Source organism: Nocardia sp. NPDC057663 (genome assembly GCF_042799895.1).
Lineage (GTDB): Bacteria > Actinomycetota > Actinomycetes > Mycobacteriales > Mycobacteriaceae > Nocardia.
Genome location: NZ_JBHVHX010000001.1, coordinates 433359 through 548701, shown reverse-complemented (window position 1 = coordinate 548701; position 115343 = coordinate 433359). Strand labels below are relative to the sequence as shown.

Sequence of the window (115343 nt, the reverse complement as noted above, 5' to 3'; positions counted from 1 at the left end):
TACTCAGCCGGCCCGGCGGACGATCTGCTCGGCGTGCCGCAGAACCGGCGCGTCGACCATGCGGCCTTCGAACGCGAAGACCCCACGATGGTTGGGCACCTCGGCGAGAACCCGGCGAGCCCAATCGATCTCGTCCGGATCGGGCGCGTATCCCTCGCGGATCACCGCCACCTGACTGGGATGGATGGCCACCTTGGCATCGAATCCGACGGCCACGGCGTCGAGCGTCTCCACCGCCAGCCCCTCCAGATCCTTGATGTTCAGAAACACCGAATCCAGGGCGAACCGGCCGACGGCCTTGGCCGCCAGCAGACTCGTCGAGCGCACGTGCCGGGCGACATCGCGGTAGCTGCCGTCGGCGTGCCTGCTGGAGTTGCCGCCCAGTCCCGCGACCAGGTCCTCGGCGCCCCACATCACGCCGATCGCGTTCTCGGCCGCGACCGATTCGGCCACCCGCACCGCGCCGAGCGGCGACTCGACCAGCACGATCACCTCGTAGCCTGCCAGGCTCCGAACCTGTTCGGCGGATTCGCATTTGGGCAGCATGATCCGCCGGTAGGTGGTCTGCGCGAGCGCGGCCAGGTCGGCCGCGTGCTCGTCGGTGTCGGCGGCGTTCACGCGAATCACGGTGTGCTGCGGGTCGAGCGGGGTTTCGATCAGGGCTTTCCTGGCCGCGGCCTTGTCACCCGCGGCCACCCCGTCCTCGAGATCGAGGATCACCACATCGGCCACCGCGGCGGCCTTGGCGAAGCGCTCGGGGCGATCGGCCGGGCAGAACAACCAGGCCGGTCCGCTCGGTTCCCAGGCACTCACGCTGTCTCCCGTCATCGTCATGCTGTGTCCTTTCGGGGGCCGGGGCGCCCGGGAATGGTGCGGCACACCAGTTCCTCCGGGCGTTGTCCGCTCATTCCGCGGGTGCCTTCCTGACCAGGGTCTGCCGGACCGCCTTCGCCACGATCACGCCGTCCTGGTTGCGCGCGGTGTGGGTGAGGCTGACGATGCCCTCACCCGGACGGCTCTTGGATTCCCGCTTGTCGGTGACCAGTGTCTCGGCGTACATCGTGTCGCCGTGGAACAGCGGTGCGGGCAGCGACATCTCGGAGAACCCGAGATTGGCCACCAGGGTGCCCTGGGTGAGCTGGGCGACCGACAGGCCGACCAGCGTCGACAGCGTGAACATCGAGTTCACCAGGCGCTGGTTGAACGGCGGCTGCGCGTCGGCGAAGGCCGCGTCCAGGTGCAGCGCCTGGGTGTTCATGGTCAGCGTGGTGAACAGGACGTTGTCGGCCTCGGTGATGGTGCGGCCCGGCCGGTGCTCGTAGATCGTGCCGACTTCGAACTCCTCGAACCACAATCCCCGCTGGACGACCCGCCTCGCTTCGCTCACAGGCCGAGCTCCCTTGCGATCAGCATCAGCTGCACCTCCGTCGTGCCCTCACCGATTTCCAGGATCTTGCTGTCACGGTAGTGCCTGGACACGGGGTATTCGTTCATGAATCCGTTGCCGCCGAAGATCTGCGTGGCGTCGCGCGCGTTGTCCATCGCGGCCTCGCTGGCGACCATCTTGGCGATCGAGGCGGCCTTCTTGAACGGCTTGCCCGCCAGCATCAGCGCGGCCGCGTCGTAGTAGGCGGTGCGCGCGACGTGGGCCCGCGCCTCCATCCGGGCGATCTTGAACGCGATGGCCTGGTTGCGGCCGATGGCCTGCCCGAACGCCTGGCGCTCGCCGGCGTAGCGCACGCTCTCGTCGACGCAGCCCTGCGCGGCGCCCACCGCGAGCGCGGCGATGGCGATGCGGCCCTCGTCGAGGATGCGCAGGAAGTTGGCGTAGCCGCGGCCGCGCTCGCCGAGCAGATTCTCCTTCGGCACCCGCACATCGGTGAAGCTCAGCGGGTGGGTGTCGGAGGCGTTCCAGCCGACCTTGTTGTAGGCCGGTTCGGCGACGAAACCGGGGGTGGTGGTCGGCACCAGGATGGTGGAGATCTCCTTCTTGCCGCCGGTCTGCCCGGTGACCGCGGTGACCGTGACCAGGCGGGTGATGTCGGTGCCGGAGTTGGTGATGAACTGCTTGGCGCCGTTGATCACCCAGCTCTCGCCGTCCTCGACCGCGGTGGTGCGGGTGCCGCCCGCGTCGCTGCCCGCGTCGGGTTCGGTGAGGCCGAAACCGGCCAGCGCCCGCCCGCTGGTGAGCTGGGGCAGCCATTCGGTCTTCTGCTTGTCGTTGCCGAAGCGGTAGATCGGCATCGCGCCCAGCGAGACGCCCGCCTCGAGGGTGATGGCCACGCTCTGGTCGACCTTGCCGAGTTCCTCGAGCGCCAGGCACAGGGCGAAGTAGTCGCCACCCATGCCGCCGAATTCCTCGGGGAACGGCAGGCCGAACAGGCCCATGTCGGCCATACCGGCGACGACTTCGTACGGGAAGCTGTGCTCGGCATCGTGTTTGGCCGAGACGGGCGCGACGACCTGCTGGGCGAAGTCGCGCACGGTCAGGGCGAGCTGCCGGTATTCGTCCGGCAGTGATCCGGTGGACAGGTAGTCGGTCATGCGGGGGTTCCTTCCGCGTCGGCGGTGTCGGTGGGATGGGCGATGACGCGGACCAGCACCTGGTCCAGCTTCACCTGGGCGCCCGGCTGCGCCAGGAGTTCCACAGTGCCCGCGACGGGCGCGGTGAGTGCGTGCTCCATCTTCATGGCCTCGATGACGATCACCGGGTCGCCGATGTCGACGGTCGCGCCGTCTTCGACCGGCGTCGCGATCACCGAACCCGGCATGGGACTGCGGATTTCGGCGTCACCGACGTGCGCGGCATCGCCACGCGCGCTCTTCTCGGCGACCTCGCGCAGCACGGCGACACTGCCGGCGCTGCTCACCCACAGCTGGCCGTCGGCCTCGGCGACGCGATGCACGCGCCGGAGTCCGTCCACGGTGAGGGTGAGACGGTCGTCGAGCAGGGCGACCGCGAGTGAGCGGGTGTCGGTCTCGTCGGTGGATGCGCCCGGCCGCGCTGCGTCATCGGCTTCCAGTCGAACGGTCGCGGATTCCGGTGTGCCCGTAATGAAGACGTGGCGGACCTGATCGCCACCCGCGAGCCGGATCCCGGTCGGCGCCGGTACGCCCAGCCGCCAGCCCGACGGCACCGACCACGGATCACCATCCGTGCTCGGCCACCGGCGCAGCCAGTGATACGCCGCGGCGGCGATGAATTCGTCGTCGGTGACGGCGGCGGGCCGGAAGTCGGCCACCCGGCGGTCGAGCAGCGCGGTGTCGAGGCGGCCTGCCTGCACGTCGTCGTCGGCGAGCAGGAAACGCAGGAACTCGATATTGCTGGTGACGCCGAGCAGCACAGTCTGCTCGAGTGCGCGGTCCAGTGCGCCGAGCGCGTCGGCCCGGGTGGTGCCGCGGGCGATCACCTTCGACAGCATCGGGTCGTAGTCGCTGCCGACCACGGTCCCCTCGGACAAGCCCGAATCCACCCGCACGCCAGGGCCGTTCGGCTCGGCGAGGGCGAGCACGGTGCCACCGGTGGGCAGGAAGCCGCGACCCGGGTCCTCGGCGTAGACGCGCGCTTCGATCGCATGCCCGACCAGGTGGATCTCGTCCTGCGTACGCGCCAGTTTCTGACCAGCGGCGACCCGCACCTGGCACTCCACCAGGTCGACGCCGGTGACCATCTCGGTCACCGGATGCTCGACCTGCAACCGGGTGTTCATCTCCATGAAGAAGAACTCGTCGGGCCGGTCGGCGGAGACGATGAACTCCACGGTGCCCGCGCCGACATAGTCGACGCTGCGCGCGGTATTGCAGGCCGCGGTGCCGATGCGGGCCCTGGTCGCGGCGTCGAGCAGCGGCGAGGGCGCTTCCTCGATCACCTTCTGATGCCTGCGCTGCAAGCTGCATTCGCGTTCGCCCAGGTGCACGACATTGCCGAACGTGTCGGCCAGGATCTGCACCTCGATGTGGCGGGGCCGGGTGACGAACCGCTCCAGGAACAGGGTGTCGTCACCGAAGGACGCGCCCGCCTCCCGTCGCGCGCTGACCAGTGCGGCAGGCAGGTCCTCGGCCCGGTCTACCCGGCGCATGCCCTTGCCGCCACCACCGGCGGACGGCTTCACCAGCACGGGGTAGCCGACTTCGGCCGCGGCGGTGATCAATTGCTCGTCGGTGAGGCCGGGCTCGGCGATGCCGGGAACCACCGGCACACCGAACGCGGTGACGGTCTTCTTGGCGGTGATCTTGTCGCCCATCACCTCGATCGCCTTGGCGGGCGGCCCGAGGAAGACGATGCCCGCGTCGGCCAGCGCGGCCGCGAACGCCGAATTCTCCGACAGGAAGCCATAACCGGGGTGAACGGCCTGGGCGCCGGAGCGCAGGGCGGCGTCGACGACCTTCTCGATCGACAGGTAGCTCTCGCGTGCGGGCGCGGGCCCGAGGCGCACCGCCACATCGGCCTCCCGCACATGGCGGGCGTCGGCATCGGCGTCGCTGTACACCGCGACCGAGCGAATGCCCATAGCGCGCAAGGTCTTGATGACGCGCACCGCGATCTCACCGCGATTGGCGACCAGGACGGTGTCGAATTCGACGGGGTGGGATTTGTTCAGCATGTCTCTCACATCCGGAAGACGCCGTAGGAAACGGGCTCGAGCGGCGCTTGCGCGCACACCGAGAGGGCAAGTCCGAGCGCGGTTCTGGTGTCGGTGGGCGCGATGACGCCGTCGTCCCAGATCCGCGCGGTCGCGTAGTAGGGGTTGCCCTGGGTCTCGTACTGCTCCCGGATCGGCGCCTTGAAGGCCTCCTGATCCGCCTCGGACCACGGCTTGCCCGCGCTGTCGAGCTGGTCGCCGCGCACGGTCGCCAGCACCGAGGCCGCCTGCTCGCCGCCCATCACCGAGATGCGCGCGTTCGGCCACATCCACAGGAAGCGCGGCGAATACGCGCGCCCGCACATGGAGTAGTTGCCCGCGCCGTAGGAGCCGCCGATCACCACGGTCAGCTTCGGGACCCGCGCGCACGCCACCGCGGTGACCATCTTCGCGCCGTGCTTGGCGATGCCACCCGCCTCGTAGTCGCGCCCGACCATGAAGCCGGTGATGTTCTGCAGGAACAGCAGCGGGATCTTGCGCTTGTCGCACAGTTCGATGAAATGCGCGCCCTTCATGGCGGATTCGCTGAACAGCACGCCGTTGTTGGCGACGATGCCGACCGGGTGGCCGTGGATGCGGGCGAACCCGGTGACCAGGGTCTTGCCGTATTCGGCCTTGAACTCGTGGAATCCGGCCTCGCCGTCGACGATCCGGTCGATCACCTCGCGCACGTCGTAGGGTGTGCGCGGGTCGACGGGAACCACGTCGTAGAGCTCGTCCTCGGGCTTGGCCGGCGGGGTGGTCGGCAGCACCTCCCACGGAGCCTCGGGCTTCGGGCCGAGCGTGCCGACGATCTTGCGGACGATGCGCAGCGCGTCGCGGTCGTCCTCGGCGAGGTGGTCGGTGACGCCGGAGGTCCGCGAGTGCAGCAGGCCGCCGCCGAGTTCCTCCGCCGTGACGACCTCACCGGTCGCCGCCTTCACCAGCGGCGGGCCGCCCAGGAAGATGGTGCCCTGATCGCGCACGATGACGGCCTCGTCGGCCATCGCGGGCACGTAGGCGCCACCGGCGGTGCACGAACCCATCACCGCCGCGATCTGGGCGATGCCCTTGGCGCTCATGTTCGCCTGGTTGTAGAAGATGCGGCCGAAGTGCTCGCGGTCGGGGAACACCTCGTCCTGGTGCGGCAGGAAGGCGCCGCCGGAGTCCACCAGGTACACGCACGGCAGGTTGTTCTGCGCGGCCACCTCCTGCGCGCGCAGGTGCTTCTTCACCGAGATCGGGTAGTAGGTGCCGCCCTTGACCGTCGCGTCGTTGGCCAGGACCAGGCACTCGCGGCCCGCGATGCGGCCGATGCCGGCGATCACGCCCGCGCCGGGGCACTCGTCGCCGTACATGCCGTTGCCCGCCAGCGGGGACAGTTCGAGGAACGGGCTGCCGGGGTCGAGCAGCTGGTCGACCCGCTCGCGGGGGAGCAGCTTGCCCCTGGCCGCGTGCCGCTCGCGCGACTTCTGCGGGCCGCCCAGCGCCGTCGTCGCCAGCCGCTGCCGCAGCTCGTCGACCAGGGCGCGGTGCGCGTCCCGGTTGCTCGTCGCGGCCGCGGTGCCGTTGTCGAGGTCGTGCGTAACGGTCATCACGCCATCCTGCCATCCGGTTAATCGCCAATAACTGAAATTCAGGTTAATCTTGACTAACCAAGTTGTCCAGACCCGGTGGAAGGGAGTCGAGGTTGGCCACGCTCGAGCCCGCCCCGGTGACCCGGCGCGAATTGATGAAGGCCCAGCGCCGGGAGCAGTTGCTCGACGCGGGCGCCCGGCTGATCGCCGATCGCGGATTCTTCGGCGTCCGCCTCGACGACCTCGGCGCGGCGGTCGGCATCAGCGGACCGGCCGTCTACCGGCACTTCGCGAACAAAGAGGCCCTGCTCGTCGAACTCCTCGTCGGCGTCAGTGAGCGGCTGCTCGACGGCGGCCGGGCGGTCGTCGCGTCGGCGTCGTCCCCGGCCGAGGCGCTGGAGGGGCTGGTCGATTTCCACCTCGACTTCGCCTTCGACGATCCCGAGCTCATCCGCATCCAGGACCGCGACCTCGACAACGTCCCCGCCGCCGACCGCCGCACCCTGCGCCGCACCCAGCGCCAGTACGTCGAGGTGTGGGTCCAGGTGCTGCGTGAGGTGCATCCCGGCCTCGCCGAGGACACCGCCCGCGTCCAGGCCCACGCGGCCTTCGGGCTGATCAACTCGACCCCGCACAGCGCGACCCCGGCGAGTGCGACGAGGGCCCGCCCGGTGCTGCGGCAGATGGCGCTCGCGGCATTGTCGGAGTCGCCACAGGCCCCGTCGCGGATTCAGCCTGCTCGCAAGCGCAAACAGCCGGCGACGGAACCGGTACGCGGCAGCGGAATCGTCACCGACCTGATCGACGATCAGCGGCATTGATCGGGTGATGCCCGTTGGCCACAAGCCGGCCCGGGCCTACGGTCCCGGCGCCGAGCGCGTCGGGTCAGGCGAGGGCGGGTGCGGGGACGTCGAGGGTGGTCAGCCGGCCGTCGGTCATCCGGTAGACCGCGTCCATGCGGTGCAGGTGGGTCGGGTCGTGGGTGACCAGGATCGTCGCGGCCCTGTGTTCGCGGGCGATGGTGGTGATCAGGTCGAGGACGGCCGCGCCGCGTTCGGAGTCCAGGGCGCTGGTCGGTTCGTCGACGACGAGCAGGGCCGGGTCGTTCATCAGGGCGCGGGCGATATTGACGCGCTGGCGCTGTCCGCCGGAAAGCTGGGCCGGGCGCTTGCCTGCGTGCTCGGACAGGCCCACCGCATCGAGCAATTCCCGTGCGCGGGACTTGGTCTCGCTGCGTCCGGCGCGTGGCTTGCCGCCGAGGTGGGCGGTGACCTCGAGCTGTTCGAGCGCCGTCAGCGCCGGAATGAGGTTCGGCTGCTGGAAGACGATGCCCATCGCGGTGCGGCGGACCTCGGACGCGGCGCGCCTGCTCAGCGTCGCGAGATCGGTGCTGCCCGTGTCGGTATCGAGGACGACTGCGCCCGAGTCGGGCCGGATCAGCGTCGCCGCCACGGCCAGCAGACTCGACTTGCCCGAGCCGGACGGGCCGGTGACCGCGGCGATCGTGCCGCCGGGGACATGCATGGACACCCGGTCGAGGGCGGTGAGCCTGCTCGCGCCGTCGGGGTAGGTCAGGGTGACTTCGGTGAGGGTCAGTGCCATGGGGAGTCCTTCAGCGGGTCGCGCCGAGCGCGGTCAGCGGGTCGGTGGTGAACAGGAAGCGCAGCGCGACCGCGGCGCCGACGAGGCCGAGCAGGATCAGGGCCAGCGCGGGCACCAGCGTGGTCGACAGCGACAGCACGAACGGCATGGCGTCACCGAGGAACAACGAGGCCACCGCGGTGATGCCGAGACCGATCGTGACGCCGACGGCCAGCACGATCGCGGCCTGCGCCAGTGCGTCGACGGCCAGCGAACCGGTGGTGGCGCCGAGGGCTTTCAACGTGGCGATATCGGGCTGGCGCTGCACGGTCCATACCGTGAAGAAGGCGCCGATGACCAGTGCGGAGATCGCGAACAGCAATACCGTCATCAAGGTGAGCGAGCTGTTCTCGGCCTGGTAGGAGCCGATCGCCTGGACGGCGTCCTGCGCGGGCACCGTGTGCGTTCCGGCCTCGGCGTCGAGGTTGTTGCGCGGTGCGTTGCCGGTCACCGCGAGCACGGTCGCCGCGCCGGAGCGGGGGCTGGCCGCTTGCCAATCCGCCATGCTCGTCCAGATCACGGGGGTATGGCTGTACCACTCGTCACCGGCGACGTCGGCGACGGTGAACTCGTGTCCGGCCAGCACCACGGTGTCGCCGGTGCCCGCGGCGAGTTCGCGGGCGGCGCCGGAACTCAGCACCACCGCGCCCGGTGCGGTAGCAGGGTGATTGCTGAACGCCGACGGCTCGCCGCCGAACAACGCGACCTGTTCCGGGCTCGCGCCTGCGTGTTCGGCGCGGGCCCGGGAGATGCCGACCGGGGTGACCTCGATCCCACCCATCGTGCGCCACTGCGCGATCTGCTCCTCGGTGAGCACCGAGGAGTCGAAGGACGGATCGGTGCCGGTCTCGGCGAACACCACCTGGTCGGCGCGCAGGCCCTGGACCGCGGAGATGTTCTGGTGCGCCAGCCCGGCAGTGAGGCCACTCAGGAAACTGACCAGCACCGCCACCAGCAGGACGACCGTGGTGATCAACAGGAAGCGGCCGCGGGCGGCCCGCAGGTCTCGGAGTGCGACGAACATGCCTCCACTCTCGCCGCGAACGGCCGCCGGGCCATCGCACGGGCGCACGAAACGCGCTCCACCCAAGGTCTGCCCGCGTTTACACCTTTCGATGGATGCCGGTCCGGTTGCCGCACATAAGCTGGTCGGGTGCACTCGTCCCCCCTGACCCCGGTGGTCACCACGCTGCGGCTCGGCCTGCATGTGCTGGTGACGGTGCTGGGTGTGGTGGTCGCGGTGCGGGCGCTGTTGCCCGGTGGCGGTGGGCACGGTGCGGGGGTCGTCGCCCTGACCGTGGTCTGGCTGGCCGTCTACTTCGCGGGCACCGAGCTGCCGCGGCGCTCGGGGGACCGGGTCGCCGCCGGTGTCCCCGCATCGGTCCGCGCGGCCGACGCGCGGGCGGTGCCGGGTGTTGCGCCGGCAGCAGATCGCCGGAGCGGGGCCGGGTGGGATTCGCGGGTGGTGGGGGTGTGGCTGGCCGCGCTGACCGTGCTGTGGCTGGCGCTGCTCGGGCTCACGCCGGACGCGGTGTATCTCGCCTTCGGCTTGTTCTTCCTCTACCTGCATCTGCTGCCGCGGCCGTGGAACCTGATCGCGGTGGTGCTGGCGACGGCCGTCGGCGTCATCGGATTCGCGGCGCACCGTGGCTGGTCGGTGGGTGCGGTGGTCGGGCCGGTGCTCGGCGCCCTGGTCGCCATCGGCATCGGGCTGGGCTATCAGGCGCTGTATCGCGAAGCGGTGGAACGGGAGCGGCTGATCGACGAATTGCTCGGCACCAGAGCGATTCTCGCCGAACAGGAACGCACCGCGGGCAAGCTGGCCGAGCGGGAACGGCTGGCCAAGGAGATCCACGACACCGTCGCGCAGGGGCTCAGCAGTATCCAGTTGCTGTTGCACGCGGCCGAGCAGGCGGCGCCGGATCATCCCGCGCTGGACCGGATTCGGCTCGCGCGCGAGACCGCCGCCGAGGATCTGGCCGAAACCCGCAGGCTCATCGACGAATTGTCGCCCGCCGCGCTGGACGGGCAGTCGCTCGCCGAAGCGCTGGAACGGATCTGCGATCGTGCGCGGTCGTCCTCGCTGTCGACCCAGCTGCTCGTCGAAGGTGAACCGGAGCGGTTGCCGATGCCGGTGGAGGCCGCGCTGGTCCGGATCGCGCAGAGCGCGGTCGCCAATGTGGTCCAGCACTCCGGGGCCGCGCGCATGCGGGTCACCCTCACCTACGACGACACCGACGTGCACCTCGACATCGTCGACGACGGCATCGGCATCGACCCCGCCGTGCTGCGCGGGCCCCGCGCCGGCGCGTTCGGCCTGGCGGCCATGCGCAGCCGCGTCGAGCAGCAGGGCGGCCGGATGACGATCGAATCCGAGCCCGGCCACACCGCGGTCACCGTGTCCTTCCCGCTGGGAGCGGTCGCGTGATCCGGCTGCTGCTCGCCGACGACCACGCCATCGTGCGGGCCGGTCTGCGCGCCCTGCTCGAGGCGGCCGACGACATCACCGTCGTCGGCGATGTCGCCGATGCCGATGCGGCCGTTGCCTTCTGCGCCGCCAACCCCGTCGACTTGGTCCTGATGGACCTGCGCTTCGGCGACGGCCGCTCCGGCGCCGCCGCCACCGCCGACCTGCGCGCCCTGCCCAGCCCGCCGAACGTCCTGGTGGTCACCAACTACGACACCGACGCCGACATCCTCGGCGCCATCGAAGCCGGCGCCGTCGGCTACCTCCTCAAGGACACCCCGCCCACCGAGCTCCTCGCCGCCGTCCGCGCCGCCGCCGCGGGCGAAAGCGTCCTCTCACCGACCGTCGCCTCCCGCCTGATGACCCGCGTCCGGCGCGCCGACACCACGCTGAGCCCCCGCGAAGTCGAAGTCTTGCGGTTGGTAGCAGCAGGTCTGTCCAACCGCGACATCGCCAAACAACTCTTCCTCAGCGAGACCACCGTCAAATCCCACCTGGTCCACATCTACGCCAAACTCGGCGTCAAATCCCGCACCTCAGCGGTGGCGACCGCACGCGAACAGGGCGCGATCTGACACGCGACACCGCTGTCGCAGCGTGGGTTCACCCGGCCGCCCGCCTACCCTGATCGCATGGCCTCACTCGCTGATCCCCAGGTGCGCGAATTCCTTTCCCATGGAACACGAACGGGCAAGGTGGCTTTTACCGGCGCCGACGGTCGTCCGCTGGTCACCCCGGTCTGGTTCATCGTCGAAGGGGACGAGCTGGTCTTCAATACCGGCAAGAACACCGCCAAGGGGCGGGCGTTCGCGCGGGATCCACGGGTCGCCCTGTGCGTCGATCTCGAGGAGCCGCCGTACGCGCTGGTGGAGGTGCAGGGCACGGTGACGCTGTCCGAGGATCTCGACGAGCTCGTCCGGACGGCGACCGAGATCGCCGCTCGCTATATGGGTCCGGACAAGGCCGAGGAATTCGGCAAGCGCAACGGCGTCGCGGGGGAGCTTGTCGTGCGGGTCCGGCCGGCCAAGATCATCGCCCACTTCCAGGTGACGGCGTAGGCACGTCGGGTACCGCGGCGCCGTCGCTGTTCGGATCCACGGCGCCGGGTCCGGGCTCGGTGGGGTCGAACGGCGGTGGGTTGTTGCGATCGAACAGGGGCGACGAGCAGGTCGCGCCGGGTTCCGGGGTGGTGTAGGGGTTTTCGCGCAGCGCGACGATGAACTGGTCGATCCGTGGATCGTCGGCGCTGTCGAGTTTCAGTTGGTGGCCCCACGATTGCAGGGAGATCGGGTGGGCCATGCCGGGGATCGGTGACATCAGGGTGTACGGCTTGTCCGTCACTCGCGCGGCGAGCGCGGCCTGGTCCGCGGCGCTCACCCGGTCGGGGTTGTACGCGATCCACACCGCGCCGTGTTCCATGGAATGCACCACGTTCTCGGTGCGGACGCCCGTGGCGTACACGACGCCGTCGCAGGCCGCCCACCTGCTGTCGTGCGGTCCGCCCAGCGGCGGGATCGTGGGGTAGGCGACCCGCTGGGTGCTGGTCACATGCAGGCCGGGCGGAAACTCGGTGATCACGACGCCGGGGATCTCGCGGGCCGGATCCTGGTTGTCCGCGGTCGGCACGAAGGAGTCCATCGAGGCGGTGGCGGTGCCGTCCACCTTGTCGTCGGTCGTGCAGCCGGCGGCGAAGGCCGCGGCGACCGCGATGCCCGCCGCGGCGGCGCGTGCGCGCCTCGTGCCGATCGTCGTGTTCGAATTCCGCACCGGGGTCCCCTGTCGTCGTGCCGGCCTCCGCCGACGGGTCAGAACTTACTTGCCCGCGATACCTGTCCTACCCGTCTGGTACTCATCCGGTATGGCTATGGCTGATCAAGGGGGTAGTCCGCACGACGCGCTGTGCCGTCGATCTGGTCGAGTTGCGGAAGCGGCCGTTGACACCGGCGGTGTTGGTGATGTTGTACGCGTTGCAGGTGGCAAGTCGCGCTGACGTCGTAGAGCGACTGTTTTCGCTGGTCGATGACGTCTCGGTCATGTTCGGTGGCCCGAACGGTCTCGACGATCTGCAGGCGGTCGTGACGTACATTGGTCGTGTCAGTGACGTTGAACCGGAGAAGTTCGAACCGCTGCTGGACTTGCTGGAACCGCAGGTGAGGGAGGCCATCGTGACCACTGCTGAAATATTGGAAGCCCGTGGCGAGGCCCGCGGCAAATCTGAGGGTGAGGTTCGCGGAAAGGGCGGCATGCTGCTTCAGCAGCTGGGCCTCAAGTTCGGTGCTGTGTCCGAGGCCGTGACCGTGCGAGTGCGGGCGGCGACGCTGGAGGAGCTGGATCGGTGGGCTCTCCAGTTCGTGACGGCGACGACGATCGAGGAAGCGCTCAGCTGACTGCCGAAGGCCGGCGGCTCGGTCCGCCCGAGCGCACAGCGCGGGCTCGGGCGAGCATGCGGCCGTAGACTCGCGCCCCATGGCTGTTCATTTCATCGGGGCCGGCCCCGGCGCGGCCGACCTGCTCACGGTGCGTGCGGTGAACCTGCTGCGCCGGAGCCCGGTCTGCCTCTACGCGGGCACCTACCTCGACCCCGAGGTCCTCGCCCACTGCGCGCCGGACACCGAACTGATCGACACCCAGCGCCTCGACCTGGACCAGATCACCGATCACCTGGTCCGCGCTCACGAGGCGGGCCGTGACGTGGCGCGCCTGTGCTCGGGCGACCCGTCCCTCTATTCGGCGCTCACCGAGCAGACCCGCCGCCTCGACGCCCACGGCGTCCCCTGGGACATCACCCCCGGCGTCCCCGCCTACGCGGCAGCGGCCGCCGCCCTCGGCACCGAGCTGACCGTCCCCGAGGTCGTCCAGTCGGTCGTCCTCACCCGCACCCAGGCCCGCTCCACCGCGATGCCCGCGGGCGAGGCCCTCGCCAACTTCGCCGCCACCGGCGCCACCCTCGCCCTGCACCTCGCGATCACCCGCATCCGGGTCCTCGCCGAGGAACTCGTCGACGAGTACGGCGCGGACTGCCCGGTCGCCGTGGTCTACCGCGCGAGCCAGCCGGAACAGCTGATCCTGCGCGGCACCCTCACCGACATCGCCGACCAGGTCGAGGCCGCCGGCCTACGCCAAGCCGCCGTCATCCTGGTCGGCCGCGCCCTGACCGTCGCGATCGACTGCGCACAGTCGCACCTCTACGACCCGGCCAGGGTGCGAGGCCTCAGCCAGTAGCGCCTGGTAGCCGGTGGCCGGCTGGTCTCTCAGGTCGGCGGAGGCGGTGGATCCGACGCCGCAACAGACCAATTGGTGTGATCCACGCCTCATTCGCTGCGGTGGCGGGGCGGGCCCGCGACGATGTGAGCGCACAGACAAGCATCAGCTAACGGGTCACTGCCGGTCTACCTGGTTCGATGCCGGGTCGCTATGGAGGTGGTTGGTTGCCGGGCGAGCGCACCGGTAGATTGGTGCGATGGTTTGCGAGGAGCACACCGGCGCTGCCGGTCAGACGATCATGAGCGCGGTCTCGGCCGTGTAACACGATCGGCCGGGCCGACAGATAGTGCCAATGGACATTTTTGCCTGATTGATTTCGAGAATTGAACCCGAGACGCAGGCGCCAAGCTAGTTCTGGCTGAGGCGCCTGCGTTCCGGTGTCGTCGGGGGAGCGCCTGCTCGGGTGTTCCGGAAACGAGGTTTGGGTTGGACCGGCTGGATTTCGGCGGAAACGGCGAAACTGGTGACGGACGTGGAGACTCTGCGGAGTACTTCCCGCTCTCGCCCGCACAGCTGGGTATCTGGTACGCGCAGCACGTCGACCCGCTGGTGCCGATCAACATCGCGCAGTTCGTCGACCTGCGTGGTCGCCTCGATGTCGCGACCCTCGAGCGCGCCAGCTCCGCGGCCGCCGCGGAGCAGCAGTCGGGCTTCCTGCGCATCGTCGAGATCGACGGCGAACCGATGCAGACCGTCGACCTCACCCAGGACGACACGCTGATCTATGTCGACCTGCGCGGCGAGTCCGACCCCGAGGCCGCCGCCGCGGAGTGGATGCGCGGCGAGTACAGCCGCCCGCTCGACATCGTCAAGGACCGCCTCGTGCAGGCCGCCGCCCTGCAGCTCGAGGACGAGCGCTGGTACTGGTATGCCCGCGTCCACCACATCGTGCTCGACGGTTTCGGCGCCAACAACTTCGTCACCCGCACGGCACAGCTCTACACCGCGGCCGTCACCGGCACCGAGGCGCCGGCCGACAAGGCCACCGACCTGCGCACGCTCTACGACTCCGAGATCGCCTACCGCGACAGCACCCGCTTCGAATCCGACAGGTCGCACTGGGCCCAGCGGGTGGCCGGGCTGGAAGAGGGCAGTAGCCTCACGGGCCGATCGGCGCCGCCGTCACCGGTCAACGATGTCACCAGCGCGGCACTGAGCCCGGCGCAGGACGCCCTGTTCAGCGACGCCATCACCCGCCACGACACCACCTCGGCCCCGCTGCTGATCGCCGGTTTCGCGGCGTACCTGGCGCAGATCACCGGCACCGCCGACGTCATCCTCAGCCTTCCGGTGACCGGCCGCACCACCGCCGTGATGCGCCGCTCCGGCGGTGTGACCTCCAACATCGTCCCGCTGCGCCTGCGCGTCGGCCACGACACCACCGTCGCCGACCTGCTGCGCGCGGTCACCACCGAGGTCTCCGGCGCACTGCGCCACCAGCGCTACCGCCACGAGGACATCCGCCGCGACTCGGCGGGCGACGGCATGGTCGCCACGGAGTTCTTCGGCCCGTGGGTCAACATCATGCTGTTCGACAACGAGCTGCGCTTCGGTGACATGGACGGCACGCTCAACGTGCTCTCCACCGGTTCCATCGAAGACCTCGGCGTCAACTTCTATCAGTCGCACGGCGGCACCCGCTCGCACATCGACTTCGAGACCAACCCGAACCTGTACTCGGCGGCCGACGCGGCCACCCACCACGCGCGGTTCCTCGAGTTCTTCGACCGCTTCCTGGCCGCCGACGCCGCGGCCCCGGTGTGGAGCCTGCCGGTCACCGGTACCGCCGAGCTGGAGCGCTCACTGACCGAGTGGAACGACTCGGCGCACGAGGTCCCCGCGACCACCCTGCCCGCGCTGCTCGACGCGCAGATCCCGCTGACCCCGGACAAGATCGCCCTCGACTTCGAGGGCCAGACCCTCACCTACGCCGAGTTCGGCGCCAGGGTCAACCGGCTGGCCCGGTTCCTGATCGCCGACGGCGTGGGTCCGGAGTCGCTGGTGGCGCTGGGCATGCGCCGCTCGCTGGACCTGGTCGTCGGCATGCACGCCGTGCTCAGGGCCGGTGGCGCGTATGTGCCGATCGACCCGGATCACCCGGCCGACCGCACCGCCTACATCCTCGAGTCCGCGGCACCGGTCTGCGTGCTCACCACCACCGGCGACGACCTCGACCTCCCGAGCACGGTGGCCAGGGTGGCGATCGACACCCTCGACACCGCCGCGTTCGCCGACACCCCGATCACCGACGCCGAGCGCCTGGCGCCGCTGCGCCCGGACAACACGGCCTACGTCATCTACACCTCGGGTTCGACCGGCCGCCCCAAGGGCGTCGCGGTCACCCACCACGCGATCGTCAACCAAGAGCTGTGGATGCTCGACGAGTACCGGTTGACCGCCGACGACGTCTACCTGCAGAAGACCGCCACCACCTTCGACGTGTCGCTGTGGGGCTACTTCCTGCCGCTGATGGTCGGCGCCGAGCTGGTCATCGCCTCGCCGGACGGTCATCGCGACCCGCTCTACGTCGCGGACATGATCGAACGCCACGGCGTCACCGTGACGGACTTCGTGCCGTCGATGCTCACCGTCTTCGTCTCGCACGCCACGCAGGCCCAATGCGCCACGCTGCGTGCGGTTTTCGTGATCGGTGAGGCGCTGCCGCCGGAGACCGCCGCCGGTCTGCGCGCGATCTCCACCGCGGGCCTGCACAACCTGTACGGCCCCACCGAGGCCGCGGTCTCGGTCACCTACTGGGAGGCCACCGAGGCCGACACCGTCACGGTGCCGATCGGTATCCCCGAGTGGAATGTCGAAGTGTACGTGCTGGATTCGCGGCTGCGCCCGGCCGCGATCGGCGCACCGGGTGAGCTGTACCTGGCGGGCCGTCAGCTGGCCCGCTGCTACCGCGGCCGCCCCGACCTGACCTCGGACCGCTTCGTCGCCAACCCGGTCGGCGCCCCCGGCGAGCGCATGTACCGCACCGGTGACCTGGTGCGCTGGAACGCCGACGGCGTCCTGGAATACATCGGCCGTACCGACTTCCAGGTGAAGTTCCGCGGTCAGCGTATCGAGCTCGGCGAGATCGAGACCGACCTGCTCGCGCACCCGACCGTCAGCCAGGCCGCGGTGCTCGTGGTCGACACCGCGACCGGTCAGCAGCTGGTGGCCTACATCGTGTCCGCGCCCGGCCAGTCCGCCGACCCGGCGACGCTGACCAGGTTCGTGTCCGAGAAGCTGCCCACCTACATGGTGCCCGCGTCGATCATGGTGCTCGACGCCTTCCCGCTCAACACCTCGGGCAAGCTGGACCGCAAGGCCCTGCCCGAGCCCGTGTTCAGTGCTGCCGCAGGTGATTTCCGCGCGCCGCGCACCCCGGCCGAGCAGATCGTGGCGGGCATCTTCGGCGATGTGCTCAGCCAGGAGCGGGTCGGCGCCGACGACAACTTCTTCGAACTCGGCGGCAACTCGCTGGTCGCCACCCAGGTCGTCGCCCGGATCGGCGCCGCGTTCGGCATCCAGCTCGGTGTGCGCGCGCTGTTCGAGACCCCGACCGTGGCCGGGCTGGCCGCGCGCGCCGAATCCGTCTCGCCCGCAGATGTTTCAGCCGCGCGTCCGCCGCTGGTCGCCCAGCAGCATCCGGACCAGGTACCGCTGTCGCTCGCGCAGCAGCGGATGTGGTTCATCAACCAGTTCGACCCCGCCGCGCCGACCTACAACCTGCCCTTCGTCGTGCAGATGAAGGGCCGCGTCGACGTCGACGCGCTGATCGCCGCGCTCGATGACGTTGTCGTGCGCCAGGAATCGCTGCGCACGATCTTCCCCGACGCCGACGGCGGCTTCCAGCAGGTGCTCGGCGCCGACGAGTTCGACCTGGGCATCACGGTGACCCCGATCGACCAGTCGCTGCTGCACGACGAGCTGATCAACTTCGCCTCCACCGGTTTCGACGTCACCCTGGAACTGCCGATCCGCGTGCGGATCTTCCAGGTGACCGGCGGAACCACCAATGGCACACCGGAATTCGCGGTCGCCTTCGTCGTCCACCACATCGCGGCCGACGGCTTCTCCTTCGGCCCGCTGGCCCGCGACGTCGCCACCGCCTACCTGGCCCGCTCGGCGGGCGAGGCCCCCGGCTGGGCGCCGCTGCCGGTGCAGTACCGCGACTACACCCTGTGGCAGCGCGAACTGCTCGGCGCCGAGAGCGATCCGGCGTCGATGGCCGCGCGCCAGCTCGACTACTGGCAGCGGGCGCTGGACGGCCTGCCCGACCAGCTCGATCTGCCGAGCGACCGCCCGCGTCCGCAGCAGCAGAGCTTCCGCGGCGCGCGCGTCGGCTTCGACATCGACGCCGACACCCACGAGCAGCTCGCTGCCCTGGCCCGCGCCAACGGCGTCACCCTGTTCATGGTCGTGCACGCCTCGCTGGCGGTGCTGCTGGCGCGCCTGTCGGGTACCACCGACATCGCGGTCGGCACCCCCATCGCCGGCCGTGGCGAGCAGGCGCTCGACGACCTGATCGGCATGTTCGTCAACACCCTGGTGTTGCGTTCCGACGTCGACCCGACCCAGCCGTTCAGCGAATTCCTCACGCGCACCCGCGAAACCGACCTGAGCGCGTTCGCCAATGCCGACGTGCCGTTCGAGCGGCTCGTCGACGTGCTCAACCCGTCGCGTTCGCAGGCCCGCCACCCGCTGTTCCAGGTGGTGCTCTCGTTCCAGGAGATGTCGCACGGCACCCTGGAACTGCCCGGCCTGTCGATCGACGCCGACGAGGTCGAGGTCGACATGGCCAAGTTCGACCTGCAGTGGACCCTCACCGAGGAGCACACCGGTTCGGGCTCGCTGTCGGGCATGACCGGCGTGCTCACCTACGCCGTCGACCTGTTCGACCGGTCGACCGTCGAGGAACTGCTGCTGCGCTGGCGGCGCGTGCTCGACGCGATCCTGGCCGACCCGGCCGTCACCGTCGGCGCGATCGACGTGCTCGACGACGCCGAGCGCACCGACCTGGTCACCCGCTACGGCGCCCCCGCCGCGGTCGCGCGCACCCTGCCGCAGCTGATGGCGCAGGCCGCCCGCGACGCCGAGGCGACCGCGGTCGTGTTCGAGGGGACAGCTGTGTCCTACGGCGAGCTCGATCGCCGCTCGAACCAGGTGGCGCGCTTGCTGATCCAGCAGGGCCTCGGCGCCGAGGACTTCGTCGCCGTCGCGGTGCCGCGTTCGCTGGAGTCGGTGCTCGCGGTGTGGTCGGTCGCCAAGACCGGTGCCGCGTTCGTGCCCGTCGACCCGAACTACCCGGCCGACCGTATCGCGCACATGATCACCGATGCCGGTGTGTCCGTGGGCATCACGGTCACCTCCGAGGCGGGCGAGCTGCCCGGATCGGTGCGCTGGATCGAGATCGACGATATCGACCTCGACGACTTCTCCGACGCGCCCCTGGCGCCGCGCGAGCTGGTCCGCCCGACCGATCCCGCGCAGCCCGCGTACCTGATCTACACCTCCGGCTCCACCGGTGTGCCCAAGGGCGTCGTGGTCACCCATGCCAGCGTCGCCAACTTCTGCGCCGAGCAGATCGACCTGTACTCGCTCGACTCCGACACCCGCGCACTGCATTTCGCCTCGCCCTCGTTCGACGCGTCGGTGCTGGAACTGCTGCTGGCGCTGGGCCGTGGCGGCACGCTCGTCGTCGTCCCGCCGGGTGTCTACGGCGGTGAGGAACTGCGCGACATCCTCATCACCGAGGAAGTCACCCACGCGTTCGTGACCCCGGCCGCGCTGGCCACCTTCGACGCGCGCGGCCTCGACCACCTGCGGGTGCTCGCGGCCGGTGGTGAGGCGGTCCCGCCGGAGCTGGTCACCAAGTGGGCGGTGCGCCTGCCCGACGGCTCGCGCCGCATGCTGGGCAACGTCTACGGCCCCACCGAGACCACCATCGCCTCCAACCTCTCCGAGGGCCTGATCCCGGGGGAGCGGGTCGTCATCGGTGGCCCGATCCGCGGTGTCCACACCCTGATCCTCGACGACCGCCTGCGCCCCGTGCCGGTGGGCGTCGCCGGTGAGCTCTACATCGGTGGCGTCGGTATGGCGCGTGGGTACCACGCGCGCGCCGCGCTGACCTCGGATCGTTTCGTCGCCAACCCGTACGCGCCCGGTCAGCGGATGTACCGCACCGGTGACGTGGTGCGCTGGACCGCCGACCGCAATGTCGAGTACGTCGGCCGCTCCGACTTCCAGGTGAAGGTCCGCGGTTTCCGTATCGAACTGGGCGAGATCGACTCCGCGCTGGCCTCGCACGAGACCGTCGACTTCGCGGTCAGCATCGGCCACAAGAACAAGGGTGGCAGCACCTCGCTGGTGTCCTATGTCGTTGCGGTGCCGGGCAGTTCGATCGATATCCCCGCACTGACCGAGCATGTCGCGCAGCGCCTGCCCACCTACATGGTTCCGTCGTCGATCATGGTGCTCGCCGCCGTCCCGCTGACGGTGAACGGCAAGCTCGATCGCCGCGCGCTGCCCGCCCCGGTGTTCGAGGTGCGCGAGTTCCGCGCCCCGACCACCCCGATCGAGCAGATCGTCGCGCAGGTCTTCGCCGACGTGCTCGAGCTCTCGCGGGTCGGTGTCGAGGACGACTTCTTCGAGCTGGGCGGCAACTCGCTGATCGCCACCCAGGTCGCCTCCCGCATCGGCATCGCCCTGGACACCCGTGTCCCGGTGCGCATGCTGTTCGAGGCGCCCACCGTCGCGGCGCTGGCCGCGCGGGTGGAGTCCCAGGCCGGTGACGGCGCGCGCAAGGCGCTGGTCGCCCGTGAGCGGCCCGGCGTGGTGCCGCTGTCGCTGGCCCAGCAGCGCATGTGGTTCCTCAACCGCTTCGACACCGCCTCGGCGGTCAACAACATCCCGGTCGCGATCCGGCTGTCCGGTGACCTCGATGTGGCCGCGCTGCAGGTCGCCGTCATCGATGTGATCGACCGGCACGAGTCGCTGCGCACCGTGTTCCCCGAGTCGGGCAACGGCCCGGTGCAGGTGGTGCTCGACGCCGCGCAGATCGTCCCCGACCTGACCCCGTACCGGGTCACCGAGGACAACCTCATCGACCATCTGATCGACCTGGCGTCGATGGCCTTCGACGTGACCAGCGAAGTGCCGCTGCACGCACGGCTTTTCGAGATCAGCGAGACCGAGTACGTGCTCGGCATGGTGGTGCACCACATCTCCGCCGACGGCTGGTCGATGGCGCCGCTGTCGCGCGATGTGATCATGGCCTACGCCGCGCGCACCTCGTGGGAGGCGCCGACCTGGGCCGAATTGCCGGTCCAGTACGCCGATTACGCGCTGTGGCAGCGTGAGGTCCTCGGCTCCGAGGACGACCCGGCGTCGCTGATCTCCTCCGAGATCGACTACTGGACCCGCGAACTCGCCGATCTCCCCGACGAGCTGGTGCTCCCGGCCGATCACCCGCGCCCGCCGGTCGCCACCTATCGCGGCGGCACCTACGGCTTCGTCATCTCCGGCGACACCCAGCGCGCCCTGGTCGAACTGGGCCGCCGCTACAACGCCTCGCTGTTCATGGTCATGCACAGCGCGCTGGCCGTGCTGCTGGCCCGCGCCAGCGGCACCAGCGACATCGCGATCGGCACGCCGGTCGCCGGCCGTGGCGACCAGGCCCTCGACGACCTGGTCGGCATGTTCGTCAACACCCTGGTGCTGCGCTCGCAGGTCGAGGGCGCGACCTCGTTCGCGGCCCTGCTCGACCAGGCCCGCGAGACCGACCTGCAGGCGTTCGCGCACGCCGACGTGCCGTTCGAGCGGCTCGTCGAGGTGCTGAACCCGCCTCGCTCGCAGGCGCGTCACCCGCTGTTCCAGGTGATGCTGTCGTTCCAGAACAACAAGCAGGCCTCGCTGCAGCTGCCCGGCCTGTCGGTCAGCGGCATCGACTACGACTCCCAGCTGGCCAAGTTCGACCTGCAGCTGACCCTGACCGAGGTGCAGGACACCGACGGGGAAGCCGGCGGCATGTCGGCCGAATTCTCCTACGCGCTGGACCTTTTCGACGAGTCGACCGTCGCCGCGTTCGCGCGCAGGCTCGACAACATCTTCGCCGCCATCGTCGCCGATCCCGAGGTGGCCGTCGGCGACATCGACCTGCTGGCGCCCGAGGAGCACGCGCAGGTCCTCGTCGACTGGAACGACACCGCGCGCGAGGTGCCCGCGGGCACTCTGGTCTCGCTGTTCGACGCGCAGGTCGAGCGGACCCCCGACGCGGTCGCGCTCGTCTTCGAGAACGAGTCGCTGACCTACCGCGAGCTCCAGGAGCGGGCCAACCGCATCGCCCGCAGCCTGATCGGCTCCGGCGTCGGCCCCGGTGACCATGTGGCGCTGGCGATCCGGCGTTCCACCGAGCTCGTCGTGGCCATGTACGCGGTGCTGCAGACCGGTGCGGCGTACGTGCCGCTGGACCCGGATCAGCCCGCCGACCGCATCGGCCACATCATCGAGACCGCGCAGCCGCGCCTGGTGCTCACCAGCCGCCGCGACGCGTTCGAGGCCGACGGTGTCACCGTGCACACGGTCGAGAACATCGAAGCGCCCGCCGATTTCAGCGGCTCGCCGATTGCCGACGCCGAACGGACCCGGCCGCTGCGTCCGTCGAACACCGCGTACGTGATCTTCACGTCGGGTTCGACCGGTCGCCCCAAGGGCGTCGCGGTCGACCACGCCGCGATCGTCAACCGCCTGCTGTGGATGCAGCACGAGTACCCGATCGACGCCGCCGACGCGGTGCTGCAGAAGACGCCGGCCACCTTCGACGTCTCGGTGTGGGAGTTCTTCTGGCCCTTGCAGACCGGCGCGCGCCTGGTCGTCGCCAAGCCCGACGGCCACCGCGACCCGGTGTACCTGGCCCAGATCATCGCCGAACGCGGCATCACGACAGCGCATTTCGTGCCGTCGATGCTGTCGGTGTTCGTGTCCACCCTGGGCAGCAACGGCAACGGCGACGCGGTCCGGCTGCGTCAGGTGTTCGCCTCCGGTGAGGCGCTGCCCGCGCCCACCGCGCAGCGCCTGCGCGAGCTGACCGGTGCCCGCCTGCACAACCTGTACGGCCCCACCGAGGCCGCGGTCGACGTCACCTATCACGAGGTCGTCGACACCGACGTGGAGTCGGTGCCGATCGGCCGTCCGGTGTGGAACACCAAGGTGTTCGTGCTGGATTCGCGGCTGCATCCGGTAGCCCCCGGTGTCGCGGGTGAGCTGTACCTGGCGGGCGATCAGCTCGCCGTCGGCTACCTCAACCGTTCGGATCTCACCGCCGACCGTTTCGTCGCCAACCCGTACGGCGCCGCCGGTTCGCGCATGTACCGCACCGGTGACCTCGTCACCTGGACCCGCGACGGCGAACTGAACTACCTGGGCCGCACCGACTTCCAGGTCAAGCTGCGCGGTCTGCGGATCGAGCTCGGCGAGATCGAGGCGACCCTGCTGGCCCAGCCGGGCGTCGCGCAGTCGGTCGTCGTCGTGCGCGCCGACCCGCACGCCGGTGACCAGCTCGTGGGTTACGTGGTGCCCGAAGCGGATTCGAGCATCGACGTCGCCGCGGTGAAGGCGGGCATCACCGCCGAGCTGCCCGCCTACATGGTCCCCGCGGCGCTGGTCGTGCTCGACGAGTTCCCGCTCAACGCCTCCGGCAAGCTCGACCGCAAGGCGCTGCCCGCGCCGGTGTTCGAGGCCAAGGTATTCCGCGCGCCCTCGACCCCGATCGAGGAGATCGTCGCCGAGATCTTCGCCGACCTGCTCGGCGCCGACCGCGTCGGCGTGGACGACGACTTCTTCGCCCTCGGCGGCAACTCGCTGGTCGCCACCCAGGTCGCGGCCCGGCTGAGCAAGGCGCTCGACGCCGAGGTCGGCGTGCGCACCCTGTTCGAGGCGCCGACCGTCGGCGCGCTCGCGGCCCGGGTGGAGTCGCACGCGGGCACCGGCGTGCGCGCCGAGCTCACCGCGCGTCAGCGGCCCGAGCACCCGCCGCTGTCGCTCTCCCAGCAGCGCATGTGGTTCCTCAACCGCTTCGACCTGGGCGACACGGGCGACACCGGCACCTACAACATCCCGGTCGCCGTCCGCCTGCAGGGCCTGCTCGATCTGCCCGCGCTGCGCGGCGCGGTCGCCGACGTCATCGCGCGGCACGAGTCACTGCGCACCGTCTACCCCTCGCACGACGGCACCGCCTTCCAGAAGGTGCTGGCCGCCGCGGTCTCCATCCCCGAGCTGGAGCTGGTCGAGGCCGACGAGACCGACATGGCGACCTCGCTCTACGAGTTCGCCCGCCGCGGTTTCGACGTCACCGCGCACGCCCCGGTGCGTCTGCGGGTCTACGAGCTCGGTGAGCGCGAGCACGTGCTGGTGATGGTGGTCCACCACATCGCCGCCGACGGCTTCTCGCTGCGCCCGCTGGTGCGCGACCTGATGACCGCCTACGTCGCCCGCACCGCCAGCGCCGAGCCGGGCTGGCCGCCGCTGGAGGTGCAGTACGTCGACTACGCGCTGTGGCAGCGCGAAACCCTCGGCGAGGAGACCGATCCCACCTCGCTGATCTCCGAGCAGCTCGACTACTGGCGCGGCGCGCTCGCCGATCTGCCCGACGAACTGCGCCTGGGCCACAAGTCGCGGCCCGCGCAGGCCACCTACCAGGCGGGCACGCACCGCTTCGAGGTGCCGGGCGAGCTCGTCGACGCGCTGAACCGGGTCGCCCACGAGCACGGCACCACGCTGTTCATGGTGGTGCACAGTGCCTTCGCCGTGCTGCTGTCGCGGCTGTCGGGCACCGAGGACATCGCCGTCGGCATCCCCGTCGCCGGCCGTGGCGAGCAGGCGCTCGACGACCTGGTCGGCATGTTCGTCAACACCCTGGTGCTGCGCGCGCAGGTCGACCCCGCGGTCACCTTCACCGAGCTGCTGGCCCGGGTCCGCGAGAACGACCTGGCCGCCTTCGCCCACGCCGACGTGCCGTTCGAGCGCCTCGTCGAGGTGCTCAACCCGGCCCGCTCGCAGGCGCGGCACCCCCTGTTCCAGGTGATGCTCTCGTTCCAGAACCTGGGCCGCACCACCCTGGAACTGCCCGGCCTCACCGTCTCCGAGCTGGGCATCGACCAGCACGTGGCCAAGTTCGATCTGCAGCTGGCGCTCAGCGAGGTGCCCGCCGACGACGACAGCCACATGGAGGCCGAACTCGTCTACGCCACCGACCTTTTCGACGCGGGCTTCGCCGCGACCTTCGGCGCCCGCCTGCTGCGCGTGCTCACCGGCATCGTGGCCGACCCGGCGGTCGCCGTCGGTGACATCGAGCTGCTCGACGACGCCGAGCGCACCCTGGTGCTGGACCAGTGGAACGACACCGAATTCGCCGTCGACGCCGCGCTGAGCACCCCCAGCGACGACGACCCGGCCACCCTCAACGCCCTGTTCGAAGCGCAGGTCGCGCGCACGCCCGACGCGACCGCGCTCACGTTCGAGGGGACGAGTCTGTCCTACGCCGAGTTCGCGGTGCGGGTGCGTCAGCTGGCGCGCTGGCTCAAGGACGCCGGTGTCGGCCCGGAATCGTATGTGGCCCTCGGCATGCGGCGCTCGATCGACCTGCTGGTCGGCATGTACGCCGTGTCCGCCGCCGGTGGCGCGTACGTGCCGCTTGACCCCGATCACCCGGCCGAGCGCATCGAGCACATCCTCGACACCGCGCAGCCGGTCTGCGTGCTGACCTCCGGTGAGAGCCTGCCCGCGGCCGCCGGTCGCGAGGTGCGCATCGACCAGCTCGACCTGTCCGGCCACTCGGCCGAGCCGGTCACCGATGCCGACCGGCATCGCCCGCTGCGCTCGGACAACACCGCCTACGTCATCTTCACCTCCGGCTCGACCGGTCGGCCGAAGGGCGTCGCGGTCAGCCACGCGGCGATCGTCAACCGCCTGGTGTGGATGCACGCCGCCTACGGCCTGGCCGCCGACGACGTGGTGCTGCAGAAGACACCCGCCACCTTCGACGTGTCGGTGTGGGAGTTCTTCTGGCCCTTGCAGGTCGGCGCGCGCCTGGTCGTCGCCAAGCCGGACGGGCATCGCGACCCGGCCTACCTGGCCCGCCTGATCGCGGCCGAGCAGGTCACCACGGTGCACTTCGTGCCGTCGATGATGGCCGTGTTCGTCACCGAACCCCTTGCCGCCGAGTGTGTCTCGCTGCGCAATGTGTTCGCCTCCGGTGAGGCGCTGCCGTCGCCGACCGCGCAGCGCCTGCGCGAGCTGACCGGTGCCGCGCTGCACAACCTGTACGGCCCCACCGAGGCCGCGGTCGACGTGACCTATCACGAGGTCACCGACGCCGACACCGACACCGTGCCGATCGGCGCGCCGGTGTTCAATACCCGTCTGTACGTGCTGGATTCGCGGCTGAAGCCCGTTCCGGTGGGTGTCGCGGGTGAGCTCTATCTCGCGGGCGTGCAGCTGGCGCACGGCTATGTGGGTCGCCCCGACCTCACCATGGACCGCTTCGTCGCCGACCCGTTCGCGCCCGGCGAGCGGATGTACCGCACCGGTGACCTCGTCACCTGGACCGCGGACGGCGAGCTGGAATACCTGGGCCGCACCGACTTCCAGGTGAAGCTGCGTGGTCTGCGCATCGAGCTCGGCGAGATCGAGTCGGCGCTCACCGCGCTGCCGCAGATCGCCCAGTCGGTGGTCGTGGTCCGGGCCGACGAGCGCACCGGTGATCAGCTGGTCGCCTACGTCATCCCGCAGCAGGGCTCGATCGTCGACACCGACGCGGTCAAGGACGCCCTCGGCGCCGAGCTGCCGGTGTACATGGTCCCGGCCGCCTACGTGGTGCTGAACGCCTTCCCGCTCAACGCCTCCGGCAAGCTGGATCGCAAGGCGCTGCCCGCGCCGGTGTTCGCCGCGCGCACCTTCCAGGCACCGGTCACCCCGGTGCAGCAGATCGTCGCCGCCACCTTCGCCGAGGTGCTCGGCGCCGGTCAGGTCGGCCTCGACGACGACTTCTTCGAGCTGGGCGGCAACTCGCTGGTCGCCACCCGGGTCGCCGCGCGTCTGTCCGAGGCGCTCGACACCCAGGTGCCGCTGCGCGCGCTGTTCGAGGCATCGACGGTCGCCGCGCTGGCGGCCCGCGTGGAGACCGCCACCGGTCGCGGCGGGCGCATCCCGCTGGTGCCGCAGCCGCGCCCCGAGCTGGTGCCGCTGTCGCAGGCCCAGCAGCGGATGTGGTTCCTCAACCGCTTCGACAACCGCACCGCCGTCAACAACATCCCGGTCGCGATCCGCCTCACCGGTGATCTCGACGTCGCCGCGCTGGAAGCGGCCATCGCCGATGTGACCGCGCGGCACGAGTCGCTGCGCACCTTCTACCCCGAGGTCGAGGGCGCCGGCTACCAGCAGGTCCTGCCCGCCGACGAGGTCCGCTTCGCGCTGCCCGCCCAGCCGGTCACCGCCAACGAGGTCGTCGCCCGGGTCGTGGAGCTGGCGAGCGTGCACTTCGACGTCACCCGCGAGGTGCCGTTCCGCGCGAGCCTGCTGCGCGTCGACGAGCGCAACCATGTCGCCGTGCTGGTCATGCACCACATCAGCGGTGACGGTTTCTCGCTGCGCCCGCTGCTGCGCGATGTCGTCGTGGCCTACACCGAGCGCGTGCGCGGCGAGGTTCCCGCGTGGGCCCCGCTCGAGGTGCAGTACGCCGACTACACGCTGTGGCAGCGGGAGGTGCTCGGCGAGGAGTCCGATCCGGAGTCGGTCGCCGCGAGCCAGATCGCCTACTGGGCCGAACAGCTGCGCGACCTGCCCGACCAGATCGAGCTGCCCGCCGATCGCCCGCGTCCCGAGATCGCCACCAATGCCGGTGACCTGTACCGCTTCTCGGTCGACGCCAGGCTGCACCAGGCGCTGACCGAGATCGCCCGCGCGCACGGCGTCACCCTGTTCATGGTGATGCACGCGGCGCTGGCCACCTGGGCCGCGCGCCTGTCCAACAGCACCGACATCGCCATCGGCACCCCGATCGCGGGACGTGGCGAGCGCACCCTCGACGACCTCGTGGGCATGTTCGTCAACACCCTGGTGCTGCGCAGCGAGGTCGACCTCGGCGGCAGCTTCGGCGACCTGCTCGACCAGGTCCGCAAGGTCGACCTGTCGGCCTTCGCCAATGCCGACGTGCCGTTCGAGCGGCTCGTCGACGTGCTCAGCCCCACCCGCTCGCAGGCCCACCACCCGCTGTTCCAGGTGGCGCTCACCTTCGAGGCGGCCACCGCCGCCGACACCGGCACCGTCGCCCTGCCCGGCCTCGACCTGAATGTCGTCGACTTCGACCCGGGCACAGCGAAATTCGACGTGCAGCTGACCGTGGGCGAAGCCGCCGACGGCTCGCTGGCCATGTCGTGGAACTACGCCACCGATCTGTTCGACCCCGAGACCGTCGCCGCCTTCGGCGACCGCCTGATCCGCATCCTGCGCAGCGTCGCCGAGAACCCCGACGTGATCGTCGGCGACATCGACCTGCTCGGCGAGGCCGAACAGCGCGACGTCGCGCAGCGCTGGGTGTCCTCCGGAGCCGACGCGATCGCCCTGCCGGTCATCCACGACGCCAGCACCCCGGCGGGCCACCGCCGTGGCCTGTTCGGCAACAAGCACACGACGCTGGTCGACCTGTTCGACGCGGCGGCCGCGGCCTACCCGGACCGCATCGCCGCCAAGTTCGGCGTCGAATCGCTGACCTACGCCGAGCTCGACCGCGGCGCGAATGTGCTGGCGCGCAGGCTGATCGCCGACGGCGCGGGCCCGGAGTCGCTGGTCGCGGTGATTCTGCCGCGCTCGCTCGACCTGGTCGTCGCGCTGCTGGCCGTCGTCAAGACCGGCGCGGGCTATGTGCCGGTGGACCCGACCTACCCGGCCGAGCGCATCGCCTACGTGCTCGAGGATTCCCGCCCCACCAGCGTGGTCCTCGATTCCACGGTCCAGGTGACGGTGCCCGCGCACCTGCCCTCGGTGGTGCTCGACGGTTTCGCCGTGGAGACCGGCAATGTCGAGGACGCCGACGACCTGCCGGTCACCGACGCCGACCGGCTGGCCCCGCTCTCGCCGGACAATGTCGCCTACGTCATCTACACCTCGGGCTCGACCGGCCGCCCCAAGGGTGTCGCCGTCGCGCACCGCAACGTGGTGCGCCTGTTCGCCAACACCGACCGCGATTTCGGCTTCGGCGCGCGCGATGTGTGGACGCTGTTCCACTCCTACGCCTTCGACTTCTCGGTGTGGGAGCTGTGGGGTCCGCTGCTGTTCGGCGGCTCGCTGATCGTCGTCGACTACTACACCTCGCGCTCGCCCGAGCAGTTCCTGGAACTGCTGCGGGTGGAGCAGGTGACGGTGCTCAACCAGACGCCGTCGGCGTTCTACCAGCTCGCCGAGGCCGACCGGATCGCCGGACCCGGCCTGGAGCCGCTGGCGTTGCGCTACGTCGTCTTCGGTGGCGAGGCGCTCGAGCTGCGCCGCCTCTCGGATTGGGTCGCCCGCCACGGTGACAGCTCGCCGACGCTGGTCAACATGTACGGCATCACCGAGACCACGGTGCACGTGTCGTTCCGCGCGCTCGACGCGAAAACCATTGCCGCCGCGGCCGGTTCGGTCGTCGGCCGGGCCATCGCCGGCCTGGGCGTGTACGTGCTCGACAACCGGCTGCGCCCGGTCCCGGTCGGTGTCGCGGGTGAGATGTATGTTGCCGGACCGCAGTTGGCGCGCGGCTACCTCGGCCGCCCCGACCTGACCGCGACCCGCTTCGTCGCCAACCCCCTGGCAGGCCCGAACCAGACGGGCTCGCGCCTGTACCGGTCCGGTGACCTCGCGCGCTGGAACCGCTTCGGCGAACTCGAATACCTCGGCCGTGCCGACGATCAGGTGAAGGTCCGCGGCTTCCGCATCGAGCTCGGTGAGATCGAAGCCGCCGTCCTCGCGCAGCCGGGTATCGCCCAGGCCGCGGTCATCGTCCGCGAGGACCAGCCGGGTGACCAGCGCATCGTCGCCTACGTCGTCGCCGACGGCGACGCCCAGCCCGAGCTCGACGTCGTGCGCAGCGGTGCCGCCGAACAGCTGCCCGCCTACATGGTTCCGGCGGCACTGGTCCGGCTGGAATGGATCCCGCTGACCGTCAACGGCAAGCTGGACCGCCGTGCGCTGCCGGCTCCGGCGGTGCAGGCCCGTGCCTTCCGCGCCCCGGTCACCCCGGTGCAGGAGACCGTCGCCGCGGTCTTCGCCGACGTCCTCGGCCTGGACCGGGTCGGCGTCGACGACGACTTCTTCGACCTCGGCGGCAACTCGCTCATCGCGACCCGTGTGGTCGCCCGCATCGGCGCCGCGCTCGGCGCCACCGTGCCGGTGCGCGCGCTGTTCGAAGCCTCTACCGTGGAAGCCCTTGCGGCGCGGGTGGAATCGCACACCGGCGGCACCGCCCGCGCGGCGCTCGTCGCCCGCGAGCGCACCGACGGTGAACTGGTTCCGCTGTCGTTCGCGCAGCAGCGCATGTGGTTCCTCAACAAGTACGACACCACCTCGGCCGCCTACAACCTGCCCGTCGCGATCCGCCTGACCGGCGCGCTCGACACCGAGGCGCTGTCGCTGGCGCTGGCCGACCTGGTGCGCAGGCACGAATCGCTGCGCACCCGCTACCCCGAGCACGGTGGCACCCCGGTGCAGCAGATCGTTGCCGCCGAACGCATCTCGCTGGATCTGCGCCCGGTCACGGTCGCCCAGGATCAGCTGTTCGGCACCGTCACCGAATTCGTGTCCACCGGTTTCGATGTGGCCGAACAGGTTCCGCTGCGCGCCCGCCTGTTCAAGGTCACCGACACCGAACACGTGCTCGTCGTGGTCGTGCACCACATCGCCGCCGACGGTTTCTCCATCGCGCCGCTGACCCGCGACGTGATGCTGGCCTACACCGCCCGCGCCCAGGGCACCGCGCCCGGCTGGGCGCCGCTGCCGGTGCAGTACGCCGACTTCGCGATCTGGCAGCGCGCGGTCCTCGGCACCGAGGACGACGCCGACTCGCTCCTGTCGCGCCAGGTCGGGTACTGGCAGCGCCAGCTCTCGGGCATCCCCGACGAGCTGACCCTGCCGTTCGACCGGGCCCGCCCGGCCATCGCCTCGCACCGCGGCGCCACCGTGCACCGCGAGCTCGCGCCGGAACTCATCGCCAAGCTCGACGAGGTGGCCCGCCGCCAGGGCGCGTCGCTGTTCATGGTCATGCACACCGCGCTGGCCGTGCTGCTCTCGCGCCTGTCCGGCTCCGACGACATCGCCATCGGCACCCCGATCGCCGGCCGTGGTGAGCAGGCCCTCGACGACCTGGTCGGCATGTTCGTCAACACCCTGGTGCTGCGCACCGGCGTGCGCCCGGCCGAGTCCTTCACCGACCTGCTCGAGCAGTCCCGCAAGGCCGACCTCGACGCCTACGGCAATGCCGACGTGCCGTTCGAGCGCCTGGTGGAACTGCTGGCGCCCGAGCGTTCGCAGTCGCGCAACCCGCTGTTCCAGGTGATGCTGGCCTTCCAGAACCTGGACCGCACCACCCTGGAACTGCCCGGCCTGGCCGTGTCGGCGCTCGATCTCGACGAGAGCGTCGCCCGCTTCGACCTGCAGTTCACCCTCTCCGAGCTCGGTGAGCCCGGTAGTGGCGGCATGGCGCTGGCACTGAACTACGCCACCGAACTGTTCGACGAAGCCACCGTCGACACCATCGCGACCCGCTGGGAGCGCGTGCTCGACGCCGTCGCCGCCGATGCCGCGGTGACCGTCGGAGCGATCGATGTCCTCGACGCCGCCGAGCGGGCCGACCTGGTGCTCCGCGTCGGCGAGCCGCCGGTGCCCGCCCGCACCCTGCGCAGCCTGCTGGCCGAGGCCGTCGCCCTGAACCCGACCGGCGACGCCGTGGTGTTCCAGGGGACAGCCCTGTCCTACGCCGAACTGGATGAGCGCTCGAACCGCTTGGCGCGCTTGCTGATCGCCGAGGGCATCGGTGCCGAAGACCTCGTCGCCGTCGGCGTCCCGCGTTCGGCCGACTCGGTGTTCGCCGCCTGGGCCGTCGCCAAGACCGGCGCCGCCTTCGTGCCGGTCGACCCGACCTACCCGGCCGACCGCATCGCCCACATGGTCACCGACTCCGGTTCACCGCTGGGCCTCACCGTCGCCTCCGTGCGTGAGGGCCTGCCGGAATCGGCGCGCTGGCTGGTGCTCGACGAACTGGATCTGGACGCCTTCGACGGCGGCCCGATCGACGATGCGGAGCTGGTCCGCGCGACCACGCCCGAGCAGCCCGCCTACGTCATCTACACCTCCGGCTCGACCGGTGTGCCCAAGGGCGTCGTGGTCACCCACGCCGGTCTGGCGAACTTCGGCGAGGAGCAGACCGAGCGCTACGCACTCGACTCCGATACCCGCGCACTGCATTTCGCCTCGCCCTCGTTCGACGCCTCGATCCTCGAGCTGCTGCTGGCGCTGGCCCGTGGCGGCGCGCTGGTCGTCGTGCCGCCGGGTGTCTACGGCGGTGACGAACTGTCCGAGCTGATCCGCGCCGAGCGGGTCACCCACGCCTTCATCACCCCCGCCGCCCTGGCCACCTTCGACCCGAGCGGCCTGGATTCGCTGCGGGTGCTGGTCGCCGGTGGTGAAGCGGTGCCCGCCGATCTGGTGAGCAAGTGGGCGGTTCCGTTGGCGGACGGCACGACTCGTGCCTTCCACAACGGTTACGGCCCGACCGAGACCACGATCATGACCAACATCAGCGCCGCGCTGGTGCCGGGCGAGCTGGTCACCATCGGTGGCCCCACTCGCGGCATGCGTTCGCTGATCCTGGATGCCCAGCTCCAGCCCGTTCCGGTGGGTGTCGCGGGTGAGCTGTATCTGTCAGGTATCCAGCTGGCCCGTGGCTACCACGCCCGTGCCGGCCTGACCGCCGACCGGTTCGTCGCCGACCCGTTCGTCCCGGGGGAGCGGATGTACCGCACCGGTGACGTCGTGCGCTGGACCGGCGACGGCACCGTCGAGTACGTCGGCCGCTCCGACTTCCAGGTCAAGATCCGCGGCTTCCGTATCGAACTGGGCGAGATCGACTCGGCGCTCGCCTCGCACGAGACCGTCGACTTCGCGGTCACCGTCGGCCACAAGAGCACCGCGGGCGCGGTCTCGCTGGTCGCGTATGTGGTGGCCGCGCCGGGTCATTCGATCGATGTCGCGGCGCTGACCGCGCACGTCGAGGATCGCCTGCCCGCCTACATGGTGCCCTCGTCGATCATGGTGATCGACCGTGTGCCGCTGACCCCGGTCGGCAAGCTCGACCGAAAAGCGTTGCCGGAGCCGGTGTTCGCCACCGAGGTCACCTTCCGCGCCGCGCGCACCTCGATCGAACAGACCATCGCCGAGGTCTTCGCCGAGGTGCTCGGTGTCGAGCGCGTCGGTGTCGACGACTCGTTCTTCGCCCTCGGCGGCGACTCGATCGTCTCCATCCAGCTCGTCTCCCGGGCCAAGGCCCGCGGTGTGCTGTTCACCCCGCGCCACGTCTTCGAGCAGCGCACCGTCGCCGGTCTGGCCTCGGTCGCCGAAACCGCCGATGTGGCGGCGGCTTCCGCGGTCACGCTGGCCGAGCTGCCCGGTGGCGGTGTCGGTGAGCTGCCGCTGACCCCGGTCGTGCGGTTCATGGCCGAGCGGTCCGGTTCGTTCGACCGGTTCAACCAGACCATGGCGCTGGAGCTGCCGGTCGGCATCGACCGCGCGGGCATCGCCGCCACCGTCGGCGCGGTCATCGACCGCCACGACATGCTGCGCTCGCGCCTGCACCAGGTCGACGGCCGCTGGGTCGTCGACACCGCGCCCGCCGGTGCGGTCGAGGCCGACGCGCTGATCGACCACAGCACCTTCGACGCGACCGCCACCGACGAGGAGCTCGTCGGGATCGCCTCCGCAGCACTGGATGCCAGCCTCGACCGGCTCGATCCGGCCGCCGGCGTCGTCGTCCGGTTCGTATGGCTGGAGCCGACCGTGAGCGCGTCGGCGCCCGCGGTTTCGCTGCCCGCGACCGATGACGTCGCCGCTGCGCCCGCGATCTCGCTGCCCGCGACCGGCGATGCCGCGGGTTCGCCCGTCGGCGCGCTGCCCGGCACCGAAGCCGCGGCTCCGGCGAAGGTCACCCGCGCCGGACGCTTGATCGTCGTCGCGCACCACCTCGTGGTCGACGGCGTGTCCTGGCGCATCCTGGTGCCGGACTTCGTCGCGGCCTGGGGCCAGCTGTCCGCCGGTCAGCAGCCGGAGCTGGTCGCCCCCGCCACCTCCATGCGGGCCTGGGCGCATGCGCTCGCCGACGAGGCGCGCAACCCTGATCGCACCGCCGAACTCGACTTCTGGCGCGAGGTCGTCGCGACCCCGGACCCGCTGCTCACCGAGCGGCCGATGAACCCGGCCGTCGACGTCTCCGGCGTCATCGAGAAGCTGCCGGTGGAGGTGTCCGCCGAGGTCACCAAGGCCCTGCTGACCACCGTGCCCGCCCTGTTCCACGGCGGCGTCAACGACGGTCTGCTCACCGCGCTGGCCCTGGCCGCCGCCAAGTGGCGCGGCACCCGGGTCGCCGCGGGCAACGGCGCCGCGCACGACGACGCGCTGCTGGTCCGCCTCGAAGGCCACGGCCGTGAGGAAGAGGTCGCGCCCGGCGCCGACCTGTCCCGCACCGTCGGCTGGTTCACCGCGATCTTCCCGGTCCGCCTGGACCTGGCGGGCATCGACATCGACGCCGCGCTCGCCGGTGGCCCCGCCCTCGGCCAGGCGGTCAAGGCCGTCAAGGAACAGCTCCTGGCCGTGCCCGACAAGGGCATCGGCTACGGCCTGCTGCGGTACATGAACGCCGAGACCGCGGCGGAACTGCCCACCCAGCTGCCCGGCCAGATCAGCTTCAACTACCTGGGCCGCGTCGCCGACAGCGACGTGCCCGACGCGCTGCGCGGCTTCGGCTGGATCCCCGCTCCTGAGCTGGCCGCCCTGGGCGGCGCCTACGACGCCGACATGCCCGCGATGGCGCCGCTGGATGTCAACGCGATCGTCGTCGGCGACAAGCTCAGCGCCAATATCGGCTACCCGAGCACCCTGCTCGCCGCCGCCGAGGTGCGCGAGTTCGCCGACCTGTGGGTCACCGCGCTGGAAGCCGTCGCCCGGCACGCCAACTCGGCCGACGCGGGCGGCCACACGCCGTCCGACTTCGCGCTGGTGCGCTCCACCCAGGGCGATATCGACGTCTGGGAGAAGCGCTACCCCGAGCTGACCCAGGTGTGGCCGCTGGCCGCGCTGCAGGCGGGTCTGTTCTTCCACGCCCGCCTCGCCGCCAGCTCGGTCGACGTCTACACCGCCCAGGCGGTCCTGACGCTGTCCGGTCGCGTCGACGCCACCCGTCTGCGCGCCGCCGCCCAGGCCCTGCTGGACCGGCACGAGACGCTGCGCACCGCGTTCGTCACCGACCACGACGGCAATGCCGTCCAGATCGTGCTCGACCACGCTCAGGTCGCGTGGACCGAGCACGACCGCACCGAGACCGGTGAGTTCGCCGACCTCGTCGAGGCCGACCGCAACGCCCGCTTCGACCTGGCCGCGCCGCCGCTGATCCGGTTCACCCTGATCCAGATCGCCGAGAACGAGTGGCGCTTCGTGGTGTCCAACCACCACATCCTGCTCGACGGCTGGTCGACGCCGCTGGTCATGCGTGACCTGCTCGCGCTCTACGCCCTGCACGGCGACACGAGCGCGCTGCCCGCCGTCCGCTCCTACCGCCACTTCCTGGAATGGGTTGCCCAGCAGGATCACTCGGTGTCGGTGGCGGCGTGGTCCGACGCGCTGCGCGGCGTCACCGAGCCGACCCTGCTGGCCCGGCCCGACGCCAGCCGCGAGATCGCGGCCCTGTCGGAGGAGTACCTGTTCGACCTGGACGAGCCGGCCACGGCCCGCCTGGTCGCCCTCGCCGCCGACCTCGGCGTCACCCCGAACACGGTGCTGCAGGTCGCCTGGTCGATCGTGCTCGGCCGGATGACCGGCCGCGACGACGTGCTGTTCGGCACCACCGTTTCGGGCCGTCCCGCGCAGCTGTCCGGCGTGGAATCCATGGTCGGCCTGTTCATCAACACCGTCCCGGTCCGCGTGCGCTTCGACGCCGCCGAATCGGTGCGCGCGGTGCTGACCCGCACCCAGGGCGAGCAGGCCGACCTGCTCGACCACCACTACATCGGCCTGGCCGACATCCAGTCGGCCGCGGGCATCGGTGGCCTGTTCGACTCGCTGGTCGTCTTCGAGTCCTACCCGGTCGACGCCGAGGGCATCAAGGCCCAGGCCGCCGACATCGACGGCATGGCCGTCACCGGCCTGGACGCCGCCGACGCCACCCACTACCCGCTGTCGCTGATCGCGCAGCTCGACACCCAGCTGCGCATCCGCGCCGGCTACCTGAGCGACCTGTTCGACGCCGCCACCGTGCACCGCATCGCCGAGCGCCTGATCCGGGTGCTCACCGCGATCACCACGGAACCGGATGTCGCCGTGGGCGATATCGAACTGCTCGATGCCGCCGAACGCGAGCTCGTCGTGCGCGACTGGAACGCCACCGCGCACGAGGTCGACACCACCGCCACCCTGGTCTCGATGTTCGAGGCGCAGCTGGCGCGCACCCCGCAGGCCACCGCCCTCAGTTTCGAGGGGACGAGCCTGTCCTACGCCGAGTTCGCCCAGCGGGTCTACCGCCTTGCGCGCTGGCTGACCGACCGCGGCGTCGGCCCGGAAACCTATGTGGCCCTGGGCATGCGCCGCTCGATCGACCTGGTCGTCGGCATGTACGCGGTGAGCGTGGCCGGTGGCGCCTACGTGCCGCTGGACCCCGACCACCCGGCCGAGCGCACGGAATACATTCTGGCGACGGCGGATCCGGTGTGTGTGCTCACCTCGGGCACCGACCTGGAGATCGACACCGCGCAGGTCCGCATCGACCTGCTCGACCTGGTCGGCTACGCCGACACCCGCGTCACCGATGCCGACCGGATCGCCCCGCTGCGTCCGTCGAACACCGCGTACGTGATCTTCACGTCCGGCTCGACCGGTCGCCCGAAGGGTGTGGCGGTCAGCCATGGCGCGATCGTCAACCGCCTGGTGTGGATGCAGACGCAGTACGGCCTGACCGAGGCCGACGTGGTGCTGCAGAAGACCCCCGCCACGTTCGACGTGTCGGTGTGGGAGTTCTTCTGGCCCTTGCAGATCGGTGCGAGCCTGGCCGTCGCGAAGCCCGACGGTCATCGTGATCCTGCCTACCTGGCCGAGATCATCCGCCTCGAAGGCGTCACCGTCACCCACTTCGTGCCGTCGATGCTCGCGGTCTTCGTCGCCGACGCCGCGGCCGCCCGCTGCGAGTCGCTGCGGATGGTGTTCGCCTCCGGTGAGGCCCTGCCGCCCAAGCCCGCGCACCGCCTGCGCGAGCTCACCGGCGCCGCGCTGCACAACCTGTACGGCCCCACCGAGGCCGCGGTCGACGTCACCTTCCACGAGGTCGTCGACACCGATGTGGACACCGTCCCGATCGGTGCCCCGGTGTTCAACACCGAGGTGTACGTCCTGGACGCGCGGCTGCGGCCGGTTCCGGTCGGTGTCGCGGGTGAGCTGTACCTGGCGGGCACCCAGCTGGCACGCGGCTATGTCGCCCGTCCCGACCTGACCGCCGACCGCTTCGTCGCGAACCCGTTCTCCGACGACGGCGCCCGCATGTACCGCACCGGCGACCTCGTCGCCTGGACCGAGCACGGCGAGCTGGAGTACCTGGGCCGCACCGACTTCCAGGTGAAGCTGCGTGGTCTGCGCATCGAGCTGGGCGAGATCGAGTCGGCGCTGACCGGGCTCGACGAGGTCGCCCAGTCGGTGGTCGTGGTCCGCGGCGACCAGCACACCGGCGATCAGCTGGTGGCCTATGTCATCGCCGCGCCGGGACGCACCGTCGACATCGAGGACGCCCGTGAGGAACTGGGCAACAACCTGCCCGCCTACATGGTGCCCGCGGTGCTCATCGTCCTCGACGAGTTCCCGCTCAATGCCTCCGGCAAGCTCGACCGCAAGGCGCTGCCCGCGCCGGTGTTCGAGGCCGCGGTGTTCCGTGCCCCGACCACCCCGGTCGAGGAGATCGTCGCCGCCACCTTCGCCGACGTGCTCGGCCTGGAACGGGTCGGCCTCGACGACGACTTCTTCGCCCTCGGCGGCAACTCGCTGACCGCGACCCAGGTCGCGGCCCGCCTGTCGGCCTCGCTGGAGACCGACATCGGCGTGCGCGAGCTGTTCGAGGCCTCCACCGTGGCCGGGCTGGCCGCGCGCGCCGAGACGCACTCCGGCGCGGACCGTCGTGCCGCGCTGGTCCCGCAGCATCGCCCCGAGCGGGTGCCGCTGTCGCTGGCCCAGCAGCGCATGTGGTTCCTCAACCGCTTCGACCCCGAGTCCGCGGTCGACAACATCCCGGCCGCCGTGCGGCTGTCGGGTCTGCTCGACCGGCAGGCGCTGCAGGTGGCCGTAGCCGATGTGCTCGCCCGCCACGAGTCGCTGCGCACCTACTACCCGGAGGTCGCCGGCGCGGCCCACCAGGTGATCGTGCCGACCGGCAAGGTCATCCCCGACCTCGCGCCGATCGAGACCACGGGTGCCGAACTGCCGCAGCGTCTCTCGGAGCTGGTGCTCACCGCGTTCGATGTCACCGCCGAGGTGCCGTTCCGCGCCGCCCTGTTCGAGATCAGCCCGACCGAACACGTGCTCGCCCTGGTCGTGCACCACATCTCGGCCGACGGCTTCTCCATGGGCCCGCTGACCCGCGACGTGATGACCGCCTACAGCGCCCGAGTCGAAGGCGCGGAGCCGGCCTGGCGTCCGCTCGAGGTCCAGTACGCCGACTTCGCCCTGTGGCAGCGCGCCGTGCTCGGCGACGAGGACGACGCCAAGTCCGTGATCTCCCAGCAGATCTCGTTCTGGGGTCAGCAGCTGCGCGGCCTGCCCGAGCAGCTCGACCTGCCCGCCGACCGGCCGCGCCCCGCGGTCGCCAGCGGTCGCGGCGCCACCCACACCTTCGAGATCGACGCCGAAACCCACGCGGCGCTGGCGGATCTGGCCCGCGGCCGCGGCGCGACCCTGTTCATGGTCGCCCACGCGGCGCTGGCGCTGCTGCTCTCGCGCCTGTCCGGCGAGCACGACATCGCCATCGGCACCCCGATCGCGGGTCGTGGCGAGCGTGCCCTCGACGACCTGATCGGCATGTTCGTCAACACCCTGGTGCTGCGCACCGAGGTCGACGGCGACGCGAGCTTCACCGACCTGCTCGGCGAGGTCCGCGCGGCCGACATCGCCGCCTTCGGCCACGCCGACCTGCCGTTCGAGCGCCTGGTCGAGATCATCAACCCGGCCCGCTCGCAGGCGCGGCACCCGCTGTTCCAGGTCATGCTGGCCTTCCAGAACACCGGCCAGGCCAGCCTGGAACTGCCCGGCCTCACGGTCAGCGGTGTCGAGTTGCCGATCGACGTGGCCAAGTTCGACCTGCAGGTGGTACTCACCGAGAAGCCCGCCGATTCGCCCTCGGGCATCGTCGCCGAGCTGATCTACGCGACCGACCTGTTCGACGCGGCCACGATGGCGGCCTTCGGGCAGCGGTTCGCGCGAGTGCTCGCCGCTGTCGGCGCCCAGCCGGAGCGTGCGGTCGGCGACGTCGATCTGCTCGACGGCCGCGAGCGCGAGCTCGTGTTGTCGGAGTGGAACTCCAACGAGCTCATCTGCATGGGCGGCGTGGGGCGCGGCACCTTCGTGGTTCCGGCCGATACCGGGGAGACCCTGCTCGACCTGTTCAGGCTCGCCGAGCACGACGCCGACGCGACCGCGCTGACGTTCGAGGGGACAGCTCTGTCCTACGGCGAGTTCGCCGGGCAGGTGCACCAGCTGGCGCGCAAGCTCATCGACTCCGGCGTCGGCCCCGACACCCTGGTCGCCCTCGGCATCCGCCGCTCGGCCGACCTCGTTGTCGCCATGTACGCGGTGCTCGCCGCGGGTGGCGCGTACGTGCCGCTCGACCTGGATCAGCCCGCCGACCGCATCGCCTACGTGCTGGAGACGGCGCAGCCGGTGGCGGTGCTCACCACCGCGTCCGACGCCTTCGCCCCGGCCGGTATCCAGACCCTGGTTGTCGACGAACTCGACCTGTCCGGCTACCCGGCCACCCCGGTCGACGACAGCGAACGTCGTGCGCCGCTGCGGAATTCGAACCTGGCCTACGTGATCTTCACCTCCGGCTCCACCGGCCGCCCCAAGGGTGTCGCGGTGTCGCACGCGGCGGCGGTGAACCAGATCCGCTGGATCACCGACGAATACGCGCTGACCGCCGACGATGTGGTGCTGTTCAAGACGCCGCAGACCTTCGACGTATCGGTCTGGGAACTCTTCGGCACCATCGTCCGCGGCGCCCGCATGGTGATCGCGACGCCGGACGGGCATCGCGACCCGCAGTACCTGGCCGAGCTGATCGCCGCGGAAGGCGTCACGCTCACCTCGTTCGTGCCGTCCATGCTCGCCGTGTTCGCCGGTGTCGCGGCACCGGCGCAGCTGGCCTCGGTGCGCGCGCTGCTCGTCGCCGGTGAGGCGTTCACCTCCGATGTCGTCGAGGCGATCCGCCGGGTCAGCTCCGCCGAGCTGCACAACCTGTACGGTCCGACCGAATTCACGGTGCACGCCACCTACGCACCGGTCGCCGACGACGTGCAGGGCCCGGTGCCGATCGGCCGCCCCGTGCTCAATGCCAAGTCCTACGTGCTGGATTCACGTCTGCACCCGGTCGCCCCCGGTGTCGCGGGTGAGCTGTATCTGGCAGGCATCCAGCTGGCGCGCGGCTATGTCGGCCGCGCCGACCTGTCCGCCGACCGTTTCGTGGCGAACCCGTTCGGCGCCGGCGAGCGGATGTACCGCACCGGTGACCTCGTGCGCTGGAACGCCGACGGCACCATCACCTACCTCGGCCGCACCGACTTCCAGGTGAAGCTGCGCGGTCTGCGCATCGAGCTCGGCGAGATCGAGGCCGCGCTCACCGCGCACGGCACCGTCTCGCAGGCCGTCGTGGTCGTGCGCTCGGATGCCCGCACCGGCGACCAGCTCGTCGGCTACGTGGTGCCCGCCGCGGGCGCGACCGCCGAGATCGACGCGCTGCGTACGCATCTGGCGGCGCAGCTGCCGTCCTACATGGTCCCGGCCGCGTTCGTCGTGCTCGACGCGATGCCGCTGAGCGCCAACGGCAAGCTGGACCGCCGCGCCCTGCCCGAGCCGGTGTTCGAAGCCCGCGAGTTCCGCGCGCCGAGCACGCCGATCGAGGAGATCGTCGCCGCCACCTTCGCCGAGGTGCTCGGCCTGTCCGGTGACCGCGCCGTCGGCCTGGACGACGACTTCTTCGACCTGGGCGGCAACTCGCTGATCGCCACCCAGGTGGTCGCCCGCCTCGGCGCCGCCCTCGACACCCGCGTCCCCGTGCGCGTGCTGTTCGAGGCGCCGTCGGTCGCCGCGCTGGCCGTCAAGGTGGAATCGCACGCGGGCAGCGGCAGCCGCCGCGAGCTCGTCGCCGGGCCGCGCCCGGAGCAGATCCCGCTCTCGCTGGCCCAGCAGCGCATGTGGTTCCTGAACCGCTTCGACAGCGCGACCGGGGTCAACAACATCCCGCTCGCCGTCCGCCTGACCGGCGACCTCGACATCGACGCCCTGCGTCAGGCCGTCGCCGACGTGGTCGACCGGCACGAGGTGCTGCGCACCGTCTACCCCGAGACCGCCGAGGGCCAGGGCGTGCAGGTTGTCCTGCCCGCGGGCCAGGTGCCGATCTCGCTCAGCCCGATCACCGTCGGCGAGGACGAGATCCGCGATCGGATCAGCGAACTGGTGCTCGCCGGCTTCGACGTGACCGCCGAGGTCCCGGTGCGCGCCGCGCTGCTGCGCGTCGCCGGCTCCATGGACGGCTCGCAGCCCGACACCCACGTGCTGGTCTTCGTCGTGCACCACATCTCCGGTGACGGCTGGTCGGTGCGCCCGCTGGCCCGCGACGTGATGATCGCCTACGCCGCGCGCTCGCGCGGTGAGGCGCCGGGCTGGGCGCCGCTGCCGGTGCAGTACGCCGACTTCGCGCTGTGGCAGCGCGAAACCCTCGGCGCCGAGGACGACGCGTCGTCGATGATCACCCAGCAGGTCGCGTACTGGTCGCAGCACCTGGCCGGTCTGCCCGATCAGCTCGACCTGCCCGCCGACCGCCCGCGTCCGGCCGTGGCCTCCAACCGTGGTGGCGTGCACGAGTTCTCGATCGACCCGGCCCTGGCCGCGAGCCTGAACGCGCTGGCCCGCGAACACGGCGCCAGCCTCTTCATGGTCGTGCACGCCGCGTTCGCGGCGCTGCTGGCCCGCCTGTCCGGCAACGACGACATCGCCATCGGCACCGCCGTCGCGGGCCGTGGTGAAGCGGTCCTCGACGACGCGATCGGCATGTTCGTCAACACGCTGGTGCTGCGCAGCGCCGTCGACCCGGCCCAGACGTTCACCGAGCTGCTCGCGCAGACCAGGGAAAGCGACCTGGCCGCCTTCGGCCACGCCGACCTGCCGTTCGAGCGGCTGGTGGAGATCCTCAACCCGGCCCGTTCGCAGGCACGGCACCCGCTGTTCCAGGTGATGCTGTCGTTCCAGAACACCGGCGAGGCCTCCTTCGAGCTCCCCGGCCTCGAGGTCGCCGGCGTGCCGCTGGACGTGGTCACCGCCAAGTTCGATCTGCACCTGAACCTGGCCGACCGGCACCGCGCCGACGGTTCCGCCGACGGCATGACCGCCGAATTCGCCTACGCCACCGACATGTTCGACGCCGACACCATCGCGGGCCTCGCGCAGCGCATGGTGCGGATGCTGACCGCCGTCGTCGCCGCGCCGGATCGGGCGATCGGCGAGGTCGAGCTGCTGGCCCCGGCTGAGTACCGCCAGGTCGTCACCGAGTGGAACGCCACCGCGCATCCGGTCGACCAGGCCGCGACGCTGGTGTCGATGTTCGAGGCCCAGGCCGCGACCAGCCCGAACGCGCTCGCTCTCACCTTCGAGGGGATGAGTCTGTCCTACGCCGGGTTCGCCGCGAAGGTGAACCGCCTGGCCCGCCACCTCATCGCCCAGGGCGTCGGCCCGGACACCATGGTCGCGCTCGGCATGCGCCGCTCGCTGGACCTGGTGATCGGCATGTACGCGGTGAGCGTGGCCGGTGGTGCCTACGTGCCGCTGGACCCCGACCACCCGGCCGAGCGCACCCACTACGTGCTCGAGACCGCCGCGCCGGTCTGTGTGTTGACCACTACCCGTGACGAATTCGACGCGGGTTCGACCACCGCGCTCACCATCGAGAGCCTGGACCTGTCGGGTTACTCCGACGCGCCGGTCACCGATGCCGAGCGGATCGCCCCGCTGCGTCCGTCGAACACCGCGTATGTGATCTTCACGTCGGGTTCGACCGGTCGCCCGAAGGGTGTGGCGGTCAGCCACGGTGCGATCGTCAACCGTCTGGTGTGGATGCAGGCCGCCTACGGCCTCACCGACGCCGATGTCGTCCTCCAGAAGACCCCCGCCACCTTCGACGTGTCGGTGTGGGAGTTCTTCTGGCCCTTGCAGATCGGTGCGCGCCTGGTCGTCGCCAAGCCCGACGGTCACCGCGATCCCGCCTACCTCGCCGAGATCATCGAGACCGAGGGTGTCACCACCGCGCACTTCGTGCCGTCCATGATGTCGGTGTTCGTGGCCGAGCTGGCCGAGTCCGCCGCCGTGGCACTGGCCGACGGTCAGCAGACCAGCAACAGCCTGCGCCTGGTCTTCGCCTCCGGTGAGGCACTGCCCGCGCCGACCGCCCAGCGTCTGCGCGCGCTCACCGGCGCGGCCCTGCACAACCTGTACGGCCCCACCGAAGCCGCGGTCGACGTCACCTTCCACGAGGTCACCGACGCCGACACCACCTCGGTCCCGATCGGCGCCCCGGTGTTCAACACCCAGGTGTACGTGCTGGATTCGCGCCTGCACCCGGTGCCCGTCGGCGTCCCCGGCGAGCTGTACCTGGCCGGTGTCCAGCTGGCGCGCGGCTATGTCGCCCGTCCGGACCTGACCGCCGACCGCTTCGTCGCCGACCCGTTCGGCGAAGACGGCGCCCGCATGTACCGCACCGGTGACCTCGTCACCTGGACCGCCGACGGCGAGCTGGAATACCTGGGCCGCACCGACTTCCAGGTGAAGCTGCGTGGTCTGCGTATCGAGCTCGGCGAGATCGAGTCCGCGCTCACCGCGCTGCCGTCGGTCGCCCAGTCGGTCGTGGTCGTCCGCTCCGACGAGCGCCTCGGCGACCAGCTGGTCGGCTACCTGATCCCGGCCGCCGGCGCGAGCATCGACCTCGATGCCGTGCGCACCGAACTCGGCGCCGCACTGCCCGCGTACATGGTGCCCACCGCCTTCGTGATCCTGGACGCCTTCCCGCTCAACGCTTCCGGCAAGCTCGACCGCAAGGCGCTGCCCGCGCCGGTGTTCGAGGCCAAGGTGTTCCGCGCGCCCTCGACCCCGATCGAGGAGATCGTGGCCGGCACCTTCGGCGACGTGCTCGGCGTGACCCGGGTCGGCGCCGACGACGACTTCTTCGAACTCGGCGGCAACTCGCTGCTGGCCACCCAGGTCACCGCCCGTATCGGCGCCGCCCTGGACACCCAGCTCTCGGTCCGCGACCTGTTCGAGGCGTCCACCGTGTCCGCGCTCGCCGCCCGCGCCGAGCACAACGCGGGCTCCGGCCGCACCCGTCCGCGCCTGACGGCGGGGGAGCGGCCCGCGATCATCCCGCTCTCGCCGGCCCAGCAGCGCTACTGGTTCCTCAACCAGTTCGACACCTCCACCTCGGCGGTGGACAACATCCCGCTGGCGGTCCGCCTCACCGGCAACCTCGACGTCCCCGCGCTCGAGCAGGCCATCGGCGACGTGTTCGCCCGGCACGAGATGCTGCGCACCACCTACCCGCGCTCGGCCGACGGCCCGCACCAGGTGATCCTGCCGATCTCGCAGAGCCGCGCCGTGGTGCACCACATCGAGGTCGCCGAGGCCGACCTGCTCGGCACCGTCATCGAATTCGCGATGACCACCTTCGACGTCACCGAAGAGGTACCGCTCAAGGTCGCGCTGTTCAAGCTCTCGGCCACCGACCACGTGCTCGCGTTCACCGTGCACCACGTCTCCGCCGACGGCTCCTCGATGGGCCCGCTGGCGCGCGACATCATGGCCGCCTACGCGGCCCGCGTGCACGGCGAGGCCCCGCAGTGGGCGCCGCTGCCGGTGCAGTACGCCGACTACGCGCTGTGGCAGCGCGAGGTCCTCGGCGACGAGACCGACCCGGAATCGCTCGCCGCCAAGCAGGTCGCCTACTGGAGCAAGGCGCTGGCCGGCCTGCCCGATCAGCTCGAACTGCCCGCCGACCGGCCGCGCCCGCCCGCGCAGTCGTTCCAGGGCAAGGCGATCCGCTTCGAGATCGACCCGGTCCGCCACGCCGCCCTGCACGACCTCGCCCGGGCGAACAACGCCTCGCTGTTCATGGTCGTGCACGCCGCCCTCGCGGTGCTGCTCGCGCGCCTGTCCGGCACCGACGACATCGCGGTCGGCACCCCGATCGCGGGCCGTGGTGAACGCGAACTCGACGACCTGATCGGCATGTTCGTCAACACCCTGGTGTTCCGTACCGCCATCGACCCGGCGGCCTCGTTCGCCGAGCTGCTGGCCGACGTGCGCGAACGCGACCTGGAAGCCTTCGCCAACGCCGACGTGCCGTTCGAGCGCCTGGTCGAGGTGCTCAACCCGGTGCGCTCGACCGCGCGCAACCCGCTGTTCCAGGTGGGCCTGTCGTTCCAGAACCTGGCCGACGCCACCTTCGAACTGCCCGGCCTGACCGTCAGCGCCGTGGACTACGACGCGCAGCTGGCCAAGACCGACCTGCACGTCACCCTCTACGACCGCTACACCGACGACGGCGCACCGGCCCAGCTGGTCACCGAATTCGGTTACGCCATCGACCTGTTCGACGAGGCGACGGTCCAGAGCTTCGCCGACCGCTTCCTGCTCGTGCTCGACGCGGTCGCCGCCGACGCCACCATCCCGGTGGGCGATATCGACCTGCTCACCACGCCGGAGTCCGCGCAGATCGTCACCGCGTGGAACGACACCGCGCACGCGATCGACACCGACGCCACCCTGGTGTCGCTGCTGGACGCGACCGTGGCCGCGACCCCCGAGGCTGTGGCCCTGGTTGTCGACGAGACCGATGGTCGCCGTGAGCTCACCTACGCCGAGCTCGACGCCGAGGTGAACCGCCTTGCGCGGCACCTGATCGAGCGCGGTATCGGAACCGAAGACCGGGTGGCGCTGGCCATCCGCCGTTCCGCGGAACTGATCATCGCGATGTACGCGGTGGCGCGCACCGGTGCGGCCTACGTGCCGATCGACCCGGACCAGCCCGCCGAGCGCACCGACTACATCCTGGAGACGGCCGCGCCCGCGGTCGTGCTGACCACGGTGAATGCCGAATTCAGCACGGCGGCGGCCGAAGTGGTCGTTCTCGACGAGCTCGACCTGAGTGCCGTCAGCCCGGCCGCGATCACCGAGCGTCGTGGCGCCCTGGTGCCCGCGAACACCGCGTACGTGATCTTCACGTCCGGCTCCACCGGCAAGCCCAAGGGTGTCGCGGTCTCGCACGGCGCGATCGTCAACCAGTTGCTGTGGGAGACGGCCGAATTCGGCATCGGCGCCGACGACGCGATCCTGCTCAAGACGGCGGCCACCTTCGACCTCTCGGTCTGGGAGTTCTGGACCGCCGCCGTCGCGGGCGCCCGCCTGGTGGTCGCCACCGCCGACGGTCACCGCGACCCGGCCTACCTCAACGACCTGATGCGGGCCACCGGCGTCACCACGCTGCACGTGGTGCCGTCGATGCTCGACGCGCTGCTCACCGAATCCGGTGCGGCGCTGCCGCGCACGCTGCGCCGGGTGCTGGCCATCGGTGAGGCGCTGCCCGCGTCCACCGCGCAGCGCTTCCGCACCGCCAACACCGCGGAACTGTTCAACCTGTACGGCCCGACCGAGGCCGCGGTCTCGATCACCAGCCACGCGGTGACCGACGCCGACCAGGTGTCGGTGTCGATCGGTGCGCCGGAGTGGAACAGCCGTGTCTACGTGCTGGATTCGCGCCTGCGGCCGGTGCCGGTCGGTGTCTCCGGTGAGCTCTACCTGGCCGGCGCGCAACTGGCCCGCGGCTACTACGGCCGCGCGGATCTCACCGCCGACCGCTTCGTCGCCGATCCGTTCTCCGCGCTCGGTGAGCGTATGTACCGCACCGGTGACCTGGTGGCCTGGAACGCCGACGGCGAACTGGACTACCGCGGCCGCACCGACTTCCAGGTGAAGATCCGCGGCTTCCGCATCGAGCTCGGCGAGATCGAGGCCGCGCTGCTGCGTCAGCCGGACATCACCTCCGCCGCGGTGCTCGCCCACACCGACCCCGTCGTCGGTGACCGCCTGGTGGCCTACGTCGTCGCCGGAACCGAAATCGACAAGCTGGCCTTGCGCGCCGCACTGGCCGCCGAGCTGCCGTCCTACATGGTCCCGACCGTGTTCCTGCAGCTCGACGCCCTGCCGCTGAACGCCAACGGCAAGCTGGACCGCAAGGCGCTGCCGGAACCCGAGGTCGAGAAGGCCGTGTTCCGCGCGCCGGTCAGCCCGAGCGAGCAGCTCGTGGCCGCCACCTTCGCCGAGGTCCTGCGTCTCGACTCCGACAAGCGCTTCGGCCTCGACGACGACTTCTTCGCCTGGGGCGGTAACTCGCTGCTGGCGACGCAGGTCGCCGCGCGCCTGGGCGAGGCGCTCGACACCCGCATCCCCGTGCGCCTGCTGTTCGAGGCGTCCACGGTGGCCGCGCTGGCCCAGCGGGTCGAGCAGCACGCCGAGACCGGCGATCGCAAGGCGCTCACCGCCGGTCCGCGCCCCGAGCACATCCCGCTCTCGCTGGCGCAGCAGCGCATGTGGTTCCTCAACCGCTTCGACACCCAGTCGGCGGCCTACAACGTGCCCGTCGCGGTCCGCCTCACCGGCGACCTCGACGTGGCCGCGCTGCGGGCCGCGATCACCGACCTGGTGTCGCGCCACGAGATCCTGCGCACGGTGTACCCGCAGACGGAAGCCGGTGCGGCACAGGTGATCCTGTCGCCCGCGCAGGCCGCGCCGGAACTGATCGAGCGCACGGTGGCCGCCGAGGAGATGGAATCGGCTGTCGCGGAACTGATGTCGACCATCTTCGACGTCACCGTCGAGGTGCCGCTGAAGGTCGCGCTGTTCCGCGTCGAGAACACCGATGCCGAACCCGCGGCGCCGGGCTCGGTCTTCGGGCCCGCCCGCACCGTCTCCGGCGATTTCGTGCTCGCCATGGTCGTGCACCACATCTCCGGTGACGGCTCGTCCGTCGCTCCGCTGACCCGCGATCTGATGACCGCCTACGCGGCCCGCTCCACCGGCCAGGAGCCGGGCTGGGCGCCGCTGGCGGTGCAGTACGCGGACTACAGCATCTGGCAGCGTGAACTGCTCGGCAGCGAGGACGATCCGGACTCGATGGCGTCCAAGCAGGTCGCGCACTGGAAGCAGGCCCTGGCCGAGCTGCCCGATCAGCTCGACCTGCCGGCCGATCGCCCGCGTCCGGCCGTGCAGACCTTCGCCGGTAGCAAGGTCGACGTCCAGATCGACGCCGACACGCACCGCGCGCTGGTCGAGCTGGCCCGTGCCGAGGGCGCGACGCTGTTCATGGTCGTGCACACCGCCCTCGCGGTGCTGCTGGCCCGTCTCTCGGGCACCGACGACATCGCCATCGGCACCCCGATGGCCGGTCGTGGCGAGGCCGCCCTCGACGACATGATCGGCATGTTCGTCAACACCCTGGTGTTCCGCACCAAGGTCGACGGCGGCGAGGCGTTCACCGAGCTGCTGGCCCGCCAGCGCGAGGACGACATCGCCGCGTTCGCCAACGCCGATGTGCCGTTCGAGCGCCTGGTCGAGGTGCTCAACCCGGTCCGCTCCACCGCGCGTCACCCGCTGTTCCAGGTCGGTCTGTCGTTCCAGAACCTCAGCCGCGCCACCCTGGAACTGCCCGGCCTGACGGTGTCCGGACTCGACATCGACTCCCAGCTGTCGCAGTTCGACCTGCACCTCATCGCCACCGACCGCTACGGCGACGCCGGTGAGCCCGAAGGCATCTCGGGTCTGTTCACCTACGCGACCGACCTGTTCGACCACGCCACGGTCGAAGGTTTCGTGGAGCGTTTCGTCCGCCTGCTCGGCGCGATCGTCGCCACCCCGCGCACCGCGGTCGGCGACATCGAGCTGCTCGCACCGGCCGAACGCGCCCAGCTGCTCGACGCCCGCAACGGCACCGCCTACAAGGTCGACACCGCGGCCACCCTGGTCTCGCTGCTCGACGCGACGGTGGCCGCCGACCCGAAGGCGACCGCCCTGGTCACCGACGACGGCACCCAGCTCAGCTACGCCGAACTCGACGCGAAGGTGAACCGCCTCGCGCGGCACCTGATCTCGCTCGGCGTCGGCCCGGAGGCACGCGTCGCGCTGGCGCTGCGCCGCTCGGTGGACCTGATCGTCGCGATGTACGCCGTCGCCAAGTCCGGTGGCGCGTACGTGCCGGTCGACCCCGATCAGGCGGCCGACCGCACGAACTACATCCTCGAGACGGCGGCACCGGTCTGTGTGCTGACCAATGCCGAGGCCGAGTTCGACACCACGGTCGCGCCGCTGGTGCGCATCGACGAGCTCGATCTCGACGAGGTCAGCGCCGCACCGGTTTCCGATGCCGAGCGCACCGGGCCGCTGCGTCCGGAGCACACCGCGTACGTGATCTTCACGTCCGGTTCCACCGGCCGCCCGAAGGGTGTCGCTGTCCCGCACGGCGCCATCGCCAACCAGCTCCAGTGGAAGCTGATCGAGTTCGGCATGGACGCCGCCGACGCGGTGCTGCTCAAGACCGCGGCCACCTTCGACCTCTCGGTCTGGGAGTTCTGGTCGGCCGCCGTCTGCGGTGGCCGCCTGGTGATCGCCTCGGCCGACGGCCATCGCGATCCGGCGTACCTGAACGAGCTGATGTCGAGCGAGTGGGTCACCACCCTGCATGTGGTGCCGTCGATGCTCGACGCGCTGCTGGCCGCCGGCATGCCCGATTCGCTGTGGCGGGTTCTCGCCATCGGTGAGGCGCTGCCGGGTTCGCTCGCGCAGCGGTTCCGCACCGCGTTCCCGCGCACCGAGCTGTTCAACCTGTACGGCCCCACCGAGGCCGCGGTCTCGATCACCTCGCATCGGGTGAACGCCGCCGACCAGGGCTCGGTCTCCATCGGCGCGCCCGCGTGGAACAGCCAGGTGTACGTGCTCGACGCGCGGCTGCGCCCGGTGCCCGACGGCGTCGCGGGCGAGCTGTACCTCGCGGGCGCGCAGCTGGCCCGCGGCTACTTCGGCCGCGCCGACCTGACCGCCGACCGTTTCGTGGCCAACCCGTTCACCCCCGGTACCCGCATGTACCGCACCGGTGACCTGGTGGCCTGGCACAACGGCGAGCTCGACTACCGCGGCCGCACCGACTTCCAGGTGAAGATCCGCGGCTTCCGCATCGAGCTCGGCGAGATCGAGGCCGCGCTGCTGGCGCTGCCCGAGATCGCGCAGGCCGCCGTCATCGCGAAGTCCGACCCGCGCACCGGCGATCGCCTGGTCGCGTACCTGGTCGGTGTGGATGTGGATGTGGCGCAGGTGAAGTCGACGCTGGCCGCCGGGCTGCCGTCGTACATGGTGCCCGCCGCGTTCGTCGTCATGGACGCGCTGCCGCTCAATGTCAACGGCAAGCTCGACCGCAAGGCGCTGCCGGAGCCGGAGTTCGAGGCCCAGGCGTTCCGCGCGCCGTCCACCCCGATCGAGGAGATCGTGGCGGGCGTGTTCGCGGACGTGCTCGGCGCCGAGCGCGTCGGCGCCGACGACGACTTCTTCGCCCTCGGCGGCAACTCGCTGCTGGCCACGCAGGTCGCGGCCCGCCTCGGCGCCGCCCTGGACAGCCGGGTGCCCGTGCGCCTGCTGTTCGAGGCGTCGACGGTCGCCGGTCTCGCGGTGAAGGTCGAGCAGGGTGCGGGCGCCGGTGGGCGTCGCGCGCTGGTCGCCGGACCGCGCCCGGAGCAGGTGCCGCTGTCGCTCGCGCAGCAGCGCATGTGGTTCCTGAACCAGTTCGACACCAGCTCCGCGGTGAACAACATCCCGGTCGCCGTCCGCCTGTCGGGCGCGCTGGATGTCGAGGCGTTGCAGCTCGCGGTCGCCGATGTGCTGGCCAGGCACGAGACCCTGCGCACGGTGTACCCGTCGACCGACGGCACCCCGCATCAGGTGATCCTGCCGGTCGAGGGCAATGTCCCGGATCTGACGCCGGAAACCGTTGCGCCCGACCAGGTCCGCGACAAGATCGCCGCGCTGATCTCCACCGGTTTCGACGTGCTCGACGAAGTTCCGCTGCGCGCCAAGCTGATGCAGGTCGCGGACGAGGAGTACGTGCTCGTCTTCGTCGCCCACCACATCAGCGCCGACGGCTGGTCGATGGCGCCGCTGACCCGCGACGTCATGGTGGCCTACGCCGCCCGCGCCGCCGGGGAACGCCCGGGCTGGGCGCCGATGCCGGTGCAGTACGCCGACTTCAGCGTCTGGCAGCGCGACGTCCTCGGCTCCGAAGCCGACGACACCAGCCTGATCTCCCAGCAGGCCGACTACTGGAAGCGCGCCCTCGCCGGTGTCCCCGACGAGCTGAACCTGCCGCTGGACCGGCCGCGTCCGAGCACGCAGTCCTTCGCCGGTGGCCGGGTGCTGTTCCCGATCGGCACCGAGATCCACGCCGGACTCTCGGCCATCGCCCGCGAGCAGAACGCGACGCTGTTCATGGTCGTGCACACCGCCCTCGCGGTGTTCCTGGCACGCATGTCGGGCACCGAGGACATCGTCATCGGCACCCCGATCGCCGGCCGTGGCGAGGCCGAACTCGACGACGTCATCGGCATGTTCGTCAACACACTGGCCCTGCGCACGCAGGTCGGCGGCCAGCTCAGCTTCGCCGAGCTGCTGACCCAGGCGAAGGAAGCCGACCTGGCCGCCTTCGCGCACGCCGACATCCCGTTCGAGCGCCTGGTGGAACTGCTCAACCCCGAGCGCTCCACCGCGCGGCACCCGCTGTTCCAGGTGGCGCTGTCGTTCGAGAACCTGCCCGACGCCAGCTTCGAGCTGCCCGGTCTGTCGGTCTCGGCCGTCGACTTCGACGTCGACACCGCCAAGTTCGACCTGCTGCTCACCGTGCGTGAGGCGCAGGCCGGTGACGAGGCGGGCGCCTACGCCGAGTTCTCCTACGCCAGTGACCTGTTCGACCAGTCGACGGTCGAGAAGTTCGCGCAGCGATTCCAGCGACTGCTCGCCGAGGTCGTCGCCGACACCACCACCCCGGTCGGCGATCTCGAACTCCTCGACGGCACCGAGCGCACCGCACTGCTCACCCGCACCGGCGGTCCCGCCGCGTCGACGAGCACCCTGCCGGAGCTGCTGGCCCAGGCCGTGGCGACCAACCCGGCCGGTCAGGCGATCGTCGCCCCCGGCGAGTCGGTCGACACCGGGCTGGTCCGCGCACTCACCGCGACGGAGTCGGGCGACGTTCGCTCGCTGACCTACGCCGAGCTGGACGCGGCCTCCTCGCGCCTGGCACGCGTGCTGATCGAGCGTGGCGCCGCGCCGGAGACGGTCGTCGCCATCGCCATGCAGCGCTCGCTCGAGACCACCCTCGCCATCTGGGCCGTCGTCAAGTCGGGTGCGGCGTTCCTGCCGGTCGACCCGAAGTACCCGGCCGAGCGCATCGCGCACATGATGTCGGATTCGGGTGCGGCACTGGGCATCACGGTGTCGTCCGAGGTCGATCACCTGCCCGCGCCCGCACTGGGTGACTGGCTGGTCCTCGACGACGCGGCGCTGCAGGCCGAGGTCGCCGAACAGTCCGACGCGCCGATCACCGATGCGGACCGTCGTGGCGCCGTCCGGTCCGGCAATACGGCCTACATGATCTACACCTCGGGTTCGACGGGCCTGCCCAAGGGCGTCGTCGTCAGTCACACCGGTGTGGCCAACTTCGCCGCCGCCCAGGTGGCGCAGTTCGGCCTCGGCAAGGACGCGCGCACCCTGGCGTTCGCGTCCCCGTCGTTCGACGCGTCGATCCTCGAGTTCCTGCTCGCGGTCGGCTCGGCGGGCACCCTCGTCATCACGCCGGTCGGCGTGGTCGGCGGCGAGGAACTGGCCGAGATCATCGTGGGCCAGCAGCTGACCCACGTGTTCCTCACCCCGCTGGTCGCGGCGTCGATGGAACCCGCGGCGCTGGCCGACGTGGAAGCGCTGATCGTCGGTGGCGACAAGGCCCCGGTCGACCTGGTCGCGAACTGGCACAGCGCGGGCACCGACCCGGCGCACCACCGGTTCTACAACGCCTACGGCCCCACCGAGGCGACCATCGCGACCAACCTGTCCGATCCGCTGCTGCCTGGCGACACGATGAACATCGGTGGTCCGATCGCCGGCGCCACCGTGTACGTGCTCGACAACCGCCTGCGCCCGGTCCCCGAGGGCGTGGCCGGTGAGCTGTACCTGGGTGGCGTCGCGCTGGCCCGCGGCTACCACGCGCGCCACGGCCTCACCGCCGAGCGCTTCGTGGCCAGCCCGTACGCCGAGGGCGAGCGGCTGTACCGCACCGGTGACGTCGTCGCCTGGCGCACCGTCAACGGCAAGTCCGTCGTGGAATACGTGGGCCGCAACGACTTCCAGGTGAAGATCCGCGGCTTCCGTATCGAACTGGGCGAGATCGACGCGGTCCTCACCGCGCACGACGACGTCGAGTTCGCCGCCACCATCGGCCGCAAGACCGACGCGGGCGCCACCATCCTGGTGTCCTACGTGCGGGCCACCGCCGACCCGGCCACCCTGGTCGAGTACGCGGCGCAGCAGCTGCCCGCGCACATGGTGCCCGCCGCCGTCATGGTGCTCGACGAGATCCCGCTGACCCCCGCGGGCAAGCTCGACCGTCGCGCCCTCCCCGAGCCGGTCCTCGCCCCGCGCGAGTTCCGCACGCCGACAAGTGAAGTCGAGGCGATCATCGCCACCGTCTTTGCCGAGGTGCTCGGTGTCGACGCGGTCGGCCTGGACGATTCGTTCTTCGCCCTCGGCGGCGACTCGATCCTGTCCATCCAGCTGGTCTCGCGCGCCAAGGACCGCGGCGTGCTGTTCAAGCCGCGCGACGTGTTCGAGAAGCGCAGCGTGGCGGGCCTGGCCGAAATCGCCGTGCTCGCGGGCGACGCCGACCAGATCGTGCTCGAGGAACTGCCCGGCGGCGGTGTCGGTGACATCCCGATGCTGCCGATCATGCGCCAGATCCTGAGCAGCGGCTCCACCTACGACCGGTTCTCCCAGTCGATGGTGCTGCGCCTGCCGGAGAACATCACCGACGAGGTCCTGCACGCCACCATCGGCGCGGTCTTCGATCATCACGATGTGCTCCGCTCGCGGGTGCTGAAGGATGCCGAAAAGGGCTGGGTCTTCGAGGCATTGGCACCGGGTGAGGTCGATGTGGCCGCGCTGGTGCGGCGCGTCGAGGTTCCCGCCGAGATCGGTGACGAGCAGCTTTCCAAGCTGGCCAGCACCGAATACGACGAGGCCATGGGCCGCCTGAACCCGGCCGGCGCGGCAATGGTGCAGTTCGTCTGGTTCGCCTTCGGCGAGTCTGCGGAGGGCACGCGCCGTCGCGACGTGCTGCTCATCGTCGGCCACCACTTCGTGATCGACGGCGTCTCCTGGCGCATCCTGATCCCGGACCTCGGCATGGCCTGGGGCCAGATCGCGGCCGGTCAGCCGGTCGCGCTGCCCGTCAACGGCACCTCGATGCGCCGCTGGGCGCACAGCCTGGTCGAGCAGTCGACCGATCGTCGCGCGGAACTGCCGTTCTGGCGCGAGGTCTCGGCCACCGCCGATCCGCGACTGGGCGCGCGGGCGTTCGACCCGCAGGTCGACACCTTCGCCACCGTCGACCGGGTGCAGGTCACCCTGTCGCCGGAGGTCACAGATGCGGTGCTCACCGCGATCCCGAGCCTCTACCACGGCGGTGTCAACGACGGTCTGCTCACCGCCCTCGCGCTGGCCGTATCCCGTTGGCGCGGCGACGAATCCGGCACCGCGGCGCTGATCAAGCTGGAGGGCCACGGCCGCCAGGAGGAGATCGTCGCCGGTGCCGACCTGTCGCGCACCGTCGGCTGGTTCACCACTGCCTTCCCGGTCCGCCTCGACCTGGCCGGTGCCGATCTCGACGACGCCTTCGCCGGCGGCGCCGTGCTCGGCGAGGTGATCAAGTCGGTCAAGGAGCAGATGCTGGCCGTGCCCGACAAGGGCATCGGCTACGGCATGCTGAAGTACCTGACCACCGAGGGTGCCGATCTGCCGTCCGTCGGCCAGATCAGCTTCAACTACCTCGGTCGCGCGACGGCGGGCGAGATCCCCGCCGAACTCGCCGAACTCGGCTGGGTGCCGGTGGCGGATCTGGGTCAGCTCGACGCCGAGATGGACCTGGACATGCCCGCCAACGCGACGCTGGACATCAACGCCATCGTCAACGACGGCGACGACGGCCCGCAGCTGGGCGCGAACATCGCGTTCCCGACCGGGCTGCTCACCGCCGACCAGGCCCAGGAGTTCGCCGACCTGTTCGTGGCCGCGCTCACCGCGCTGGCGACCCACGCGCGGCGGACCGACGCGGGCGGTTTCACCCCGTCCGACATGCCGCTGGTGCGCGTCGATCAGTCCGACATCGAGCTGTGGGAAGGCAACTACCCGGCCCTGGCCGAGGTGTGGCCGCTCTCGCCGCTGCAGGCGGGCCTGATGTTCCACGCCATGCTCAGCTCGGCCACCGTCGACGTCTACACCGTGCAGGCCGTCCTCGACCTGACCGGCACGCTCGACACCGAGCGGCTGCGCCGCGCCGCCCAGGCCGTGCTCGACCGGTACCCGAACCTGCGGACCGCGTTCGTCACCGACTCGGCCGGTCAGCCGGTGCAGGTCGTGATGTCCGAGCTCGACGTCCCGTGGCGCGAGGTCGACCTGACCGACCTGCCGGAGGACGAGCGGCTGCCGCGCATGCAGCAGCTGCTGCTGGCCGACCGCGCCGACCAGTTCGACATGGCGACGGCTCCGCTGATCCGCTTCGGTCTCTACAAGACCGGTGAGGGCCAGTCCCACCTGGCGATCACGGTGCACCACATCCTGATCGACGGCTGGTCCATGCCGCTGCTCATGCGCGACCTGCTGGTCCTCTACGCGGTGCACGGTGACCTCACCGCGCTCCCGCGTGTGGCCTCCTACCGCAACTTCCTGTCCTTCCTGTCCGGCTGGGATCGCGAAGTGTCGCTGCAGGTCTGGGCCGAAGCGCTGAACGGGGTCGAAGGCCCCACCCAGCTGGCGCCCGCGCCGCGCACCGAGGAGCGCTACGAGCTCGGCAAGGTCATCGTCGAGATCGACAACGACCGCACCAGGGCGCTCGGCAAGTTCGCCGGCGAACTCGGTGTCACCGTGAACACGCTGCTGCAGACCGCGTGGGGCATCGTCGTCGGCCGCCTCACCGGCCGCGACGACGTGGTGTTCGGCGCGACCGTGTCCGGCCGCCCGGCCGAACTGCCCGGCGTCGAGTCGATGGTCGGCCTGTTCATCAACACCCTGCCGGTGCGGATCCAGATCGACGACCGGATCAGCGCGGAGGAACTGACCAAGCGGGTGCAGGCCGAGCAGGCCGACCTGCTCAGCCACCACTTCGTCGGCCTCTCCGACATCCAGCGGGTGGCCGGTGCCGGTGCCCAGTTCGACACGTTGCTGGTGTTCGAGTCCTACCCGATGGACAAGGACGCCGTCACCGCGGCGAGCTCGATCGACGGCATGCAGGTCACCGGTGTCGGCCTCGACGACGCCACCCACTACCCGCTCACGCTGGTGGTGATGGCGGAGTCGACCATCGAGATCACCCTGCGCTACCTGCGCAGCACCTACACCGAGGACGAGGTCCGCACCCTGTCCGCGCGTCTGCTGCGCGTGCTCGACGAGCTGCTCGACAACCCGACCGGCCTGGTCGGCGACATCGACATCCTCGACGCGGGCGAACGCGCCCAGCTGCTCGCCGAATCCGGTGTGACGGCTGCTGTCTCGGCCCCGGTCGCGACAGCGGGCGTTGGTGCGCAGACGGTGGCCAAGGTGCTCGGCGAGGTCGTCGAAGCCGACCCGCAGGCTCCCGCCCTGCTCCGCGGCGACAGCGAAATCGCGTACAGCGCACTGGATCGCAAGTCCTCGCAGCTGGCCCGCGTGCTCATCGCCCGCGGTGCGGGCCCCGGCGATGTCGTCGCGATCTCGCTGCCGCGCAGCGTGGACTCCGTCCTCGCCGCCTGGGCCATCCAGAAGGCGGGCGCCGCGGTCCTGTTCGCCGGCGAGCTGTCCGGCGTCGAGATCGCCGCGACCGGTGCGTCCTACGGCATCAGCGACGCCCCCGTCGCCGGTGTCGCGGGTGACTGGCTGATCCTGCCCGACGTGGAAGCCGAGATCGCTGCCGCCGCGGCGCATCCCGTCTCCTACGCCGACCGGGTCCGCCCGCTGTCCGAGGACCACCCCGCCTTCGTCCTGGCCGCGGCCGGGGCGACCTCGACGCTCACCCAGAGCGCCGCGCTCGCCCTCGCCAAGACCCTGCGCGACACCCACGGCGTCGACTACGAATGCACCACCTTCACCACCCACGCCTCCGGCCCGGCGGCCATCCAGGAATTCCTGGTCTCCGCCACCGCGGGTGCCCTGTCGGTCCTCCCCGACGGCCCGGTCGAAGACGACCTGTCCGACGGTGAGGTCACCCACTGGTTCGTCGCCCCCGGCGACCCGACCGATGCGGCCGAGGGTGAGGTCACGGTGATCGTCGCCGAGTAGTGCTGTGCTGCTCGTCTACCCTGTTTCCCCTGGTAGGCGAGCAGCATCAACGCTTCACGACTGCCCGTCAGCCGCTAGACTCGAATCGTTCGGCGCGAGCGGCGCGCTGTGCTCAACGAATCGGAGGTGTTCGGGTGGCGATGCCATTACCGCACTCCGATCACTGGACTGCCGCGGATCTCGACCAGATGCCCGACGACGGACTGCGATACGAGGTGTTGAATGGCCAGCTCGTCGTGAATGCAGCACCGAAGCCGATGCATCAGTGGTTGATCAAACGCCTGACGCAAGTCCTCGACGCTGTCGTATCGGCCGAGCGTGTGGTCATGGACGGTGTCGGCGTGCTCATCGGTGACGACGAGCCGATTCCCGATCTCATGGTGGCCACCGGTTCGATTGATTGGTATGGGCGCGGGGTGCCGGTGGGTCAGGTCGAACTCGCTGTCGAGGTGGTGTCGAAGTCGACCACCCTGCAAGACCGCCTGGTGAAGCCGGTCCTGTACGCGCAGGCCGGGATCCCGACGTACTGGCGATTCGAGATCAACTCGTTCAAAGGCCAGCTGCCCGGCGAGGCACTTCCGGTTCTGTTCGCCTATTCGCTGGGGGTCGATGGCGAATACGAACAGACCCATCGCGCGTCGGCGGGTAGCCCCGTGACGTTGCGTGCACCGTTCGAGGTCACGTTCGACCCCGCTGCGCTGCTTCCTCGCTAGCCCGCCGATCCTGTCCGTCCACGTCTGCGATATCCAGGGCGTGACGTGCGATCTTTCGTTCCGAAATGTGCGGAACGCGGAACCGGTATAGGGTCCGGTTCTCTACGGGAACAGGAAGGGAGCGGTTGCCATAACGCTTCGGATTTGGCTGAGCAGTGCGGGCGCGGCGACGGTCCAGGTGATGCGGTTGTTGCGCGAGAACCCCGATGGGGTCGATGTCACCGTGTACGCCAGTAATGTGGATCCGAGTGCGGCTGCCCTCTCGGTGTGCGATGTATCGGCGATCGAACCTCGGTATGTCGGCAACGAGGAGTACGCGCAGTTCGCGCTCGACTTCTGTCGTACGCACCGCATCGATGTCCTCATCCCGCCGCGGCGCCTCGACGCGCTCGCGGGCCGGGCCGCGGACTTCGCCGCGGTCGGCACCAGTCTCATGTGTTCGCCGTTGTCGGCGGTGCGGGCGCTGACCAGCAAAGTCCGCACCTACGAGATCGCCGGTGCGGCGGGCATTCCCGTGCCACCCTGGCGGGAAGCGACCGACGCCGACGAGTTCTACGCCGCCGTCGACGAGCTGTCGCGCGGCGGGGAAACGCTGTGCATCAAGCCGAGTGGTGAGTACTCGGCGTTCGGCTTCCGCATCCTCGACGACCGCCCGCTGACCCTGGCGAGCCTGCGGGTCGCGCCCCGGCCGGTGGCCTCGGTCGAGGCGGTAGCGGGGGCCCTGCGGCGGGCGGCCGAGGAGGGGGAGTTCGTGCCCCCACTGCTCGTCATGCCGTTTCTCGAAGGTCCGGAGATCAGCATCGACTGCCTGTCGGCTCCGGGAGGTGAACTGCTGGTAGGTATTCCGCGCGCCAAACAGGGCCGCTTCCGCATGCTGCTGGACGACCCCGCGCTGGTCGACATCGCCCGGCAGCTCGTCCGGCACTTCGAACTGGCCTACCTGACCAACGTGCAATTGCGTTATCACGGTGGACAACCAGTGCTGCTCGAGGTCAACCCACGCCCGTCGGCGGGCCTGTTCCACACCGCCTTCGCCGACGTGAATCTGCCCTGGGCCGCGGTCCGCCTCCTGCTGGAACGGGATTCAGGCTTGCGGCGACCACCGCGACTCGGCGCCTGCCTCGCCGTGGCGGAAGCGGTCATGGAGGTCACCCCGCACCGGGACGATCAGGCGCCGGACAGGGTACGCAGGAGCGCCGACCTCGTACCGGGCTGATCGGAGTAGTCCTCAGCTGCTCGCCTACCGGGGTTGTCCCTGGTAGGCGAGCAGTGCGACCAGTGCCTGGCTCTCGCGCCATGGGTGGTTCGAACCATCAACAAGGCCGTAGCAGCGTGTGATTGCCCAGAGGGGTGCAGCACATTTCCGATCTTCGTTCGAAGATCGAGCGTCTCACCGAAGAGCTGAATGCCGAGCAGCGTTCACTCGTGCGCGAACTGCGACGTGAAGAAGTGCCCGATGTCGATGTCGCGACCTTGCTGAATGTGGCGCGTCAGCGAATCGGTCAGCTGGCGAAATAGGGGCGTCGAAGTGTGTGACAACCCACCTCGGCTGCTCGATGGCGCTGTCGTCGAGATGTTCGCGTCTGCTCGAGGTGCTGAGTCGACCGGGCGCACGCGGCATATCGAGGGTTTGATTTTCGAGCGCGTGTGACGGCTAGGTGGGCCGGCGCAGGTGGTTCAGGCCGTCGAGGAGCAGGTCGAGGCCGAAGGTGAAATCGGCTAGTCCGGAGTGGGTTCCGTCGATGACCAGGGTGGCGAGGGTGTGCATGTGGGGGTGGGTTTCCGGGGGGATCAGGGGGAGGAACCGGGTTGCCGCCGAGGCGTATTCGGAGGGGTCGAGGGGGAAGTTGATGGCTTGCAGGGTGAAGCCGTAGATGTGGCTGTCCAGGGCGTTCCAGGCTCGGTCGGCTTGTTCGTAGGTGAAGCCCGCGGTGATCAGGCAGGCGAGGGTGGCGTCGATGTAGCGGAGCATGGCGGGGCCGACATTGACGCGGGAGCCGAGCAGGCCGGTGGCCCAGCGGTGGCGGAGCAGGACTTCGTGGGCCGAGGTGGCGCGGTGGCGTAGCTCGGCCTGCCAGTCGCCGTCTGCGCGGGGAACGTAGATCTCGGCGACGACCAGGTCGATGATGCCGTCGAGGAGGTCGTCCTTGTTGGCGACATGGTTGTACAGCGACATCGCCTCTACGCCGACCGCCTTGGCGAGTTTGCGCATCGACAGCGCGTCCAGGCCCTCCCGATCGGCGAGGTCGATCGCCGCGCGCAGGACTCGTTCCCTGGTCAGCGGGGTGCGTGGCATGCGGCTCCTGACTGATTCCTTGACTCACTTACGGCGTAAGCGTACCGTCTGACGCGACATACTTACGCTGTAAGTGCGAGATGAGGGACGTCATGACCGATGTGGATACGGCTTCGATGACCGCGTGGGTAGCTCCTCGGTACGGCGGGAGCGAGGTGTTGCGGACCGAGATCGTGCCGCGCCCGGCGGCGGGGCAGCGGGAGGTGGTGGTCCGGGTGCGGGCGGCCTCGCTGTGCAGCGGGGATCTGCACCTGCTCAACGGGACCCCGTATCTGCTGCGGCTCGGGTTCGGGCTGCGCAGGCCCAAGCATCGGATGATCGGGCAGAATCTCGCGGGCGAAGTGGTCGCCGTCGGCGCCCTGGTCACCGAATTCCAGGTGGGCGACCGGGTTTTCGGTGTGGTACCCAGCGGCGCCTTCGCCGAATATGTGTGCGCCGAAGCCGGTTCCTTCGCCATCGTGCCCGCTGCGCTGAGTATGGAAGAGGCTGCGGCGATACCGGATTCGGGGATGACGGCCTTGCAGGGCCTGCGCGATATCGGCAAAGTCGCGCCGGGCCAGCGGGTTCTGATCAACGGCGCGTCCGGCGGCGTCGGCAGTTTCGCGGTGCAGATCGCGAAGGCGCTCGGGGCGCACGTGACCGCGGTGTGCAGTACCCGGCACGTCGAGATGGTGCGCGGAATCGGCGCCGATGTCGTGATCGACTACACCGCAGACGATTTCACCCACACCGATGCCCCGTACGACGTGCTCTTCGATCTGGCGGGCAACCGCAGACTCCGCGATTGCCGCCGGGTGCTGACGGCGGACGGTGTGTTCATCTCTTCCGCCGCCGCCCCCGGCGACAACTGGTTCGGCCCGGTCCGCTGGCTCGGCGAGGTCGCGCTCACCGACCTGTTCGTCCGCCAGACGCTGAAGGCGCTGCTCATGCGCCCCGCGGCCGCCGACCTGCAATACCTGGCCGGCCTGGCCGCCGACGGCGCCGTGCGCCCGGTGATCGAGCGCCGTTTCCCCCTGTCCGACACGGCGGCCGCCGTCGAGGTCTTCGCCCGCGGGCACGCCTCGGGAAAGACCGTTCTCACTACGTTGTGAACCCCGACTCGGCGGCTGTCCTGGGTGCGATCGCCGACGTCCGGAGGTCGGCTGCCAGACCAGGGCGAGGGGTCGGGGTGGGCGCGGCCTCGGTATCGAGTCGATGCGGAAGCCGCGCCCCCTGGTGCGTCACCTCGCGGTGAACAGGGCGGTGATGTCGACCGTGTGGGCCATGACCGCGGCGCCGGCGTCGTTGAGGTGCATGCCGTCGCCGCTGTCGAACTCGGGGCGGATGAAGTCGGGGCGCTCCGGGTCGGCCACCGCGCGGTCGACGTCGAAGACCGAGTCGAAAACATCGGTGGTGCGCAGCCATTCGTTGACAGCGTGCCGGGTCGGCTGGGTTTCCAGCAGCGGCATGCCGGGGTAGACGCAGCCGGCGTAAGGGCCGATGGTCGCGACGTGCACGCGCAGACCGGCCGCGTGCGCGCGCTCGGCGAGTTCGGTGAAACCGGCGATCAGCTGCTCGGTGGTGGCGGAGGGCTGTCCGCCCATCGCGCCGAGGATCAGGTCGTTGATGCCGAAGTTCACCAGGAGGTCGGTGACGCCGGGAACCTGGAGTGCGTCGGAATCGAGACGCGCCAGGCCGGATTCGCCGATCTCACCGGCGGTGAGCCGGTTGCCGGCGATGCCGTTGTTGACCACCCAGCCCCGGGTGAGGCGCGAGTTGACGACGTCGACGGAGCGACGGTTGGCGCTCAGCGTGGTGCCGACACCTTCGAACCAGGAGTCGCCGAACGCCACCGCGATCGGGGGCTGCCCCGAGGTGAGTACGTCGATGCCGGTGACGAAGAACCGGAACGGAACTTCCTCCGCGCCGGGCAGTTCCACGTCGACGGTGCGATCGCCCGCCGCGAGGTAGGAGATCTCGCCGGGCTGGTGGGAGAACGTCGCCGGGCCGGTCGGCCCCGGGAGGTACAGGCTGAGCAGCAGGTCCTCGCCTGCGGCGACGGCCAGGTCCAGCGGATCGCTGACCAGCTCCGCGCCGGGCTCGATGACCGCGATCGGGGCACCGTCGAAGCGGACCTCGGCATCGGTGGCGATCGCCGAACCTTCCTTGCGCAGGGCCAGTCGCGCGGCACCGATCATCAGCGGCGCGGACCCGTACCGATTGGTCAACCGCACCCGCACCGCGTCGCCGCCGCCCGCCATGTGCAGCACCTGCCGCACCGTCTCGTCACTGAACGACCGCGATTCGGCGAGCTTGATCTGCTCGTCCGGGCTGATGACACCCGACCGGAACCCGGCGACCCACGTCTTCTGCATGACCACTCCATTAGTTGCTTCGAGGAATATTGCGTATGCATAGGTCTACTCTGAAGTATTCCTCGCGTCAACTATCCGCATGGCAAGCATCGGCTAGGGTGGTCCCATGCACGAACTGTTCGACGACCCCCGGCTGACGATCTCCGGTCTGCTCTTCGAGGCGCACAGCGGACTGATCGCCAAGGTCGAACCGGCGTGGAACGCGCACGGCCTCTCCGGTCTCGACCTCAACGCCCTCATGCGCCTGAGCCGCTCACCGAACCGCCGCCTGCGCATGTCCGACCTGGCCACCCAGACGGAGCTGTCCACCAGCGGTGTCACGCGCCTGGTCGACCGCCTCGCCAAGGCGGGCCTCGTCGAACGTCAACTCGATCCCACCGACCGCCGCAGCGCCTACGCGGCCCTGACCCCCGCGGGCATCCGGCGCCTCGAAGAAGTCCTCCCGGACTACCTCGCCGCGCTGGAGACCTGGCTCACCGGCCGGCTCACACCAGCCCAACTCGACGGCCTGGTCACCGGCCTGCGCATCATCCGCGACGCCACCAACCCCTCGGCCACCGCCATCGCCGACCCGCCACCTCGGTCATGAGCCCGGCGTCACTGTCGGCGGGCAGTGGTCAGTCGGCGAGTTCGCCTGCGGTGCGCCAGGAGTGGCGTTCGGCGGCGAAGGCTTCGGCTTGGATGGCGCGGAAATCGGTGATGGCGGCCGCGTTGTCGGCGAGGAAGGCGCGGTAGTCGGCGAGGCGGAATTCGCCTTCTTCGGTGAGGATGTCGACTTTTCCGGCGGCGAAGTCGGCACGGAGGTCGAGGAGTTCGCCGGGGTCGACGGGGTGCCAGCGAATGCGGTCGAAATAGCGGAGGAGCCAGGGGGTTTCGGAGTCGGTGCGGAAGCGGTCGACGCCGGGGCCCGCGGTGCCGGTGGGGCGGGCGCGGTGGTTCCAGACCTGGGTGGTGCGGCCGACGAACTGGTAGCCGCCGGGGCCTTCCATGCCGTAGATGCAGAGGTAGGCGCCGCCGATACCGACGGCGTTCTCCGGGGTCCAGGTGCGGGCGGGGTTGTATTTGGTGGTGACCAGGCGGTGGCGGGGATCGGTGGGGGTGGCGACCGGGGCGCCGAGGTAGACGTCGCCGAGGCCGAGGACCAGGTATTCGGCGTCGAAGACGGTGCGGTAGACGTCGTCGACCGAATCCAGGCCGTTCATGCGGCGGATGAACTCGATGTTCCACGGGCACCAGGGGGCGTCGGCGCGGACGCCGTGCATGTAGCGGGTGATCGCCTCGCGGGTGGACGGGTCGTCCCAGGAGAGGGGCAGGTGGACGGTGCGGCTCGGAACGACGAGCTGATCCGAATTCGGTAGTTGCGCTTCGGCTTCGGCGAGCAGGTCGAGGAGCTGCCGGATCGGGAGGACGGCGGGGTCGACGCGGACCTGCAGGGAGCGGATGCCCGGGGTGAGCTCGATGACTCCTCGCGGACCGGCTTCGATCAGATGCTGGTGCAGGGCGTGGACCCGGGCGCGAAGACCGAGATCCAGTGTGAGCGTGCCATATTCGACAAGGACGCCGTCGTCGCCCTGTCTGCGATAGGTCACGCCGGTCTCGTCGTCGACGGCGGTGCGGCGCAGGATGCCGTCGTCGCCGTCGCGCCCCGCCGAGAGCACGGTGCCGAACGACGCTCGGCGGCGCGCGCCGAGTTCGTGTGCGGGAGCGGCGTGCTCGGAGCGAACGGGAACGAAGCGGACCTTGTCGCCCGGCGTGAGCTGGCCGAGCTTCCAGCGGTCGGCCGCGACAACCGTCACCGGGCAGACGAAACCGCCCAGACTCGGGCCGTCGGGGCCGAGGAGAATCGGGGTGTCGCCGGTGAAGTCGAGCGCGCCGATCGAATAGGCGTTGTCGTGGATGTTCGACGGGTGCAGGCCCGCCTCGCCGCCGTCGGTGCGCGCCCACTCCGGCTTCGGGCCGATCAGGCGGACGCCGGTGCGGTCGGAGTTGAAGTGCACCTCGTAGTCGGTGCCGATGATGGTGTCGAAATCGGTGCGGGTGAAGAACTCCGGCGCGCCGTGCGGGCCCTCGGTGACGGCCAGTTCCCAGCGGTGGCCGAAGGCGGGGATGTCGGCCATCGGGACGGCGGGGGCGCGACGATGTGCTGGTTCGCCGAGCGTCAGCGACTCGTCGGCGCGCAATGCCGCGCCGGTGCCGCCGCCGAACTTGCCCAGGGTGAATGTCGCTGCGCTGCTGAGGAATTGCTCGACCTCGATACCGCCGGATACGAGGATGTAGGTGCGCATGCCGGGTCCGCGGATGGCGCCGACATCGAGGACGCCACCGGCCGGCACCTCGACGGTGCGCCATTGCTCGACCGGATGACCGTCGACGCGCACCTCGGCGACCGCGCCGGTGACGCACACCCAGGTCGACTCGGTGAAGCGCAGCGCGGGCCCACCCAGCGTGCACTCCAGCCCCGCCGCGCCCTCCTGGTTGCCGAGCACCCGGTTCCCGAGCCGGAACGACAGGTCGTCCATCGGACCGGACGGCGGAACGCCGATGTGCCAGTAGCCGATTCGCCCCGGCCAGTCCTGCACGGTGGTCTGCATTCCGGGACGCAGGACGTCGATGCACCGCGCGAGCTGGGATGGCGATGTGGATGCCGGGACGCCGGAGTTCCTCGCTACGGCCTCCGGTCGGCGGATGCCCGCCTCGGGAGAGCCGGTAGCCAGTGTCCCGGGTGAGTCGACGCCCGAGCTCGAGGTGGCGGCGGAGCGATGAGTTGTGGTGGCCGCCGCCGTCGCCTGCTGGGCGGTAGCCGTTTCGGCGGCGATCCGGGTGTCGGTGAGACTCATCGGGTCACCACCATGCGGACCGGCGTCGGGTCGAAACCGTTGCAGGGGTTGTTGATCTGGGGGCAGTTGGAGACCAGGACCAGGGTGTCGACCTCGGCCCGCAGGGTGACCTTCTTGCCCGGCGCCGACAGTCCGTCGACGATGCCGAGGGTGCCGTCGGCCTCGACCGGCACGTTCATGAACCAGTTGATGTTGGACACCAGATCCCGCTTGCCCAAACCCCATTCGAGGGCCGCGGTCAGGAAGTTCTCCACGCAGGCGTGCTGGTGACGGGTGTGATGGCCGTAGCGCAGGGTGTTGGATTCCTGGGAGCAGGCGCCGGCGATGGTGTCGTGGTTGCCGACCTCGTCGGCGACGACCGTCATCAGCGGGGTGCCGCGTTCGGTACGCAGGACGCTACCCGTGGTGAGGAAGATATTGCGCTGGGCGGCGACGGTGGCCTGGGCGCTGTAGCGGTCGGTGCGGTCGGCGGCGGAATAGAGCAGGCAGTCGACGGCCTGGTTGCCGTGCAGGTCGATGATCTCGAGCTGATCGCCGGCGCGGACGATCGCCGACCACGGCGCCTGGGCGGGGACGGTCTCGTCGAGGACGACGGTGCGGGTGGTCGTTGTCATGCCAGAACCTCCGTGTTCTGCGCGGCGGCCCAGGCGGCTTCGGTGTTGTCCACGGCCCGCCGGTATTCGGGGTCATCGTTGGGTGTGGCCGCGAGATCTGCCGGCGAGGACCAGGCGAGGACGTCGAGGTCGCCGGTGGGGCGGTCGTCGAGGGGGTGGGGAGCGTTGGCGACCAGGAGGGTCACCGGCAGGTGGATGATCAGGTCGACGGCGGCGCCCGCCGGGCCGTTGCCGGTCGACTCGATCCCACCGTCCGCGGCGACCCGCGCACCGCGGAACAGCGCGATCGACGGGCCGATGTCGCGTGGCTCGAGGCCCTGCTTGGCCCCGGCCAGGTGGAGTTGGTGGCGGCCGTCGGTGGTGGGGCCGCACAGGGTGTCGTGGTGGCCGGCGGAGTCGGCGACCACGGTGGCCAGGACCCGGCCCTGGTCGGACAGCAGCGGGTGTCCCGCACTCAGGTAGGCCTGCCACGGCACCTTCACGGTGTCGGCGACGTTCAGCCGCTCCCAAGGTGATTCGGCGCGCAGCAGGAACAGGTGCGCGCAGGTGGTGCCGGTCGGGTCGGCGAGCCGGACGCGGGTCCCGCGGCCGAGCACGACATTCGCGTAGCTGCCCGGCGGAATTCGCTGTGCAACAACGACTGCCGTGGGGTCGACGCCGACCGGTGTCTCCGGGATGGCCATGGTGGCCGCCGCGGCCTGGGCGCGCGCATGGGCACGGGCGCCGTCGGTGGAGTTGGTACTCGTCATCGTTCTCCTGTGTTTTTGGAGCGCTGGCGCGCTCGAGTCGGCGGCCCCTTGTGTCCCGCCGGTCAAGCACCGTTGCTTGCTCCTTCGTCGCCTACGCAACGGCGCCTGACCGGCGGGACGGCCGCCGACGGCCGCTTCGTGGCCTGCTCCTCCTCGAGGTCGGGGCGTGCGGGGTCGGGAGGGCGGTTCGGGGCTGATTGGGGGTGTGCCAGGTGAATCAGGCTGTGGCGGGTGCGGTTTCGGCCACGGGGAATTCGTTCTTCGTGGCCACCACGAAGCGGTACACGATCGCGCCTGCGGTGAGGATCACGGCGACCGACAGCGGGCCGGCCCACAGCTGCCACCAGTTGCCGCCTGCCGGGGTGTACACCTCCGGGCGCGGCCAGGCCAGGTTGATCACCATGGCGATGCCCCAGATCACCGCGAGCGCGTTGACCGGAATGCCCCAGCGGCCCAGGGTGAACAGCGTCGGGTCGTCCAGTGCGGGCATGCCCTTGATCCTGCGCACCAGCAGTGGCACGGTGACCAGCAGATACGCCAGGTACAGGCTGACGATGCAGACACTGGCCAGGGTGGCGAAGATGGCCGGGTTGCCGAGGTTGAGCACCAGCAGCCCGATGCCGAGCGCGCCGATCACCACGGCGGGCCACACCGGCGTACCGAAGCGCGGGTGCACGGTCGCGAGCGCCGTCGAGAACGGCAGCTTGCCGTCACGCGCCATCGAGAACATCAGGCGCGAGCCCGCGGTCTGGATCGCCAGCGTGCACACGATCACCGCGACCGCGACACAGCCGAGCAGGACCGATCCGGCGGGGCTGTTCAGCTTCGAGGTGATGACGTAAGCCAGTCCGCCGGAAGCCAATTCGCCGTCGGACAGGCTGGGCGCCGCCATCAGCGCGCCGAGCAGCATGAGCCCGCCGCCGAGCGCCGAGACCGACAGGGCGAGCAGGATGGTGCGCGGCGCGACCCGGCGCGGATTCTTGGTCTCCTCGGACAGCTCACCGGCGGAATCGAAGCCGACCATCACGTACGCGGCCATCAGACCGGAGACCAGGAACGCCGCCCAGTACGGGCCGGGCGCGGCCTGGTCGGTCTGCGTGACGACACCGGGCCCGCGCTCGGCACTGGTGAAGAACAGCGCGATGATCGCCAGCACGCCGACGATCTCGATGGTGACGCCGATCGAGTTGATCCGGGCCATCAGGTCGATGCCGATGACATTGATCGTGGTGGTCACCACCAGCAGCACGCTGCCGAGCAGCACCGCGTTCATCGCGCCGTCGCGGGAGGTGAGCGCGGTGTCGGTGCCGACGATCTGGAAGCCGCTCCAGATCGTCGGCAGCACGACCTGCAGGGCGATGGCGGCCGCGGCGGCCGTGACGACCTGCGCGATCACCATCATCCAGCCGGCGAACCAGCCGATCAGCCCGCCCGCCAGGCGGCGTGACCACTGATAGATACAGCCCGAGATCGGATACCGGGCGGCCAGCTCGGCGAAGTTCAGGGCCACCAGGAACTGGCCCGCGAAGACCAGCGGCCAGGTCCAGAAGAACGCGGCGCCGCCGAACGAATAGCCGAAGCCGAAGAACTGGAAGATCGTGGTGAGGATGGAGACGAACGAGAAGCCTGCCGCGAACGACGCGTAGCGTCCCAGCTTGCGATGCAGGACCGGCTGATAACCGAACGCCGCCAGGTCGGCGCTGTCGCGGCCGGAGTCGAGCGGTTCGGCGGGGGAATCGAGAGTCGTGGCCATGTCGGTGTCCTTCGGCGGTGCGGCCAAATATCTATCAGGCGATAGTTTTGCGCTCGCGATCGCTCGAAGGGTGTCCGGCGTGTATCAGGTGTGGGGCCTGCGGTAACTTCTGCGTTGCCCAAGTTTCTATCAAGTGACAGGAATTCGACCGCGCGGCACCTTCGCTGGTGAGCTGCCCGCTTCGGCCCTGGTCGGGGCCCGATGACAGAATCGGGAGGTGGCAAACCTCGGTCCCGGGCGTCCCCGGCTGGAACAGCGGCGCAGGCAGGGAACCACGCCGCGCGCGGAGATCCTCGACGCGGCGGCGGAGCTGTTCACCACCAAGGGCTATGCCAACACCTCCACCCGGGCGGTGGCCGACGCGGTCGGCATCAGACAGGCCTCGCTGTATCACCACTTCGCGGCCAAGGACGACATCCTCGACGCGCTGCTGGCCGAAACCGTCGCCGGTCCGGTCGAATTGGCGCAGCGGATGCTCGGCGAGCCGGAGCCCGCCGCGACCAAGCTCTACGCACTCGCCCTGTTCGACGTGCGCCAGTTGCGCAGCGCGCGATGGAATCTCGGCGCGCTGTATCTGCTGCCCGAACTGCGCACCGAAAGGTTCGTCGTGTTCCGGCGCCACCGGGACGAGTTGCGCGGGCACTACGAACGACTCACCGCCGAATCCTGCGCTGCCGCAGGGCAGTCCGATGAGGTACGCATTCTGCCGTTCCGGCTGGTCGAGACGGTGATCGCCATCCGGTCCGACGAGGGGGCCGCGGCCGTCGAGACCGAGCGTGTCATCCCGGACGCGATCATGCGCATAGTCGGGCACCGTGGCGATGTCGGCGCGGCGGCCGACGCGCTCCTCGCGCGACTGGGCGAGATCGACATCGATCCCGCCTGAGCGGTACCGGCGCGGTGCCGGTGGGTGGCACCGCGCCGACAGTCTCAGTTCTTGATGAACGCCAGGATGTCCTGGATGAGCTCCTGCTGGTAGGCGCCGAAGATGCCGTGCGGAGCGCCGGGGTACACCTTCAGCGTCCCGTTCTGCACGAGCTCGATCGACTTCAGCGCGGCACCCGCGATCGGCACGATCTGATCGTCGTCACCGTGCGCGATGAAGATCGGCACCTCGAGCGCCTTCAGGTCCTCGGTGAAATCGGTCGCCGAGAACGCGGCGACGCACTCGTAGGCGGCCTGGATACCCGCGAGCATGCCCTGGCGCCAGAAGTCGTCCTGCGCGCCCTTCGAGACGGCGGCGCCCTCGCGGTTGAAGCCGAAGAACGAGGGGGCGAGCTCCTGGTAGAAGTTCGAGCGGTCGGCCAGCACACCGGCACGGATGCCGTCGAACACCTCGATCGGCAGGCCGTCGGGGTTGGCATCGGTCGCGACCATGATCGGCGGCACCGCGCCGATGGTGACGACCTTGGCGACCCGGTCCCTGCCATGCTGCGCCGCGTAGCGCACGACCTCGCCACCGCCGGTCGAGTGCCCGATCACGATGACGTCGCGCAGGTCCAGCGATTCGACGAGCTCGGCGAGGTCACGCGCGTAGGTGTCCATGTCGTTGCCCTGCCACGGCTGCGACGAGCGGCCGTGACCGCGGCGGTCGTGCGCGATGACACGGTAGCCGGCGTCGGCGAAGGTCTTGCGCTCCAGCGCCCACGCATCGGAACTGAGCGGCCAGCCGTGGCTGAAGACGACGGGTTGACCGGTGCCCCAGTCGGAGAAGTAGATCTCGGCGCCGTCGGAGGTGGTGAAGTAGGGCATTGCGCTCCCGTCAGAGGTGCGGATGGATAGGTTGCCCATAGTTGTCGGAACGGCGTCGGCTGTCGCCTACCGGAACGGCCGCGGATCCCGCCATTTCGGACAAGCATTAGATTCATCGTCATGTCTCTACCCCCGGATCGTGTCCGCCACAACGCATCTAGTGGGACACGGCGTATCGGGTTTCTCCTGTTCGACGGGGTGAAAGCGCTCGATTACATCGGTCCCGCAGAGGTTTTCATCGAGGCGAATCAATTCGCCGATGCCTACGAGGTCTTGCTGTTCTCACCCAGCGGCGCACCCGTGCACAGCTCGGTCGGCCAGGGGGTTGCCGTGACGGCTGCGGCAGCTGACGCGCCCGCGCTGGACACGCTCGTCATACCGGGGAGCGAAGTCCGTCCCGCCGACTTCGTCCGACCCGATCTCGTCGAGGCCACGCGCGCCCTCGCCGCACGGAGCCGCCGGGTCGTCTCGATCTGCAGCGGCGCCTTCGTGCTCGCCGAACTGGGAATGCTGGACGGTCGCAGCGCGACCACGCACTGGAAGTTCGCCGCCGAACTCGCGCGCCGGTACCCGCGCGTCGACGTGCAGGCGGATCGAATCTTCGTGCAGGAGGCCGACATCGCGACGTCGGCCGGTGTCGCCGCCGGCATCGATCTCGCGCTCGCGCTGGTGGCCGACGATCTCGGCAGTTCCATCGCGCGTCAGGTCGCGCAGGGTCTGCTGGTCTACCTGCAGCGTTCCGGTGGGCAGACCCAGTTCTCGACGCCGCTGCGCGCGGCCGCGTTGCCGCCGGGACCGGTGCGCGCGGTGACCGATCTCATCGCGCGGGATCCGGCGAAGCGGCACAGCGTGCGGGACCTCGCGCGGCACGTCAATGTGAGCCCGCGCCATCTCACCCGGCTCTTCGCCGAGGAGGTCGGGCTCAGCCCGGCCGAGTACGCGGCGAGCGTACGGTTCGATCTGGCCCGCGCCCGGCTCGAGGCGGGCAGCTCGGTGAGCCGGGCCGCCGCTGATGCCGGGTTCGCCAGCGCCGAGGCATTGCGGCGGGCTTTCGTCGCGCGGCTCGGTGTGTCGCCCTCGGACTACCGGCGGAGATTCAAGTCGGGGGCGAGCGCCTAGCTCCGGTGACGGCGTCAGCGCGAGGTCGGCAGTGCGATCTGCCGGTGCGGGTTCAGCGCGCCGGCGATCTCGGGGCAGCGGGTTCGAGTCCTAGGGCTGAGTGGCCTCGGTGAAGCGGGTGGCGAGGGTGCGGAGGTGGGTGATGAGTTCAGGGGGTTCGTGGACTCGGAAGGGGAAGTCGAAGGAGGCGATATAGACGGCCAGTTCGGTGAGATCGTCGGCGCCGGTGCGGAGGAGGCAGGTTTCGGGGTCGAGGGGTTCGATGACCCCGACAGTCGGGGCGATGCGGTCGGCGGCGACAGTGGCGGGGACCGCGAGAGTGATGGTGGCCTGGTACCGATAGGGGGAGGTGGTGATGCCTCGGGTGAGGTAGCCGCCCAGGTCGAGGTCGGGGGCTTCGCGGGGAGTGAAGCGGGGGCCGGTGGGGACGCGCGGGGTGAGGCGGTCGGCGCGGTAGGTGCGCCAGTCGGCGCGGTCGGTGTCCCAGGCGATGAGGTACCAGTGGCGGCCGGTGTGGGCCAGGCGGTGGGGTTCGACGGTGCGCAGTGTCGCTGTGCCGTCGTGGGCTCGGTAGTCGAATCGGAGGCGATGGTTGTCGCGGATGGCGCCCGCGACGGCGGTGAGGACATCGGGATCGACGGGAGTGGTGGCGGCGGGGACCGTGACGGTGACCGAGTGCAGCAGGCTGACCCGGTGGCGCAAGCGTGACGGGAGGACCTGCTCGAGTTTGGTGAGGGCCCGCAGGGAGCTGTCCTCGATACCGGCGACGGTGCCGCCCGCCGCGGTTCGCAGGCCGATGGCGACGGCCACCGCTTCGTCGTCGTCGAGCAGGAGCGGCGGCAGCTTCGCGCCCGCGCCGAGTCGGTAGCCGCCGACGCCGGGCGTCGCGTCGACCGGATAGCCGAGTGCGCGCAGCTTCTCGATATCGCGGCGCACCGTGCGCGCGTCGACTTCCAAGCGCTCGGCGAGTTCGGTGCCGGTCCAGTCGCGGGGAGTCTGCAACAGCGACAGCAGGCGGAGCAGGCGGGCTGATGTCTCCAACATGAAAGAAATTCTGCCCGACAGCTAGGGCGGAACCTGTCCTAGGTGGCTCCTATCGTTGTATTCATGAGCGACGAGATCCAGCGATTCCGTATCGACATTCCGCAACAGCAGCTCGACGACCTGCGCAACCGGCTCGACACCGCGCGCTGGCCCGCCGCGCTGCCCGGCGACGACTGGGACACCGGTGTGCCGACCCGCTACCTGCGTGAGCTCGTCGACCACTGGCGCACCGGTTACGACTGGCGTGCCGAGGAAGCGAAACTCAATGCGCACGAACAGTTCACGACCGTGATCGACGGACAGCGCATCCACTTCCTGCACGTGCGCTCGGCCGAACCCGATGCGGTGCCGCTGCTGCTGACACACGGCTGGCCCGGTTCGGTCGCGGAATTCCTCGACCTGATCGGCCCGCTAACCGACCCCCGCGCACACGGCGGCGACCCGGCCGACGCTTTCCACGTGGTGATCCCGTCACTGCCCGGCTTCGGGTTCTCCGGACCGGTCACCGAGGGCGGGTGGACCGTGCGCAGGATCGCGCAGGCGTGGGCCGAGCTGATGACCCGGCTCGGGTACCAGCGCTTCGGGGTGCAGGGCGGCGATATCGGCGCGGCGGTGAGCCCGGAAGTAGGGCGGGTGGCGCCGGATCGGGTGATCGGCGTGCACGTCAACGGTGGCGCGGGCTCGGTCCCGCAGCTGCCGCTGTCCGAGGAGGTCAGCGCGAGCCTGACCGAGCTCGAACGCGACCGCATCCGGCGGATCGAGGCGTTCATGAACGAGGAGTTCGGCTACATCGCCGTGCAGTCCACCCGTCCGCAGACTCTCGCCTATGGGCTGGTCGACTCGCCGATCGGGCAGCTGGCGTGGATCCTGGACAAGTTCCGGGAGTGGACACACCCGCGCGAGACCCTGCCCGACAAGATCATCGATCGTGATCGGCTGCTGACCGATGCGATGATCTACTGGCTCACCGGCACCGCGGGGTCCGCGGGCTATGTCGGCTACGCGCAGCCCGGGGAATGGGGTGCGGTGCCGGAGAATTCGGGCGTGCCGACCGGTGTGCTGGTGCTCGCCCACGATGTGGCGATCCGCCGCTTCGACGAGGCGGAGAACACCATCGTCCGCTGGAATGACGTCGATCGGGGCGGGCACTTCGCGGCGTTGGAGGAACCGGAACTGCTCACCACCGATGTGCGTGAGTTCTTCCGCACGCTGCGCTGATCATTCGGTGAGTTCGCCCGCCGAGCGCCAGGATCGGCGTTCGGCGGTGAGCGCCGGGTCAGCGCGACGTCGGCGGTGCGATCTGCCAGTGCTGGTTCAGCGCGCCCGCGATCTCGGGGAGCACGGTGATCGGGACCCGCTTGGCGCGCAGCATCTCCCGGATCTCGGTCACCTGTTCGCGTTTGCGCATGTCGTAGGCGCCTGCCACCGGGCCGACCACCGGCGGGATGGACAGCAGGACCAGTTCGTCGGTGGTCTCGCCGGTCAGGTCGAGCGCCAGCGCCCAGCGGGATCGCTCGTCGAGGGTGAAGCGGCCCGCGACGACGCGATCCCACGGCACCGTCGACGAGCGGAACGGGGTCCTGGCGTAGATCGCGTGCTCGGTGAGCTCGACGACATCACGCACGAACAGCGCGACGCCGGCCGCGACCCCGGCGATCGCGCCGACGAGGATCCCGGTGACGACCCGGTTCACCCCGAACATCGCCAGGAACAACCCGACGACGCCCGTGGTGGCCAGCAGCCCGATCAGGCAATAGAACAGGCTCCGACCAGCGGGCACGACACCGGCACGCACGACCGACATGCGAACCTCCCTCTCCACGACTCGCGGCCCACCCTAGCGGTGATCACCGCGCCGAGCTCACGAGCCGAGCGATACCGCCGCTTCGGAGGTCTCCACGAGGAAGGTGAAGCTCTCCTGGAAGTACAGCTGCACGGTCTCGGCGTCGTGGCTGAGGTAGCCGATCGACAGGTCCTGCCCGAGGGCCAGTTCGAAGTCGCCGCCGCGGGTGGTGAGCGCGAAACCGCCGCTGATCGCGGGCGCCCAGATGATCTCGCCGTCGAGCAGCCGCTCGATGTGCGTGCGAATCGGGTGGCCGTGATCGGAGGTCTCGCTGACCTGCGTGTACAGCTCGGCGCTGAGCACCACCGAGTACGGGCCCTGCACGCCGGCCAGGCGCAGCCCGGTGAGCGCGTGCGAGATCGCGTCGGGAATGTCGACGACATTGCTCGGCAGCTCGACCGGTTCGTTGGAGGCGGCGTCGCGGATGCCGGTGATGCCGGCGGCGGCGTAGCTCTCGAAGATCGCGCGGTCCTCGGCGAAGGCGATCTTCTGGGCGGCGGCCTTGAGGTTGTCGAAGTCGGCGTCGCCCGCGCCGCGCTCGATGTCGTCGAGTTCGCTGCGCTGCAGGGTGAACGGCACCCGGAGTTCGACCAGCGGCTGCACCACCCGCTGATGCGCCTGGACACCGTCGTCCGGGGAGGAGATCTTGGTCAGCCTGCCGCGATTGAGCGCCGAATAGGCGACTCCGTGCGGGCCCGACACGTCGACGACCCGGCGGCCCGCGATATTGCGCTTGAACGTGCGGGTGGCTTCCTCTTCGATCTGCGCCCAGGCTTCGCCGGTGATCGGCGCGAGTTCGCGATGCAGGTTGTTCATTCAGATACTCCTCTTCATCGAGCCGATGGCGAGCGAGCCGTCCGAGCCGGTGGCGGCGGCGTCGGCCCGTTCCACCGGGGTGAACACGGGCAGCGAATCGGAAATTTCTTCGGTGGCAACGGACTCGGGAGCGTCGGGCAGATCGTCGAGGAATTCGACGGTGGGCGTGAAGAACAGCGTGCCGGTGACCGCGAACGAGAAGTCGAGGATGCGGTCGTAGGCCGCCTCGCCGGTGCCCAGGAACATCCGCTCCAGCATGCGCTCGGTGACGCTCGGGGTGGCGGCGTAGGCGATGTAGTAGGTGCCGAACTCGCCCTGGCCGACGGTGCCGAACGGCATGTTGGCGCGCACGATCTGGCGTTCGGTGCCGTCGGGGTCGACCAGGGTGTTCACCGCGACATGGGAATTGGCGGGCTTGATGTCGTCGGGCAGTTCGTAGTCGCCGAGCTTGGTCCGCCCGATCACCCGCTCCTGCTCCTCGATCGAGAGCGCGTTCCACTGGTCGAGCGGGTGGGTGTACTTCTGCACGATGACGTAGCTACCGCCGGTGAAATCCGGGTCCTCGGCGCCGATCAGCGCCGCCGAGGCCGCCGCGCCGCCCTCGGGATTCTCGGTGCCGTCGACGAAGCCGAGCAGGTCGCGCTGTTCGAAGTACCGGAAGCCGACGGTCTCGTCGACGATGGTGGCGGCGCCGCGCAGGCGCTCGCCGATCGCCATGGCGAGTTCGAAGCAGGCGCCCTGGGTCTCGCCCTTGATGTGGAACAGCAGGTCGCCCGGAGTGGTCGGCGCGCTGTGGATTTGCCCGTTGTAGCCGGGGAATTCGTGCAGCTCAACGGGTTTGGAGCCGGTGAAGAGCCGGTCCCAGGCCGTCGAGCCGATCGAGATGATACAGGTCAGGCCCTCACCGGGTACCCGGAAGCCCACCGAACGGCGCAAACCGGAGATGTTCGACAAGAGGTCGCGGACCGCCGGCTCGCCGCCCTCGTCGATGGTGGCGACGAGGAAGATGGCGGCCGGCGTGAGCGGTTCGAGGATCGGCTGTGGCTCACCCATGCCGTCCAGAGTAGAGCGCCGCGCAGACAGGTCCGCGGCACGCCCTGGCGTGTCAGCGACCCTCTGGCAACCGCTATTTGGCGACGGTCAGCAGAAACGCCACGTCATCGATGGCTTTGACGCTGTGCCGGGCGCGCGGGACCACGATGAGATCGCCGGCCGAGCCCTTCCATTCGTCGGTGCCCGCGATCAGGATCAGCGTGCCGGTGAGGACCTGGATCGTGGCGTCGCCCGCGTTGTCGTGCTCGGCCAGGCTCTGGCCCTCGGTCAGGGCGACGACGGTCTGCCGCAGCACATGAGTGTGGCCGCCGATGACGGTCTGCGAACTCCGGCCGCTCGTCGAGGTGGCCGCCAGCTTCAGCTGTTGACGGGCCACCGCGGTCAGCGATTTCTTGTCCATGACATCGCGCCTTTCGCAGGCTATCGCGGGCTGGTCTCCAGGAGTATGCCCGAGACCGTGCCCGCGGTCGGGCGTTTGCGCCGACCGTTAGCCAAGCGTTGTCAGTGCCGGGTGTAGTGGCGAATGCGGTACCGGAGACCGGTTTTCGACTCCTGCCACGGGGTTTCCGGTGCGTGCCACTCGGGTCCGATGGCCGGGGCGAAGGCATCGCCCTCGACGGTCGTGTCGACCTCGGTGACCAGCAGTGATGTGGCCAGCGGGAGCGCGGCGCGGTAGATCTCGCCGCCGCCGGCCACCCAGACGTCGACATCGCCTGCGATGGCCAGCGCGTCGGGCAGCGAGGTGGCGCGTTCGGCGCCGTCGGCTGCCCAATCAGTCTGGCGGGTGACCACGATGTTGCGGCGCCCGGCCAGTGGACGGAACGACGCGGGCAGCGAATCCCAGGTGCGCCTGCCCATGATCACCGGGTGACCCATGGTGGTGTCCCGGAAATTGGCCATGTCTTCCGGCAGACGCCACGGGATGGTGTTGTCGACGCCGATGACGCCGTCGGCGGTCTGCGCCCAGATCAGGTTGATACCGCGACTCACACCGCCACCGGCGCCTTGATGGCCGGGTGGTGCTGGTAGCCGGTGAGTTCGACGTCGTCGTAGGTGTAGTCGAACAGGCTCGGCGCCGCGCGCAGGTGCATGGCCGGGAACGGGTACGGCTCCCGGGTGAGCTGTTCGCGCACCTGCTCGACGTGGTTGTCGTAGATGTGCACGTCGCCGCCGGTCCAGATGAACTCGCCGGGCTCCAGTTCGGTCTGCTGCGCCATCATCAGGGTGAGCAGGGCGTAGCTGGCGATATTGAACGGCACGCCGAGGAACAGGTCGGCGCTGCGCTGATACAGCTGGCACGACAGCTTGCCGTCGGCCACGTAGAACTGGAAGAAGGCGTGGCACGGTGCCAGTGCCATCTTGTCCAGGTCGGCCACGTTCCAGGCCGAGACGATCATCCGGCGCGAATCCGGGTCGGTGCGCAGGGTGTGCAGTACCTGGGCGATCTGGTCGATGTGGGTGCCGTCGGGGGTGGGCCACGACCGCCACTGCACGCCGTAGACCGGGCCGAGCTCGCCCTTGCCGTCGGCCCATTCGTCCCAGATGGTGACGCCGTGTTCGCGCAGCCAGGACACATTGGAGTCGCCGCGCAGGAACCACAGCAATTCGTAGACGATCGACTTGAGGTGGACCCGCTTGGTGGTGATCAGCGGGAAGCTCTCGGCCAGGTCGTAGCGCAGCTGATGACCGAAGATGCTGCGGGTTCCGGTGCCGGTGCGATCGGCTTTGGGCGTGCCGTGCTCCAGCACGTGCCGGAGCAGGTCCTCGTACTGTGTGTCAGGGGTGGCCACGCCTGGCGATTCTACGGTGCACGACACCTGGCAAGCTCTCCGCGTATGCGCAAGCTCTACGTGATCGGCATCGGTGCCGGAGACCCCGACCAGGTGACGATGCAGGCAGTCAAGGCCATGCGACACGCCGACGCCTTCTTCGTCATCGGCAAGGGCGCCGAGAAGCAGGAACTGGTCGACGTGCGCACCGCGATCCTGGCCGAGCACGTCGACGGACCGCACCGGATCGTCGAGATCACCGACCCGCCGCGCGACCGCACTCCCGACGACTACGCCGGTGTCGTCCAGGACTGGCACGAACGCCGCGCCGAACTGCTCGAGGCCGCGTTCGACGAGGTGGACGGGGTCGGCGCGATCCTGGTGTGGGGCGACCCCGCGCTCTACGACAGCACGTTGCGGATGGTCGAGCACGTGCTGGCCCGCGGCCGCACCGCGTTCGACTACGAGGTGATCCCCGGCGTCACCAGCGTCGCCGCGCTGGCCGCGCGCCACCGGATGGTGCTGCACCGGATCGGTGAGCCCGTCCACGTCACCACCGGCCGCCGGTTGCGCGAGGAGGGCCTCGGTGCGGGCTCGACGGTGGTGATGCTCGACGGCGACTGCGCGTTCACCGAGATCCCCGGCGACGACGTGCACATCTGGTGGGGCGCCTACCTGGGCATGCCCGACGAAACCCTGATCGAGGGCCCGCTGCGCGAGGTGGAACAGCGGATCGTGACCCGCCGCGCGGAACTGCGCGCCGCCAAGGGCTGGATCATGGACGTGTACCTCCTGCGGGGCAGGTGAGCGATAAACTGGCCGGGTGCCCGAGCTACCTGAGGTAGAGGCGCTGGCGCAGTTCCTGCGGGATCATGCGGTCGGCGCGGTGGTGGGGCGTGTCGACGTGGCGGCGCTGAGTGCGGTGAAGACGTTCGACCCGCCGGTCACGGCGCTGTCCGGGCGGGATGTCACCGGGGCGGGGCGGTGGGGGAAGTTCCTCGGGATGGATTGTGGCGGGCTGTGGTTGATCACGCACCTGTCGCGCGGTGGCTGGCTGCGGTGGGTCGACGAGCCGAATCCGTTGCCGCCCAAGCCCGGTGGCAAGTCACCGCTGGCTTTGCGGGTGCACTTCTTCACGCCGGAGGGCGCGACGCCCTCGATCGATCTGACCGAGGCGGGGACCAAGAAGCGGCTTGCGGTCTATGTCGTCGACGATCCGAAGGCGGTGCCCGGTATCGCGCGACTCGGGCCGGACGCCCTGGCGGTGACCGAGGACGAGTTCGCCGCGTTGCTGAAAGGCACGTCGCAGCGGATCAAGACGGCGCTGGTCGATCAGACGCTGCTCGCGGGTATCGGCAACGCCTACTCCGACGAGATCCTGCACACCGCCAAGATCTCCCCGTTCGCCACTACGAAAACGATGTCGGCGGAAACGGTGTCGCAGCTGTACACCGCCATGCGCGAGGTGCTGCTCGATGCCGTGGACCGGTCGGTCGGGCAGGACGCGGCCCGGCTCAAGGGCGAGAAGCGTTCGGGCATGCGGGTACACGCGCGGACCGGGCAGCCGTGCCCGGTCTGTGGTGACACCGTGCGCGAGGTGTCCTACGCGGAGCGGTCCTTCCAGTACTGCGCCACCTGCCAGACCGGCGGCAAGGTGCTCGCCGACCGGCGGATGTCCCGTCTGCTCAAGTAGCTGAACGCTTTTCGCGCCACGCTTCCAGCAGGCGCAGCCAGAACTCGCTGACCGCGGGAAACGCGGGTACGGCGTGCCACAGCGTCTCCAGCGGGACCCTGCCGACCACCGCGATGGTCGCCGCGTGCAGCTGTTCGCCCATGTCGGGGCCGACGAAGGTCGCGCCGAGCAGCCGGTCGGCGGCGGTGTCGACGACGAGTTTCGCGCGGCCGTGGAAGTCGTCGCGGGACAGGGCCGAGCCCGCCACGGCGATGTCCATCTCGACAGTGTCGACGGCGTGACCCGAGGCGCGCGCTTCGTGTTCGGTGAGGCCGACGGACGCGAGTTCGGGTGCGGCGTAGATGACCTGGGGTATCTGCTGATGATCGGCGCTCGCGGTGAAGCGCAAACTGTCCAGGGGCCTGCCCTCGGCGCGGGCGGCGATCACGTCACCGCACACCCTGGCCTGGTACTTGCCCATATGCGTCAGTGCCACACGGTGATTCACGTCGCCGATGGCGTAGAGCCAGTTGCCGGGCACGCCGCGGACTGTCAGCTGGTCGTCGACCTCGACATAGCCCGCGGGCAGGCCGACCGTCTCCAGGCCGAGCGCTTCGGTGGCGGGCGTACGGCCGGTGGCGACGATCAGTTCGTCGACCTCGAGCTCCCCGTCGTCGAGGACGATGGTGACCGGACCGCCGTGGATGCGGCCGACGCCGGTGTCCTCGGGGTCGCGCCGGGAGACGAGGTGCGGTTCGGTGTGCAGCCGGACCGTGACGGCGCCGGTGTCGCGCAGGCCCCGCAGCACCAGCTCGGAGGCGAAGGGTTCGGCGCGGGGGAGCAGGCGGTCGCCGCGGACCAGCATGGTCACCTCGGCGGCGCCGAGTTCGGCCAGCCAGGTGGCGGCCTCGCAGGCGACGACACCGCCGCCGATGATGGCGACCCGGCGGGGGACCACGGTCAGGTTGGTGGCGTCGCGGGAGATCCACGGCAGTGCCTCGCGGACGCCGGGTATGCCGGGTATCGCGGCGGTGGTGCCGGTGGCCAGCACGACCGCGTGCCGGGCCCGCAGGACCTGGACGCCGTCGTCGGTGACGACTTCGACGCGCCGTTCGCCGACGAGCCTGCCCGCGCCGCGGACCGGGTCGATGCGGGCGGATTTCGCCCAGTCGACCTGGGAGGTGTCGTCATGGTGATGCACGAAGGTGTCGCGGCGCGCGAGCACGTCGGCGACCTGCGGACCGCTCGCGGTCAGGCCGGGCATCGCCTGGCCGAGGCCGAGGACGGCGCCCGGGCGCAGCAGCGCCTTGCTGGGAATACACGCCCAGTAGCTGCATTCGCCGCCGAACAGTTCCCGCTCGACGAGCGCGGCCGTGCGATCGCTGCACGCGATGGCGTAGGCAGCGGCGTTTTCACCCGCCGGGCCCGCGCCGATGACGATGACGTCGTATTCGGCGTCGGTCACTGCAGATAGCCCTCGACCTCACGTGCGGAACGCAGCGTGGTGTCGTCGGGTGACTCGGTGGAGCCGAAGCGGGCGCGGCGCTGCCGCAGCAGATCCCAGGCCTGGTCGAGCATCACTTCCAGCTGGGCCAGCTGCCGACGTTCGGTGGCGGGCTCGATCTCGCCCGCGGTGGCCTTGGCTCGCAAGGTGTGCTCGTCGTCGACCAGTTGTTTGATACGCGCCAGAATGTCCTGATCGTTCATGTGCTCACCACTTCGATGGTCGGAGGGGTAGTGCCTGAACAGCGACCCGCGTGGGGGTCTCGGTCCATGCTACGACCGTGCCACGTCGTGGCGCGGTCATGTGCGCCGCGCTCGTGCGGCGGCGAGGCAGTCGGCGGCGATCGGCACCGCCCTGGCCAGCTCGGCGGTGCCGAGGGCCGTATAGCCGATCGCTACCCCGAACTGGTGTTCTTCGGCCAGGTGGTGGCGGGCCAGGCCGTCCAGCAGCACACCGCGGGCGCGGGCCGCGTCGACGGCGTGCTGTTCGGCAGCGGCGTCGGGGAGTTCGACGACCACGTGCGAGCCCGCGTCGTCGCCGACGACCGGAAGCCCGCGGCGGGCGAGCGCGTCGACGACGAGGGCGCGGCGCGGCGGCACGACCCGGCGCAGGCGGCGCAGGTGCCGGGCCAGATCGCCGTGCCGGGCGAACTCGCTGAGCACCCGCTGGCCGGCCGGGCTCGGTGCGGTGCCGGTATGGGCGCGATGGGCCAGTACCGCGTCGGCGATGTCGGGGCGGGCGACGAGCCAGCCGGCGCCGAGGGTGGTGGCGATGATCTTGCTGGTGGTGCCGAGGTGCACGACCACATCGGGCGCCATCGAGGCCAGCAGTGGCAGCGGTGCTGTGTCGTAGCGCAATTCGCCGTCGTAGTCGTCCTCGATGACGAAGCCACCGGTGGCTCTGGCGAATTCGATCAGGTCGACCCGGCGGGCCGCGGGCATCCTGGCGCCGATCGGAAACTGGTGCGCGGGTGTGCAATACACCGCGCGCACACCCGCCGGGATCAGGTCTACGCGCAACCCGTCGCCGTCGACGGGCACCGGCAGCACGCGAACACCGGCCGCCTGGAAGGCGCCGACGGCCCGTTGATAGCCGGGGTCCTCGATCGCGACGGTGTCGCCGGGGCGCAGCAGTGCCGAGGCGAGCTCGCCGACCGCGGAGCTGGTGCCCGCGGTCGCCAGCACCACCGAGGCGGCGCCCGCGGCCAGCCCGCGATGCCGCAGCAGGTGCTCGGCGACGGCCACCCGGAATTCCGGCTCGCCCGCCCGGTCCTTGCGGGTATCGGCCGGGCGATCGCCCGCTGCCCGCCAGGCACGTCGCCAGGCCGCCGGGTCGACGGCATCGGCGCACGGCGCACCGGGAACGAGATCGAGCAGACCGGCGTCCGGATCGGTGCCGGCGCCGGGATCGGTGCTGGGTGGCGCGGCGGCGGGGGCCGTGCTCAGGTAGGTGCCGGAACCGCGGCGCCCGGTGATCCAGCCCTCCGCGTGCAGCTGGTCGTAGGCGGTCGACACCACCGCCCGGCTCACCCCGAGCCGCTGCGCCAGCGCGCGCGAGGACGGCAGCCGGTCGCTGACGCGCAGGACACCGCCGGTCGCCGCGGCCCGCAGGGCATCGGCCACCTGCACCGACAGCGGTTCGGCCGCCGTCCGGTCGAGCGGAATCGGAAGGTCGTCGAGCATCGCCCACCTCGAATTGGCCTGTTGATCTAATGTCGAATTGGACCTACTCGCAGTCCATTTCTTCGGCGAAGCTCATCTTATGACCACGCACGACGCCACCCGGACCCCCTTGTCGCCGACTCCGCGCACCACGCTGACCCGTTCCAGGGAACGCGGCAGGACCGACCGGGCCGAGCTGGACGCGGTGCTCGACGCGGGCCTGGTCTGCCACCTCGGTGTCCTGCTCGGCGGGTCGCCCGTGGTGCTGCCGACCGTCTACGGCCGCGAGGGCGACACGCTCTATCTGCACGGCTCCACCGGCGCGGGCAATATGCGGGCCGCGATCGGCACCGACATCTCCGTCGCGGTGACCCACGTCGACGGGCTGGTGTACGCGCGCTCGGCCATGCACTTCTCGATGAACTTCCGGTCCGCGGTGATCCGGGGCCGAGCGGAGCTGGTCACCGACGAGGCCGAACGCGACAACGCCCTGCGGGTGATCGTGGAGCACGCGGCGCCGGGGGCCTGGGATCGGGTGCGCCCGCCCAGTCGCAAGGAGATGGCGGCGACGATGGTGCTCGCGCTCGATCTCACCGAGGCCTCGGTGAAGGTCCGCGCGGGCGGTCCGAGCGACGACGCCGACGACATCGCGACCGGCGGTGTGTGGGCGGGTGTGCTACCGCTGCACCAGGTCTGGGGTGAGCCGATCACCGCTGCCGACCTGGAACCCGGCGTCGATGTGCCCGCCGATGTCATGGCGCGGGTGACGCCGAGTCCGGTGACCGTCGGCTGACCGGTCGGCGCCGGTGAAATACACCGGCACCGAGACCGCGGCGATCGATCCACCTTGCTGCGCGTGCGCCATCCGGGCGTGGTGAAGATCTCTGTGTACCGTAGTCATCGTGGCCGCGTGCGGTCCCCGGTTCGGGCGTTGACGTGCATCTATGGACGTGCATCTATGGAGGTCGGCGATGACGAGGGTTAGCGAATTGTCGTTGCTCACCGGGTGGCTCCCGGTGGTGCTGACGGTGCTCGGCGTGCTGGGTGCGGTGTGGTTGATGTTCCCGCGTGCGCGTCGCTATCGAACGGCGACGATGCCGGTCGCGCTGCTCGGCGCCGCCGTGCTGACCGTCGCGCTGTACTTGTTCGTGGAAGAAGTGTGGCGGCCGTTTCCCGATCCGATCGCGCTGTCGGTGTACACGCTGATCGGAATCGGCCTGGCCCCGATCCTGCTGCTCGTCCCGCGGATCCGGGTGCGCCGGACGGTGTGGACCGGGGTGGTGACGGTGTTCGGGGCCGTCGCTGTGCTGGTGGCGGTCGGTACCGGGCTCAATCTGGTGTACGCGTCCTATCCGACGGTGGGGGCCGCGCTCGGGGTCGACGCCGTCGAGCGGGTCGACACCGATCAGCTCACCCAGCTGCGCGGGCAGGTGATCAGTGGGCGGCCACTGGAATCGGTGTGGTCCGCACCCGCCGGACTGCCCGAGGGCGGCAAGGTACTGACCGCGGCGGTGCCGCCGACCGCTTCTGGCTTCGGTACCCGCGACGCCCAGATCTACCTGCCCCCCGCCTATTTCGCGGATCCGCGGCCGTTGCTGCCGGTCTTGGTGCTGCTCGCGGGCGAACCGGGCGCCGCGCAGGACTGGTTCGTCGCCGGGCAGCTGGCCGAGACCATGGATGAATTCGCCCGTGCGCACCGCGGTCTCGCGCCCGTCGTCGTGGTCGCCGACGGCACCGGCGGTCAGCTGGAGAACCCGCTGTGCCTGGATTCGCGGCTGGGCAATGTCGCCACCTACCTGGCCGTCGACGTGCCGGCCTGGACCAGGGCGAACCTGCAGATCGACCCCGATCCGCGGGCCTGGGCGGTGGGTGGCCTGTCCTACGGTGGCACCTGCGCGCTGCAACTGGCGACCAACTATCCGCAGGTGTATCCCACCTTCCTCGACATGTCCGGCCAGGACGAGCCGACGCTCGGCGACCGGCAGCGCACGGTCGAAGCCGCCTTCGGTGGCGATACCGCCGCGCTGCTGCGGGTCAACCCGCTCGATCTGATGCTCAGCCGGACCTACCCGGATTCCGCGGGCGCGTTCGTGGTCGGGGCCGACGACGAGCAGTACCGGCCGCAGGTCGAGCGGATGTTCCAGGCGGCCAAGGTCGCGGGCATGGATGTCCGGCTGCAGATCGTGCCCGGCGAGCACAACTTCGCGGTGTGGTCCACCGGGCTCCGTGTTCAACTCCCTTGGCTGGCCACGCGGCTCGGCATCGCGCCGTGACGGGCGAGGAGCGCGGCGAAGGCGAGTAGCCACGCGCTCCACAGGAGGTAGCCGAGGAAGTTGGTGAGCCCGGCGGCTTCGACGCCGAGCGGAACCAGGACGCCGGTGGCGATGGCGGCGGCGCTGACGTAGCCGAGGACGGCGAACCAGCGCGGGGTGCGCAGGGCGGCGACGACCAGCGCCGTCCACAGTGCGGTGAGGATGTACCCGGCGGTCTCGCCGATCAGGGTGCCCAGGACGGTGTTGACGGTCTCGAAGGTGTGGATCGCGGAGGAATCGGGGCCTTCGGTGGCGATGCGGCCGGCCAGGCCGGGGACGAGGACGGGCCAGCGCAGCAGGCCGATCGTCTGCACGATCGCGGCGGCGACGCCTGCCCGTACCGCCCAGCGCATGGTTGTCGAGTCGTCGAGCCTGCCGGCCAGGACGGCCAGGGGTGCGAAGGCGCAGGCCGCGGCGGCGAGCAGGCCGAAGAGCACGACGACAGTGGTCTGCTCGGCGCGGAATTTCGCCAGCGCTTCGGTGGCGGGCAGTTGCAGCACGTCGGGGTAGTCGAACGACACACCCAAGCCGGTGAACGCGAGGTTCATCAGGATCGGGGCGGAGATCAGCAGCGTGATGGCGGGCCATGGCTTGGTGCGCATGAGAATTCCGTTCTGGCTGTACGGGGTACAGGTAGCTGTACGGGGTACAGTCCAGCGCATGTCGGACGAGAAGTCAACAGGTCGGCGGGGTGCGCCGCGGCCGAGCCGGCGGTCGTTCACCGAGGAGCAGATCGTCGACACCGCGCTCGACCTGCTCGACGACGGCGGGCCGAGCGCCCTGTCGATCCGGGCGGTCGCCGCGCGGCTCGGGGTCAACCCGAACGCGGTGTACACCTATGTCGCCAGCCGGGCCGACCTGGAGCGCGCGGTGATCGAGCGGGTGCTAGCCGCGGTTCCGCTGGGTCCGCTGTCCGATCCCGGAGTGGAGTGGACCGCCGCGGTCGTCCAGTTCGCCCTCGGGCTGCGTGACCAGTTGCTCGCCCATCCGGCGGTCGCGACGCTGATGATGTCGGGTCCGATGGACGGGCCTGCGGCGCGCGATGTCGGCGAGGCGATGTTCGGCTGCCTGGCGCGTGGCGGTCTGCCCGCGCCGACGCGGGCGCGCGGGGTGTACGCGGTGATCGTGCAAGTCCTCGGCGCGGTCGCCCTCGAAGTCGCCGAAACTGATGGGAAGCCGCCGCTGCCACCGGAATCCGAGCGTATCGCTCAGCGCCGGGCAGCCCTGGGCGAGGTCGACGCGGCACGCTGGCCGCGCACCGCGGCGCACCTGGACGAGATCGCCGCCTGGAACTCGGTGGATCAGTTCGTGTGGGGGCTGCGGGTATTGCTCACCGGGATGACGGCGGCATGATCACCACGATGCGGTGTGGTGGCCGGTCGCGTGTTCATCGCGATGCGCTGCGCAGGCTGGCGGTGGGCTACTCGGGTGTGGCGGGTCAGTCCATGGAGATGCCCGGTGTGGCGGACGCGCCGACGAGTGCCCGTGGATTCCCGCGCAGGCTCGCGGTGTGATCACCAGGTCCTTGCGCGTAGCCCGCCGGTCGTGCAAGCGCGATCTGTTGCGGCGTCGAGTGTTTCACGGTCGCAGGACAGGCTGACCAGGGCGAGCGCGTAGGTGTCGGCGAGCCGCGACAGATAGCCGGAGAGCCGGGTGCGGGGAAACTCGGTGAGGCCGGGGTGGATTGCGCGGGCCGCGACCCGATCGCAGTGGTGTGTGCCGACGGTGCGCAGGGCCTCCGGGAGCGTTCCGATGTTGGAGCACAAGATGTCTCGTTCACCCGCGCCCTTGCTCAGGGCATAGGCCCAGCGATCGGGGAGTACCTGGAGGATCTCTTCGGGCAGGCCGGCTGGGCTCGACATGCGGCGCAGGTAGGCGGTGCGGGCCTTGTCGCGGATCGTCGCGGGGGTGTCGGAGCGGTCCATAGAGATCTCGGTCATGGCGAGGTCGTTGTCGACGCGCGGTTCGTCGCGGGTGTCGACGGGCAGGCTCGCGGCGATCACCTGCTGCTGGAATCCGATCTCCCACAGGATGTTCGCGACGAGGTGGATGAACAGACTGTTCGGGGTCCCGCCGGATGCGGCAGCGGTGGCGTCCCACTCGGTGGCATCGAAGGTGAGCAGGATGCTGTGTGCGGCCCGGTTCGGCGACGGGTCGGGAGTGCTGGTGGCGGGTGGCCGGGGAATGCCCCGCCGCAGGGCGCGTGCGGTGCCGCCGATGATGGTGGCCCACTGCGTCCGGGCATCGGACCAGTCCGAAGGCGATGTACTCCATAGCTTTTCGAAGGTGGCCGCGCCCAGATGCGGAAGCGGTGCGGACACGGTGGCGGCGGTCGGCGCAGGTGGCGGGGCGGATGCGGGGCTGACGGTCGGCGGAGGTTGTGGCGGTGTGAATACGTCGGAGGCCGCGAGTGTAGGTGGTGGCGGTGTGGCGGCGGAGCCTGTTGTCAGGACGGGCGGATGGTTGGTGCCCTCGGCGAGTTCGTCGAGGGCTGTGGCGATGGCGTGGATGAGGCCGCGGGCGTCGGCGAGGGCGTGTGAACAGGTCAGGGCGACAACGGTTCCGCCGTCTTCCAGCGGTGCGGAGGACAGGCGCCAGCCGGGCCCGAACTCAGGGTCGAGGTCGGTGCCGAGGGTGTCGGCCCAGGGCAGGATCGCGTCCTCGGGCAGCGGGGAGCCGATGTGGTCGAGCGGATGGGCCAGGGTGTTCAGCCGCCAGGCCCGGCGCGCTCCGGGAACCCGGGCGCAGACCACCCGGCGGCCGAGGTCACCGACACGCAGCCGGTCGTGAATCGCCTGTAGCAGTGCGGGTTCCATCGCGTCATCCGTGCGCCAGAGCCCTTGGAGGGCGATGGGTGTGCCCATCCCGCGATGGGTGCGCAGGAAGATCTCGTCGACGACGGTGAGCCGCTCCATCACCGGTGTTCGGCGCTACCGTGCCTGCCCGCGCCCGCGGCGAAGCGGGCGGCGCCGTCGAGCGCGCCGTCGGTGAGGGCTGCGAGTCCGTGCTGGAATTCGATCCGCATCGCCTCGTCCTCGGGGTGGCCGTGCTGGTCGTAGAGCGCGGCGCGGTCGGAGCGCAGGCAGGTCTGGGGGAGGACGGCCAGTTGGCTTGCCAGCTCCTCGGCGGCCCGGCGGGCGTCGCCGGGCCGGACGACGCGGGTGACCAGGCCCATCTGCAGCGCTTCGGGCGCGCTCACAGCTCGCCCGGTGAGGATCATGTCCAATGCCCGGCCCTCGCCGACGATGCGCGGCAGGCGCACCGTGCCGCCGTCGATGAGCGGCACGCCCCAGCGGCGGCAGAAGACGCCGAAGGTGGCGTCCTGCTCGGCGATGCGCAGATCGCACCACAGCGCCAGTTCGAGTCCGCCCGCGACGGCGTAGCCGGAGATCGCGGCGATCACCGGCTTGGACAGGCGCATCCGGGTGGGGCCCATCGGGCCGTCGCCGTCCTCGGTGGCCTGATTGCTGTTCTCGGTGCCCAGCGATTTGAGGTCGGCGCCCGCGCAGAAGGTGCCGTGTTCGCCCCACAGCACCGCCACCGAGGCGTTCGGGTCGGCGTCGAACGCGCGGAAGGCGTCGGCCAGGGCGCGGGCGGTCGGACCGTCGACGGCATTGCGGGCTTCGGGCCGGTCCAGGATCACCGTGGTGACCGGGCCCGTGTGTTCCACGCGTACAGACATATTTCGACCATACGGCCAGATGCCCCTTGTGTGAAGAGGTGAATCGGTGGTTCACTTCTTCGTATGGTGTACCGCAGAACCCCGGCCGTGCAGGCCCGGCTCGACGCGCAACGGGCGCTGATCGTGCAGGGCTCGACCAGGGTGCTCTCGCGCGACGGGTTCGCCGGACTGTCGATGGCCGCGGTCGCCGCGGAGGCGGGCGTCGCCACCGGCACCGTGTACAAGCAGTTCGAGAACAAGGCCGAGCTCGTCGCCGCGGTGTTCGAGACCGTGGTCGCCCGCGAGGTCGACGCGGTGCGCTCCGCCGTGGCCGAGGGCGATGTCCTGCAGCGGGTCAGCGCGGCGGTGGAGACCTTCGCCGGGCGCGCGCTCAAGAATCCGAAACTCGCGTACGTGCTCCTGGTCGAGCCGGTCGACGCGGCCGTCGACGCGCAACGGCTGGAATTCCGGCGTGCCTTCGCCGCCTCGTTCGAGGCCGCGATCGCGCACGGCATCGCCGAGGGCCGCCTGCCCGCCCAGGACCCGTCCGTCGGCGCCGCCGCGCTCGTCGGCGCGATCGGTGAGGTGCTGGTCGGACCGCTGGCCGCGGCGCCGCACGCGGAAACCGTCATCCCCGAATTGGTTGCTTTCGCCGTGCGCGCCCTCGGTGCGCGCCCGGAATCGCTGTAGTCGAAGGAGTTCCGGCCATGCAGACCCATGAAGTGTTCAACCAGGCGCCCCCGCTCGTCCCCTTCGACGCCGCGCGCAACCCCGCGCTGATCGAGGGCCTGCACCGCGAAGGCGCGGGCTGGGCCGAGGCCGAGGTGCGTGAACTCGGCAGGCTCGCAGGCGATGTCGCCGCACAGGAGTGGGGCAGGCTCGCCAACGAGTACCCGCCGGTGCTGCACATCCACGACCGCTGGGGCCATCGCGTGGACGAGGTGGAATTCCACCCGCACTGGCACGACCTGATGAATGTCGCCGTCGCGCACGGCCTGCACGGTTCGCCGTGGCTCGACGAGCGCCCCGGCGCGCACACCGCCCGCGCCGCCAAGTTCTACACCTGGGGCATCGCCGACGCCGGGCACATGTGCCCGATCTCGATGACCTACGCGGTGGTGCCCGCGCTGCGCCACAACCCGGAGCTCGCCGCGAAGTACGAACCGCTACTCGGTTCGCGCACCTACGATTTCGGCCTCCGCGAGCCGTCGACCAAGGCCGGGCTCATCGCGGGCATGTCGATGACGGAGAAGCAGGGCGGCTCGGACGTGCGGGCCAACACCACCACCGCCGCGCCGCAGCCGGACGGTTCGTACCGGATCGTCGGGCACAAGTGGTTCACCTCCGCGCCCATGTCGGACATGTTCTTGACGCTGGCCCAGGCGCCGGGCGGGCTGTCGTGTTTCCTGCTGCCGCGCGTGCTGCCCGAAGGCGCCCGCAACCCGATCCGCATCCAGCGGCTCAAGGACAAGCTCGGCAACAAGTCCAACGCGTCCTCGGAGATCGAGTACGAGAACGCCACCGGCTGGCTCGTCGGCGCCGAGGGCGCGGGCGTGAAGACGATCATCGAGATGGTCAACATGACCCGCCTCGACTGCGTGATCGGCTCGGCCACCGGCATGCGCCTCGGCACCGTCACCGCGGTGCACCACGCCCGGCACCGGGAAGCGTTCGGCGCCAAGCTGATCGATCAGCCCGCCATGCGCAATGTGCTGGCCGACCTGGTCGTGGAATCGGATGCGGCCACGACGGTGATGATGCGACTGGCCGGTGCCACCGACCGCGCGGGCAGCGACCCGGCCGAGGCCGCGCTGCGCCGGATCGCGCTGGCCATCACCAAGTACTGGGTGTGCAAGCGCGCGCCCTCGCATGCCGCCGAGGCGCTGGAATGCCTGGGCGGCAACGGGTATGCCGAGGAATCCGGCATGCCGCGGCTGTACCGGGAGGCGCCGCTGATGTCGATCTGGGAGGGCTCGGGCAATGTCGCCGCGCTGGACGCGTTGCGCGCCATGGGCCGTCAGCCCGAGACCGTCGAGGCCTACTTCGCCGAGGTCGGCCTCGCCCGCGGCGCCGACCCGCGCCTGGACGACGCGATCGACCGGGTCGGCAAGGAACTCAGCGACCTGTCCGGCATCGAGTACCGGGCCCGGCGGGTCGTAGAGCTGATGGCGCTGGTCCTGCAGGGCGCGCAGCTGGTGCGCCACGGCCATCCCGCCGTGGCCGACGCGTTCTGCGCGACCCGCCTCGGCGGCGACTGGGGCATCGCCTTCGGCACCCTGCCCGTCGGGGTGGACACCGGCGCCATCATCGAGCGGGCATTCGTCGACGTGCAGTGATCCGGGCTCGGATGGTCGGTGAGCCGCGTTGTCCTCGCGGGCAAAGGACTCACCGAGCCTCCGGCGGCGACCGGACGATCAGCTTTACTCGGACGTCACCTACCAGTGGTCGCGACTCCACCTGCGCTGCGATGCGCAGGCCAATGCCGGTGCCGGTCACGACGACACCTCGGCTTGGTGCGTCGTCGCCTAGGGTGATCCGGTGACCTCGGCGAGCGGCATCCTGTCGGTGCGCGACTTGGCTCGGCGGATTCCGCGGGACGCCGCGCCAGGGCAGCGCTTCCTGCTCGGCATCGCCGGGCCGCCCGGTGCGGGTAAATCGACGCTGGCCCAACGTCTCTGCGCGGAACTCAGCCGGTCGGGGCGACCCGCCGTGGTCGCCCCGATGGACGGTTATCACCTGCGCAACGAGGTGCTGCGCGCGCGAGGAGCGCTGGCCCGCAAGGGTGAGCCCGACACCTTCGACACGGCCGGGTTCGTCGCCGATCTGCGGGCGCTGCGGGAGACCGCGATCGGCGTACCGGTGCCGTGGCCGCTGTTCGACCGGGCCATCGACGAACCGACCGCGGCGGGGGTCATCGTGTGTGCGGAGGACATCGTCGTCGTCGAGGGCAACTATCTGCTGCTCACCGATACGGAGGCACCGGGCTGGGCTGAGGTCGGCGGACTGCTCGACGCCTGCTGGTATCTCGACGCCCCCCGTGCGCTCCTCACCGAACGACTGCTGCACCGGCACACCGTTGGCGGGCGGTCGGCGGCCGAAGCATCCACGAAGGTCACCGACAGCGATCTGCGCAATGCCGACCTGATCGCCGCGAGCAGGCACCGCGCCGATCAGGTGCTGACGGCGGCGGACGCCGGCTATCGGATCGGCTGACCACGGCGCGCGTACCGCGGAAATCGGCGTCGGCGGGCAATCATGGAGCGATGACGCGAGATCGGCGAGTGTCGATGCCAGGGCATGCGTTGCGCAACGGCGGCGCGGCGCTGTTCGCGCTGCTGCTCTACTACAGCGTGCCGTTGGACGGGGTGTTCGAGCTCGACGACTGGCCGGGGCACGTGCTCGGGATCGTCACCTTCGTCGCGGGTGTGGCCGGACTGATCTGGCTGGTCTGGCGGCGGATCGAGCACTACCTGAACGCGCCACCGTCGGCGGGCGGCCGCGTCGACGGGGTGCTGCTCGTCGTCTGCATCGTCTGCGTGGTCTTCTCGCTGTTCTACTACCGGCTGCAGCAACATCAACCGGACCAGTTCGCCGGCCTGGTGACCCGCACCGACGCGCTGTACTACACGATGTCCACCCTCGGCACCATCGGCTTCGGCGACGTCCACGCCGTCGGTCAGGTGGCCAGGATCGCGACCATGGTGCAGATCGCGTTCGACCTGGTGGTGATCGGCACCCTGGCGACCATCGTGACCAGCAGCGTCACCCGCAGGCTCGCCGCCATCCGCCCGGAACCCCCGGCGGCCGGCGAGGTCAGCGGCGGTGCGCCCGATACCACTCGATGAGCTCGTCGGTCGACGAATCGCCTTGCGTCACCGGCTGCTCCGGCTCGCTGAGCAGCGGCATCAGCGCCAGCGCCTGCTGTTTGCCCAGCTCCACACCCCACTGGTCGAAACTGTCGATGCCCCAGACGATGCCCTCGACGAACACCTGGTGCTCGTAGAGCGCGATCAGCTGACCCACCGTCGACGGGGTGAGCTCCGGCGCCAGGATGGTGGTGCTCGGCCGGTTGCCCGGCATCACCTTGTGCGGCACCAGCTTCGGGTCGGTGCCCTCGGCGGCGATCTCCTCGGCGGTCTTGCCGAATGCCAGGACCTTGCTCTGGGCGAACAGGTTGCTCATCAGGATGTCGTGCATGCTGCCGGTGCCGTCGCGGGTCGGCAGGTCGTCGGTCGACCTGGCGAAGCCGAGGAAATCGGCGGGGATCAGCCGGGTGCCCTGGTGCAGCAGCTGGTAGAAGGCGTGCTGGCCGTTGGTTCCCGGCTCGCCCCAGAAGATCTCGCCGGTCGAGGTGGTCACCGGGGTGCCGTCGGCGCGCACCGACTTGCCGTTGGACTCCATCGTCAGCTGCTGGAGGTAGGCGGGGAAGCGGGCCAGATCGTTCGAATACGGCAGGACCGCACGCGATTCCGCGCCGAAGAAGTTCGTGTACCAGACGCCGAGCATGGCCAGCAGAACCGGACCGTTCTGCTCCAGCGGCGCCGTCGCGAAATGCCGGTCCACGGCGTGCATTCCGCTGAGGAACTCGGCGAACTGCTCCTTGCCGATCGTCACCATCACCGACAGGCCGATCGCGGAGTCCACCGAGTAGCGGCCGCCGACCCAATCCCAGAACCCGAACATGTGCGCGGGGTCGATCCCGAAGCCGGCCACCCGTTCCGCGTTCGTCGACACCGCGACGAAATGCTTGGCGACGGCGTCCTCACCGAGCGCGCCGACCAGCCAGCGGCGGGCGGCGGTCGCGTTGGTCAGGGTCTCCAGCGTGGAGAACGTCTTGGAGGCGACGATGAACAGTGTGGTCGCCGGGTCGAGGCCGGTGAGCTTGGCGACCAGGTCACACGGGTCGACATTCGAGACGAACCTGGCCTCGATCCCCGGGTCGGTGTAGTGGCGCAGGGCGCGATACACCATGTCGGGTCCCAGATCCGAGCCGCCGATGCCGATATTGACCACTGCCGTGATGCGCTGACCGGTCGCACCCCGCCAGGCGCCGGAACGCACCGAATCGGCGAATTCACCCATCCGGCGCAGTACGTCGTGCACCTCGGCGTCGGCGTCGGTGCCGTCGATACAGAGCTGATCGCCGTCCGGCAGACGCAGGGCGATATGCCCGACCGCGCGGTCCTCGGAGGTGTTGATGTGGGCGCCGGAGTACATCGCGTCACGGCGCTCGGGCACACCGGCGGTGCGCGCGAGATCGACCAGCAGATCCAGGGTTTCGCGGGTCACGCGATGCTTGCTGTAGTCGATGTGCAGGTCGGCTACCCGCAGGGTCAATGCACGGCCGCGCGCCGGGTCGTCGGCGAACAACTTCCGTAGGTGCAGGGGCGCGACACTGCGGTGATTGTCCGACAGTGCCTGCCAGGCCGCCGTCGCGGTGATGTCGCTGCTCACGACAGCCGACATTACAGCGTCATCGACGCATCGGCGCGTGGGTATCGACGACCCCGACAGGCCACCGGTACGGTCTGAAAGTGTCGGGCGCGAGGCGACGAAATGATCGAGCGAGTACATGGGTAACTCCCCTGCCACCTCCCACCGTTGCACCCCCGACGCACGACCGAGAGCCAACAGTCGAGCTCCCGGACGACACGCTGAGTTCTCGGAGAGGCGGATCAGTGTCCGAACGTGACGTACTTGAATTCGTACCGAAGGGTTTGTGGATCGGCTCCGGGCCGGTCGAGGCGACGGGCGGTGGCACCTTCGCGGTGCGCAATCCGGCCGACGACTCGGTGCTCGCGCAGGTCGCCGATGCCACCCCGGCCGACGCGATGCGCGCCCTCGACGCGGCCGTCGCGGCGGGCGAGGCGTGGGCGGCGACCCCGTCCCGCGAGCGGGGTGAGATCCTGCGCGCGGTGTTCGAGCAGCTGACCGCGCGGGCCGAGGAGTTCGCGTTGCTCATGACGCTCGAGATGGGCAAGGCCCTGTCCGAGAGCCGCAACGAGGTCCGCTACGGCGCCGAGTTCTTCCGCTGGTTCAGCGAGGAGGCGGTGCGGGTGCACGGTCGCTACCTGCACGCGCCATCGGGCGCGGGCCGGATCATGGTGGCAAAGCAACCGGTCGGTCCGTGCCTGGCGATCACGCCGTGGAACTTCCCGCTCGCCATGGGCACCCGCAAGATCGGGCCCGCCCTCGCGGCAGGCTGCACGATGATCGTGAAGCCCGCCTCGGCGACCCCGCTGACCATGCTGGCACTGGCCAGGCTGTGCAGCGAGGCCGGTCTGCCCGACGGGGTCCTGTCGGTGGTCACGACGTCGCATTCCGGTGCCGTCACCGGGCCGCTGATCGACGATCCACGGCTGCGTAAGCTCACCTTCACCGGCTCGACCGAGGTCGGCAAGAAGCTCGTCGGTGCCTCGGCGAATCGCCTGCTGCGCACCTCGATGGAGCTCGGCGGCAACGCGCCGTTCGTCGTGTTCGACGACGCCGATATCGACAGCGCGGTCGCCGGCGCGATGCAGGCGAAACTGCGCAACGGCGGCGAGGCGTGCACGGCGGCCAACCGCTTCCACGTCCAGCGCGGTGTGGTCGCCGAGTTCACCCGGAAGCTGGTCGCCGCGATGACCGACACCGTGGTGATGGGGCCTGGCACCGATCCGGCCAGCACCCTCGGCCCGCTGGTGAGCGAGGACCAGCGCGAGATCGTCGGCGAGCTGGTCGACGATGCCGTCGCGAAGGGCGCGCAACTGCTGCTCGGCGGCAAGGCGCCCGGCGGGCCGGGGTGGTTCTATCCGGCCACCGTCCTCGGTGATGTCCCGCCGACGGCCCGCATCCTGCACGAGGAAGTGTTCGGCCCGGTCGCCCCGATTGTCGCGTTCGACACCGAGGAGGAGGGCATCGCCGCCGCCAACGACACCGAATACGGCCTGGTCAGCTACCTCTACACCCGCGACCTCGACCGTGCGCTGCGCGTGTCCGAGGGGCTGGAGACGGGCATGGTCGGCGTCAACCGCGGCGTCATCTCCGACCCGGCCGCCCCGTTCGGCGGCGTCAAGGAATCGGGCTTCGGGCGCGAGGGCGGCATCGAGGGCATCGAGGAATACCTGAACACCAAATACATCGCCCTGACCTGAGACACGAAACCGCCCCGGGGATGGTGTCGCACCCGGGGCGGCTTTGTGGCAGCGGCGAACTGGTTGCGCGCCGCGTGGTGTGTGGGCCTAGCGGCCGAGGCGACCTCGGCCGAGACGGAGCAGGAGCATGGCGAGGGTGTGACCCTCCTGGCCGAGCTCACTGAAGCGCTCGAGCACCTTCATCTCGCGGCTGTGGACCAGGCGCGGACCGCCGGAGGCCATCCGGGTTCGGCCGATGATCCGGGAGATCTCACTCCGGCGCTTGATCGCGGCGAGGATCGTGGCGTCGAGCTGGTCGATCTCGAGACGGAGCTTCTCGATTTCCGCCTCGGATTGCGGCAGAGCCGAATCGGACCCGGTGGTCGTAGCAGGGGTGCTCATCATTCATCTCCTCGTGTCAGAACTGGGATCGGTCGGGCCGTACGGCCTGTTACCCGATCTGTTCCTTCACCCTGAAACTTTCCCGATGGGCGGTACGAAATCCCCCCGGGAGTGCGCAAAGAGCTGCGCTCGCCGTCACGATATCGGATCGGGTGCCGATCCGGGCATGCGGAGAAGCACTGACCATGAGCCCCAGTGTGCCACGGGCCCCTAGCTATGCAAAACAGTTGTGTTTGTGAATCAGCTGAGAAGCCGGCGGTTCGCCGCCTGTCGGTGGCCGCCGGTAGCGTGGACAGACGATGGATATCACGGTCGCTCCCCACGCCTCAGCCGCCGATCCCAGCGAACCAGCTTCCGCCCCGGCGGAGCTATCGCGTCGGGACGGTGGTGGTTCCGGCGCGTCCGGTGGTGGGCTGGCCGAGGCGGCGGCCCGGCACAGCGCCGAGCAGGAGCAGCGCCGCAAGGAGCGCGAACACCAGCGCGCCGAGGAGACCGAGCGCCTGCTCGACGGACTCAATCCGCAGCAGCGCGCCGCCGTCGTGCACGCGGGATCACCGCTGCTGATCGTCGCGGGTGCGGGCTCGGGCAAGACGGCGGTGCTCACCCGCCGCATCGCCTACCTGCTCGCCGCGCGTGGCGTGCACACCGGGCAGATCCTGGCCATCACCTTCACCAACAAGGCCGCCGCCGAGATGCGCGAGCGGGTGGCCGGGCTGGTCGGCCCGCGGGCGGCCAGTATGTGGGTCTCGACGTTCCACTCCAGCTGCGTGCGGATCCTGCGGATGCAGGCCGCGCTGCTGCCCGGCCTGAATTCCAATTTCTCCATCTACGACGCCGACGATTCGCGCCGCCTGCTCACGATGATCAGCCGCGACTTCGACCTTGATACCAAGAAGTATTCGGCGCGATTGCTGGCGACCGCCATTTCCAATCTGAAGAACGAGCTGATCGGGCCCGCGCAGGCCGCCGCCGACGCCGAGGCCGACGAGACCGAGCTGCCCGCGCTGGTCGCCCGGGTCTACGCCGAGTACCAGAAGCGGCTGCGCGCGGCCAATGCCATGGACTTCGACGACCTGATCGGCGAGACGGTCGCGCTGCTGCAGAACCATCCGCAGGTGGCCGAGTACTACCGGCGCCGGTTCCGGCATGTGCTCGTCGACGAGTACCAGGACACCAACCACGCCCAGTACGTGTTGGTGCGTGAGCTCGTCGGCCACCACAGCGCCGAGGCGGGCGAGGAGTCCGGCGTCGAGCCGAGCGAACTGTGCGTGGTGGGCGACGCCGACCAGTCGATCTACGCGTTCCGCGGCGCGACGATCCGCAATATCGAGGAATTCGAACGCGACTTCCCCGACGCGGAAACGATTCTGCTGGAACAGAATTACCGTTCCACCCAGCACATTCTCTCCGCCGCCAACGCGGTGATCTCGCGCAACGAAGGCAGGCGCGAGAAGAAGCTGTGGACCGATTCCGGCGAGGGCGAACTGATCACCGGTTACGTCGCCGACAACGAGCACGACGAGGCCGCGTTCGTCGCCAAGGAAATCGATCGGCTGGTCGATGCGGGCGACGCCAACTACGGCGATGTCGCGGTGTTCTATCGCACCAACAACAATTCGCGTGCGCTGGAAGAGATTTTCATCCGGATGGGCCTGCCGTACAAGGTGGTCGGCGGCGTCCGGTTCTACGAGCGCAAAGAAGTCCGCGATGTCGTGGCCTATCTGCGGGTGCTGGAGAATCCCGACGACGCGGTGAGTCTGCGCCGTGTTCTCAACACCCCGCGCCGCGGTATCGGTGATCGCGCCGAGGCGTGCGTCGCGGTGCACGCCGAACAGCGCGACATCGGCTTCGCTGCCGCGCTGCGCGATGCCGCCGACGGCAAGGTCGCGCTGCTGAACACCAGGGCGCAGCGGGCCATCGCCGGTTTCCTCGATCTGCTCGACGAGATCCGCGCGGCCGGAAAGCGTGCCGACAGCGAGTATCCCGATGTCGGCAATGTCGTCGACGCGGTGCTCGACCGCACCGGGTACCGGGCCGAGCTGGAAGCCTCCGACGATCCGCAGGACGGCGCCCGCCTGGACAACCTCAACGAACTGGTCAGCGTGGCACGCGAATTCAGTTCCGAGGCGTTCAACAACGCCGAGGCCGCGCGCGAGGAAGGGCTGCTGCCGGAGGCGGGCGACGGTGAACCGGAACCCGGCTCGCTGGCCGCGTTCCTCGAGCGGGTGTCGCTGGTGGCCGACACCGACCAGATCCCGGACGAGGGGTCGGGCGTGGTCACCATGATGACGCTGCACACCGCGAAGGGCCTGGAGTTCCCGGTGGTCTTCGTGACCGGCTGGGAAGACGGGCAGTTTCCGCACATGCGGGCGCTGGGCGATCCGACCGAGCTGGCCGAGGAGCGCAGGCTCGCCTATGTCGGCATCACCAGGGCGCGGCAGCGGCTCTACCTCTCGCGGGCCGTGGTGCGGTCGGGCTGGGGGCAGCCGGTGTCGAATCCGGAATCGCGGTTCCTGCAGGAGATCCCGCAGCATCTGCTGGACTGGCGTCGGCTGGAGCCGGTGGTGTCGCCGGTGCAGCGCGGGCGCAGGCGCGAGGACAGCGGGTTCGATCGCGACTGGACCAGGGGCGACGGCTGGGATCAGCGTCCCGGCGTGCGCGGTGGTACCGGGCAGCGCAGGCCCGCACCGGGTGGCGCGGTCAAGCGGAACAACACCGATCTGGTTCTCGCCGTGGGTGATCGGGTCAGCGACGACAAGTACGGCCTCGGCCGGGTGGTCGCCGCGGACGGTGTCGGCCCGCTCGCGACCGTCACCATCGACTTCGGCACCGCGGGCAAGATCCGGCTGATTCCCCAGTTCAGCCGGACCATCGTGAAGTTGTGAGTGCGGGGACCAACCCACTGATCTCGCAAGAACATGGGTAACTCCCCAACCACCTCCCAGCCCTACTCGCCCGATGCGAGCCCGATTACCAACAGTCGAGCTCCCGGACGACCCGCTGAATATTCGGGGAGGCGGAACAGCACGCTTAATTCTCGGGGAGGCGGGGGAGCAGGTCGTTCAGGGCCTCGTCGAGGGTGGGGTAGCGGAAGGCGAAGCCTGCCTTGTGCAGGACTTCGGAGGTGGCGTGGCGGCCGGTGAGGCCCAGGGCGGGGTCGGTGCGCAGGACGACCGCGCCGACCTTCAGCATTGCCGACGGGGTCGGGGGTGACGGTGGGCGGTGGAGGATGCGGCGCAGGGTGGCCATGAGTTCGGTGTTGCGGACCGGGAATTCGGTGGCGGCGACGAGGATGCCGTCGGGCAGCGCGAGGTCCGGGTCGAGGCCGAGGGTGGCGCGGACGATGGCCAGCCAGTCCTCGATGTGGATCCAGCTGAACCATTGGTCACCGGGGCCGACGCGTCCGCCGAGACCGGCCTTGGTGAGTTGCGCGAGACGTTTGAGCGCGGGGGCGTCGGGGTCGAGGACGATGGAGGTGCGCAGGATCGTCCAGTGGTCGGCGCGGGCCGGGTCGAAGGCCTCTTCCCACGGCTGGGCGACGCCGGTCATCTGGGGGAGGCCGACGGGCAGGGGAGTCGTTTCGGTGCAGCGGGTTTCGCCGGCGTCCGACCAGATCGCGGTGGTGCTGGCCTGCACCCAGTAGTCGACCGGGGTGTCGCGCAGCCCGGCCGCGGCGACGAGCGCGGCGGTGGAATCGACGCGGCTGGTGCGCAGTTCGGCGATATTGCGTTCGGTGGGCCTGCAGTCGACCAGCTTGCCCGCCAGGTTGATCACCGCGATCCTGCCGGGTTCGCGCAGTTCCGCGGCCCAGGCGCCGACCGACCGGCCGTCCCATTCGGTCTGCCGGAACGGCAGTGCGGGGTTGCGCCGCCGGGTGAGCAGGGTGACCCGCTGTCCCCGGCAGGTCAGGTCGGCGGCGATCTGCGTGCCCAGCGCGCCGGTACCGCCTGCGATGACCACGGTGAGCGCGTCCTCGGCGGGGACGAGCCCGGCAAGTCGAGCCAGCCGCGAGAAGTTCACGCGCGCATCGGTTTCGATGAAGGGACGAACGACCGCGCGAGCCGCCGCGGCGGACGGCCCGGTGAACCGCAGTTCCTGGCTGATCTCGGTGCCGCCGTCCCGCGGCGTCAGCCGCCAGGTGAGGTGCATGGTCCCCGCCGGTTCGGGCTGCTCGATGCTCAGCTCCCGATCCGGAACCACCGAGGTGACAGTGAACGGCTCGGCGAACCGCCCATGGATCCGCGCCGAGAACTTCCCACTGGGCAGATAGTCACCCGTGGCTCCGACGGCGACCGGCCCGTGCATCCGCACCGACCGCACCCCCGGATTCCACTCCGGCCACTGCTCCAGATCCCCCAACACGCTCCACACCAATTCCGGTGCCAGCGCAATGAACTGCGTGTACTTCGTCGTACCACCCATACCGAAACGCTAGCCCGCCACCGACCACACCGAAACGTGCTACTCCTCACGCACCGACTGACATACGCGAGAACATGGGTAACTCACCGACAACAGCAAACCCACGCATCTCCAACCTGCCAGCCGCCAACGCAGCCCAACCAGCACCTAAGTCTGGCCAAAATACGCGGGGAGGCGGGGGAGCCTAATCGCGCTGGTAGCCCAAACTGATGCCGCGAGTGGCCAGCCACGGGACCGGGTCGATCTTGTCGGTGCCGTTGAGCCATACCTCGAAGTGGCAGTGCGGACCAGTCGAGAACCCGCGGTTACCCATGGTGGCGATCTGATCGCCCGCCATGACGCGCTCGCCCTGGGAGACGGTCGCGGTGTCGATGTGGCCGTAGATGGTGACCGTGCCGTCGTCGTGCAGGACGCGGACCCACATGCCGAAGCCCGACGCCGGGCCCGCCTCGATGACGGTGCCGTCGGCGACCGAGTAGATCGGGGTGCCGATCGGGCCCGCGACGTCGATGCCGAGGTGCTGCACACCCCAGCGGGCGCCGAAACCGGAGGTGTAGTTGCCGGAGGTGAACTTGGCGAACAGCGGCCGCAGCTTGGCGGATTCCTGCGCGGCCAGGTCTTCGGCGAACTTCTGGCCCTTGGCGAGGATGTCGTCGAAGTGGCTCTTGTCGGCGACGGTGGTGGCGTCGAGCACCTGCGGCGAGGCGCCGGTGCCCTCGCCGGCGACGTCGGCCGTGCTCATCGACTGGGCGGCGATCTCGTGGATCTGGCCCGCTGCCTCGTAATCCACGCCGTGGACGGGCTGACCGGGATCGGCCATCGCAGCCTGGCCTGCGGCGACGACCGCGCCCGCGGCGACGGCGATGACCGCGGCGCGGCCCTTCAGCGCGGCGGGTGGTGCGGGCACGCGGTGCGCGCCACCACGACGTTCGGCGCGACGCGGTTCGGGCGCGGCGGGGGTGTCTTCGGTGGGGGTGGACTGCCAGGTGTTGTCGTAGGCGCCGGTGTCATAGGACTCGTCGGCGGTCCATTCGTCCTCGGCGGGCGTCCACGCGGAATTGCCGGACCAGCCGCTCTGGTCGTGCCAGGCGTCCTGCTGCGGCCACGCGGTCTCGGGCTGCGCGGCGGGGGTGCGGCGACCCTGCGGATGCGACGTGTATTCGTCGGCATACCGGTAACGGTGGCCGGAGTTGGTGCGATCTTCGACTGTGAAGGTGGAGCGGTGGTTCATCGGCCGTGCCGAATCGCCGACGGCTGTTCCAAGCGAGTGCTGAAGTGCCTCAAGCTTGTCGTCCTCCTCAGTCCTGACTTGCCAGTCGTGACCTGGTTGTCGTGACCTGGTTGTGACTTCGACCGCATTGACGGTAACGAAGCGATTGCAGAGTGGCAAGCGTTGCTTGAAAACCTACACGCGTGTGTGAGATTCGTCACCGTAACGCGATGGATTAACTCACCGTTTTCGGGCGTCCCGGGTGAGGTGTGTCGACGACATAACGTAGTAGATCGTGAGGTGCCGCGGCTTTAGGTGTTCCGACCTGCCACGGTGTCGGAAAAGGCCGAAAAACTACTCGCCAGTAGCCTTGGCCAGCGGTTATTCCGACCTCCCGTAACACGTCGTGACCTGCGCCACTTAGGATGAATGTGGCCGATTGGCCCTCCATGTGACTGGTTAGAGTCCGACCCGACCCGCTACCGACGTCGGGCCGCCAACAAAGACGTTGTCATAGCAACGCAGACGAGACGGTGAGTACATGGATCTCTTCGAATATCAGGCGAAGGAGCTCTTCGTTAAGCACGGAGTGCCTTCGTCCGAGGGTCGTGTTTGCGACACGGCCGAAGAAGCTCGCGCGATTGCCGAGGAAATCGGCAAGCCGGTGATGGTCAAGGCGCAGGTCAAGGTGGGCGGCCGCGGTAAGGCGGGTGGCGTCAAGTACGCCGCCACCCCGGAGGACGCGTTCACGCACGCGCAGAACATCCTGGGCCTGGACATCAAGGGCCACATCGTCAAGAAGCTCCTTGTCGCCGAGGCCAAGGACATCGCGGAGGAGTACTACATCTCCTTCCTGCTCGACCGCTCCAACCGCACCTACCTGGCCATGTGTTCGGTCGAGGGCGGCATGGAGATCGAAGAGGTCGCGGAGAAGACTCCCGAGCGCCTGGCCAAGGTCCCCGTTGACGCCGTCAAGGGTGTCGACCTGGCCTTCGCCCGCTCGATCGCCGAGCAGGGCCACCTGCCCGCCGACGTGCTCGACGCCGCGGCCGTGACCATCCAGAAGCTGTGGGAGGTCTTCGTCAAGGAAGACACCACCCTGGTCGAGGTCAACCCGCTGGTGCGCACCCCGCAGGACGAGATCCTCGCCCTCGACGGCAAGGTCACCCTGGACGAGAACGCCGAGTACCGGCAGCCCGGCCACCTCGAGTTCGCCGACGTCGACGCGACCGACCCGCTCGAGCTCAAGGCCAAGGAGAACGACCTCAACTACGTCAAGCTCGACGGCGAGGTCGGCATCATCGGCAACGGCGCCGGCCTGGTCATGTCGACCCTGGACGTCGTCGCGTACGCCGGCGAGAACCACGGCGGCGTGAAGCCGGCCAACTTCCTCGACATCGGCGGTGGCGCTTCGGCTTCCGTGATGGCCGCGGGTCTGGACGTCATCCTGGGCGACGCGCAGGTCAAGAGCGTGTTCGTCAACGTGTTCGGTGGCATCACCGCGTGCGACGCGGTCGCCAACGGCATCGTGAAGGCGCTGGAGATCCTCGGCGACGCGGCCACCAAGCCGCTGGTCGTCCGTCTCGACGGCAACAACGTCGACGAGGGCCGCAAGATCCTCGCCGAGGCCAACCACCCGCTGGTGACGCTGGCCCAGACCATGGACGAAGGCGCCGACAAGGCCGCCGAACTGGCCGCGGCCAAGTAAGGAATCACGAACATGTCCATCTTCCTGAACAAGGACTCGAAGGTCATCGTCCAGGGCATCACCGGCGGCGAGGGCACCAAGCACACCGCGCTGATGCTGAAGGCGGGCACCAACGTCGTCGGCGGCGTGAACGCGCGCAAGGCCGGCACCACCGTCACCCACACCGACGCCGCGGGCAACACCATCGAGCTTCCGGTGTTCGCTTCCGTCGCCGAGGCGATGGAGAAGACCGGCGCCGACACCTCCATCGCGTTCGTGCCGCCCGCCTTCTCCAAGGACGCCATCGTCGAGGCCATCGACGCGGAGATCCCGCTGCTCGTGGTCATCACCGAGGGCATCCCGGTGCAGGACTCCGCCTACGCGTGGGCCTACAACGTGGAAAAGGGCGAGAAGACCCGCATCATCGGCCCGAACTGCCCCGGCATCATCACCCCGGGCGAGGCGCTGGTCGGCATCACCCCGAACAACATCACCGGCAAGGGCCCGATCGGCCTGGTGTCGAAGTCGGGCACCCTGACCTACCAGATGATGTACGAGCTGCGCGATTTCGGTTTCTCGACCGCGATCGGCATCGGCGGCGACCCGGTCATCGGCACCACCCACATCGACGCCATCGAGGCGTTCGAGAAGGACCCCGAGACCAAGATCATCGTCATGATCGGCGAGATCGGTGGCGACGCCGAAGAGCGTGCCGCGGCCTACATCAAGGCCAACGTGACCAAGCCGGTCGTCGGCTACGTCGCCGGCTTCACCGCGCCCGAGGGCAAGACCATGGGCCACGCGGGCGCCATCGTCTCCAGTGGCGGCGGTACCGCGCAGGCCAAGCAGGAGGCGCTCGAGGCCGCAGGCGTGAAGGTCGGCAAGACGCCGTCCGCGACCGCCGCGCTGGCGCGCGAGATCCTGGAGAAGGCGTCCATCGCTTCTGCCTGATCTATCGCACACCTTATGAAGGCCGCCTCCAGGTTTGACGGAGGCGGCCTTCGTCGATTCTCCACAGGGCCGTGGTTATCCACAGCCCGATCGGTAGGTGGTGACCGGGAACGTGACGTGCAGTAGCGTCAAGTACCGATCAGCACCAGTCAGTTCGACGCGACCGATGCGCACGACTCGACAAGGAGACGACGACATGTCATACCCGACCGGGGGCTCCGGGTACAACACACCCGCGACACCCGCCGCGCCCCAGGGCCCGAGCACCGGAGCCGCCGCGGCTGCACCATCGACCACGGCCGATGCCGGTGCCAAAGGGCTGCCGTTCATTCTGACCGCGGCGACCGCCGGACTCGGCGTGCTGACCTTCCTTCTCGGCTTCCTGCCGTTCGTCGGCGCCAAGCCGGTGACGCTCGGCGGCACCACGGTGAGCAGCGACGAGACCGACAGCTTTTTCGCGTACTTCGGTGGCTCGGCCTCCCTCACCATCGTTCTGGTGGCCGGTCTGCTGGCCGCGGTGTCGTTGCTGCCCAAGCAGAATCTGCTCGGCGCCGCCGCGGCGACCGCGGTGGCCGGGCTCTTCGGCGTGCTCGCGCTGACGTTCTCGGTGCCCGAGGGCGCCGAGCTCGAATTCGGCGCCTACATCGTGATCCTGTTCGCGCTGCTGACCGCCGCCGCCGCGATCGTCGGCCTGCTGTTCGGGCTCGGCATCATCAAGGCGCCCGCGCCCAAACCGGCCCAGCCGCAGCAGCAGCCGGGTCAGTACGGCCAGTACGGCCAGCAGGGTTACGGGCAGCAGGGTTACGGCCAGACCGGCCAGTCGCCCTACGGCCAGACCGGGTACGGCCAGAGCCAGACCGGCGGTCAGTACCCCGCCCAGCAGCCGTCGCCGTACGGCCAGCAGAGCCAGCCGTCGGTGCCGCAGGCGCCGCAGCCGTCCTACGGTCAGCCGGGCCAGCCGCAGTCGCCCTACGGTCAGCCGCAGCAGTCGCCGTACGGTCAGCAGTACGGTGCGCCGCAGCAGCCCTCGCCGTACGGTGCCGCGCCGCAGGCGCAGCCGCGTCCCGACGAGAGCGCGACCCAGAACTTCGGCGGCCAGCAGCAGGGCCAGCCGTTCGGTGCGCCGACCTACGGTGGCGCGCAGGCCGGTTCGCCCGCGCAGCCGCAGCCGGGCCCCGGTCAGTCGCAGCCGTTCGGTGGTGAGCAGAACGCCGATCCGTCGGCCGACGCGACCACCGCGTTCCGGCCGAACGACGACAACAAGTAGGAAACCGACGGCCGCCGCGCGTGGCACAGGTTCGATCGCGAGCCCACAGGTGTGCCTGTGGGCTCGCGGCGCGCCTGACCCGCGCCCGCCGGGGAAGCTGCCACGCTGAATTGTCATGAGCTCCCGTAACGCCCTCGTGCGCCGGACCTCCGGGTCACGCGGCGACGGGCAGGCCACCGCACCCCCGTCCGGGCACGGTCACGAACCGCCCTGGTGGTCGCTGTCGCCCGAGCGGGCGCGGACCCTGCTGCTCGTCGCGGCCCGGCCGACGATCTGCGCGCTGGCGGTGACGGTCCTGCTGGTCCTGGTAGTCATGCTGACCACCGGCACCGACCTGACCAGCGCGCCCGGCGCGGTCGCCGCGACATGGCTTGCCGCCCATCAGATTCCGCTCACCGTCGGCCGGACCACGCTCGGTCTGCTGCCGCTGGTACCGACCGCGATTCTGGTATGGGTGGCGGCCCGCGAATGCGCGCGGGCGGTGCCCAACCGCCCCACCCCGATCGAGCTGGGCTGGCTCACCGGCGCGGTACTGGCAGGTCCGCTGCTGATGACCGCCGTGTGCCTGGCCGTCACCGGTGACGCCGCCGGCGTCACCCCGCTCGAACCGCCGGGCCCGGTCACCGCGTTCGGCTGGGTGATCGTGCTGTATCTCGGTGCGGCCGCGGGCGGAATCGCCGGTAAGGCCTGGTCTTCGCTGTGCGCACTGGTGCCGGTCGAGATCCCCGACTGGGTCGTGCTCGGCGCCCGCGCCGCCCGCCGGACCGTGCTGCGGATGCTCGGCTGTGCCGCGCTGGCCACCGCCGTGTCGTTCTTCATGCACCTCTCGCGCCTCGATGGTGCGTACCACCAGGCGCACAACGCCACCGACGTCCTCGGCATGACATTGCTGTCGCTGCTCTACCTGCCCAATGTGGTGATCGCCGCGGCGGGTCTGCTCACCGGCGCCGCCGTGCAGTTCGGCGCCGGTTCGGTCGGGCTGTTCGGGGTCACCGCGGGTCAGGTGCCCGCCCTGCCCGCGCTGATCCCACTGCCGGAGGGCCCGTCCGCGACCTGGTGGCCGGTGCTGCTGCTGGTGCCGATCGCGGTGGGTGTGCTCGGTGGCATCGAGCTCGGCCGCACCAGCGACGACCGGCCCGGCGCACCGTGGGCGACGCTCACCTCCGCCGCCCTGTCCACGCTGACGTTCCTGGCGCTGGCGATCCTCGGCGGCGGACAGCTCGGCGCCGTCGGCTGGGTCGGGGTCGACCTGCTGATGCTGGTCGTGCTGATGGTCACCTGGTTCGGCTTCGGCGGCTTCGTCGGCATGGTCTTCGCCCGCCGCTTCCTCGCGCCCGCCGCACCGGCCGACGACTACGACGATTACGACGACGACATCGACTACGACGACTACGACGACGAGGACGACTACTACTACGACGACGACGAGGACGAAATCGACGAGGACGAAATCGAGGACTACGACGACGATCCCGCCATCGAACTCGACGCCGAACTGATCACCGACATCGACGACGACGTCGAGGTGAGCATCGCCGCCCCCGGTTCCGCGGCGCCGCCCGCCGACGACATCGTCGACGCCGAGGTGGTCGAGCCGGACCTGCCGGAAGGTGACGACAGTACCGGTCGTTAAGCTCGACCCGGCGGTATCGCCGATCGCCGCCACCCGACCCACACGCAGGAGTAGAGCGCTGACGTCCTCGTTTGCCCAGTGGAAGCCCGCAGGGACACCGGCCACCGTCGTCGTCCTCGCCTCGGGCACCGGCTCGCTGCTGAACGCGCTGCTGGCCGCCGCGCGCGAGCCCGGGTACCCCGCCAAGATCGTCGCGGTCGGTGTCGACCGGGTGTGCCAGGCCACCGAGTACGCCGAGGCCGCCGGTATCGAGCACTTCCGCGTCGCGGTGAAAGACTTCCCCGATCGCGCCGCCTGGGATCTCGCGCTGACCGAGGCCGTCGATGCCTTCCAGCCCGATCTGGTCGTCTCCGCGGGCTTCATGAAGATCGTCGGCCCCGCGTTCCTGGAGCGTTTCGGCGGCCGGTTCATCAACACTCACCCCGCGCTGCTGCCGTCGTTCCCCGGCGCGCACGGTGTGCGTGACGCGCTCGCCTACGGCGCCAAGGTCACCGGCTGCACGGTGCACCTGGTCGACGGCGGGGTCGACACCGGCCCGATCCTCGCGCAGGAGGCGGTCGACGTGCTGCCCGGCGACGACGAGGCCGCCCTGCACGAGCGCATCAAGGTTGTCGAGCGACGGTTGCTGGCGGAGGTCATCGCCGCTGTCGCGACCCGAGGCATTGTCTCCGACGGACGAAAGGCAGAAATTCCAGATGAGCGAGCACGCCGGTGAGTGAACGTAAGGCGATCCGCAGGGCGCTGGTGAGCGTCTACGACAAGACCGGGCTCGTCGAGCTGGCCACCGGACTGCACGCCGCGGGCGTGGAGCTGGTGTCGACCGGTTCGACCGCGGGCAAGATCGCCGAGGCGGGCATTCCGGTCACCAAGGTCGAGGACCTGACCGGTTTCCCGGAGACCCTCGACGGTCGCGTCAAGACGCTGCACCCCCGCGTGCACGCGGGCATCCTGGCCGACACCCGGCGCGCCGAGCACGTCGAGCAGCTCGTCGAGCTCGGGGTCGAGGCGTTCCAGCTGGTCGTGGTGAACCTGTACCCGTTCACCCAGACCGTGGCCAGCGGCGCGAGCATCGACGAGTGCGTCGAGCAGATCGACATCGGCGGTCCGTCGATGGTGCGTGCCGCCGCCAAGAACCACCCGTCCGTCGGTGTGGTCGTCGACGTCACCGACTACGACGACGTGCTCGCCGCGGTGAAGTCCGGCGGGTTCACCCTCGCCGAGCGGACCGCGCTGGCCGCCAAGGCCTTCCAGCACACCGCGAGCTACGACGTGGCCGTCGCGAGCTGGATGGGCTCGGTCGCCGTGCCCGCCGTGCAGCCCGAGACCGAGCAGTTCCCCGGCTGGGTCGCCGGTTCGTGGGAGCGCGCCGCGGTGCTGCGCTACGGCGAGAACCCGCACCAGGCCGCCGCGCTGTACACCGGCAACGACGGCACCGTCGGCATCGCGCAGGCCGAGCAGTTGCACGGCAAGGAGATGTCGTACAACAACTACACCGACGGTGACGCCGCCTGGCGCGCCGCCCACGACTTCGACGAGCCCGCCGTCGCGGTGATCAAGCACGCCAACCCGTGTGGCATCGCCGTCGGCGCCGACATCGCCGAGGCGCACCGCAAGGCCCACGCCACCGACCCGGTCAGCGCCTACGGCGGCGTGATCGCGGCCAACCGTGAGGTCAGCGTCGAGATGGCCGAGCAGGTCGCCGAGATCTTCACCGAGGTGATCGTTGCCCCCGGCTACGCGCCCGGTGCGGTCGATGTGCTGCAGCGCAAGAAGAACGTGCGTGTGCTGGTCGCCGAGCCGCCGCGGCGCAAGGGTGTGGAACTGCGTCCGATCAGCGGCGGTGCGCTGCTGCAGGACCGCGACATCCTCGACGCCGCGGGCGACGACCCGGCCAACTGGACCCTCGCCGCCGGCGATCCGGCCGACGCCACCACCCTCGCCGACCTCGAATTCGCCTGGCGCGCTTGCCGTGCCGTGAAGTCGAACGCGATCCTGCTGGCCGACGACGGTGCCGCCGTCGGCGTCGGCATGGGCCAGGTCAACCGCGTCGACTCCTGCAAGCTCGCCGTCGAGCGTGCGGGGGAGCGGGCCAAGGGTTCCGTCGCGGCCTCCGACGCGTTCTTCCCGTTCTCCGACGGCCCCCAGATCCTGGTGGCCGCGGGCGTGCGCGCGATCGTCCACCCGGGTGGCTCGATCCGCGACAAGGACACCGTCGAGCTGTGCAAGGAAGCCGGCGTCACCCTGTACCTGACCGGAGCGCGCCACTTCGCGCACTAGTCACGTCGAACCCGAGCGGGTGTCGCACCGAATCCTCGGTGCGGCACCCGTTTTCGTTAACCGGCGTCGACGACCTGACGGTTGGCCAGTGGCGATGTGAGGGTGATCTCCATGGTGCCGAAGACGGCGTTCATGGTGCACATCTTGCCGACGGCATCGGCGCGGGTGCCCGCGCGCAGCGCGACCGAGACCGCGGTGGCGGACTCGGTGACGGTGGCGTCGACGCCGAAGCACTCCGGGTTACCGGTCTGGAAGTTGACGCCGATCGTGTTGTCGCCCAGGCGAGTCCAGGACGTGAAGGGCAGGGGGTTGGGGTTGACGATGGTGGGATCGGGTGTGAAGCGGTGGCCGATGCTCGCGTTGCCGTCTTCCGGGCGTGCGCTCGGTGTCGTCGAATTCGACTGGGGCGCAGCGTCATCAGAGCTCGAGCAGGCCGTGAGTGGGCTGAGCAGCACGGCCATGGCGGCCGCGGCGGCGGTGAAACGCGACGTCGTTCGCATGATCGCGAGCCTAGTCGGCGTGGCGCACGCGCACGTGCGGGCGAGCGGGGCATTCTAAACGCGACACTCCCCACAGTGAACGTTCCGCGAACCCTGCGCGTAACTCACCCATTTCGGCTCGGCGGGGACTACATTCGCTTGCGATGCGACGCCGTGGCATACGGCGAGCATCGTTGAAGTTGGATGCTCTGCAACTGGATCTTCGAAAGGACGAACGTGGGCGACACGCTGCGCGTAGGCGAAGAACTGGGACTGGGACAGTCCCTGACCGGCGGTGCGTACACCCTGGCTTTGCAGCCAGATGGCAATCTTGTGGTGACCGAGCCCGACGGCAACGTCGTGTGGGCCGCCCAGACTCACGGGCAGGACGTGCAGCGCGCGGTTCTGCAGGACGACGGCAACTTCGTCCTCTACAAGGGTGACGGCTCGGCCGCCTGGTCGACCGAGACCAACGGCAACAACGTCGAGAAGCTGGTCATCCAGCCCGACCGCAACGTCGTGCTCTACGGCACCGACGGTTCGGTCGCGTGGGCCACGGCCACCAACACCGACAACCCGCTGCCTGCCCCCGAGCCGGAGCCGGTCGCCGCCGCCCCGATCGCCGAAGAGGTCCCGCCGCCGCCGGCCGTGCAGACCTACACGGTCGAGCCGGGCGACACCCTGTGGGCCATCTCCGAGCGTTTCTACGGCGACGGCAACCGCTACCACGAGATCGCGTCCGCCAGCGGCATCGACAACCCGGATCTGATCAACGCGGGCCAGGTTCTCACCATCCCGTGATGACGTAGTCGCAGCGTTCATCGCCTGCACAACGAAAGTGGCCCCGAGGCAACAGCTTCGGGGCCACTTTTGTGCGACGGCTACTTGGTGGTGGTGAAGGGCAGCAGCGCCATCTCGCGCGCGTTCTTCACCGCGACGGCGACCTGACGCTGCTGCTGCGGGGTCAGGCCGGTGACGCGACGGCTGCGGATCTTGCCGCGGTCGGAGATGAAGGTGCGCAGCAGGTTGACGTCTTTGTAGTCGACGACTTCGATGCCCGCGGCGATCAACGGGTTCTTCTTCGGCTTACGGCCCTGCTCGGCGCGTGCCTTCTTGGACGGTGCTCGCTTCACTGCCATGCGATGTTCCTTCTCACGAGATCAGTGGGTGTCTACCAGCTCGATTTGTGGACCCCAGGGAGCTCGCCCCGGTGGGCCATCTCGCGCACACGAACACGGGAGAGGCCGAACTTCCGGAGATGGCCGCGTGGCCGGCCATCGGCTGCATCCCGATTGCGCAATCGTACCGGACTGGCGTCGCGGGGCTGGTTGCGCAGTTCGGCCTGCGCGGCGGCCCGCTCGGCGTCACCGGTGGACGGCTTGCGGATGAGCTCCTTGAGCTCGGCGCGCCGGGCGGCGTAGCGCTCGACGATCGCGCGGCGCTGCTCGTTGCGGGCGATCTTGGACTTCTTCGCCATCAGCGCTCCTCGCGGAAGTCGACGTGCTTGCGCACGACGGGGTCGTATTTGCGCAGGACCAGCCGGTCGGGGTCGTTGCGGCGGTTCTTGCGGGTGACGTAGGTGAAGCCGGTGCCCGCGGTGGACTTGAGTTTGACGATCGGCCGGATATCGGTCGACTTCGAGGCCATGAGTGCTCCTAGATCTTGTCGCCCCGGGTTCGGATCCGGGCCACCACGGCCTCGATCCCGTCCCGGTCGATGGTCTTGATGCCCTTGGCGGAGACCGTCAGCGTGATGCGGCGGCCCTCGCTGGGCAGGTAGTAGGTCTTGCGCTGGATGTTGGGGTTCCAGCGCCGGTTGGTGCGCCGGTGCGAGTGCGAGACGGCTTTTCCGAAGCCGGGCTTGCGACCGGTGACCTGGCAGTGGGCCGACATGCGACCTCCCTCCATGGGTATGACAACCATTTTCGACAACAGGTATTCCGCACTGTACCGTTACGGGAAAGTAAATGAAAATCGTTATCGAAAGGGGTACCCGGGTGCTGGACCAGTCCGACCGGAGAACGCCCGTCGTGCTGCTCGCCGGCTTCTCCGGACCTGCCATGACCGGCGTCGAGCACATCGCGGCGACACTGAGCGAGGACGCGGGCACCGTGGTCGTGCACCACGACCTCGCCGAACTGCGCGAAGGCGTCGTACGCCGCACGGTGCGCACCGCGGGCACCGTCACGACCACCGTGCTCGAGCTCGCGCACGGCTGTGTGTCGTGCACGCTGCGGGCCGATCTGCTGCCGATGCTGTGCACGCTCGCCGCCCGCGAGCAGGTGCGCCGCATCGTGCTCGCGCTCGACCCGGCCATCGAGGCCGAGGCGCTGTGCCACGCGATCGACACGGTCGAGGTCACCGGCGTCGCCGACCGGGTCGACGGGCCCGCGAGCCGGAACGTGCGGATCGAGGCCACGCTGACCTGCCTGGACGGGCAGCAGTGGCTCGCCGACGCCACGGGCGACGAGGCGCTGGCCGACCGCGGGCTCGCCGCGGCCGACGACGAGCGGACCGTCGCCCAGGTCGCTGTCGGCCAGGTCGACTTCGCCGACGCGCTGGTGGTGCTGACCGCCGGCGTCGACGCGCTCGACCGGGGACGGCTGCGCGCCGTGCTGGCGCGGATGGCGCCCGCGGCACCGGTGGCCTGGCTCGACGAACTCCCCGCCTTCGACGCGATGGAGATCGGCGCCCTGCTGACCAGGATTCCCGCCGACGCGCGCCGCGGCCGGATCTTCGGCGCCCACGCGCCGCTGCTGCGCGGTCAGCCGCCGCTGACCACCGACTGCGGTGTCGCGCTCATCGAGTTCGCCGCGCGCAGGCCGTTCCATCCGGCCCGGCTGCACGAGGCGCTCGACGTGCTGTTCGACGGTGTGGTCACCGCGCGCGGCCGGATCTGGCTGGCCACCCAGCCGGATCAGGTGGTCTGGCTGGAGTCGGCGGGCGGTGGCCTGCGGGTCGGCGGCGCCGGTCGCTGGCTGGCGGCGATGAGTGCCGAGGAGCAGGCGGACGCCGAGCCGGACCGCAGGGCGATGGCCGCGCTGCGCTGGGACGAGCGATTCGGCGATCGCGATGTGTCGCTGGTGATCCTGGCGCACGACGCCGACCCCGCCGAGATCCGCCACGCCCTGCACTGGGCGCTGGTGGAGGACGACGAGCTGCTGCTGGTCGACCGGGCGCCGGAGCGAGTCGCGTTGTGGGAGGACCCCTTCGGCGAGTGGCACGAAGACCCCTGCGCCGATTCCGCCGAGGCATCCGCCGCGGCGAGCGAGCGCATCAACCCGAGAGGAGAAACAGCATGAAGGCGGGCATCCACCCCGACTACCACCCCGTGGTGTTCGAGGATTCGAGCACCGGTAAGCGGTTCCTGACCAGGTCGACCTCGACCAGCGACCGCAGCGTCGAATGGACCGACGGCAAGACTTATCCGCTGCTGATGGTCGACGTCACCTCGGATTCGCATCCGTTCTGGACCGGCACCCATCGCAACCTCGACACCCAGGGCCGGGTCGAGAAGTTCGAGCGCAAGTACGGAAAGCGTTCGCGCGCAGGCAAGGAGGGCTGACCCGTGGCTGTCCCGAAGCGCAGGATGTCGCGTTCCAACACCCGCAGCAGGCGTTCGCAGTGGAAAGCCGCTGTTCCGCAGCTGGTTCCGGTCACCGTGGGTGGCGTCGAGTACCAGGTGCCACGTCGTATTCTTGGTGCCGTGCGACGGGGCTTGATCGATCCCTCGCGGATCTGAGTCCGCCGCACATCGGAGTTCGAGAGCTGGTTCGCCAGGGGTCAACCCGGATCGGGGATCGGGCAACGACAACGGCCTGCCGGTTTCCCGGCAGGCCGTTGCTTTTTCGCAGGTCTCAGCCTTCTTGGTCGGCCAGCTCGACCAGGGCCGCGGCCAGCTGGAAGAACTTGTTGTTGCCCAGGTCGGCGATGGACTTGATCTTCAGCGCGTCGAGCAGCTGCTTGTCGTGCGCCGCGGTGAGGCCGGCCAGGGCCGACGGCGGCGCGGCGAGGATTTCCTTCAGCGTCTTGTTCTCGAATTCCTTGTCGAGCACTTTGTCGAGCACCACATTGACGGCCATACGAACTCCTTCGAACGAACCTTGGATGTGCTGGGCGAGACGAATGCGCCCTGCGCGACGATAACCCGATGGCGGGCGGTGTGGGGGTCGAACTCGCCGTCGGTGGTCTGTTCTTCACCCCTGCTGTCCAGGGGTCTTGCTGGGCAGCGGTCCTACCTGCCCAGGGGCTCGTGGAGGGGTCCATGGCAATCGCCCGGTTAACGGTGTGACACATGCCACTTGGGGTGGATGCACCCGTAGGCTTGCTGGGCGATTGCCGAAAAGCTCATTACCGACTCTTGGTTTGTTTTGTGGCGCAAGAAAATTCCCCGACGACTGATGCGGAGTCCTTGGCGGGTATGTACTCTCGTGCGGGAGGGCGGGTTCTCCGGTAACGGAGAACCCGCTCATCGCCACTTCAGGGGTGGTTTTCGGGGCCGATCCGCCCCGATCGCGCGCATTCGGCGAACGGGGCGGGCGCCCACAAAGAATCAGACAAACCGGGCGTTAGCTGGTTACGGTCGCCGCGTGCCGACCGGCTGCCGCTTCGGCTGGGGTGCCGGCAC

Annotated in this window: 75 protein-coding genes and 1 pseudogene (1 of these 76 only partly in view); 37 read left to right on the top strand and 39 right to left on the bottom strand. The window is 69.9% G+C overall.

Translation table 11 applies throughout. The features are described from left to right. Positions 1-3: 3 nt before the first annotated feature. From ACFVAV_RS02480 to ACFVAV_RS02460, 5 genes are all read right to left on the bottom strand, one after another. The gene (locus ACFVAV_RS02480) at positions 4-834 is read right to left on the bottom strand and encodes an HpcH/HpaI aldolase/citrate lyase family protein (RefSeq protein WP_379028712.1); all 831 of its coding nucleotides are present in this window, start codon (positions 832-834) and stop codon (positions 4-6) included. 70 nt (positions 835-904) lie between these two features. Further along, complete coding sequence (locus ACFVAV_RS02475) at positions 905-1387, bottom strand: MaoC family dehydratase (protein WP_379028710.1); 483 nt, start codon at positions 1385-1387, stop codon at positions 905-907. Beyond that, entirely contained in the window at positions 1384-2544 is a 1161-nt protein-coding gene (locus tag ACFVAV_RS02470; protein WP_189025738.1) for an acyl-CoA dehydrogenase family protein, read from the bottom strand. The genes ACFVAV_RS02475 and ACFVAV_RS02470 overlap by 4 nt, the downstream gene beginning before the upstream one ends. Beyond that, positions 2541-4604 (bottom strand): acetyl/propionyl/methylcrotonyl-CoA carboxylase subunit alpha, encoded by a 2064-nt coding sequence (locus tag ACFVAV_RS02465; RefSeq protein WP_379028707.1) that lies wholly within the window; start codon positions 4602-4604, stop codon positions 2541-2543. The genes ACFVAV_RS02470 and ACFVAV_RS02465 overlap by 4 nt, the downstream gene beginning before the upstream one ends. A 5-nt stretch (positions 4605-4609) precedes the next feature. Then, complete coding sequence (locus ACFVAV_RS02460; RefSeq protein ID WP_379028705.1) at positions 4610-6217, bottom strand: carboxyl transferase domain-containing protein; 1608 nt, start codon at positions 6215-6217, stop codon at positions 4610-4612. A gap of 137 nt (positions 6218-6354) precedes the next feature. Here ACFVAV_RS02460 and ACFVAV_RS02455 point away from each other — a divergent pair. Further along, positions 6355-6903 (top strand): annotated as a pseudogene (locus ACFVAV_RS02455) (TetR/AcrR family transcriptional regulator); the annotation flags it as partial. Between the two features lie 181 nt (positions 6904-7084). Here ACFVAV_RS02455 and ACFVAV_RS02450 read toward each other — a convergent pair. After that, positions 7085-7801, bottom strand: a complete 717-nt coding sequence (locus tag ACFVAV_RS02450) for an ABC transporter ATP-binding protein (RefSeq protein ID WP_379028703.1) — start codon at positions 7799-7801, stop codon at positions 7085-7087. A gap of 10 nt (positions 7802-7811) precedes the next feature. After that, a complete protein-coding gene (locus ACFVAV_RS02445) occupies positions 7812-8864 on the bottom strand; it encodes an ABC transporter permease (RefSeq protein WP_379028701.1) in 1053 nt (350 codons plus the stop codon). A 129-nt stretch (positions 8865-8993) separates the two neighbouring features. On the opposite strand from ACFVAV_RS02445, the gene ACFVAV_RS02440 reads away from it, so the two are divergent. The 3 genes from ACFVAV_RS02440 to ACFVAV_RS02430 are packed head-to-tail and all read left to right on the top strand — an operon-like array spanning position 8994 to position 11365. Further along, positions 8994-10268 carry a sensor histidine kinase gene (locus ACFVAV_RS02440; protein WP_379028699.1) on the top strand — a complete coding sequence of 425 codons (1275 nt, stop codon included), beginning with the start codon at positions 8994-8996 and terminating at the stop codon, positions 10266-10268. Continuing rightward, positions 10265-10882: a LuxR C-terminal-related transcriptional regulator gene (locus tag ACFVAV_RS02435; RefSeq protein WP_379028697.1), complete on the top strand. Its 618-nt coding sequence runs from the start codon at positions 10265-10267 to the stop codon at positions 10880-10882. The genes ACFVAV_RS02440 and ACFVAV_RS02435 overlap by 4 nt, the downstream gene beginning before the upstream one ends. A gap of 57 nt (positions 10883-10939) precedes the next feature. Then, positions 10940-11365 carry a PPOX class F420-dependent oxidoreductase gene (locus ACFVAV_RS02430; RefSeq protein ID WP_379028695.1) on the top strand — a complete coding sequence of 142 codons (426 nt, stop codon included), beginning with the start codon at positions 10940-10942 and terminating at the stop codon, positions 11363-11365. Here the strand turns inward: ACFVAV_RS02430 and ACFVAV_RS02425 are convergent. Next, positions 11337-12074 (bottom strand): DUF3105 domain-containing protein, encoded by a 738-nt coding sequence (locus ACFVAV_RS02425; RefSeq protein WP_379028693.1) that lies wholly within the window; start codon positions 12072-12074, stop codon positions 11337-11339. The genes ACFVAV_RS02430 and ACFVAV_RS02425 overlap by 29 nt on opposite strands. A gap of 17 nt (positions 12075-12091) precedes the next feature. On the opposite strand from ACFVAV_RS02425, the gene ACFVAV_RS02420 reads away from it, so the two are divergent. From ACFVAV_RS02420 to ACFVAV_RS02395, 6 genes are all read left to right on the top strand, one after another. Further along, a complete protein-coding gene (locus ACFVAV_RS02420) occupies positions 12092-12694 on the top strand; it encodes a hypothetical protein (protein ID WP_379028691.1) in 603 nt (200 codons plus the stop codon). A gap of 79 nt (positions 12695-12773) precedes the next feature. Continuing rightward, a complete protein-coding gene (gene cobM / locus ACFVAV_RS02415) occupies positions 12774-13529 on the top strand; it encodes a precorrin-4 C(11)-methyltransferase (protein ID WP_379028689.1) in 756 nt (251 codons plus the stop codon). A 468-nt stretch (positions 13530-13997) separates the two neighbouring features. Beyond that, the gene (locus ACFVAV_RS02410; RefSeq protein ID WP_379028687.1) at positions 13998-57755 is read left to right on the top strand and encodes a non-ribosomal peptide synthase/polyketide synthase; all 43758 of its coding nucleotides are present in this window, start codon (positions 13998-14000) and stop codon (positions 57753-57755) included. Further along, on the top strand, positions 57755-58468 hold the full coding sequence (locus tag ACFVAV_RS02405; protein WP_379028685.1) for a Uma2 family endonuclease: 714 nt from the start codon (positions 57755-57757) through the stop codon (positions 58466-58468). Before ACFVAV_RS02410 ends, ACFVAV_RS02405 begins: the two co-directional genes overlap by 1 nt. A gap of 130 nt (positions 58469-58598) precedes the next feature. Beyond that, a complete protein-coding gene (locus ACFVAV_RS02400) occupies positions 58599-59684 on the top strand; it encodes an ATP-grasp domain-containing protein (protein WP_379029922.1) in 1086 nt (361 codons plus the stop codon). Between the two features lie 134 nt (positions 59685-59818). Next, positions 59819-59986 (top strand): hypothetical protein, encoded by a 168-nt coding sequence (locus tag ACFVAV_RS02395; RefSeq protein WP_379028683.1) that lies wholly within the window; start codon positions 59819-59821, stop codon positions 59984-59986. A gap of 136 nt (positions 59987-60122) precedes the next feature. Here the strand turns inward: ACFVAV_RS02395 and ACFVAV_RS02390 are convergent, their stop codons facing one another. Further along, positions 60123-60764, bottom strand: coding sequence for a TetR/AcrR family transcriptional regulator C-terminal domain-containing protein (locus tag ACFVAV_RS02390; RefSeq protein WP_379028681.1), 642 nt, complete (start codon positions 60762-60764; stop codon positions 60123-60125). Between the two features lie 92 nt (positions 60765-60856). On the opposite strand from ACFVAV_RS02390, the gene ACFVAV_RS02385 reads away from it, so the two are divergent. Next, positions 60857-61855: an NAD(P)-dependent alcohol dehydrogenase gene (locus tag ACFVAV_RS02385; RefSeq protein WP_379028679.1), complete on the top strand. Its 999-nt coding sequence runs from the start codon at positions 60857-60859 to the stop codon at positions 61853-61855. 129 nt (positions 61856-61984) lie between these two features. Here ACFVAV_RS02385 and ACFVAV_RS02380 read toward each other — a convergent pair whose 3' ends face one another. Next, entirely contained in the window at positions 61985-63118 is a 1134-nt protein-coding gene (locus ACFVAV_RS02380; protein ID WP_379028677.1) for a GDSL-type esterase/lipase family protein, read from the bottom strand. 106 nt (positions 63119-63224) lie between these two features. Here ACFVAV_RS02380 and ACFVAV_RS02375 point away from each other — a divergent pair, with 106 nt between their 5' ends. Next, positions 63225-63707, top strand: a complete 483-nt coding sequence (locus ACFVAV_RS02375; protein ID WP_379028675.1) for a MarR family winged helix-turn-helix transcriptional regulator — start codon at positions 63225-63227, stop codon at positions 63705-63707. Between the two features lie 28 nt (positions 63708-63735). Here the strand turns inward: ACFVAV_RS02375 and ACFVAV_RS02370 are convergent, their stop codons facing one another. The 4 genes from ACFVAV_RS02370 to ACFVAV_RS02355 form a co-directional block, all read right to left on the bottom strand. Next, positions 63736-65709: a 5-oxoprolinase/urea amidolyase family protein gene (locus ACFVAV_RS02370; RefSeq protein ID WP_379029920.1), complete on the bottom strand. Its 1974-nt coding sequence runs from the start codon at positions 65707-65709 to the stop codon at positions 63736-63738. 242 nt (positions 65710-65951) lie between these two features. Then, complete coding sequence (locus ACFVAV_RS02365) at positions 65952-66569, bottom strand: urea amidolyase associated protein UAAP2 (RefSeq protein WP_379028673.1); 618 nt, start codon at positions 66567-66569, stop codon at positions 65952-65954. Further along, complete coding sequence (locus ACFVAV_RS02360; protein WP_379028671.1) at positions 66566-67318, bottom strand: DUF1989 domain-containing protein; 753 nt, start codon at positions 67316-67318, stop codon at positions 66566-66568. The genes ACFVAV_RS02365 and ACFVAV_RS02360 overlap by 4 nt, the downstream gene beginning before the upstream one ends. A gap of 217 nt (positions 67319-67535) precedes the next feature. After that, positions 67536-69071 carry an amino acid permease gene (locus ACFVAV_RS02355; RefSeq protein ID WP_379028669.1) on the bottom strand — a complete coding sequence of 512 codons (1536 nt, stop codon included), beginning with the start codon at positions 69069-69071 and terminating at the stop codon, positions 67536-67538. 217 nt (positions 69072-69288) lie between these two features. Here ACFVAV_RS02355 and ACFVAV_RS02350 point away from each other — a divergent pair, with 217 nt between their 5' ends. Further along, positions 69289-69957: a TetR/AcrR family transcriptional regulator gene (locus tag ACFVAV_RS02350; protein ID WP_379028667.1), complete on the top strand. Its 669-nt coding sequence runs from the start codon at positions 69289-69291 to the stop codon at positions 69955-69957. A gap of 44 nt (positions 69958-70001) precedes the next feature. Here the strand turns inward: ACFVAV_RS02350 and ACFVAV_RS02345 are convergent, their stop codons facing one another. Continuing rightward, positions 70002-70823 (bottom strand): alpha/beta fold hydrolase, encoded by an 822-nt coding sequence (locus ACFVAV_RS02345; RefSeq protein ID WP_379028665.1) that lies wholly within the window; start codon positions 70821-70823, stop codon positions 70002-70004. 120 nt (positions 70824-70943) lie between these two features. Between ACFVAV_RS02345 and ACFVAV_RS02340 the strand changes: the two genes are divergently transcribed. Then, the gene (locus tag ACFVAV_RS02340) at positions 70944-71942 is read left to right on the top strand and encodes a GlxA family transcriptional regulator (RefSeq protein WP_379028663.1); all 999 of its coding nucleotides are present in this window, start codon (positions 70944-70946) and stop codon (positions 71940-71942) included. A gap of 90 nt (positions 71943-72032) precedes the next feature. Here ACFVAV_RS02340 and ACFVAV_RS02335 read toward each other — a convergent pair whose 3' ends face one another. After that, positions 72033-72986: a helix-turn-helix transcriptional regulator gene (locus ACFVAV_RS02335; RefSeq protein WP_379028661.1), complete on the bottom strand. Its 954-nt coding sequence runs from the start codon at positions 72984-72986 to the stop codon at positions 72033-72035. 63 nt (positions 72987-73049) lie between these two features. Between ACFVAV_RS02335 and ACFVAV_RS02330 the strand changes: the two genes are divergently transcribed. Then, a complete protein-coding gene (locus tag ACFVAV_RS02330) occupies positions 73050-74204 on the top strand; it encodes an epoxide hydrolase family protein (protein ID WP_379028660.1) in 1155 nt (384 codons plus the stop codon). Positions 74205-74262: 58 nt separating this feature from the next. On the opposite strand, the gene ACFVAV_RS02325 is transcribed toward ACFVAV_RS02330, so the two are convergent. The 6 genes from ACFVAV_RS02325 to ACFVAV_RS02300 all read right to left on the bottom strand — a co-directional run bounded on the left by ACFVAV_RS02325 (position 74263) and on the right by ACFVAV_RS02300 (position 78488). Then, positions 74263-74790, bottom strand: coding sequence for a hypothetical protein (locus ACFVAV_RS02325; protein ID WP_379028658.1), 528 nt, complete (start codon positions 74788-74790; stop codon positions 74263-74265). Between the two features lie 57 nt (positions 74791-74847). Beyond that, positions 74848-75645, bottom strand: a complete 798-nt coding sequence (locus ACFVAV_RS02320; protein WP_379028656.1) for a family 1 encapsulin nanocompartment shell protein — start codon at positions 75643-75645, stop codon at positions 74848-74850. After that, entirely contained in the window at positions 75646-76698 is a 1053-nt protein-coding gene (locus tag ACFVAV_RS02315; protein WP_379028654.1) for a Dyp-type peroxidase, read from the bottom strand. A 73-nt stretch (positions 76699-76771) separates the two neighbouring features. Further along, positions 76772-77098, bottom strand: coding sequence for a cupin domain-containing protein (locus tag ACFVAV_RS02310; protein ID WP_378845648.1), 327 nt, complete (start codon positions 77096-77098; stop codon positions 76772-76774). 101 nt (positions 77099-77199) lie between these two features. Continuing rightward, complete coding sequence (locus ACFVAV_RS02305; protein ID WP_379028652.1) at positions 77200-77688, bottom strand: dihydrofolate reductase; 489 nt, start codon at positions 77686-77688, stop codon at positions 77200-77202. Continuing rightward, positions 77685-78488 (bottom strand): thymidylate synthase, encoded by an 804-nt coding sequence (locus ACFVAV_RS02300; RefSeq protein WP_379028650.1) that lies wholly within the window; start codon positions 78486-78488, stop codon positions 77685-77687. The genes ACFVAV_RS02305 and ACFVAV_RS02300 overlap by 4 nt, the downstream gene beginning before the upstream one ends. Positions 78489-78533: 45 nt before the next feature. Between ACFVAV_RS02300 and cobF the strand changes: the two genes are divergently transcribed. Beyond that, positions 78534-79274, top strand: a complete 741-nt coding sequence (cobF, locus tag ACFVAV_RS02295; RefSeq protein WP_379028648.1) for a precorrin-6A synthase (deacetylating) — start codon at positions 78534-78536, stop codon at positions 79272-79274. A gap of 16 nt (positions 79275-79290) precedes the next feature. After that, the gene (locus ACFVAV_RS02290; RefSeq protein WP_379028647.1) at positions 79291-80160 is read left to right on the top strand and encodes an Fpg/Nei family DNA glycosylase; all 870 of its coding nucleotides are present in this window, start codon (positions 79291-79293) and stop codon (positions 80158-80160) included. Here ACFVAV_RS02290 and ACFVAV_RS02285 read toward each other — a convergent pair. The 3 genes from ACFVAV_RS02285 to ACFVAV_RS02275 form a co-directional block, all read right to left on the bottom strand. Then, entirely contained in the window at positions 80153-81604 is a 1452-nt protein-coding gene (locus ACFVAV_RS02285; protein ID WP_379028645.1) for a dihydrolipoyl dehydrogenase family protein, read from the bottom strand. The genes ACFVAV_RS02290 and ACFVAV_RS02285 overlap by 8 nt on opposite strands. Next, on the bottom strand, positions 81601-81846 hold the full coding sequence (locus tag ACFVAV_RS02280) for a DUF2630 family protein (protein WP_379028643.1): 246 nt from the start codon (positions 81844-81846) through the stop codon (positions 81601-81603). The genes ACFVAV_RS02285 and ACFVAV_RS02280 overlap by 4 nt, the downstream gene beginning before the upstream one ends. Positions 81847-81942: 96 nt before the next feature. Further along, positions 81943-83325: a PLP-dependent aminotransferase family protein gene (locus ACFVAV_RS02275; RefSeq protein WP_379028641.1), complete on the bottom strand. Its 1383-nt coding sequence runs from the start codon at positions 83323-83325 to the stop codon at positions 81943-81945. A gap of 79 nt (positions 83326-83404) precedes the next feature. On the opposite strand from ACFVAV_RS02275, the gene ACFVAV_RS02270 reads away from it, so the two are divergent. Both ACFVAV_RS02270 and ACFVAV_RS02265 read left to right on the top strand, forming a co-directional pair. Further along, a complete protein-coding gene (locus ACFVAV_RS02270; protein WP_379028639.1) occupies positions 83405-84097 on the top strand; it encodes a pyridoxamine 5'-phosphate oxidase family protein in 693 nt (230 codons plus the stop codon). A 178-nt stretch (positions 84098-84275) separates the two neighbouring features. Further along, a complete protein-coding gene (locus ACFVAV_RS02265; protein WP_379028637.1) occupies positions 84276-85577 on the top strand; it encodes an alpha/beta hydrolase-fold protein in 1302 nt (433 codons plus the stop codon). Here ACFVAV_RS02265 and ACFVAV_RS02260 read toward each other — a convergent pair. Further along, entirely contained in the window at positions 85535-86218 is a 684-nt protein-coding gene (locus ACFVAV_RS02260; RefSeq protein ID WP_379028635.1) for a DUF4386 family protein, read from the bottom strand. The two genes, ACFVAV_RS02265 and ACFVAV_RS02260, sit on opposite strands and share 43 nt — an antisense overlap. Positions 86219-86276: 58 nt before the next feature. On the opposite strand from ACFVAV_RS02260, the gene ACFVAV_RS02255 reads away from it, so the two are divergent. Continuing rightward, complete coding sequence (locus tag ACFVAV_RS02255) at positions 86277-86969, top strand: TetR/AcrR family transcriptional regulator (RefSeq protein ID WP_379028634.1); 693 nt, start codon at positions 86277-86279, stop codon at positions 86967-86969. Continuing rightward, on the top strand, positions 86966-87130 hold the full coding sequence (locus ACFVAV_RS02250; protein ID WP_379028632.1) for a hypothetical protein: 165 nt from the start codon (positions 86966-86968) through the stop codon (positions 87128-87130). Before ACFVAV_RS02255 ends, ACFVAV_RS02250 begins: the two co-directional genes overlap by 4 nt. Here the strand turns inward: ACFVAV_RS02250 and ACFVAV_RS02245 are convergent, their stop codons facing one another. Both ACFVAV_RS02245 and ACFVAV_RS02240 read right to left on the bottom strand, forming a co-directional pair. Next, the gene (locus ACFVAV_RS02245; protein ID WP_379029917.1) at positions 87131-88531 is read right to left on the bottom strand and encodes a hypothetical protein; all 1401 of its coding nucleotides are present in this window, start codon (positions 88529-88531) and stop codon (positions 87131-87133) included. Continuing rightward, positions 88531-89298: a crotonase/enoyl-CoA hydratase family protein gene (locus ACFVAV_RS02240; RefSeq protein WP_379028630.1), complete on the bottom strand. Its 768-nt coding sequence runs from the start codon at positions 89296-89298 to the stop codon at positions 88531-88533. The genes ACFVAV_RS02245 and ACFVAV_RS02240 overlap by 1 nt, the downstream gene beginning before the upstream one ends. Positions 89299-89361: 63 nt before the next feature. On the opposite strand from ACFVAV_RS02240, the gene ACFVAV_RS02235 reads away from it, so the two are divergent. The 4 genes from ACFVAV_RS02235 to ACFVAV_RS02220 all read left to right on the top strand — a co-directional run bounded on the left by ACFVAV_RS02235 (position 89362) and on the right by ACFVAV_RS02220 (position 93122). After that, on the top strand, positions 89362-89967 hold the full coding sequence (locus ACFVAV_RS02235) for a TetR/AcrR family transcriptional regulator (protein ID WP_379028628.1): 606 nt from the start codon (positions 89362-89364) through the stop codon (positions 89965-89967). Between the two features lie 17 nt (positions 89968-89984). Next, a complete protein-coding gene (locus tag ACFVAV_RS02230; protein WP_379028626.1) occupies positions 89985-91613 on the top strand; it encodes an acyl-CoA dehydrogenase family protein in 1629 nt (542 codons plus the stop codon). 202 nt (positions 91614-91815) lie between these two features. Beyond that, positions 91816-92490 carry a nucleoside/nucleotide kinase family protein gene (locus ACFVAV_RS02225; RefSeq protein WP_379028624.1) on the top strand — a complete coding sequence of 225 codons (675 nt, stop codon included), beginning with the start codon at positions 91816-91818 and terminating at the stop codon, positions 92488-92490. A 50-nt stretch (positions 92491-92540) separates the two neighbouring features. Then, on the top strand, positions 92541-93122 hold the full coding sequence (locus tag ACFVAV_RS02220) for a potassium channel family protein (RefSeq protein ID WP_379028622.1): 582 nt from the start codon (positions 92541-92543) through the stop codon (positions 93120-93122). Here the strand turns inward: ACFVAV_RS02220 and pgi are convergent. Further along, positions 93091-94731, bottom strand: a complete 1641-nt coding sequence (gene pgi, locus ACFVAV_RS02215) for a glucose-6-phosphate isomerase (protein ID WP_379028620.1) — start codon at positions 94729-94731, stop codon at positions 93091-93093. The genes ACFVAV_RS02220 and pgi overlap by 32 nt on opposite strands. 224 nt (positions 94732-94955) lie before the next feature. Here pgi and ACFVAV_RS02210 point away from each other — a divergent pair, with 224 nt between their 5' ends. Further along, positions 94956-96410, top strand: coding sequence for an NAD-dependent succinate-semialdehyde dehydrogenase (locus tag ACFVAV_RS02210; RefSeq protein WP_379028618.1), 1455 nt, complete (start codon positions 94956-94958; stop codon positions 96408-96410). An 87-nt stretch (positions 96411-96497) separates the two neighbouring features. Here the strand turns inward: ACFVAV_RS02210 and ACFVAV_RS02205 are convergent, their stop codons facing one another. Next, positions 96498-96791 carry a chorismate mutase gene (locus ACFVAV_RS02205; RefSeq protein WP_022566231.1) on the bottom strand — a complete coding sequence of 98 codons (294 nt, stop codon included), beginning with the start codon at positions 96789-96791 and terminating at the stop codon, positions 96498-96500. A gap of 299 nt (positions 96792-97090) precedes the next feature. Between ACFVAV_RS02205 and ACFVAV_RS02200 the strand changes: the two genes are divergently transcribed. Beyond that, positions 97091-99676, top strand: coding sequence for a UvrD-helicase domain-containing protein (locus tag ACFVAV_RS02200; protein ID WP_379028616.1), 2586 nt, complete (start codon positions 97091-97093; stop codon positions 99674-99676). A 145-nt stretch (positions 99677-99821) separates the two neighbouring features. On the opposite strand, the gene ACFVAV_RS02195 is transcribed toward ACFVAV_RS02200, so the two are convergent. Next, a complete protein-coding gene (locus ACFVAV_RS02195; protein ID WP_379028614.1) occupies positions 99822-101213 on the bottom strand; it encodes a DUF1731 domain-containing protein in 1392 nt (463 codons plus the stop codon). A 184-nt stretch (positions 101214-101397) separates the two neighbouring features. Next, a complete protein-coding gene (locus ACFVAV_RS02190; RefSeq protein ID WP_379028612.1) occupies positions 101398-102444 on the bottom strand; it encodes a M23 family metallopeptidase in 1047 nt (348 codons plus the stop codon). A 520-nt stretch (positions 102445-102964) separates the two neighbouring features. Between ACFVAV_RS02190 and sucC the strand changes: the two genes are divergently transcribed. From sucC to purH, 6 genes are all read left to right on the top strand, one after another. Further along, entirely contained in the window at positions 102965-104131 is a 1167-nt protein-coding gene (sucC, locus tag ACFVAV_RS02185) for an ADP-forming succinate--CoA ligase subunit beta (RefSeq protein WP_379028610.1), read from the top strand. 12 nt (positions 104132-104143) lie between these two features. Further along, on the top strand, positions 104144-105061 hold the full coding sequence (gene sucD, locus ACFVAV_RS02180) for a succinate--CoA ligase subunit alpha (protein WP_379028608.1): 918 nt from the start codon (positions 104144-104146) through the stop codon (positions 105059-105061). 196 nt (positions 105062-105257) lie between these two features. Continuing rightward, positions 105258-106328, top strand: coding sequence for a DUF5336 domain-containing protein (locus ACFVAV_RS02175; RefSeq protein WP_379028606.1), 1071 nt, complete (start codon positions 105258-105260; stop codon positions 106326-106328). A gap of 115 nt (positions 106329-106443) precedes the next feature. Further along, positions 106444-107961 (top strand): DUF6350 family protein, encoded by a 1518-nt coding sequence (locus tag ACFVAV_RS02170; RefSeq protein WP_379028604.1) that lies wholly within the window; start codon positions 106444-106446, stop codon positions 107959-107961. 58 nt (positions 107962-108019) lie between these two features. Then, positions 108020-108676 carry a phosphoribosylglycinamide formyltransferase gene (purN, locus tag ACFVAV_RS02165; RefSeq protein WP_379029915.1) on the top strand — a complete coding sequence of 219 codons (657 nt, stop codon included), beginning with the start codon at positions 108020-108022 and terminating at the stop codon, positions 108674-108676. Continuing rightward, positions 108673-110238, top strand: a complete 1566-nt coding sequence (gene purH / locus ACFVAV_RS02160; RefSeq protein ID WP_379028602.1) for a bifunctional phosphoribosylaminoimidazolecarboxamide formyltransferase/IMP cyclohydrolase — start codon at positions 108673-108675, stop codon at positions 110236-110238. Before purN ends, purH begins: the two co-directional genes overlap by 4 nt. A 56-nt stretch (positions 110239-110294) precedes the next feature. Here the strand turns inward: purH and ACFVAV_RS02155 are convergent, their stop codons facing one another. Next, entirely contained in the window at positions 110295-110738 is a 444-nt protein-coding gene (locus ACFVAV_RS02155; protein WP_379028600.1) for a hypothetical protein, read from the bottom strand. 216 nt (positions 110739-110954) lie between these two features. Here ACFVAV_RS02155 and ACFVAV_RS02150 point away from each other — a divergent pair, with 216 nt between their 5' ends. After that, a complete protein-coding gene (locus tag ACFVAV_RS02150; RefSeq protein WP_379028598.1) occupies positions 110955-111518 on the top strand; it encodes a LysM peptidoglycan-binding domain-containing protein in 564 nt (187 codons plus the stop codon). Between the two features lie 80 nt (positions 111519-111598). Here the strand turns inward: ACFVAV_RS02150 and rpsR are convergent, their stop codons facing one another. The 4 genes from rpsR to rpmB are packed head-to-tail and all read right to left on the bottom strand — an operon-like array spanning position 111599 to position 112609. After that, complete coding sequence (gene rpsR / locus ACFVAV_RS02145; RefSeq protein WP_189025862.1) at positions 111599-111856, bottom strand: 30S ribosomal protein S18; 258 nt, start codon at positions 111854-111856, stop codon at positions 111599-111601. A 32-nt stretch (positions 111857-111888) separates the two neighbouring features. Further along, positions 111889-112194, bottom strand: a complete 306-nt coding sequence (rpsN, locus tag ACFVAV_RS02140; protein ID WP_357342774.1) for a 30S ribosomal protein S14 — start codon at positions 112192-112194, stop codon at positions 111889-111891. Next, the gene (gene rpmG, locus ACFVAV_RS02135) at positions 112194-112364 is read right to left on the bottom strand and encodes a 50S ribosomal protein L33 (RefSeq protein WP_068914580.1); all 171 of its coding nucleotides are present in this window, start codon (positions 112362-112364) and stop codon (positions 112194-112196) included. Before rpmG ends, rpsN begins: the two co-directional genes overlap by 1 nt. Before the next feature lie 8 nt (positions 112365-112372). After that, complete coding sequence (rpmB, locus tag ACFVAV_RS02130; protein WP_379028596.1) at positions 112373-112609, bottom strand: 50S ribosomal protein L28; 237 nt, start codon at positions 112607-112609, stop codon at positions 112373-112375. Between the two features lie 74 nt (positions 112610-112683). Between rpmB and mrf the strand changes: the two genes are divergently transcribed. Genes mrf through rpmF form a run of 3 tightly spaced genes read left to right on the top strand, consistent with a single transcriptional unit; the run spans position 112684 to position 114458 of the window. Next, entirely contained in the window at positions 112684-114018 is a 1335-nt protein-coding gene (gene mrf / locus ACFVAV_RS02125; RefSeq protein WP_379028594.1) for a ribosome hibernation factor-recruiting GTPase MRF, read from the top strand. Next, positions 114015-114281: a type B 50S ribosomal protein L31 gene (locus ACFVAV_RS02120; RefSeq protein ID WP_189025868.1), complete on the top strand. Its 267-nt coding sequence runs from the start codon at positions 114015-114017 to the stop codon at positions 114279-114281. The genes mrf and ACFVAV_RS02120 overlap by 4 nt, the downstream gene beginning before the upstream one ends. A 3-nt stretch (positions 114282-114284) precedes the next feature. Continuing rightward, on the top strand, positions 114285-114458 hold the full coding sequence (gene rpmF, locus ACFVAV_RS02115) for a 50S ribosomal protein L32 (protein WP_379028591.1): 174 nt from the start codon (positions 114285-114287) through the stop codon (positions 114456-114458). 115 nt (positions 114459-114573) lie between these two features. On the opposite strand, the gene ACFVAV_RS02110 is transcribed toward rpmF, so the two are convergent. Beyond that, complete coding sequence (locus tag ACFVAV_RS02110) at positions 114574-114798, bottom strand: hypothetical protein (RefSeq protein ID WP_379028589.1); 225 nt, start codon at positions 114796-114798, stop codon at positions 114574-114576. Positions 114799-115292: 494 nt separating this feature from the next. Beyond that, positions 115293-115343: the final stretch of a hypothetical protein gene (locus ACFVAV_RS02105; RefSeq protein WP_379028587.1), read on the bottom strand. Its footprint extends 741 nt past the window's final position; only the last 51 of its 792 coding nucleotides appear in the window; the start codon falls outside the window, past its right edge — the gene reads right to left on this strand; its stop codon occupies positions 115293-115295.

Bases quoted from the DNA above. Each gene is read 5' to 3' on its own strand.
- rpmG (WP_068914580.1), bottom strand. From the start codon at position 112,364: ATGGCCTCGAAGTCGACCGATATCCGGCCGATCGTCAAACTCAAGTCC.
- ACFVAV_RS02340 (WP_379028663.1), top strand. From the start codon at position 70,944: ATGTCTCTACCCCCGGATCGTGTCCGCCACAACGCATCTAGTGGGACA.
- ACFVAV_RS02280 (WP_379028643.1), bottom strand. From the start codon at position 81,846: ATGAACGATCAGGACATTCTGGCGCGTATCAAACAACTGGTCGACGAC.
- ACFVAV_RS02235 (WP_379028628.1), top strand. From the start codon at position 89,362: ATGGTGTACCGCAGAACCCCGGCCGTGCAGGCCCGGCTCGACGCGCAA.
- ACFVAV_RS02270 (WP_379028639.1), top strand. From the start codon at position 83,405: ATGACCACGCACGACGCCACCCGGACCCCCTTGTCGCCGACTCCGCGC.
- ACFVAV_RS02170 (WP_379028604.1), top strand. From the start codon at position 106,444: ATGAGCTCCCGTAACGCCCTCGTGCGCCGGACCTCCGGGTCACGCGGC.
- ACFVAV_RS02480 (WP_379028712.1), bottom strand. From the start codon at position 834: ATGACGATGACGGGAGACAGCGTGAGTGCCTGGGAACCGAGCGGACCG.
- ACFVAV_RS02365 (WP_379028673.1), bottom strand. From the start codon at position 66,569: ATGACAACGACCACCCGCACCGTCGTCCTCGACGAGACCGTCCCCGCC.
- ACFVAV_RS02330 (WP_379028660.1), top strand. From the start codon at position 73,050: ATGAGCGACGAGATCCAGCGATTCCGTATCGACATTCCGCAACAGCAG.
- ACFVAV_RS02370 (WP_379029920.1), bottom strand. From the start codon at position 65,709: ATGCAGACCACCGTGCAGGACTGGCCGGGGCGAATCGGCTACTGGCAC.
- ACFVAV_RS02220 (WP_379028622.1), top strand. From the start codon at position 92,541: ATGACGCGAGATCGGCGAGTGTCGATGCCAGGGCATGCGTTGCGCAAC.
- ACFVAV_RS02430 (WP_379028695.1), top strand. From the start codon at position 10,940: ATGGCCTCACTCGCTGATCCCCAGGTGCGCGAATTCCTTTCCCATGGA.
- ACFVAV_RS02450 (WP_379028703.1), bottom strand. From the start codon at position 7,801: ATGGCACTGACCCTCACCGAAGTCACCCTGACCTACCCCGACGGCGCG.
- ACFVAV_RS02255 (WP_379028634.1), top strand. From the start codon at position 86,277: ATGTCGGACGAGAAGTCAACAGGTCGGCGGGGTGCGCCGCGGCCGAGC.
- ACFVAV_RS02230 (WP_379028626.1), top strand. From the start codon at position 89,985: ATGCAGACCCATGAAGTGTTCAACCAGGCGCCCCCGCTCGTCCCCTTC.
- rpsN (WP_357342774.1), bottom strand. From the start codon at position 112,194: ATGGCGAAGAAGTCCAAGATCGCCCGCAACGAGCAGCGCCGCGCGATC.
- ACFVAV_RS02110 (WP_379028589.1), bottom strand. From the start codon at position 114,798: ATGGCCGTCAATGTGGTGCTCGACAAAGTGCTCGACAAGGAATTCGAG.
- ACFVAV_RS02175 (WP_379028606.1), top strand. From the start codon at position 105,258: ATGTCATACCCGACCGGGGGCTCCGGGTACAACACACCCGCGACACCC.
- ACFVAV_RS02445 (WP_379028701.1), bottom strand. From the start codon at position 8,864: ATGTTCGTCGCACTCCGAGACCTGCGGGCCGCCCGCGGCCGCTTCCTG.
- ACFVAV_RS02385 (WP_379028679.1), top strand. From the start codon at position 60,857: ATGACCGATGTGGATACGGCTTCGATGACCGCGTGGGTAGCTCCTCGG.
- ACFVAV_RS02460 (WP_379028705.1), bottom strand. From the start codon at position 6,217: ATGACCGTTACGCACGACCTCGACAACGGCACCGCGGCCGCGACGAGC.
- ACFVAV_RS02380 (WP_379028677.1), bottom strand. From the start codon at position 63,118: ATGCAGAAGACGTGGGTCGCCGGGTTCCGGTCGGGTGTCATCAGCCCG.
- ACFVAV_RS02155 (WP_379028600.1), bottom strand. From the start codon at position 110,738: ATGCGAACGACGTCGCGTTTCACCGCCGCCGCGGCCGCCATGGCCGTG.
- ACFVAV_RS02320 (WP_379028656.1), bottom strand. From the start codon at position 75,645: ATGAACAACCTGCATCGCGAACTCGCGCCGATCACCGGCGAAGCCTGG.
- ACFVAV_RS02360 (WP_379028671.1), bottom strand. From the start codon at position 67,318: ATGACGAGTACCAACTCCACCGACGGCGCCCGTGCCCATGCGCGCGCC.
- cobM (WP_379028689.1), top strand. From the start codon at position 12,774: ATGGCTGTTCATTTCATCGGGGCCGGCCCCGGCGCGGCCGACCTGCTC.
- cobF (WP_379028648.1), top strand. From the start codon at position 78,534: ATGCGCAAGCTCTACGTGATCGGCATCGGTGCCGGAGACCCCGACCAG.
- ACFVAV_RS02470 (WP_189025738.1), bottom strand. From the start codon at position 2,544: ATGACCGACTACCTGTCCACCGGATCACTGCCGGACGAATACCGGCAG.
- ACFVAV_RS02245 (WP_379029917.1), bottom strand. From the start codon at position 88,531: ATGGAGCGGCTCACCGTCGTCGACGAGATCTTCCTGCGCACCCATCGC.
- sucC (WP_379028610.1), top strand. From the start codon at position 102,965: ATGGATCTCTTCGAATATCAGGCGAAGGAGCTCTTCGTTAAGCACGGA.
- ACFVAV_RS02355 (WP_379028669.1), bottom strand. From the start codon at position 69,071: ATGGCCACGACTCTCGATTCCCCCGCCGAACCGCTCGACTCCGGCCGC.
- ACFVAV_RS02250 (WP_379028632.1), top strand. From the start codon at position 86,966: ATGATCACCACGATGCGGTGTGGTGGCCGGTCGCGTGTTCATCGCGAT.
- ACFVAV_RS02260 (WP_379028635.1), bottom strand. From the start codon at position 86,218: ATGCGCACCAAGCCATGGCCCGCCATCACGCTGCTGATCTCCGCCCCG.
- ACFVAV_RS02240 (WP_379028630.1), bottom strand. From the start codon at position 89,298: ATGTCTGTACGCGTGGAACACACGGGCCCGGTCACCACGGTGATCCTG.
- ACFVAV_RS02345 (WP_379028665.1), bottom strand. From the start codon at position 70,823: ATGCCCTACTTCACCACCTCCGACGGCGCCGAGATCTACTTCTCCGAC.
- ACFVAV_RS02195 (WP_379028614.1), bottom strand. From the start codon at position 101,213: ATGGGTGGTACGACGAAGTACACGCAGTTCATTGCGCTGGCACCGGAA.
- ACFVAV_RS02190 (WP_379028612.1), bottom strand. From the start codon at position 102,444: ATGAACCACCGCTCCACCTTCACAGTCGAAGATCGCACCAACTCCGGC.
- ACFVAV_RS02390 (WP_379028681.1), bottom strand. From the start codon at position 60,764: ATGCCACGCACCCCGCTGACCAGGGAACGAGTCCTGCGCGCGGCGATC.
- mrf (WP_379028594.1), top strand. From the start codon at position 112,684: ATGAAAATCGTTATCGAAAGGGGTACCCGGGTGCTGGACCAGTCCGAC.
- ACFVAV_RS02375 (WP_379028675.1), top strand. From the start codon at position 63,225: ATGCACGAACTGTTCGACGACCCCCGGCTGACGATCTCCGGTCTGCTC.
- sucD (WP_379028608.1), top strand. From the start codon at position 104,144: ATGTCCATCTTCCTGAACAAGGACTCGAAGGTCATCGTCCAGGGCATC.
- rpsR (WP_189025862.1), bottom strand. From the start codon at position 111,856: ATGGCAGTGAAGCGAGCACCGTCCAAGAAGGCACGCGCCGAGCAGGGC.
- ACFVAV_RS02120 (WP_189025868.1), top strand. From the start codon at position 114,015: ATGAAGGCGGGCATCCACCCCGACTACCACCCCGTGGTGTTCGAGGAT.
- ACFVAV_RS02205 (WP_022566231.1), bottom strand. From the start codon at position 96,791: ATGAGCACCCCTGCTACGACCACCGGGTCCGATTCGGCTCTGCCGCAA.
- ACFVAV_RS02325 (WP_379028658.1), bottom strand. From the start codon at position 74,790: ATGTCGGTCGTGCGTGCCGGTGTCGTGCCCGCTGGTCGGAGCCTGTTC.
- ACFVAV_RS02465 (WP_379028707.1), bottom strand. From the start codon at position 4,604: ATGCTGAACAAATCCCACCCCGTCGAATTCGACACCGTCCTGGTCGCC.
- rpmB (WP_379028596.1), bottom strand. From the start codon at position 112,609: ATGTCGGCCCACTGCCAGGTCACCGGTCGCAAGCCCGGCTTCGGAAAA.
- ACFVAV_RS02275 (WP_379028641.1), bottom strand. From the start codon at position 83,325: ATGCTCGACGACCTTCCGATTCCGCTCGACCGGACGGCGGCCGAACCG.
- ACFVAV_RS02200 (WP_379028616.1), top strand. From the start codon at position 97,091: ATGGATATCACGGTCGCTCCCCACGCCTCAGCCGCCGATCCCAGCGAA.
- ACFVAV_RS02315 (WP_379028654.1), bottom strand. From the start codon at position 76,698: ATGGGTGAGCCACAGCCGATCCTCGAACCGCTCACGCCGGCCGCCATC.
- ACFVAV_RS02310 (WP_378845648.1), bottom strand. From the start codon at position 77,098: ATGGACAAGAAATCGCTGACCGCGGTGGCCCGTCAACAGCTGAAGCTG.
- ACFVAV_RS02265 (WP_379028637.1), top strand. From the start codon at position 84,276: ATGACGAGGGTTAGCGAATTGTCGTTGCTCACCGGGTGGCTCCCGGTG.
- ACFVAV_RS02335 (WP_379028661.1), bottom strand. From the start codon at position 72,986: ATGTTGGAGACATCAGCCCGCCTGCTCCGCCTGCTGTCGCTGTTGCAG.